At 60.7% G+C, this 114,657-nt stretch carries 97 protein-coding genes, 2 tRNA genes and 1 pseudogene (1 of these 100 only partly in view); 56 read left to right on the plus strand and 44 right to left on the minus strand.

The features are described 5' to 3' along the window. Positions 1 to 45: 45 nt before the first annotated feature. The 3 genes from L8K08_RS16230 to L8K08_RS16240 form a co-directional block, all read right to left on the minus strand. Positions 46 to 303, minus strand: a complete 258-nt coding sequence (locus L8K08_RS16230) for a hypothetical protein (protein ID WP_242198665.1) — start codon at positions 301 to 303, stop codon at positions 46 to 48. 281 nt (positions 304 to 584) lie between these two features. Further along, positions 585 to 1,178, minus strand: coding sequence for a putative adenosine monophosphate-protein transferase Fic (locus tag L8K08_RS16235; protein WP_242198668.1), 594 nt, complete (start codon positions 1,176 to 1,178; stop codon positions 585 to 587). Next, positions 1,178 to 1,348: a YhfG family protein gene (locus tag L8K08_RS16240; protein WP_242198671.1), complete on the minus strand. Its 171-nt coding sequence runs from the start codon at positions 1,346 to 1,348 to the stop codon at positions 1,178 to 1,180. Before L8K08_RS16240 ends, L8K08_RS16235 begins: the two co-directional genes overlap by 1 nt. A 260-nt stretch (positions 1,349 to 1,608) precedes the next feature. On the opposite strand from L8K08_RS16240, the gene L8K08_RS16245 reads away from it, so the two are divergent. Then, positions 1,609 to 3,546, plus strand: coding sequence for a RecQ family ATP-dependent DNA helicase (locus L8K08_RS16245; protein ID WP_242198675.1), 1,938 nt, complete (start codon positions 1,609 to 1,611; stop codon positions 3,544 to 3,546). A gap of 21 nt (positions 3,547 to 3,567) precedes the next feature. After that, on the plus strand, positions 3,568 to 3,999 hold the full coding sequence (locus tag L8K08_RS16250; RefSeq protein ID WP_145159818.1) for a thioesterase family protein: 432 nt from the start codon (positions 3,568 to 3,570) through the stop codon (positions 3,997 to 3,999). A 149-nt stretch (positions 4,000 to 4,148) separates the two neighbouring features. Here L8K08_RS16250 and L8K08_RS16255 read toward each other — a convergent pair whose 3' ends face one another. From L8K08_RS16255 to L8K08_RS16270, 4 genes are all read right to left on the minus strand, one after another. Beyond that, complete coding sequence (locus L8K08_RS16255) at positions 4,149 to 4,628, minus strand: YMGG-like glycine zipper-containing protein (protein WP_145159820.1); 480 nt, start codon at positions 4,626 to 4,628, stop codon at positions 4,149 to 4,151. 245 nt (positions 4,629 to 4,873) lie between these two features. Beyond that, on the minus strand, positions 4,874 to 7,222 hold the full coding sequence (locus tag L8K08_RS16260; protein WP_124416183.1) for an FdhF/YdeP family oxidoreductase: 2,349 nt from the start codon (positions 7,220 to 7,222) through the stop codon (positions 4,874 to 4,876). Beyond that, complete coding sequence (gene fdhD / locus L8K08_RS16265; protein ID WP_242198678.1) at positions 7,219 to 8,058, minus strand: formate dehydrogenase accessory sulfurtransferase FdhD; 840 nt, start codon at positions 8,056 to 8,058, stop codon at positions 7,219 to 7,221. Before fdhD ends, L8K08_RS16260 begins: the two co-directional genes overlap by 4 nt. Positions 8,059 to 8,155: 97 nt before the next feature. Continuing rightward, positions 8,156 to 9,043 carry a LysR family transcriptional regulator gene (locus tag L8K08_RS16270; protein ID WP_242198682.1) on the minus strand — a complete coding sequence of 296 codons (888 nt, stop codon included), beginning with the start codon at positions 9,041 to 9,043 and terminating at the stop codon, positions 8,156 to 8,158. 131 nt (positions 9,044 to 9,174) lie between these two features. On the opposite strand from L8K08_RS16270, the gene lysM reads away from it, so the two are divergent. Beyond that, complete coding sequence (gene lysM / locus L8K08_RS16275; protein WP_242198684.1) at positions 9,175 to 9,615, plus strand: peptidoglycan-binding protein LysM; 441 nt, start codon at positions 9,175 to 9,177, stop codon at positions 9,613 to 9,615. 139 nt (positions 9,616 to 9,754) lie between these two features. Here lysM and yrfG read toward each other — a convergent pair whose 3' ends face one another. Continuing rightward, a complete protein-coding gene (yrfG, locus tag L8K08_RS16280; protein ID WP_242198687.1) occupies positions 9,755 to 10,417 on the minus strand; it encodes a GMP/IMP nucleotidase in 663 nt (220 codons plus the stop codon). Positions 10,418 to 10,504: 87 nt separating this feature from the next. Here yrfG and nudE point away from each other — a divergent pair, with 87 nt between their 5' ends. After that, positions 10,505 to 11,071 (plus strand): ADP compounds hydrolase NudE, encoded by a 567-nt coding sequence (nudE, locus tag L8K08_RS16285; protein WP_242198691.1) that lies wholly within the window; start codon positions 10,505 to 10,507, stop codon positions 11,069 to 11,071. After that, positions 11,068 to 11,904: a 3'(2'),5'-bisphosphate nucleotidase CysQ gene (gene cysQ / locus L8K08_RS16290; RefSeq protein ID WP_145159830.1), complete on the plus strand. Its 837-nt coding sequence runs from the start codon at positions 11,068 to 11,070 to the stop codon at positions 11,902 to 11,904. Before nudE ends, cysQ begins: the two co-directional genes overlap by 4 nt. A gap of 348 nt (positions 11,905 to 12,252) precedes the next feature. Here cysQ and L8K08_RS16295 read toward each other — a convergent pair whose 3' ends face one another. The 4 genes from L8K08_RS16295 to rfbB all read right to left on the minus strand — a co-directional run bounded on the left by L8K08_RS16295 (position 12,253) and on the right by rfbB (position 17,069). Continuing rightward, entirely contained in the window at positions 12,253 to 12,708 is a 456-nt protein-coding gene (locus L8K08_RS16295) for a thioesterase domain-containing protein (protein ID WP_242198694.1), read from the minus strand. 26 nt (positions 12,709 to 12,734) lie between these two features. Further along, on the minus strand, positions 12,735 to 14,120 hold the full coding sequence (locus L8K08_RS16300) for a sigma-54 dependent transcriptional regulator (protein ID WP_242198697.1): 1,386 nt from the start codon (positions 14,118 to 14,120) through the stop codon (positions 12,735 to 12,737). Next, the gene (locus tag L8K08_RS16305; protein ID WP_145159835.1) at positions 14,117 to 15,925 is read right to left on the minus strand and encodes an ATP-binding protein; all 1,809 of its coding nucleotides are present in this window, start codon (positions 15,923 to 15,925) and stop codon (positions 14,117 to 14,119) included. Before L8K08_RS16305 ends, L8K08_RS16300 begins: the two co-directional genes overlap by 4 nt. A 61-nt stretch (positions 15,926 to 15,986) precedes the next feature. Then, positions 15,987 to 17,069, minus strand: a complete 1,083-nt coding sequence (rfbB, locus tag L8K08_RS16310; RefSeq protein ID WP_145159837.1) for a dTDP-glucose 4,6-dehydratase — start codon at positions 17,067 to 17,069, stop codon at positions 15,987 to 15,989. Positions 17,070 to 17,220: 151 nt separating this feature from the next. Between rfbB and L8K08_RS16315 the strand changes: the two genes are divergently transcribed. The 3 genes from L8K08_RS16315 (at position 17,221) to L8K08_RS16325 (ending at position 21,798) form a co-directional block, all read left to right on the plus strand. Next, positions 17,221 to 20,124, plus strand: coding sequence for an aminotransferase (locus L8K08_RS16315; protein ID WP_242198700.1), 2,904 nt, complete (start codon positions 17,221 to 17,223; stop codon positions 20,122 to 20,124). A 120-nt stretch (positions 20,125 to 20,244) separates the two neighbouring features. Then, a complete protein-coding gene (gene aguA, locus L8K08_RS16320; protein WP_145159841.1) occupies positions 20,245 to 21,351 on the plus strand; it encodes an agmatine deiminase in 1,107 nt (368 codons plus the stop codon). Positions 21,352 to 21,585: 234 nt separating this feature from the next. Further along, positions 21,586 to 21,798 carry a hypothetical protein gene (locus L8K08_RS16325; protein WP_145159843.1) on the plus strand — a complete coding sequence of 71 codons (213 nt, stop codon included), beginning with the start codon at positions 21,586 to 21,588 and terminating at the stop codon, positions 21,796 to 21,798. A gap of 83 nt (positions 21,799 to 21,881) precedes the next feature. On the opposite strand, the gene L8K08_RS16330 is transcribed toward L8K08_RS16325, so the two are convergent. Next, the gene (locus tag L8K08_RS16330) at positions 21,882 to 23,969 is read right to left on the minus strand and encodes a TonB-dependent siderophore receptor (protein ID WP_242198703.1); all 2,088 of its coding nucleotides are present in this window, start codon (positions 23,967 to 23,969) and stop codon (positions 21,882 to 21,884) included. Positions 23,970 to 24,379: 410 nt separating this feature from the next. Between L8K08_RS16330 and L8K08_RS16335 the strand changes: the two genes are divergently transcribed. Continuing rightward, positions 24,380 to 25,696, plus strand: coding sequence for an OprD family porin (locus L8K08_RS16335; protein WP_242198706.1), 1,317 nt, complete (start codon positions 24,380 to 24,382; stop codon positions 25,694 to 25,696). 73 nt (positions 25,697 to 25,769) lie between these two features. Here the strand turns inward: L8K08_RS16335 and L8K08_RS16340 are convergent, their stop codons facing one another. Next, the gene (locus tag L8K08_RS16340) at positions 25,770 to 27,899 is read right to left on the minus strand and encodes a M48 family metallopeptidase (protein ID WP_242198709.1); all 2,130 of its coding nucleotides are present in this window, start codon (positions 27,897 to 27,899) and stop codon (positions 25,770 to 25,772) included. Between the two features lie 181 nt (positions 27,900 to 28,080). Here L8K08_RS16340 and L8K08_RS30290 point away from each other — a divergent pair, with 181 nt between their 5' ends. Then, complete coding sequence (locus L8K08_RS30290; protein ID WP_262208080.1) at positions 28,081 to 28,203, plus strand: hypothetical protein; 123 nt, start codon at positions 28,081 to 28,083, stop codon at positions 28,201 to 28,203. 234 nt (positions 28,204 to 28,437) lie between these two features. Here the strand turns inward: L8K08_RS30290 and L8K08_RS16345 are convergent, their stop codons facing one another. The 3 genes from L8K08_RS16345 to L8K08_RS16355 all read right to left on the minus strand — a co-directional run bounded on the left by L8K08_RS16345 (position 28,438) and on the right by L8K08_RS16355 (position 30,187). Then, positions 28,438 to 29,457: an acyltransferase gene (locus L8K08_RS16345; RefSeq protein WP_242198712.1), complete on the minus strand. Its 1,020-nt coding sequence runs from the start codon at positions 29,455 to 29,457 to the stop codon at positions 28,438 to 28,440. A 293-nt stretch (positions 29,458 to 29,750) separates the two neighbouring features. Then, a tRNA-Thr gene (locus L8K08_RS16350) sits at positions 29,751 to 29,826 on the minus strand. A gap of 127 nt (positions 29,827 to 29,953) precedes the next feature. Continuing rightward, positions 29,954 to 30,187 (minus strand): DUF2790 domain-containing protein, encoded by a 234-nt coding sequence (locus tag L8K08_RS16355; protein ID WP_242198714.1) that lies wholly within the window; start codon positions 30,185 to 30,187, stop codon positions 29,954 to 29,956. Positions 30,188 to 30,508: 321 nt separating this feature from the next. Between L8K08_RS16355 and bcsQ (L8K08_RS16360) the strand changes: the two genes are divergently transcribed. Further along, positions 30,509 to 31,489 carry a cellulose biosynthesis protein BcsQ gene (bcsQ, locus tag L8K08_RS16360; RefSeq protein ID WP_242198715.1) on the plus strand — a complete coding sequence of 327 codons (981 nt, stop codon included), beginning with the start codon at positions 30,509 to 30,511 and terminating at the stop codon, positions 31,487 to 31,489. 185 nt (positions 31,490 to 31,674) lie between these two features. Then, a complete protein-coding gene (gene bcsQ / locus L8K08_RS16365) occupies positions 31,675 to 32,580 on the plus strand; it encodes a cellulose biosynthesis protein BcsQ (RefSeq protein WP_242198717.1) in 906 nt (301 codons plus the stop codon). Positions 32,581 to 32,819: 239 nt separating this feature from the next. Here the strand turns inward: bcsQ (L8K08_RS16365) and L8K08_RS16370 are convergent, their stop codons facing one another. From L8K08_RS16370 to L8K08_RS16390, 5 genes are all read right to left on the minus strand, one after another. Next, entirely contained in the window at positions 32,820 to 34,007 is a 1,188-nt protein-coding gene (locus L8K08_RS16370; protein ID WP_242198719.1) for a methyltransferase, read from the minus strand. Next, positions 33,988 to 34,677 carry an ABC transporter permease gene (locus L8K08_RS16375; RefSeq protein WP_106577455.1) on the minus strand — a complete coding sequence of 230 codons (690 nt, stop codon included), beginning with the start codon at positions 34,675 to 34,677 and terminating at the stop codon, positions 33,988 to 33,990. Before L8K08_RS16375 ends, L8K08_RS16370 begins: the two co-directional genes overlap by 20 nt. Continuing rightward, a complete protein-coding gene (locus tag L8K08_RS16380) occupies positions 34,677 to 35,369 on the minus strand; it encodes an ABC transporter permease (protein ID WP_119738133.1) in 693 nt (230 codons plus the stop codon). The genes L8K08_RS16375 and L8K08_RS16380 overlap by 1 nt, the downstream gene beginning before the upstream one ends. Positions 35,370 to 35,442: 73 nt before the next feature. Next, positions 35,443 to 36,195 carry an ABC transporter substrate-binding protein gene (locus L8K08_RS16385; RefSeq protein WP_003187758.1) on the minus strand — a complete coding sequence of 251 codons (753 nt, stop codon included), beginning with the start codon at positions 36,193 to 36,195 and terminating at the stop codon, positions 35,443 to 35,445. 13 nt (positions 36,196 to 36,208) lie between these two features. After that, the gene (locus L8K08_RS16390) at positions 36,209 to 36,982 is read right to left on the minus strand and encodes an ABC transporter ATP-binding protein (protein WP_106577457.1); all 774 of its coding nucleotides are present in this window, start codon (positions 36,980 to 36,982) and stop codon (positions 36,209 to 36,211) included. Positions 36,983 to 37,536: 554 nt separating this feature from the next. Between L8K08_RS16390 and gabP the strand changes: the two genes are divergently transcribed. Beyond that, a complete protein-coding gene (gene gabP, locus L8K08_RS16395) occupies positions 37,537 to 38,928 on the plus strand; it encodes a GABA permease (protein WP_145159859.1) in 1,392 nt (463 codons plus the stop codon). Between the two features lie 140 nt (positions 38,929 to 39,068). On the opposite strand, the gene L8K08_RS16400 is transcribed toward gabP, so the two are convergent. Together L8K08_RS16400 and L8K08_RS16405 are read right to left on the minus strand one after the other, a co-directional pair. Then, positions 39,069 to 39,482, minus strand: coding sequence for a hypothetical protein (locus L8K08_RS16400; RefSeq protein WP_145159861.1), 414 nt, complete (start codon positions 39,480 to 39,482; stop codon positions 39,069 to 39,071). A gap of 72 nt (positions 39,483 to 39,554) precedes the next feature. Continuing rightward, positions 39,555 to 40,463 (minus strand): alpha/beta fold hydrolase, encoded by a 909-nt coding sequence (locus tag L8K08_RS16405; protein ID WP_242198721.1) that lies wholly within the window; start codon positions 40,461 to 40,463, stop codon positions 39,555 to 39,557. Between the two features lie 170 nt (positions 40,464 to 40,633). Here L8K08_RS16405 and L8K08_RS16410 point away from each other — a divergent pair, with 170 nt between their 5' ends. Next, a complete protein-coding gene (locus L8K08_RS16410) occupies positions 40,634 to 41,599 on the plus strand; it encodes an arsenic resistance protein (RefSeq protein WP_242198723.1) in 966 nt (321 codons plus the stop codon). A gap of 88 nt (positions 41,600 to 41,687) precedes the next feature. Further along, positions 41,688 to 43,295, plus strand: a complete 1,608-nt coding sequence (locus L8K08_RS16415; RefSeq protein ID WP_242198725.1) for a hypothetical protein — start codon at positions 41,688 to 41,690, stop codon at positions 43,293 to 43,295. A 146-nt stretch (positions 43,296 to 43,441) separates the two neighbouring features. On the opposite strand, the gene L8K08_RS16420 is transcribed toward L8K08_RS16415, so the two are convergent. From L8K08_RS16420 to L8K08_RS16435, 4 genes are all read right to left on the minus strand, one after another. Further along, positions 43,442 to 43,517, minus strand: a tRNA-Phe gene (locus L8K08_RS16420). Positions 43,518 to 43,620: 103 nt separating this feature from the next. Next, a complete protein-coding gene (locus L8K08_RS16425) occupies positions 43,621 to 43,893 on the minus strand; it encodes an oxidative damage protection protein (RefSeq protein WP_106577463.1) in 273 nt (90 codons plus the stop codon). Then, positions 43,890 to 44,957: an A/G-specific adenine glycosylase gene (gene mutY / locus L8K08_RS16430; protein WP_106577464.1), complete on the minus strand. Its 1,068-nt coding sequence runs from the start codon at positions 44,955 to 44,957 to the stop codon at positions 43,890 to 43,892. Before mutY ends, L8K08_RS16425 begins: the two co-directional genes overlap by 4 nt. Continuing rightward, a complete protein-coding gene (locus L8K08_RS16435) occupies positions 44,954 to 47,170 on the minus strand; it encodes an AsmA family protein (protein WP_242198727.1) in 2,217 nt (738 codons plus the stop codon). Before L8K08_RS16435 ends, mutY begins: the two co-directional genes overlap by 4 nt. A gap of 326 nt (positions 47,171 to 47,496) precedes the next feature. Between L8K08_RS16435 and L8K08_RS16440 the strand changes: the two genes are divergently transcribed. Continuing rightward, a complete protein-coding gene (locus L8K08_RS16440; RefSeq protein WP_145159872.1) occupies positions 47,497 to 49,158 on the plus strand; it encodes an OFA family MFS transporter in 1,662 nt (553 codons plus the stop codon). A 60-nt stretch (positions 49,159 to 49,218) separates the two neighbouring features. Here L8K08_RS16440 and L8K08_RS16445 read toward each other — a convergent pair whose 3' ends face one another. Next, positions 49,219 to 50,556, minus strand: coding sequence for a hypothetical protein (locus tag L8K08_RS16445; RefSeq protein ID WP_242198729.1), 1,338 nt, complete (start codon positions 50,554 to 50,556; stop codon positions 49,219 to 49,221). A gap of 38 nt (positions 50,557 to 50,594) precedes the next feature. Further along, on the minus strand, positions 50,595 to 51,851 hold the full coding sequence (locus L8K08_RS16450) for an MASE1 domain-containing protein (protein WP_145159876.1): 1,257 nt from the start codon (positions 51,849 to 51,851) through the stop codon (positions 50,595 to 50,597). 219 nt (positions 51,852 to 52,070) lie between these two features. Here L8K08_RS16450 and hisB point away from each other — a divergent pair, with 219 nt between their 5' ends. The 6 genes from hisB (at position 52,071) to L8K08_RS16480 (ending at position 55,939) form a co-directional block, all read left to right on the plus strand. Continuing rightward, positions 52,071 to 52,664 (plus strand): imidazoleglycerol-phosphate dehydratase HisB, encoded by a 594-nt coding sequence (gene hisB, locus L8K08_RS16455; RefSeq protein ID WP_003218037.1) that lies wholly within the window; start codon positions 52,071 to 52,073, stop codon positions 52,662 to 52,664. Beyond that, positions 52,664 to 53,302, plus strand: coding sequence for an imidazole glycerol phosphate synthase subunit HisH (gene hisH / locus L8K08_RS16460; RefSeq protein WP_145159878.1), 639 nt, complete (start codon positions 52,664 to 52,666; stop codon positions 53,300 to 53,302). The genes hisB and hisH overlap by 1 nt, the downstream gene beginning before the upstream one ends. After that, positions 53,303 to 53,560 carry a DUF2164 domain-containing protein gene (locus tag L8K08_RS16465; RefSeq protein ID WP_010213888.1) on the plus strand — a complete coding sequence of 86 codons (258 nt, stop codon included), beginning with the start codon at positions 53,303 to 53,305 and terminating at the stop codon, positions 53,558 to 53,560. A gap of 39 nt (positions 53,561 to 53,599) precedes the next feature. Further along, positions 53,600 to 54,337, plus strand: a complete 738-nt coding sequence (gene hisA, locus L8K08_RS16470; protein WP_242198732.1) for a 1-(5-phosphoribosyl)-5-[(5-phosphoribosylamino)methylideneamino]imidazole-4-carboxamide isomerase — start codon at positions 53,600 to 53,602, stop codon at positions 54,335 to 54,337. Positions 54,338 to 54,346: 9 nt separating this feature from the next. Continuing rightward, entirely contained in the window at positions 54,347 to 55,117 is a 771-nt protein-coding gene (gene hisF, locus L8K08_RS16475; protein ID WP_003171107.1) for an imidazole glycerol phosphate synthase subunit HisF, read from the plus strand. 66 nt (positions 55,118 to 55,183) lie between these two features. Further along, positions 55,184 to 55,939 (plus strand): ABC transporter substrate-binding protein, encoded by a 756-nt coding sequence (locus L8K08_RS16480; RefSeq protein ID WP_145159885.1) that lies wholly within the window; start codon positions 55,184 to 55,186, stop codon positions 55,937 to 55,939. A gap of 280 nt (positions 55,940 to 56,219) precedes the next feature. Here the strand turns inward: L8K08_RS16480 and L8K08_RS16485 are convergent, their stop codons facing one another. The 4 genes from L8K08_RS16485 to gpmI form a co-directional block, all read right to left on the minus strand. After that, positions 56,220 to 56,993, minus strand: coding sequence for a divergent polysaccharide deacetylase family protein (locus L8K08_RS16485; RefSeq protein ID WP_106577473.1), 774 nt, complete (start codon positions 56,991 to 56,993; stop codon positions 56,220 to 56,222). Position 56,994: 1 nt separating this feature from the next. After that, complete coding sequence (locus L8K08_RS16490) at positions 56,995 to 58,323, minus strand: S41 family peptidase (RefSeq protein ID WP_145159889.1); 1,329 nt, start codon at positions 58,321 to 58,323, stop codon at positions 56,995 to 56,997. A 30-nt stretch (positions 58,324 to 58,353) separates the two neighbouring features. Beyond that, positions 58,354 to 59,649 (minus strand): murein hydrolase activator EnvC, encoded by a 1,296-nt coding sequence (locus L8K08_RS16495; protein WP_106577475.1) that lies wholly within the window; start codon positions 59,647 to 59,649, stop codon positions 58,354 to 58,356. Between the two features lie 258 nt (positions 59,650 to 59,907). Continuing rightward, positions 59,908 to 61,434 carry a 2,3-bisphosphoglycerate-independent phosphoglycerate mutase gene (gpmI, locus tag L8K08_RS16500; protein WP_242198735.1) on the minus strand — a complete coding sequence of 509 codons (1,527 nt, stop codon included), beginning with the start codon at positions 61,432 to 61,434 and terminating at the stop codon, positions 59,908 to 59,910. 151 nt (positions 61,435 to 61,585) lie between these two features. On the opposite strand from gpmI, the gene L8K08_RS16505 reads away from it, so the two are divergent. From L8K08_RS16505 to secB, 3 genes are read left to right on the plus strand one after another with little or no spacing between them, the layout of a single operon-like run. Then, a complete protein-coding gene (locus tag L8K08_RS16505) occupies positions 61,586 to 61,999 on the plus strand; it encodes a rhodanese-like domain-containing protein (RefSeq protein ID WP_242198737.1) in 414 nt (137 codons plus the stop codon). Between the two features lies 1 nt (position 62,000). Beyond that, complete coding sequence (gene grxC / locus L8K08_RS16510; protein ID WP_106577477.1) at positions 62,001 to 62,255, plus strand: glutaredoxin 3; 255 nt, start codon at positions 62,001 to 62,003, stop codon at positions 62,253 to 62,255. A gap of 43 nt (positions 62,256 to 62,298) precedes the next feature. Continuing rightward, on the plus strand, positions 62,299 to 62,778 hold the full coding sequence (gene secB, locus L8K08_RS16515) for a protein-export chaperone SecB (protein ID WP_106577478.1): 480 nt from the start codon (positions 62,299 to 62,301) through the stop codon (positions 62,776 to 62,778). 154 nt (positions 62,779 to 62,932) lie between these two features. On the opposite strand, the gene L8K08_RS16520 is transcribed toward secB, so the two are convergent. Beyond that, positions 62,933 to 63,388 carry a tRNA (cytidine(34)-2'-O)-methyltransferase gene (locus tag L8K08_RS16520; protein ID WP_003171120.1) on the minus strand — a complete coding sequence of 152 codons (456 nt, stop codon included), beginning with the start codon at positions 63,386 to 63,388 and terminating at the stop codon, positions 62,933 to 62,935. On the opposite strand from L8K08_RS16520, the gene L8K08_RS16525 reads away from it, so the two are divergent. After that, positions 63,387 to 63,827 (plus strand): hypothetical protein, encoded by a 441-nt coding sequence (locus tag L8K08_RS16525; RefSeq protein WP_242198739.1) that lies wholly within the window; start codon positions 63,387 to 63,389, stop codon positions 63,825 to 63,827. The genes L8K08_RS16520 and L8K08_RS16525 overlap by 2 nt on opposite strands. A 640-nt stretch (positions 63,828 to 64,467) precedes the next feature. On the opposite strand, the gene ntrC is transcribed toward L8K08_RS16525, so the two are convergent. The 6 genes from ntrC to glnA form a co-directional block, all read right to left on the minus strand. Further along, on the minus strand, positions 64,468 to 65,904 hold the full coding sequence (gene ntrC, locus L8K08_RS16530; RefSeq protein ID WP_003218003.1) for a nitrogen regulation protein NR(I): 1,437 nt from the start codon (positions 65,902 to 65,904) through the stop codon (positions 64,468 to 64,470). Next, positions 65,901 to 66,986: a nitrogen regulation protein NR(II) gene (gene glnL / locus L8K08_RS16535; RefSeq protein ID WP_016979130.1), complete on the minus strand. Its 1,086-nt coding sequence runs from the start codon at positions 66,984 to 66,986 to the stop codon at positions 65,901 to 65,903. Before glnL ends, ntrC begins: the two co-directional genes overlap by 4 nt. Positions 66,987 to 67,218: 232 nt before the next feature. Then, a complete protein-coding gene (locus tag L8K08_RS16540; RefSeq protein WP_242198741.1) occupies positions 67,219 to 67,845 on the minus strand; it encodes a hypothetical protein in 627 nt (208 codons plus the stop codon). A gap of 129 nt (positions 67,846 to 67,974) precedes the next feature. Continuing rightward, complete coding sequence (locus L8K08_RS16545) at positions 67,975 to 68,517, minus strand: chorismate mutase (RefSeq protein ID WP_242198743.1); 543 nt, start codon at positions 68,515 to 68,517, stop codon at positions 67,975 to 67,977. A 127-nt stretch (positions 68,518 to 68,644) separates the two neighbouring features. Continuing rightward, positions 68,645 to 69,064 carry a cupin domain-containing protein gene (locus L8K08_RS16550; protein ID WP_242198745.1) on the minus strand — a complete coding sequence of 140 codons (420 nt, stop codon included), beginning with the start codon at positions 69,062 to 69,064 and terminating at the stop codon, positions 68,645 to 68,647. Between the two features lie 276 nt (positions 69,065 to 69,340). Next, positions 69,341 to 70,747, minus strand: coding sequence for a glutamate--ammonia ligase (gene glnA, locus L8K08_RS16555; protein ID WP_034117297.1), 1,407 nt, complete (start codon positions 70,745 to 70,747; stop codon positions 69,341 to 69,343). 334 nt (positions 70,748 to 71,081) lie between these two features. Between glnA and thiI the strand changes: the two genes are divergently transcribed. Together thiI and typA are read left to right on the plus strand one after the other, a co-directional pair. After that, positions 71,082 to 72,536: a tRNA uracil 4-sulfurtransferase ThiI gene (gene thiI / locus L8K08_RS16560; protein WP_242198747.1), complete on the plus strand. Its 1,455-nt coding sequence runs from the start codon at positions 71,082 to 71,084 to the stop codon at positions 72,534 to 72,536. Between the two features lie 139 nt (positions 72,537 to 72,675). Next, on the plus strand, positions 72,676 to 74,496 hold the full coding sequence (gene typA / locus L8K08_RS16565; protein ID WP_032890153.1) for a translational GTPase TypA: 1,821 nt from the start codon (positions 72,676 to 72,678) through the stop codon (positions 74,494 to 74,496). Positions 74,497 to 74,682: 186 nt separating this feature from the next. Here the strand turns inward: typA and L8K08_RS16570 are convergent, their stop codons facing one another. Continuing rightward, positions 74,683 to 75,117: a YkgJ family cysteine cluster protein gene (locus L8K08_RS16570; RefSeq protein ID WP_242198749.1), complete on the minus strand. Its 435-nt coding sequence runs from the start codon at positions 75,115 to 75,117 to the stop codon at positions 74,683 to 74,685. A 236-nt stretch (positions 75,118 to 75,353) separates the two neighbouring features. Here L8K08_RS16570 and L8K08_RS16575 point away from each other — a divergent pair, with 236 nt between their 5' ends. The 6 genes from L8K08_RS16575 (at position 75,354) to L8K08_RS16600 (ending at position 84,975) form a co-directional block, all read left to right on the plus strand. Then, positions 75,354 to 77,804 (plus strand): glycogen/starch/alpha-glucan phosphorylase, encoded by a 2,451-nt coding sequence (locus L8K08_RS16575; RefSeq protein ID WP_145159908.1) that lies wholly within the window; start codon positions 75,354 to 75,356, stop codon positions 77,802 to 77,804. Positions 77,805 to 77,975: 171 nt separating this feature from the next. Next, positions 77,976 to 81,494 (plus strand): DUF2339 domain-containing protein, encoded by a 3,519-nt coding sequence (locus tag L8K08_RS16580; protein WP_242198751.1) that lies wholly within the window; start codon positions 77,976 to 77,978, stop codon positions 81,492 to 81,494. Next, on the plus strand, positions 81,494 to 82,837 hold the full coding sequence (locus L8K08_RS16585) for a DUF3999 domain-containing protein (protein WP_242199122.1): 1,344 nt from the start codon (positions 81,494 to 81,496) through the stop codon (positions 82,835 to 82,837). Before L8K08_RS16580 ends, L8K08_RS16585 begins: the two co-directional genes overlap by 1 nt. Positions 82,838 to 82,933: 96 nt before the next feature. Then, entirely contained in the window at positions 82,934 to 83,944 is a 1,011-nt protein-coding gene (locus L8K08_RS16590) for a class 1 fructose-bisphosphatase (RefSeq protein ID WP_053253909.1), read from the plus strand. A 176-nt stretch (positions 83,945 to 84,120) separates the two neighbouring features. Beyond that, entirely contained in the window at positions 84,121 to 84,375 is a 255-nt protein-coding gene (locus L8K08_RS16595) for a hypothetical protein (protein ID WP_017849914.1), read from the plus strand. A 30-nt stretch (positions 84,376 to 84,405) separates the two neighbouring features. After that, positions 84,406 to 84,975, plus strand: coding sequence for a lipocalin family protein (locus L8K08_RS16600; protein WP_145159912.1), 570 nt, complete (start codon positions 84,406 to 84,408; stop codon positions 84,973 to 84,975). Between the two features lie 127 nt (positions 84,976 to 85,102). On the opposite strand, the gene L8K08_RS16605 is transcribed toward L8K08_RS16600, so the two are convergent. After that, on the minus strand, positions 85,103 to 86,467 hold the full coding sequence (locus tag L8K08_RS16605) for a formimidoylglutamate deiminase (RefSeq protein WP_242198752.1): 1,365 nt from the start codon (positions 86,465 to 86,467) through the stop codon (positions 85,103 to 85,105). A gap of 78 nt (positions 86,468 to 86,545) precedes the next feature. Between L8K08_RS16605 and hutC the strand changes: the two genes are divergently transcribed. The 22 genes and pseudogenes from hutC to L8K08_RS16715 all read left to right on the plus strand — a co-directional run bounded on the left by hutC (position 86,546) and on the right by L8K08_RS16715 (position 113,463). After that, positions 86,546 to 87,325, plus strand: coding sequence for a histidine utilization repressor (hutC, locus tag L8K08_RS16610; RefSeq protein ID WP_169875674.1), 780 nt, complete (start codon positions 86,546 to 86,548; stop codon positions 87,323 to 87,325). Beyond that, on the plus strand, positions 87,322 to 87,882 hold the full coding sequence (locus L8K08_RS16615; RefSeq protein WP_145159916.1) for a HutD family protein: 561 nt from the start codon (positions 87,322 to 87,324) through the stop codon (positions 87,880 to 87,882). Before hutC ends, L8K08_RS16615 begins: the two co-directional genes overlap by 4 nt. Positions 87,883 to 88,286: 404 nt before the next feature. Next, entirely contained in the window at positions 88,287 to 89,957 is a 1,671-nt protein-coding gene (hutU, locus tag L8K08_RS16620) for a urocanate hydratase (RefSeq protein ID WP_094949334.1), read from the plus strand. 192 nt (positions 89,958 to 90,149) lie between these two features. Then, complete coding sequence (locus L8K08_RS16625; RefSeq protein ID WP_145159918.1) at positions 90,150 to 91,607, plus strand: cytosine permease; 1,458 nt, start codon at positions 90,150 to 90,152, stop codon at positions 91,605 to 91,607. 69 nt (positions 91,608 to 91,676) lie between these two features. Continuing rightward, the gene (locus L8K08_RS16630; RefSeq protein ID WP_242198755.1) at positions 91,677 to 92,642 is read left to right on the plus strand and encodes an ABC transporter substrate-binding protein; all 966 of its coding nucleotides are present in this window, start codon (positions 91,677 to 91,679) and stop codon (positions 92,640 to 92,642) included. Positions 92,643 to 92,714: 72 nt separating this feature from the next. Next, positions 92,715 to 93,566: a proline/glycine betaine ABC transporter permease gene (locus L8K08_RS16635; protein WP_145159921.1), complete on the plus strand. Its 852-nt coding sequence runs from the start codon at positions 92,715 to 92,717 to the stop codon at positions 93,564 to 93,566. Beyond that, on the plus strand, positions 93,563 to 94,387 hold the full coding sequence (locus L8K08_RS16640; RefSeq protein ID WP_106577492.1) for a glycine betaine/L-proline ABC transporter ATP-binding protein: 825 nt from the start codon (positions 93,563 to 93,565) through the stop codon (positions 94,385 to 94,387). Before L8K08_RS16635 ends, L8K08_RS16640 begins: the two co-directional genes overlap by 4 nt. A gap of 143 nt (positions 94,388 to 94,530) precedes the next feature. Beyond that, positions 94,531 to 96,054: a histidine ammonia-lyase gene (gene hutH, locus L8K08_RS16645; RefSeq protein WP_242199124.1), complete on the plus strand. Its 1,524-nt coding sequence runs from the start codon at positions 94,531 to 94,533 to the stop codon at positions 96,052 to 96,054. A 40-nt stretch (positions 96,055 to 96,094) separates the two neighbouring features. Continuing rightward, on the plus strand, positions 96,095 to 97,633 hold the full coding sequence (gene hutH / locus L8K08_RS16650) for a histidine ammonia-lyase (RefSeq protein WP_242198757.1): 1,539 nt from the start codon (positions 96,095 to 96,097) through the stop codon (positions 97,631 to 97,633). A gap of 162 nt (positions 97,634 to 97,795) precedes the next feature. Continuing rightward, positions 97,796 to 99,205 carry an amino acid permease gene (locus tag L8K08_RS16655; protein ID WP_242198759.1) on the plus strand — a complete coding sequence of 470 codons (1,410 nt, stop codon included), beginning with the start codon at positions 97,796 to 97,798 and terminating at the stop codon, positions 99,203 to 99,205. 15 nt (positions 99,206 to 99,220) lie between these two features. After that, positions 99,221 to 100,426 carry an imidazolonepropionase gene (hutI, locus tag L8K08_RS16660; RefSeq protein ID WP_145159929.1) on the plus strand — a complete coding sequence of 402 codons (1,206 nt, stop codon included), beginning with the start codon at positions 99,221 to 99,223 and terminating at the stop codon, positions 100,424 to 100,426. Positions 100,427 to 100,437: 11 nt separating this feature from the next. Continuing rightward, positions 100,438 to 101,238 (plus strand): N-formylglutamate deformylase, encoded by an 801-nt coding sequence (gene hutG / locus L8K08_RS16665; protein ID WP_242198761.1) that lies wholly within the window; start codon positions 100,438 to 100,440, stop codon positions 101,236 to 101,238. Between the two features lie 242 nt (positions 101,239 to 101,480). After that, positions 101,481 to 102,416, plus strand: a complete 936-nt coding sequence (choX, locus tag L8K08_RS16670; RefSeq protein WP_242198764.1) for a choline ABC transporter substrate-binding protein — start codon at positions 101,481 to 101,483, stop codon at positions 102,414 to 102,416. A gap of 155 nt (positions 102,417 to 102,571) precedes the next feature. Next, positions 102,572 to 103,513, plus strand: coding sequence for an alpha/beta hydrolase (locus L8K08_RS16675; RefSeq protein WP_242198766.1), 942 nt, complete (start codon positions 102,572 to 102,574; stop codon positions 103,511 to 103,513). A 104-nt stretch (positions 103,514 to 103,617) separates the two neighbouring features. Then, positions 103,618 to 104,589: a prolyl aminopeptidase gene (gene pip / locus L8K08_RS16680; protein ID WP_119738084.1), complete on the plus strand. Its 972-nt coding sequence runs from the start codon at positions 103,618 to 103,620 to the stop codon at positions 104,587 to 104,589. Beyond that, complete coding sequence (gene dtd / locus L8K08_RS16685; protein WP_078740275.1) at positions 104,586 to 105,023, plus strand: D-aminoacyl-tRNA deacylase; 438 nt, start codon at positions 104,586 to 104,588, stop codon at positions 105,021 to 105,023. Before pip ends, dtd begins: the two co-directional genes overlap by 4 nt. Positions 105,024 to 105,290: 267 nt before the next feature. Continuing rightward, positions 105,291 to 107,084, plus strand: coding sequence for a glucan biosynthesis protein G (locus L8K08_RS16690; protein WP_347341007.1), 1,794 nt, complete (start codon positions 105,291 to 105,293; stop codon positions 107,082 to 107,084). Then, positions 107,077 to 109,685 (plus strand): annotated as a pseudogene (gene mdoH / locus L8K08_RS16695) (glucans biosynthesis glucosyltransferase MdoH). The gene L8K08_RS16690 and the pseudogene mdoH overlap by 8 nt, the downstream one beginning before the upstream one ends. 149 nt (positions 109,686 to 109,834) lie before the next feature. Continuing rightward, complete coding sequence (locus tag L8K08_RS16700) at positions 109,835 to 110,635, plus strand: transporter substrate-binding domain-containing protein (RefSeq protein ID WP_145159943.1); 801 nt, start codon at positions 109,835 to 109,837, stop codon at positions 110,633 to 110,635. A gap of 220 nt (positions 110,636 to 110,855) precedes the next feature. Next, complete coding sequence (locus tag L8K08_RS16705; RefSeq protein ID WP_145159945.1) at positions 110,856 to 111,653, plus strand: transporter substrate-binding domain-containing protein; 798 nt, start codon at positions 110,856 to 110,858, stop codon at positions 111,651 to 111,653. A 123-nt stretch (positions 111,654 to 111,776) separates the two neighbouring features. Next, complete coding sequence (locus tag L8K08_RS16710) at positions 111,777 to 112,736, plus strand: amino acid ABC transporter permease (RefSeq protein ID WP_145159947.1); 960 nt, start codon at positions 111,777 to 111,779, stop codon at positions 112,734 to 112,736. Then, a complete protein-coding gene (locus L8K08_RS16715; protein WP_145159949.1) occupies positions 112,729 to 113,463 on the plus strand; it encodes an amino acid ABC transporter ATP-binding protein in 735 nt (244 codons plus the stop codon). Before L8K08_RS16710 ends, L8K08_RS16715 begins: the two co-directional genes overlap by 8 nt. A 183-nt stretch (positions 113,464 to 113,646) precedes the next feature. On the opposite strand, the gene L8K08_RS16720 is transcribed toward L8K08_RS16715, so the two are convergent. After that, positions 113,647 to 114,657, minus strand: partial view of a methyl-accepting chemotaxis protein gene (locus L8K08_RS16720; RefSeq protein WP_242198769.1) — the 3' portion only. The gene runs 906 nt beyond the window's last position; the window shows 1,011 of its 1,917 coding nt (coding positions 907–1,917); its start codon lies beyond the right edge, outside the window; the stop codon is at positions 113,647 to 113,649.

Raw genomic sequence — 114,657 nt, forward strand, 5'->3', positions numbered from 1 at the left:
ACCGGTAGAGTTTGAAAAGCGTTACGCAGCGAGCCTTGAGAGTGTCTAGAAAACCCGGGGCGATTCATCCTGCACCAGCAGGTAAAGAGCATTGATGATGTGGGAGATGTCTTTGAGGTCGGCGTGTTCGTAGGTAAGGCAGGTGAAGGTTTCCAGTAAGTCGGTGGCAGCGCGGATGCGCTGGTGTGCGGCGGACTGGATGTCTTCGGCGGTGGCTTCAGTGTCGATGACGAGAGGGTGGGTGTTGGTGAAATTGGTGCGCAGAAGGCGATAGCGATTTTCGGACGGATTTATAGCGTTCATTTATTTGAATCTCTGTGTAGTTAGAGGACCGCCATCATCGTGACCAAGCGATGGGTGGCGGACTGTGTCCAGGTTGGTCAACCGGCAGAGATTCACCCGGCACGCCCGAAGGCGTCCCAAACACAGCCGCCATGAAGCGTGTGGGCACAGGAGTGCCTACGACATCTGAAGGTGCGTATGTGAACTCTGTATCGGGTGACCAAACCCGATCGCTGATTGTGCAGCGAGGGGCGAACTATAGGTGGGTGGGGTGGGATGGTGCAATACAGGCAAGAGGCTGTTTAGCGAGGTACGCTGATACACCGCTCAAAAATCGCCTCAAGCCCCCGATAATCACACGCCACCGCATCAATGTTCGCCGGTATCCACGCCGCTTGTTTCACCAGCCACCAATTCACTGAAAAACCGGCATTCACAATGATCTGTTCGAACAAAATCCGCTGCGCGCGGCCATTGCCTTCACGAAAGGGGTGGATGACGTTGAGGTCGCCATAAGCCTCGGCAATCAGCGGCACCAGTTCAGCCTGGGTCGCGCCTACATACCAATTGCCTTGTTCCATATGCCGAATGATTTTCGCCGCTTCCGGCGGAATGCGTTTCGGCGTGCAGAACAGGGTATCGCCTTTCTGGATGTTGACGCTGCGCAGCTCCCCGGCCCAGTCGTAGATATCGCCGAACAGGGTGCGGTGGATGTGTTGCAGTCGTTCGAGGCCGTAAGGCGGAGGATAGAGTGGGAGGCTGCCTACAGCAATTTCGGATAGTTCGCGCTCGGCTTGATGCAGGAGTATTTCATCGCGCAAATCGAGGCGGTTGCGCAGGACACCGCTATCGGGGTAGCAGTACGGATCCTGGCCCACCCCGTATTTGTCGAGCATCAGTGCGGAATTTTGCGGTACTTGGCGAGGACGGCTTCGCGGGTCGGCAGGGGTTTGTCGACATCGGCCGGTTGGGTGTCGAACCCTTCCAGGCGCAGGCTTGCCAAGTAATTGGAACGACGGATCTTGTGGTAATGATCCTGTTTTTGCTCAAACGTCGGTTCGCTCATTGCAGCGTACTCCTGGGTCGCAAGGGTTGATTGTAGCGCAATGCGTCAAAGGGTAGGCGGGATAAAACCACATCAAACTGGATCGTCCCTACGCGCAGCACGACGAGCGAGCTGTTGGGTAAAACCTCGCACTTCGGCCCAAGGCCATCCTCCAGGCTGTGTATCATCCTGTCTCTTTTTTCCTTGTGACCTTTCTCGATTCGCTGAGCGCGCTGGTCTATGTTTTGGGCTCGTTTCAGCGGTCAATGGAGTGACAGCTTATGCACAACACCCTCCAGCAGGTCTTTGGTTATCCACAGTTTCGTTCGGGCCAGGAAGAGGCGGTCAGCGCCGTACTGGCCGGTCGTTCGGCCGCTGCTATTTTCCCCACCGGTTCGGGCAAGTCGTTGTGTTATCAGCTGTCGGCGGTGCTGTTGCCGCACCTGACGCTCGTGGTGTCGCCGTTGTTGGCGTTGATGCAGGACCAGCTGGGTTTCCTGCAACGCCATGGCATTTGCGCTGGCAGTATTGATTCGGCGCAGAGCCGCGAGGACGCCAATGATGTGATGGCCCGGGCGCGTTCGGGCGAGCTGAAAATTCTGATGATTTCCGTGGAGCGCCTGAAGAACGAGCGCTTCCGTAACTTTCTGCAAAGCGTGCAGATTTCGTTGCTGGTGGTGGACGAGGCGCACTGTATTTCCGAGTGGGGCCACAACTTCCGTCCGGACTATTTGAAGCTGCCGGACTACCAGCGTCAGTTCAATATCCCACAAGCGCTGCTGCTGACGGCTACAGCCACGCCCAAGGTGATTGCCGACATGCAGGCGAAGTTCGCCATTGCGCCGGACGATGTCATCACCACAGGCTTCTACCGGCCCAATCTCAACCTGCTGGTAGAGCCGGTGAGCGGGCATGACAAACGTCGGCGCCTGGTCGAATGGATGAGCGAGCGAGCCAATCAGCCAAGTATCGTCTACGTCACCTTGCAGAAAACTGCTGAGCAGATCGCCGAACATCTGAACCGCAACGGCATTCAGGCCGAGGCTTATCACGCCGGTTTGCCCCACGACAAACGCGAGGGTATCCAGCAGCGTTTCATGGGTGGGCGCTCCAATTGCATCGTCGCCACCATCGCATTCGGCATGGGCATCGATAAAAGTGACATCCGCAATGTGGTGCACTTCGACCTGCCTAAATCCATTGAGAACTACAGCCAGGAAATCGGCCGTGCAGGGCGGGACGGGCAGCCGTCCGATTGCCTGGTGCTGGCCAACCGCGACAGCCTCAATGTGCTGGAAAACTTTGTGTACGGCGACACGCCGGAACAGGCGGGCATTCTCCGTGTGCTGGAGGAGTTGCAGGCGGCGCGCGGCGAGGGGCAGTGGGAGTTCCTGTTGAGGTCGCTGTCGGACCACAGCAACATCCGCGAGCTGCCACTGAAGACGCTGCTGGTGCAGTTGGAGCTCAAGGGCGTGATTGCGCCGCGTTATGCTTTTTACGCCGAGTACCGCTTCAAGTACCTGATCGAACCCGAGGCCTTGCTGGCGCGTTTCTCCGGCGAGCGACAGCAGTTTGTCGCGGCGATCATTGAGGTATGCAGTCGCGCCAGAACCTGGGCGACCGTGGATTTCGACGCGCTGTACCAGCAGCACAATGCCGAGCGCAGCCGGGTGGTGAAAGCGCTGGATTACTTCCAGGAGCAGGGTCTGATCGAGCTGGAAAGCAAGCAGATGACGGAGGTTTACAGCTTGCTGCACACCGAGTTCGATCCACAGGCGTTGAGCGAGGAGTTATACACAGGCTTCAAGCAGCACGAGGTGAAGGAGGTGGCGCGGATCCATGCCATGCTCGATCTGTTTGCCACCGAAGAATGCCTGGGCCAGCGTTTGGCCCACTACTTTGGCGATGAAAATGCGCCGCTGCGCTGCGGGCATTGCTCGGTATGTCATGGCCACGTGGCGCATTTACCGCCGCCGCCGAGTTTGCCAGCGCTCGTGGATAAAAACTTCATGGCGCTGTGCGGTGATTTTATCCACAGGCATCATGAGCACACCGGGCAACTGCCGGGCGCGGAGCGATTGACACGATTCCTCGGTGGTATCAGCGTGCCGCTGTTCACCAAGTTGAAGGCGCGGGGTATTCCGGGATTCGCTGCGCTGGAGGCGTATCCCTACGCCGAGGTGCGTGAATGGGCCCAAGCCCATCTGAATGACCTGTAAATCCACTCATGAGAGCTGCACATGTCTGATTCGATGCCGCAACGCGCTGACTACCGTCACTTCCAACCGATCATCACGCGTTGGCACGATAACGATGTGTATGGTCACGTGAACAATGTCACCTACTACAGCTTCTTCGACACGGCGGTGAATACTTACCTGATTGAAGAGGGGGGGTTGGATATTCACGACGGTGAAGTGGTGGGGTTTGTGGTGAGTTCGGCGTGCGATTACTTTGCGTCGATCGCGTTTCCCGATCGCATAGAGATTGGCCTGCGCGTGGGCAAGTTGGGTAACAGCTCGGTGCAGTATGAGTTGGCGGTGTTCAAGTCAGGCGAGGAGGATGCCTGTGCGGCGGGGCGCTTTGTGCACGTCTTTGTGGACCGGGCGTCGAACCAGCCGGTGACGATTCCGGGGCGATTGCGCGAGGCGTTGCAGCGACTGGTGGTGTGACGCAGCCATTGTGACCAATGAGGCTCAAATGTGGGAGCTGGCTTGCCTGCGATAGCGGTGGTTCAGGTTTAGTTGCGCTTCCTGACCCAACGCTATCGCGGGCAAGCCCGGCTCACACAGGGAGTTTCCGTGTGCCTTGGACCGTTGGCTTAACGGTGACGGTAGTGATGCTTGTTCTTGCGATGCCCGTACGCATGGCCACGGCCACGATGGTCATCACGGTCATAACGACGGTTATCCCGCCCGCGATAGCGACGGTCGTCGTCATCGCTCTTGTTGCCCATGTAGTTGCCCAGCGCGCCACCCGCACCGCCGCCTGCGGCTGCACCGATCAGGCTGCCGGTGTTGCCGCCCATGCTGCGGCCCACCACGTTGCCGCCTGCCGCGCCGAGTGCGCCGCCAATGGCTGCTTCACCACGGCTGCGCTTGTCAGCGCCGACTGCACTGCCGCCCGCGCCGCCCAGCGCCGCGCCGATGGCCGAACCGGTGTTACCGCCGACCTGCTGGCCAACAACCGAACCTAGAACCCCGCCCAATGCGCCGCCCACACCGGCTTCGGTGGTGCCACCGGCCATGGCTGCGCCACTGACCAGGCCAAGGGACAACAAGAGAATCGAGGAAAACTTCATAGAGAGACCTCAAGAGGATGACGGCGCGATCCTGAGGTTGTATCGGGATGCTGACAATCGAAAACCGACCAGTGGTACAGGTTGTATACAATTCTCTAAGTTGCTGTTTTGTATGGGGAACTTAAGTGGTTTTTGCGAGTCTTTAACTACTTCGGAACGGCCGCTTTTATGCAAAAGCGGCCTTTTTTGTGCGTTGGATTTTTCGTAGTCGTGGCGAACGGCTTGTTGTGGCGAGCGGGTTTCGGTCAGGCCGAGCGTGCCATGATCAAGCCGGTCGCACTCGCTGCTTCCAGACGGATCGCCACAAACTTCGATGTCGGCGTATGGCTGCCATCACCGGTGCTCTCCAGCGGCACCAGCGGGTTCACTTCCGGGTAGTAAGCGGCTGCCTGCCCCGCCGGAATATCAAACGCCAGCAACGTAAAGCCCTTCACTCGGCGTTCACGGCCATCTTCCCACAGCGAAACGATGTCGGCTTTCTGCCCGGGCTTGAAGCCCAGGCGGATGATGTCGGCTTCATTCACGAACAACACGTCACGCTGACCTTTCACGCCACGGTAGCGGTCGTCCAAGCCGTAAATGGTGGTGTTGTACTGATCGTGAGAGCGCATCGACTGCATGATCAGGTCCGGCACCCGGCCCGTGGCGTGGGTGCGTTCGTGGATCAGGTCTTTGGGCAGCACGTTCGGGCGGAAATTGGCGCGGCCCGAGGGCGTGTTCCAGCGGCGTGCGCCGGCGGAGTTGCCCAGGTAGAAACCGCCCGGGTGTTTGATGCGCTCGTTGAAGTCCTTGAAGCCTGGGATGGTGTCGGCGATCAGGTCGCGGATGCGCCCGTAGTCGGCGACCAGCCAGTTCCAGTCCACCGGTTTGCTGCCCAGGGTTGCGGCAGCAATGCCGGCAAGAATCGCAGGCTCGGATTTCATCAGCTTCGACAGTGGCTGCAGTTGGCCGTTGGAGCCGTGAACCATACTGAACGAGTCTTCCACCGTGACCGCTTGCGGGCCGTCGGCCTGGATATCGATGTCGGTACGGCCCAGGCACGGCAGGATCAGCGCGTCTTTACCGTGCATCAAATGGCTGCGGTTGAGCTTGGTGCTGATCTGTACGGTCAGGTCGCAGCTGCGCAGCGCTTCAAAGGTGCGCGGGCTGTCGGGCGTGGCTTGGGCGAAGTTACCGCCCAGGCCGATAAACACTTTGGAGCGGCCTTCGAGCATCGCGTGGATGGCTTCCACGACGTTATGCCCATTGTGGCGCGGCACCTGGAACTGGAAGCGCCGTTCCAGGGAATCGAGAAAGGCCACCGGTGGGCGTTCGTTGATGCCCATGGTGCGGTCGCCCTGCACGTTGCTGTGGCCGCGCACCGGGCACAGGCCGGCGCCTGGGCGGCCGATGTTGCCGCGCAGCAGCATCAGGTTGGCGATTTCCTGGATGGTCGGCACTGAGTGGCGATGCTGAGTGATGCCCATCGCCCAGCACATGATCACGTTCTTGCCTTTGGCGTACATGCGCGCCGCTTGCTCGATCTCAACCAGGGTCAGGCCGGACTGCTCGACGATCTCATCCCACGAGGTGTCATCGATCTGGCCCAGGTACTCCAGTACGTTGGTGGTGTGCTCGTTGAGGAAGTCGTGATCGAACACGGCTTCTTTGCCTTCGGCCTGGGCCTGGCGTTCCCACAGCAGCAGGAACTTGGCCATGCCGCGCAGGATGGCCATGTCGCCGCCCAGTGCCGGGCGGAAGTAGGCGGTGTTGGTCGGCTTGTCGCCGTTGGTGAGCATTTCCAGCGGGTGTTGCGGGTGCTGGAAGCGTTCCAGGCCGCGCTCTTTCAGCGGGTTGATGCACACCACCTGAGCGCCGCGTTTAACTGCCTCACGCAACGGTTCGAGCATGCGCGGGTGGTTGGTGCCGGGGTTCTGGCCCCATACGAAAATCGCATCGGCGTGCTCGAAATCGTCAAAGGTCACCGTGCCTTTGCCCACGCCCACGCTTTGCGCCAGGGCTACGCCGCTGGCTTCGTGGCACATGTTCGAGCAGTCCGGGAAGTTGTTGGTGCCATAGGCGCGCACAAACAGCTGATACAGGTACGCCGCTTCGTTGCTGGCGCGGCCCGAGGTGTAGAACTCGGCCATGTCCGGGCTTGGCAGTGCGTTGAGGTGCTTGCCGACCAGGTCGAACGCCGCTTCCCAGCTGATGGGTGTGTAGCGGTCAGTTTCGGCGTCATAGCGCATCGGCTCGGTCAGGCGGCCCTGGTATTCCAGCCAATAGTCGCTTTGCTCCAGCAGTGCGGTGACGCTGTGCTTGGCAAAAAATGCGGCATCCACGCGTCGTTTGGTGGCTTCCCAGTTGACCGCCTTGGCGCCGTTTTCGCAGAACTTGACCATGCCGCTTTCCGGCGAGTCGCCCCAGGCGCAGCCCGGGCAGTCGAAACCGCCGTTCTGGTTGGTCTTGAGCATCATGCGCAGGTTTTTCAGCGCGTTGTCGCTGGTCAACCAGGCCTGCGCCACGCTGATCAGCGCGCCCCAGCCGCCAGCCGGACCTTTGTAGGGCTTGTAGCGCGGAGTCGGGGTTTGGTCGGCTTGGTGGTGCTGGCTCATGACTGGTTCTCCATCGCAGGGCTGTAGACCCGCGGCGCACTTTTCTGCGGCAGGTGGATGAGATTGAGGTTGTGTCGGCGGGCCCATTGCAAGGCGAGGCCGGTGGGCGACGACAGGCTGACCAAGGTCTGGATGCCTGCGCGCAGAACTTTCTGAATTAATTCGAGGCTGCAGCGACTGGTGACAATCGCCAGGCCGCCGTCGGTCGGAATCTTTTGGCGGATCAAGGCGCCGATCAACTTATCCAGGGCGTTATGCCGGCCGATGTCTTCGCGGCCCATCAGCAATTCGCCCTGATTATTCATAAATACCGCCGCATGCACTGCGCCGCTGTACTGGCCCAACGGCTGGAACGCGCTGATGCGCTGGCGCAGGCCGTCGAGCCATTCGGCAGGTGGTAAAGGCGCGCCGGGCAGCACTTGAAGGTCTGGCAGGGCTTGCTCCACCGCCTCGACACCGCACAAACCGCAGCCACTGGTGCCTGCCAATTGGCGGCGCTGCTGCTTGAGGTTCCAGAAGGCACGGCTGGAAATTTGCACCTGAGCGTACTGGGCGGAGCCCGAACCGCTGAGTTTCAAGTCATATATGTCGCTAGCGTCGGCGATAATGCCGCTGCCGATGCTGAAGCCGACGATAAAATCTTCCAGGTCCGTTGGCGTCACCAACATGACCGCCTGGCTGATGTCGTTATAGGCAATCGCCAACGCCACTTCTTCCGCCAACGCTGTGCTGGCGACTTCTGTGTGTTCGAGGTTGCAAAACTGGTAGCTCTGGCTGGAGGCGGGCGCGGGCGTTTCGAGGGCGGGGGCCGCGCAGACTGGGCGCTTGGCGTTCATGTGGCAGTACCACCGGCGGATTGATCAGTGTTTAGACTAGGCGCGACAAAGGGTCGCGTCTAATCGCCAGTACTGATCTATCGATAGATGGCGTCGATCAAGGCTCTTGCTGCGATTTTTGAAACAGCGCGAAACAGGCTTCCGCCAATGCCGAACGCGGTGCGCTGCGACGCATGATCAGCCCCAGGCGAGCCAATGTGTGAGCGTCTTCAATGGGTTGCAGGCGCAGGTGCTCAGTCAGTGCATCCAGGCCGCCGTCCAGTGGCATCACCGCGCAGCACAGGCCGCCGTGCACGGCTTGTAACAATTGATGCACCGCATCGGTTTGCAGCAGCGGTTGCGGGTGGAGCCCGCGACTGTGGAAGTTGTGGTCGATGGACTGACGGAAATGCATGCCGCTGGTGAGCATGCCCAGCGGGAGTTCGATCAGCGCTTCCCAGCTCAACGGCTTGTCGCCGAAGCTGAAAAAACGTTGGTCGTAGAGCAGGCCCATGCGGGTTTCGCCCAAGGCCAGCGAGTCGAAGCGCTCGTTATCCAGGCGCTCCAGGTAGGACACGCCGAGGTCCAGACGGTTGCTCGCCAGCTGTTCGAGGATTTGCTCGGAGCTCAATGCCGACAGTTCAAAGCGCAGGCTCGGATGCTCTTCGTGCAGTTGCTTCATCAAGGCCAAGGGATCGAAGCTCGACAACGGCACCACACCCAGGCGCAAGGTGCCGACCAGATTGCCGCGACAGGCCGCCGCTTCGGCCTGCAAGCCGTCATAGGCCGCCAGCACCGTACGCGCCCACGCCAGCACGCGTTCGCCCGGCGCGGTAAAGCCTTCAAAGCGCTGGCCACGATTGACCAGCGGCAAGTCCAGCTCTTCTTCCAGGTTACGCAAGCGCATCGACAGGGTCGGCTGGGTGATATGGCAGCGCGCGGCCGCCTGGCCGAAGTGGCGCGTCTCGTCGAGGGCGATGAGGAATTTCAGCTGTTTGATGTCCATCTTCGCTCCGGGCTTATTCCAATGGCGGGGGATTCTAGCGCGTTTGGGTCTTTGGTCGGCCTGGAACCCAAGACAGCAGGACTGGTCTAGTCTTGGGCATCTGGAACTTAAAAACCCAAGGAGAGCGCACCATGAGTATTTTTAGCTTTGTTAAGGAAGCAGGCGAGAAGCTTATTGACCTGTTGACGCCGGGTAACGCCAACGCAAGTGATGAGTTGAAGAAGCACATCAGCGATGTCGGGCTCGGAAACCCGAATATCACCGCAACCGTTGATGGCGACAAGGTCACCGTGAAGGGTGAAGTTGCCACTCAGGAAGAGAAAGAAAAAATCATCCTGGCTGCAGGCAACATCGCAGGTGTTGGCAGTGTAGAAGACCAGATCACCGTGACCGGCCCGGCTGTGACAGCTGCCCGTTTCGTCGTCGTGAAAAAGGGCGATACGCTGAGCGCGATTTCCCTGGCGGTGTACGGCAACGCCAACCAGTACAACAAGATCTTTGAGGCCAACAAGCCATTGCTCAAAGATGTGAACAAAATTTACCCAGGGCAGACACTGCGCATTCCTGAGTAATACGCGGGCCCAACGGTGGGAGCGGGTTTGTGTGGGAGCTGGCTTGTCTGCGATAGCATCACCTCGGTGTCATTGATAAACCGAGGTGCCGATATCGCGGGCAAGCCCGGCGCCCACACAAGCCCGCTCCCACTTTTGATTAGAGCCCGGCGATCAGATCCCGGTAATCCCCCACCGCCGCAAACTCTGCCGTGTCCTTTGGCCCCTTCTTGCTGTCCGGTTCTTTCACTGCCAGCAGATGCCCCACGCCAAAATCGCGCGCGCTGCGCAGGATCGGCAAGGTGTCATCGATAAACAGGCTGCGGGCCGGGTCGAAGTGGATGTCGGCGTGCAGGGCTGCCCAGAATTGTGGGTCTTCCTTGGGAAAACCATAGTCATGGGAGCTGATCAACCGCTCGAAATACGGCGCCAGTTCAATGCGTTCCAACTTCAAAGACAGCGAATCACGATGCGCGTTGGTGACCAGAATCACGCGCTTGCCGGCCTGTTTGATCGCCGCCAGAAAGGTATCCGCGTCCGGGCGCAGGGCAATCAGGTGGGCCGTTTCCAGCTTGAGTTCGCGCACCGGAATATTCAGCTCCGTGCTCCAGAAATCCAGGCAATACCATTGCAACTGTCCCGCGTTACGCTCGAACAGTGGCTGCAATTCCATATCGGCCATGGCCCGGCTCACGCCGTGCAGCTCGGCGTAGCGCTGGGGCAGGTGCGCCATCCAGAAATGGTTGTCGAAATGCAGGTCGAGCAAGGTGCCGTCCATGTCCAGCAGGACGGTGTCGATGGCGTGCCAGGGCAAAGAGGGCATGGGGTGTTCTCATGTAAGTAAAGATATCCGACACAGACAATCGGAAAAGCCACGGTATAGTAACCCGATCACGCCAAGGAGCCGCTTATGCGCCAGAAACCCACCGTCCTCGCCCGCGAAATAGTCGCCAGTAGCCGTTTGTTCCGCGTGGAGGAAGTGCAATTGCGCTTTTCCAATGGCGTTGAACGGACCTACGAGCGCCTGGTAGGCCGCGGTGCCGGCTACGGCGCGGTGATGATCGTGGCGATGATTGACGACGATCATGCGTTGCTGGTGGAAGAGTACTGCGGCGGCACCGATGAATATGAGGTGTCGTTGCCCAAGGGGCTGATCGAACCCGGCGAAGACGTACTGGCGGCGGCCAACCGTGAACTCAAGGAAGAGGCCGGTTATGGCGCGCGTCAGTTGGAACACATTACCGAATTGTCGTTGTCGCCCGGCTACATGAGCCAGAAAATCCAGGTGGTGTTGGCCACCGATCTGTACGAAGAGCGCCTGGAAGGCGATGAGCCTGAGCCGATGCGGGTTGATCGGGTTAACCTGCGCGAGCTGTCGCAGCTTGCGCAAAATGAGCAGTTCAGCGAGGGGCGCGCCCTGGCGGCACTGTATCTGGTACGAGACCTGTTGATCCAGCGTGGAGCGTTTATCGCATGAGCGAACTGTTTTTAGGCCACCCGTTTATTGCCCCTGTGATTGAGCTGGCCCGTCAGGCCGGTGAAGTGATCCTGCCGTATTGGCGCGCCGACGTGGCAGTCACCTCCAAGTCGGATGACTCGCCGGTGACGGCAGCGGACCTGGCCGCTCACCATCTGATTCTCGCCGGCCTTACCGCGCTCGACCCGAGCATTCCGGTGCTGTCCGAAGAAGACGCGGATATCGACCAGAGTGTGCGTGCGGGCTGGCAGCGCTGGTGGCTGGTTGATCCGTTGGATGGCACCAAGGAATTTATCTCTGGCAGCGAAGAGTTCACCGTCAATATCGCTTTGATCGAACAAGGCCGCGTGGTGTTTGGCGTGGTATCGATGCCCACCAGTGGCCGTTGCTACTTCGGTGGCGCGGGGCTGGGGGCGTGGCGTTCTGATGTGAACGAAGCACCCAAGCAGATACAGGTACGCCAGACGCCGGCAGCGGGTGAAGCCTTCACCGTGGTTGCCAGCCGTCGCCACAGCAGCCCTGAGCAGGAGCGCCTGCTGCACGGCTTGAGCGAAGGCCTGGGAGCGTTGAAGCTGGCGAATATCGGCAGCTCGCTGAAATTCTGCCTGTTGGCCGAAGGCAGTGCCGATTGCTACCCACGTTTGGCGCCGACGTCGCAGTGGGACACCGCAGCGGCCCAGGGCGTGTTGGAAGGCGCGGGCGGCGAGGTGTTGGAGTTGAGTGGTGAGCCGTTCAGCTATCCGGCGCGTGAATCGTTGTTGAACCCGTTCTTTTTGGCGCTGCCGGCCAAGGCCGCATGGCGCGAGCGCTTGCTGACCCTGGCGAGATCTTGAGCCTGGCGTAGATTCAATGTGGGAATTGGCTTGCCTGCGATTTCAATAGATCAGCCACCAACGCTGTGACTGTCAGACCGCTATCGCAGCGTATCTACGTAAAACTTCCGATAACCGCAAAATAGTTAGCAGGCGAGCTTCCGTGGCGAGCGGGCTTGCCCCGCGTTGGGCTGCGAAGCGGCCCCAATAAGGACACCGCGCTCTGCTGATAGACCGCAGTTTCAGGTTTTAGGGCTGCTTCGCAGCCCAACGCGGGGCAAGCCCGCTCGCCACGGAGGGTGGTGTCGCCATTCGAGATTGTGTAGATACCGTGGTAATCCAGCTCTTATATTTTTTGGGGTGTGGCGGTTAACGGTGCAAGACGTACTGGCCAGTAAACGCCACCGCGCGCTCCTCACTCCCCTCATTCACAATCCACGTCTCCAGCGTCAGCCGCGCGCGACCATAACGGTTATACGTCGCCACAAAACGCTTCCACACCTTCTCCTCCGGCGCCCGGCACACCACCGTCGCATCCCGTGTGACGGGCAGCGGATAGCTGATCTGCCCTTCCTGAATCACGATATGCCCGTCTTCCACGCCTTCTTCGCGCAATTGCAGGTGCAGCCAGCCCCAGCCCGCCAGCACGGCGCCGCAATACAGGCTGCCGCCAAACATGGTGCTCTTGTGGTTGATATTGGCTTGCAAGGGCAGGTGCAGCTGCAATTGGCCGTGTTGCCAGTCGAGCACCTTGAGGCCCATTTCTCGGGTAAGCGGGATGTCGTGGTGCAGGATGGATTCCAGGTAACGGCTGTCGCGGCTCATGGCGGCCTCTTGGTGAGTGGGCGGGGTCATTCGTCGTCGGCGCTGTGGCTGGCGCTGTCGGCGAAGTTAAGGCCGTGCTTGCGCAGTTTGTCGTGCAGGGTTTTGCGCGGTATGCCCAAGGCTTCGGCGAGGCTGCGCACCGAGCTGTGAGGGCGGGTCAGTTCAGCGGCGATCAGGCTTTTTTCGAACTGCTCGACTTGTTCGCTCAGACCGCCCGGCGTAGAGGTCAGGACGCCAGCGGCAGGGTTGTCCGCCGTGGCGTCCAGTGCCAGCTCGAGCCCCAGGGCAAAGCGCTCTGCCGCATTCTGCAGTTCGCGCACATTGCCGGGCCAGCTATGGCGCAGCAGCAGCGCGCGCTGGCCCGGTTGCAGTTCGTTAAGCGGCAGGGCGTGACGGCTGCTGGCCTCGTCGGCAAAGTGTTGAAACAGCATCAAGGCATCCTCGCCGCGCTCGCGCAACGGTGGAATGCGCAGCGGTGCGACATTGAGGCGGTAATACAAATCGGCGCGAAAGCGGCCCTGATCGGCAGCCTTGCGCAGATCTTCCTTGGTGGCAGCGATGATGCGGATATCCAGCGGGATCAGTTGATTGCCCCCCAGGCGTTCCACCACGCGCTCCTGCAGCAGGCGCAACAGCTTGACCTGCACGTCCAGGCTCATGCTTTCGATTTCATCGAGAAACAGCGTGCCGCCGTTGGCGAATTCGAATTTGCCGATACGGCGTTTCTGCGCGCCGGTAAATGCCCCCGGCTCATGGCCGAACAGCTCGCTCTCGACCACCGATTCCGCCAGGGCGCCGGCGTTGATCGCCACAAATGGTCCGCTGCGTCGGCTGGACAGGTCGTGCAGCGCGCGCGCCACCACCTCTTTGCCGGCGCCGGTTTCGCCGAGGATCAGCACGTCGGCACGGGTCGCGGCCAGGGCGCCGATCTGCTCGCGCAGGCGCAGCATTTGCGGCGAATGCCCGACCAGGCGCGTGCTCAATTGCTGACGGTCACTGAGGGCCAGGCGCAGGCTGCGGTTGTCCAGCACCAGGCGGCGCAGGGCCAGGGCGCGGCGCACGCTGTCGAGCAGGGCATCGCTGGCGAAGGGTTTTTCAAGAAAGTCATAGGCGCCGGCCCGCATGGCTTGCACCGCCAGCGGCACGTCGCCGTGGCCGGTGATCAACAGCACTGGCAGTTCCGGGTCCTGGCCGTGCAGTTCGGCGAGCAACTCCAGGCCGTCCATGCCGGGCATGCGGATGTCGCTGACCACCACGCCCGGCCAGTCCCGCGACAGGCGCGCAGTGAGGCCGGTGGCTTCGCCCAGGGTCAGGACGTTCAGCCCGGCCAGGTCCAGGGTCTGGCACAGGGCCTGACGCAGGTGTGGATCGTCGTCGATCAACACCACCTGAATCTGGTTATCGATACTCATACACTGCGGTCCTCGGACGGTTGCAGACTGACGCCCGGCGAGCCGGCACGCAATTTCAAGGTTAACAGCGCGCCGCCTTCCTTGTGGTTGGCAAACAGTAATTCGCCACCAAAGGCACGCATCAACGTGTCACAAATTGCCAGCCCCAGCCCGAGGCCCTGAGTACGCGTCTTGGTGGTATAGAACGGCTCGCTGGCGCGGCCCAGGGCTTCCATGCAAAAACCTGGACCGTTGTCGCGAATGTACAGGTTGACGCCCTGTTCGGTGGTTTGGGCACTCAACCAGAGTTTGCGCGGCGGGCCTTTTTCGGTAAGGGCGTCGAGGGCGTTGGCCAGCAAGTTGCCAAGTACCTGGCGCAGACGGGTTTCGCCGGCTTGTACCCACAGGGTTGCTTCTGGCAAATCACGGATCAGCTCGACTTCCATCGAGCGTCGCCGCTTGGCCAGCAACGCCAGTGCATCGTCCAGCGCCGGTTGCAGGGCCACGCTTTCCGGTGCGTGGCGGTCGCGACGGGCGAACGCGCGCAGATGCGCGATGATCGAGGCCATGCGCCCGGTCAGTTCGCTGATCAGTTTGAGATTGCCGCGAGCGTCATTGGTGCGCTCGTGGTCGAGCAGGATCTCGGCGTTTTCTGCATAGCTGCGAATCGCCGCGAGCGGCTGATTGAGTTCGTGGCTGATGCTCGCCGACATGGTCCCCAACGCTGACAGTTTGCCGGCTTGCACCAGGTCGTCCTGGGCGCGAACCAGCTCCTGCTGGGCGTGTTCGCGCTCAAGCACTTCCTGTTTCAGGCGCCGGTTGAGGCCTTCAAGGTCGCTGGTGCGCTCGATCACGCGGGCTTCCAGTTCGCGGCGCGCCTTGGCTTCAAACGCGATGCGTTCCAGATAATGGCGACGGCGCTGCATCATCAAGCCCAGCAGCAGCATCAGTACCAGCAACGTGGCGCCGCCGACCGCTACCACCGTGCGCACCGGGCGATTGATCAGCGAGCGCGGCGCCAGAATTTCCACTGTCCAGCCGGTTTCGGCAATGGCCGAGGATTGGCGCAGCCACGCCGTCGTACTCAAGGCCAGCGGCTGTGGGTCGCGCGTTGGGTAGGGCTGGATCGCGATGATGGCTTGGCGCTCTTCGGCAGTCAGCGGCCGTGTCGCACGGAATCGCCATTGCGGGCGCGAGGTAAGGATCACCACGCCGTTGTGGTCCGTCACCAGCAGTTGTTCCGGGGTTTTGCCCCACAGGCTTTCGGTATGGTCCAGGTCGACCTTGACCACCAGCACGCCGATGATCTTCTCGCCATCGCGCACGGCGGCAGCGAAGAAGTAGCCACGTTTGGCCGACGTGGTGCCCAGGCCGAAAAACCGGCCCAGGCGCCCGGCCATGGCTTCGCTGAAATAGGGGCGAAACGAGAAATTGCGCCCGACAAAGCTGTCCTGCTTGTCCCAGTTGGAGGCGGCGAGCGTTTTGCCGGTGGTGTCCATCAGGTACATCACTTCCACCCCGGCCTGGGCGGCGACGTTCTTGAGCAACAGGTTGGCGTTGACCAGGTTGGTGCTGACATCGGGCGCATCCAGCGCGGTGCGCAGGGCCGGCAAGTCACCCAGAATCTGGGGCAGTACTTCATAGCGGTGCAGGGTGCCGAGCAGGTTGGCGACGTAGAGGTCGAGGGTCTGGCGGTTTTGACTGGCCAGTTCGCTGCCGTAATAACGCTCGGCCAGGTGTTCCAGCGGCCACAGCAGCGGTGCCAGGCACAACGCCAACAGGGCGAGGCTGCGCCAGCGGGGTCTTCGCGGAAGGGGTGGAGTCATGGGAATCATGCGCCTGTGGGGACAGGCGCATTATGCCTAGCTGTGGTGCGTGATGCTGTTGTTATGCGATCAGGTCTTTTGGCTCGGTGTTACCCAGGCGCTCACCTTGATAGCTGCCGTCCTGGACGCGGCGGCACCAGTCGAGGTTATCGAGGTACCACTGCACCGTTTTGCGCAGGCCGGTTTCGAAGGTTTCTTCGGGCACCCAACCCAGTTCGTGCTCAATCTTGCTGGCATCGATCGCGTAGCGCTGATCGTGGCCCGGGCGATCCTTGACGAAAGTGATCAGGTCGGTGAATTTTTCCACGCCCGCCGGGCGATTGGGTGCCAGTTCTTCGAGCAGGCCACAAATGCCGCGTACCACGTCGATATTCTTCTGCTCGTTGTGGCCGCCGATGTTGTAGGTCTCGCCCACCACACCTTCGGTAACCACTTTGAACAGCGCGCGAGCGTGATCTTCGACGAACAGCCAGTCGCGCACTTGCAAGCCATCACCGTAGACCGGCAGTGGCTTGCCGGCGAGGGCGTTGAGGATGACCAGCGGGATCAGCTTTTCGGGGAAGTGGAACGGCCCGTAGTTGTTCGAGCAGTTGGTCAGCAGCACCGGCAAACCGTAAGTGCGCTGCCACGCGCGGACCAGGTGGTCGGACGCCGCCTTGCTGGCCGAGTACGGCGAGCTGGGCGCGTAAGGTGTGGTTTCAGTGAACAGGTCGTCCACGCCGTGCAGGTCGCCATAAACCTCATCGGTAGAGATGTGGTGAAAGCGAAACGCGCTCTTGGCCGGCTCTTCCAGCGTTTGCCAGTAAGCGCGAGTGGCTTCCAGCAGGCTGTAGGTGCCGACGATGTTGGTCTGGATAAAATCCGACGGGCCATCAATGGAGCGGTCTACGTGCGACTCGGCCGCCAGGTGCATGATTGCCTGAGGCTCAAAGCGCGCAATCACGGCGCTGACCGCGGCCTGGTCGATGATATCGGCCTGCACGAACTCATAGCGGCTATTGGACGCAATGCTGGTCAGCGATTCCAGGTTGCCAGCGTAGGTGAGTTTGTCCAGGTTGAGCACTTCGTGCTCGGTATTTTGAATCAGGTGACGAACCAGGGCGGAACCGATAAAACCGGCACCGCCGGTGATGAGAATACGCATGTCGAGGGCCTTTTCCTTAGACGAAGACTTGGCGAAGTTGGCATAGCTTGAGTTGTGAATCGGGACGGCGCAAGCCCGGTATACGTGAGGGGTTGATTAACGGCCCCGAACAATGGCGATATAGGCGCCTGAAAAAGCAGAGGTCACCACAATGTTGCTCGCCACATTGATCCATCGTGCCAGTTTGCCTTGCCCACAAATAAGCGCCGATCAAGCCGCGCAATTGCTCGAGCAACATTACGGTTTGACGGGCGCGTTGCAGTCGCTGGGCAGCCAACAAGACCTCAATTACCGAGTTGACAGCGAGCGTGGCCGCTTTGTTCTGAAGATCTGCCGGGGCGACTACGCCGCCATTGAACTGCAGGCCCAGCACGCCGCCCTCAATGACCTGCAAGCGCACGTGCGCGTGCCCAAGGTGAACCGCGCACTGACCGGGGAAGACCTGCTGACCGTCACCGTGGGTGGGCAAACCGTGCACCTGCGGTTGTTGGACTATATTGACGGCCAGCCCCTGACGCATCTGCCGCACCTGGGCCGTGACGTGATCGCAGGCTTTGGTGAGTTGTGTGGACAGGTCAGCCGCGCACTGGAGCATTTCGAGCACCCGGGCCTGGACCGCACGTTGCAATGGGACCCGCGCGACGCCCATGCACTGATCACGCACCTGCTGGCCAACCTGGATAACCTGCCGCACCGCGACGCCATCGAGCGCGCGGCCAACCACGTACACACGCGCCTTCAGCCTTTGGCCGATCACCTGCCGTGGCAAGCCGTGCACCTGGACATCACCGATGACAACGTCGTCTGGCAGCGCGACGCCCAGCGGCATTGGCAGGTCCAGGGCGTAATTGATTTCGGCGATTTGGTGCACACCTGGCGCATTGCCGACCTGTCGGTGACCTGCGCGGCGCTGTTGCACCATGCCGATGGAGACCCCTTTGCCATCCTGCCGGCGATCCAGGCCTGCCACGCGGTGACGCCATTGCAGCGCGAGGAATTGCAGGCGTTGTGGCCGCTGATCGTGGCGCGCGCGGCGGTGCTGGTGCTCAGCAGCGAACAGCAGCAACGCCTTGATCCTGACAACACTTACCTGCTGAAAAATGCCGAGCATGAGTGGGAAATTTTTCATGTGGCGACCTCGGTGCCGTTTGCGCTGATGGAGGCGGCGATCCTGAGCTGTGTCGCAGAAGCGTTGCCGCCGATGGCCGACCAAGACTTCGCGCCGTTGCTGCCGGGCCTGGTGGGACGTGAGTTTGCGCTGATCGACCTGGGTGTACTCAGCCCGCATTTTGAGGCCGGCAATTGGGAGTTGCCCGGCATAGACCGCCGGTTGCTGGATGAAGCGGCGACCGTGCATGGGCTGGCGGCCAGCCGGTATGGGCAATACCGGTTGTCGCGAACGCGCGCCGACAGTGCCGTCGAGCCGCAGACTTTCCCGCTTCACGTGGAATTGCATCTGCCTCACGGCACCGTATTGGAAGCGCCCTTTGGCGGTACGTTGCGCCAAGGCGACGACGGTCTGCTGTGCTTGCATGACGCTCAACTGAGCCTGCGTGTCGGCGGCGTGAAAACCTCATTGAAACCGGGCTCGGTGCTGGTGAAGGGGCAACTGCTCGGTGAGGTGCACGCCCCGCTCACCGTACAGTTATGCCGTGCCGAGCTCGAGCCGCCATTGTTCTGCACGCCGTCCAGGGCGCCGGCGTGGCAAGCCCTCTGCCCGTCGCCGGCCACGTTGCTGGGGCTGGCCTGTGATGCCGAGCCGGAACTGGACCCCGAAGCTCTGCTGGCACGTCGGGATGCCAGTTTCGCTCGCTCGCAGAAGCACTATTACGTCGATCCGCCGCGCATCGAGCGCGGCTGGCGCAACCACTTGATCGACATGCAGGGCCGTTCCTACCTGGACATGCTCAACAACGTCGCCGTGCTGGGCCATGGCCACCCGCGCATGGCGGCGGTGGCGGCGCGGCAATGGGCGCTGCTCAACACCAATTCGCGCTTTCACTATGCGGCGATTGCCGAGTTTTCCGAGCGTTTGCTGGCATTGGCGCCAGAGGGCATGGACCGAGTGTTTCTGGTCAACAGCGGCACCGAGGCCAATGACCTGGCGATTCGCCTGGCCTGGGCCTACAGCGGCGGGCGCGACATGCTCAGCGTGCTGGAGGCGTACCACGGCTGGTCGGTGGCGGCGGATGCGGTGTCGACCTCGATTGCCGACAACCCGCAGGCATTGAGCAGCCGCCCGGACTGGGTGCACCCGGTGACCGCGCCGAATACCTATCGCGGCGAGTTCCGTGGGCAGGACAGTACGCCGGATTACGTGCGAAGCGTGGAACACAACCTGGCGAAAATCGCCGCGAGTAAACGCCAGTTGGCAGGGTTCATATGCGAGCCGGTCTACGGCAATGCGGGGGGCATTTCCCTGCCGCCGGGTTATTTGCAGCAGGTGTACGCGCGGGTGCGCGCCCAGGGCGGCGTGTGCATCGCCGATGAGGTGCAGGTGGGTTATGGGCGCATGGGCCACTTTTTCTGGGGCTTTGAAGAGCAGGGCGTGGTGCCGGACATCATCACCATGGCCAAGGGCATGGGGAACGGCCAACCGTTGGGCGCGGTGATCACCCGGCGCGAAATTGCCGAGGCGCTGGAGGCCGAAGGGTATTTCTTCTCGTCGTCGGGGGGCAGCCCAGTCAGCTGTCAGATCGGCATGGCTGTGCTGGACGTGATGCAGGAAGAAAAGCTGTGGGAAAACGCCCAGGTGGTGGGCGGGCATTTCAAGGCGCGCTTGGAGCAGTTGATCGATCGTCACCCGCTGGTCGGCGCTGTTCATGGCTCCGGCTTCTATCTGGGGCTGGAGTTGGTGCGTGACCGCCTTACCCTGGAACCGGCCACCGAAGAAACGGCGTTGCTGTGTGACCGGTTACGGGAGCTGGGGATTTTCATGCAGCCTACGGGTGACTACCTCAATATCCTCAAGATCAAGCCGCCGATGGTCACGTCCAAACGCAGCGTGGACTTCTTCGTCGACATGCTGTCGAAGGTGCTGGATGAGCAATTGTAATAGTCGATTGTTATCGGTTATCTGCCGTAATGCTTTCTGTTTATCGTCTGTTTTTCCTTTTAAAGCCGATTTTTATCCGTTATAAAGTCGGTCTTCACCCCATTCGGAGCCCTGAACGCCATGACCACCCTGCACAGCACACCTCGCGCCGATGGCTTCTACATGCCCGCCGAATGGGCTCCACAGACTCAAACCTGGATGATCTGGCCTGAGCGCCCGGACAACTGGCGCCTGGGTGGTAAGCCCGCGCAGGCCGCGCACGTGGCGGTGGCCAAGGCCATCGCGCGCTTTGAGCCGGTGACGGTGGGTGTGTCGGCCGGGCAATACGAAAACGCGCGCGCACGGTTGGACGTGCCGAATATTCGCGTGGTGGAAATGTCCAGCGATGACGCTTGGGTGCGCGACACCGGCCCGACCTTCGTGATCAACAACAGCGGCGAAGTGCGCGGCGTGAACTGGGATTTCAATGCTTGGGGCGGTTTCGACGGCGGCCTCTATGCGCCGTGGAACCGTGACTCGCAGGTGGGCGGCAAGATTCTCGAGATCGAACGTGCGCCGCGCTACCGCACCGAAGGCTTCGTGCTGGAAGGTGGCTCGATCCATGTGGACGGGGAAGGCACGTTGATCACCACCGAAGAATGCCTGTTGAACCGCAATCGCAACCCGCACCTTGATCGCGCGGCCATCGAAGCGGTGCTCAGCGCCAATCTGGCTGTGGATAAGATCATCTGGTTGCCGGACGGTCTGTTCAATGACGAAACCGATGGCCATGTGGATAACTTCTGCTGCTATGTGCGCCCGGGCGAAGTGCTGCTGGCGTGGACCGACGACCCGCAAGACCCGAACTACGCGCGCTGCCACGCTGCCATGGATGTGCTGCAAAGCAGCACTGACGCCCAGGGGCGCGCATTCATAGTGCATAAAATGCCGATCCCGGGGCCGCTGTATGCCACTGAAGAAGAGTGCGCGGGCGTCGACCCGGTGGACGGTAGCCAGGAACGTAACCCGAGCGTGCGGTTGGCCGGTTCCTACGTGAACTTCCTGATCGTCAACGGCGGCATCATCGCGCCAAGCTTCGACGACCCGCTGGACAGTCAGGCCAAGCAGATTCTGCAGAACCTGTTCCCGCAGCACGAAGTGGTGATGGTGCCGGGGCGCGAACTGTTACTGGGTGGCGGCAATATCCATTGCCTGACCCAACAACAGCCGGCACCGCACAAAAACTGAGTGCAGTTGTAACAGCGTCTTAGCAACAGCGCGGCGCTACCCCTTCATAGCGCTGATAGCAAGCCCGCGGCCCTGCACGGCCGCGGGCTTTTTTGTATCCGAATGCCTATAAATACGGGACATTGGCATAGCTCTTGTATCGGTGTGGTCACAGTGACTCGAGGCGATGACTGCGCAGTTCTGTCACAAACCTTGAGTAAGTTAGCCGCTCACGCAGTAGGAGAGAGCGCTGAAATGAATGCCGATATCAACCTGATCTACACGCGTCCGTTCCACCCCACGCGGGTCAACGGTGATGCGATCCATGCGTTGGCGCTCTGGTTGAAGGCAAACAGCTCGCGGCGGGTCAGGCACGCTGACTTGCGCCGTGTGATGAGTGAACGTTATCCGGCGGGGCTGTTCAGTGAGGATGAAGTGCGCGCGTTGTGTGAATTGTTGAAAAACTGAAGGGCACTGAGATCAGCGATGGCAGCGGGCTTGCCTGCGATGGCATCGCGGCCAAGCCCGCTCGTACATGAGGGTGTCAGGTTTTAGAAACTGTAGGTGCCCGTTACAACCAGGCTACGTGGCTCGCCCGGCTGGATCTGCGCCGCACTGGTGGCCGAAGCGTAATAGTGTTTGTCGGCAATATTGTTCAGCGCCGCGCGTAGGTCCCATTGCTTCTGGCGGAACCCGGCCAATGCGTCCCACCGCCCATAACCTGGCAGCGCCACGGAGTTGAGGTTGTCGGCGTAACGGTCACCCACCAGGGTCAGACCGGTTTCGGCATACCAGCCCATCTCGGGTTTCCAGGTGATAAACAGGCTGACATTGCGCTTGGCCACATCGCTGATGCGCTTGCCTTCAAAGCCATTGTTATCCTTCTCGACTTTGGCATCCTGCAGGCCGATGCCACCACGCACATACCAATTGCCGACGAGCTTGCCGGTGGCCGTCAGTTCCAAACCGCGCGAGCGTTGCATGCCTGTGAGCAGGGTGATGGTGCGGTCGAGCGGGTCGCTGGTGCGGCGGTTATAAAGCTCAAGCTCGTATACGGCGAGGGTGGTGCTCAGGCGGTCATCGAGCCAATCACTCTTCACGCCGATTTCCTTCTGTTTGGTCAGTTCGGGGCTCAGGTCGTTGACGCTGCCAGCGGCGTTGGGCGTGATACCGATCAGGCCACCGCCCGCGGGGGAGAAGGTTTTGCTCCACGAGGCATAAAACGAGTGATGTTCCAGCGGCGTCCATACCAGGCCGACGCGCGGGCTGGTGCTGCGGCTATCGACAGCTTGGCGGGTGTTGAGCACCTTGCTGGTGGTGTCCACTTCGAAATGGTCATACCGCAGGCCTGCCAGCAGTTGCCATTGATCGTTGAGGCGCAGTTGGTCTTGGACGTACACGGCGCGACTTTCGACTTCCGTGTGGTTGTAACTTGAAAGACTCATCGGCCCGTTGTGGCTCAGGTGGCGGTTGGGCTGGTTGAGATCCAGGCTCGGCACGGCTTGGCCGCCACGGTTGACGGCGGTGGCGGTATACAGCTTCGGGTCGCGGCGCTGGCTGCCCAGCTCCAGGCCGGTGAGCAGGCGGTGCTCCAGGCCGAAGGTATCGAAAGCGCCTTCCAGCTCGAGGTTGTTGAAAACGTTGCGGGTGGTCAAATCCTGCTGCCAGCGCTGGCGCGTGACCCTGTTGGTTTTCGGGTCGTAGCCGGTCTGGTAGGTGTTGTCGAAATCGCTGTCGAGCTTGAACACGCCCAAGGTGTGGCGCAGTTGCCAGTTGGCGTTGAGTTCATAAGCGAGCCTGGAGCGCAGGGACTGAGACTTGTCGTCGATGTAATCGCGGCTATCAAAATAGGTGGCGCTACGGCTCACGTCTGCCGGGCGCCCGTTGACCCCAGGAATACCGCGGTCCGGCGTGCGGTTGTAGCGGCTGTATTCGTATTGCACCAACCAATTGAGGTCGGGCGTCAGTTGCCAGCTCATCGACGGCGCAAACAGCTGGCGATTGCCACTGACGCCGTCGCGGAAACTGTTGTTGTCCTGGTTGCCCATGTTCAGGCGCAGGCTGATGTCGTCGGTGGGGTCGGTGCTGAGGTCGGCATACAGGCTGCGCAAATCATCGCTGCCGCCCTGGGCTTCGATGCTGGAGGTGTGACCCGTGGTGGGCAATTTGCTCACGCGGTTGACGATCCCGCCCTGACCGCCGCGCCCGTACAGCACGGCTGCCGGGCCTTTGAGCACCTCAATGCGTTCGATGTTATGCAGGTCGCGCACGTACTGGCTGTCGTCGCGAATGCCGTCCAGGTAGAAGTCGTTGCTTGCGTCGAAACCACGAATGCGCAGGCTGTCAAAGCGCGTGTCGGCGCCGCTGCTCACGTTGGGAATGCCGCTTAACGCCTGGCCCAGATCGTTGATGCCGTAGGCGCGCAGGGTTTCGGTTTTTACCGAATCGATGGCCTGCGGCACATAACGCACAGACGTGGCAGTGCGGGTGGCGGTGTGGGTCTCTTTGAGGCGTGGGTCGTCTTCGTCAACTTCGGTGCTGATCGAGGTTTCCGGCAAAATCGTTGCGGCGCACGCAAAACCAGCAGACAGCAGAGCAGAAAGCCCAAGGGTGATGGGCGTCAGGCGAGAGACAGGCATGAAGGAATCTATCCAAAAAGTTCGGGAAGGAATGTGCGCGTTAATGGTAATGCTTTGCATTTGCGCGCGTTATGCATTCCCAAAGATGTAGGCTCTGGAAAGTGTTACTCGATGTGTTTTTTTTGCGGTTTTGAGTGATTTTCTGTCTTTCATGCAGGCGCTGTAGGCCGTTGCTTAGAATTATTTCGCCTAAATACAGACGATTCACGAAATTGACACATAGTTCAACGCGCGCATAGGATTGCGCCCAACGCCTGTGGCTAACCGCCATGACTTATCCAATAAAAAAAGGCCCGCGGCAGTTCAGTCGTCCGCGGGCTTTGTTTTTTCCGGAAAAATTCGACACCAGAAAAGCGACACGGAGCCTGGTGTCACAGCGCGTACTCAACCAGTAATAAGGAATATAAGAAATGTTGAAGCAACGGATGGGCCTGATCGCTCTGGGGATTTTGAGCGCTACTCAGGCAATGGCAAACGACCAGGAGCAATCCAAGGGTTTTGTTGACGACAGCCACCTGAACATCGCAGCCCGTAATGCCTACATCAGCCGTGACTACAAAAACGGCAAGCAAGACAAAGCCGAGTGGGGCCAGGGCTTCATCGGTAAGTTCGAATCCGGCTTCACCCAAGGCACCGTCGGTGTGGGTGTGGACGTGATCGGCCAATACGCCATTCGCCTGGATGGTGGCCGAGGCCGCGCTGGCGCGGGCGGTATCGACTTCTTTAAAGAAGGCGCAGCCACCACGCGCGCGGATGGCACCGCTCGCAACGGCGCACCGGCCGACGATTTGGCCAAGGGCGGCGCAGCCGTCAAATTCCGGGTTTCCAACACTGTGCTGAAGTACGGTGATCAGTTCCCGGCAGTCCCTGTTCTGCAGTACGACAACTCCCGCCTGTTGTCGGAAACCTACACGGGTACCTCGATCGTTTCCAAAGAGATCGCCGGCCTGCAACTGGACGCTGGTCACTTCACCAAGGAAGCGCGCAAGAGCGCCGAAGGCACCGACAGCGGTCGCCTGAAAAGCATTGATTACATCGGTGGTAGCTACAAATTCACCGAAAGCCTGTCGGCCGCGCTGTACGCCTCCGACATGCAAGACGTGCTGAAGAAGCAATACGTCAACGTCAACTACGTACTGGCCCTGCCAGAGAAGCAATCGTTGACCTTTGACTTCAACGGCTACAAAACCAAGCTGGACAAGAGCTTCGCCCTGGAAAACCAAGGTGACGCCGACGCTCGCGACAACAAAATCTGGAGCCTGGGCGCGACCTGGGCGGTTGGCCCGCACAGCTTCACCGTTGCTCACCAGCGCAGCACCGGCGACACCGGTTATCTGTACGGCGGCTACCGCAACGCTGGCGGCATCGGCGATGGCGGTAACACCATCTTGCTGGCCAACTCCTACTGGTCCGACTTCAACGGTAAGGACGAGCGCTCCTGGCAAGCAGGCTACGGCCTGGACTTCAGCGCCTTCGGCGTGCCTGGCTTGACCTACAATATTGCTTACGTGCGCGGCACCAACATTGACGACGGTTCCAACCGCGGCAGTGGCACCGAGCGTGAAATCTTCAACCAGTTCAAATACGTCGTTCAAAGCGGCCCAGCCAAAGACCTGAGCCTGCGCGCTCGTGCGTCCTGGTTGCGCGTCTCCAGCAACGCCAGCAACTACAACGTAGGCGGTAACGAAATCCGTCTGTTCGCCGACTACCCGATCAACGTTTTCTAATTGATTTGGCGTCGCGTCTGATTTCAGGCGATAAAAAACCCCGACTGGTTCGGGGTTTTTTTATGCCTGTACTTCAGTCTGGGCGGCTGTGCAAAATTTTGCGGGCGAGGGAGGCATTCAGGTAGTTGAGCATCATCGCCAACCCTTCGTAGGGCTCGATTTTCTGGTTATCGATGCACAGTTGCGCCATCTGCAGCAGCACTTGGCGTTTCTTCTTGTTAACCCTTGCTCCGGGTACGCCGAACGCGGTTTTACGTCGCTCGGGTAATGGCGCTTCGGGCGTCAGTTCTACCGTGACCCACACGCCTTGGGAAAATTGCAGGCTGACATCGGCGATGTGTTCGATGGGCAAGGGGTGCGTCAGGTTGGCGAACACAAAATGCTCCGGCGTCAGACGCAGCGCGGTTTGCGGTGCGCGCTTGAAGCGGCGGATGCCCATCCATAAAAAGATCAGCGCGATGCTGCCGATCGCCGCGCCCGCACCCACGGCCGATAGCGGGGTGCCTTTAAATTTTTCCGGGGAAAGCCAGGGCCGACTCATGATGGCCAACCCCAGCAACACAAACGGCACTGCCAACACCGCCATCAGCGTGCCGCGCCACCGGCCGCCTTCATGCAGCGAGCATTCGCCTGTGGTGGACGTGACCATGCTTTCCAACAGCTCGGTTTGCTCAGTGTTTTCGGCCTCTGCCAGCGCATTCAGATCGCGGGAAAGTTGTACTCGCACGCTAAGCGGCGCGCTGAAACACGCATCGATCTGCGCATTCGCAGCGTCTACATCCACCGCACGCGTGGCGCGGTGCACGGCGTCTTCCACCTGCACTTGTAAGGCTTGCAAGCGTTCGCCATTTGAGGGATGAGAGTCGGTCGGGTGGGGTTGGTGAATGTCCAGCGCTTCGGGCGGCAGCTGCAAGGGTGTGTCGCGCAATGCGGTCAGCACCGCGCCGGGCAAGTCATCCTCTGTGGCCGTGTCACAGAGCGTCAGCAAAGCCTGCTCGATGTGGGCATGCAGTACCGAGATTCGCAACAACGCCGAGGCCGCCGCCGCATTGCCCACCAATCGCGCGCCGGCAGCGTCCGCCAGTAACTCGCGTTCTCGGCTCCAGTGATTCACTGCGTGATCGAACCGCTGCATGAAAAACAGGCCGAACATGAACGAAGGGCGCATGAGCCAACCCTGGATCAGGTCGCTGGCCTGCATGGTTTCCAGCAGTGCCCGCAGGCTGCGGTCGACGCCGTCGTAGATCGGCAGAAAATGCAGGCTGTACTCGGTGTCCTCACCCACAAAGTGCGCCAGCTCGTGGCCGATCACCGCGCCGATTTCTTCGCGGTTCAGCAGGCCCAGGTGCAGCAACGGCACATGCAGGGTGCGCCCGCTCAATCGCGTTTCGGCGGGCATTACATTGGCTTCGCTGGAGGTCACGTAAAAGCCCTGGGCCAGGCTCACCACAATATGGTCCGGCGCCAATGCACCCAGTTGGCCGGCCAGTTCGCGTACGTGGCGCCATAACTCGGGTGCCTGCTGCGGTGTAACGACCTGCCCGAACATCTGCAACGGTTCGGGCTGGAACATCCCCAACATGTTGCGCAGTTGTTTAAGCAGCGACCAGATTGAATACACACTGAAGGCGGCCAACACACCCAGTGTTGCCATCAACTTGACTTCGCCGCTGCCCAGGCGCCCCACATGCCACATCGCCAGGCCTTCATAAATCAGCACCAACGCCAACGTCGCGGCCATTGCCACCACATGGCTCACCAGCCCGTAGGGCAACAGCCGGCTGCCCAGGGAGAACACCTGCAGCAATTTCTCCCGCGACTGCTGCGCGCGTTGCCCTGCCCACTGGGTGCCGGCCAGCGCGGCCAGGCCGATGCACGCCGCGAGCAACCCCAGGCCGATCACCCACGGTGCCAGTTCGCGCAGGGCGCGGTTTACGCGATGAGCAGTCGGCAGCTCGGCTTCAACGTTATCCAGGCGTGAGAGCGCCAGTTGCACGCTGATTTTCTCTTTGCCCAGGTCGACCAGCGCCGCTGGATTTCGCGCCGCCAGCGCCTGCAACTGCTGTTTGGCAGCGTTCACCTTGGCGCTGTAAACGATGATGTCCGTGGTCGCCTCGGCGGCACGCTGGCGCTCCCAGCCACCGAGGGCGGCGAGCAATAGCGGGAAAATGACGAGCAGGCAGATCAGTTTCAGGGCGTTCATGGGAGTCCGTTCACGACGCAGAGGTGTCGGTTATACCGAAAAAAGCGTCAGGCGAGTTACATGAAGGTATTACCTCATGCATCTGTTACACCGCATCCCTAATGAAGTGCTCCAGCCCACCTTTATCCCTATCAGGCGTGCCCGCCCATCACCTCGACGGCCGGCTACTGGAGCCACTGCCATGCCCTTTGTCAGCCTGCGCATCACCCGCGATAGCGCCCCGGCCACCACATTCACACCCTATTGCCCAGCATGGCAGGGCGACTCCAACACCTTCACCGCCTTTACCATCACCAAGGGGTGACGCCTGGGGAGGTTAATACGGGCGGATTTGTTGCAGTTATTGGTGAGACTCCCCTATCGAGTGAGAGCTACCACGTTCGTTGGTTCAACGACTGCCTGGCGCTTTTGGCGCCTGCCTCAAAATCGGGTTCTCAGGCTCGGTTGCTGAGTTCGAAGCCGAGCGTCAGTCGTGTCGAAAGCCAGAGATTCCCAGGCAACAGGCCGCGAGGTCCAAACCATCACGGCATGAACTGCTCTACGCCATTGTTGCAGCGCTTTCCTGGTATCGGGACTTTCGATGCACATAGTTCAGTGCAGGTTTCTCGATAAACAGCCACGACAAGGTGGCCAGCACGATCACAACTGCCGCAGTTGCCAGCATTGAAGCGTAGAAGCTCAGTGCCGTCGTATTGATCATGAGTTGCTGCACGGGGAAGGCGTAGAGATACATCCCATACGAAATATCGAATCGAGATTTAATGATTCGGTCTTTGCACAACGTCCCAAGTGACAGCACCAGAAGACTTACCCCGATACTTGCAAACACCATAACCAACGGTGTGTTCAGGGAGACCAGAATAAGTGCTGCCGACAGAATGCCGATCAATAGTTTCGCTTTCGCGCTGCTGAATGCAGCTCGATAGAAATACAGCGAAGACCCTACGAAGAATGCAATCCCAACGGTTGAGTACACCAGTAGCTTCGGCGCCATCGGGTGTGCTGACGTGCTGCATAGGTAGGTGGTTATGCAAAAGGCAAGTGCGATGATCAGCGGCACGGCTGCCCTGCGCAATACCAGTAGCGCCAACGCGAGCAGCACGTAGCAGCCAAACTCAATTTTCAGCGACCACAAGCTTCCGTTGAACGAATCTTTAAATATGAAGGTGCTGGTAATGTCGCCTATGTCCGCGCGGCCAAACGCCGACACTTTCAAAAAGTCTGTCAAAGACTCCAGGCTGAATGCATAGCCCCAACCGTTTTTGCTGAATGCAGGCCCGCAGAGGTACACCATCACAAATGCACAGGCGATCAAGGCAGGAAAAATTCGCGCGATTCGCTTCTCCATGTAGTGGTAGAAGCTGCGAGTATTTAGAAAGCTTTGAGTGATGAGGAAGCCGGATATGGCGAAGAATGCCAATACGGCAATCGCCCCTAACGAGTTGTAGCCCTGCAACATGGGTTCTTGCTGGCCGGAAAGTACGTAGTGGTGGCTTACAAGAACTGCCAGCGCCGCTAGGTGCCTGATCAGGTCGAATGAATTGTCGCGATTAATCACGCACCGCTCCGTTGGTAATTGAATGATGAAATGTGTGCATGACGGGCCGCTCAAGTGCAGCGTTCCTTGCCGTGGCGCATTCTCCATCAATCATTCGGTAGGGCAAAGTCGTTTTTCAGCCGGACCAAAAGCTATTGATAGGGGTGAGGCCTCAGCCAAGGGCGAGGGCACGAATGAGCGCAGAGACGAACGACATCACAGTCGATGTGGCCAGCTGTGTGTGTAGCGAGGGCGCTGATGCTTACGCCAGAAACAACAAAGCCCTCACATTGCTGTGAGGGCTTCGTCTTATATGGTGCCGGCACCAGGAGTCGAACCCGGGACCTACTGATTACAAGTCAGTTGCTCTACCAACTGAGCTATACCGGCGTGTTAGGGCGACGATTATAGCGATTGGCAAGCATCTGTAAACCCCTGAATTCTGACTATTTTTGCAGAGGCGAAGGTTTTTTTGCGATCACTGCTTTTTCGTCGTCTGCGGGGCCTCAAATCAGCCTCAATTTCCGTCCCCGCAAGTGTCGGTAAATTTCATGTACTCCAACACCTGTGTCCGGCCTTTCGAATCCAGGTAGGTCATTCGTGCATTCACTACGCCGCAGCCTGAGCGGGCGTCTTCGGTGGTTGACAATGCGCGCTGAATGTCCGGCTTTTGGCTTGCGTCGATATGAGCGCCGAAGGTCAAGGCAAGCAGGCCTAAGGCGACGCAGTGTTTCCAGTTGTGCGGGGTCATGGTGCTGTCCTCTGGGGCGTCAATGGTGGGCTGAGGTCATTGAATGCCTTGCAGGTATCTGGGCTGTGTCTCGCAGCTTTGGTTTTGTCTCGTTATGTGTTGGCCTGACGTTTATGTGCTCGCTGATACGAAAGAGGTTTGAGAGCGTTTGACATGAAATAAAAAATGATCAAAAAACACACAAATAATTTTTAGTTAGTTGATTTAAAAAGAAATATGTAGATATTGGCTTAAAGCCATAAAAATGGCGCCATGCCGCTCATCTGAAAAAAAATTGTTACAAACACCAAAATACTGACACCATCAGTGTGATATCACACAATGCGCGCCTTAATTGATCGGCGATTAGAACGGGAGGAGCAGTCAGTGGGGCGTGCAGATCACATTTCAAAACTTTACACCGCGCTGGCTGAACCCTCTTTGCGCGAGCCCTCGGTGGCCGAGCCTTTACAGCGTTTGCTGGATCAATTGAACCAAGGGACGGCCGCCTCTGTTCCCCCACCCCAAGTAGTAGAAAGCCCGGGCGGCGAGGTGTATTCGCACGCCTCGGTGCCCAAGGTGGTGGTTGTGGTTTCTGCTACCGGCGGCGTGGGGCGCAGCACGTTGGCCGCCGCGCTTGCCAGCGGTTTGCAGCGTCAGGGGCATCCAGCGCTGGCGCTGGACCTGGACCCGCAAGACGCGCTGCGTCATCACTTGTGCCCGGGGTTTGATCTGCCAGGCCTTGGGGCGACCAGCTTGCTCAATCAAACCTGGCAAGCCTTGCCCAAAAGAGGGTTTGCCGGGTGCCGGCTGGTCAGCTTTGGTGAAACCGACGCCGTGCAGCAACAAAGCCTGAATCGTTGGCTGGGGCAGGATCTCGAATTTCTCGGCAAGCGTTTGGCCGGCCTCGGGCTCAATTGCCAGGACACGGTGGTCATCGACGTCCCTGCGGGCAACACGGTGTATCTCGGCCAGGCAATGTCGGTGGCGGATGCGGTGCTGGTGGTGGTTCAGCCGGACGCGGCTTCGTTTCGCCGATTGGCCAAGATGGACGAAGTACTCGCGCCCTACCTTGCAAGTGAATCGCCGCCTCAACGGTTTTACGTGATCAATCAGGTGGACGGCGGTCACGCGTTCAGCCAGGACATGGCGGGCGTTTTCAAATTGCGCCTGGGTGATGCCGTGTTGGGCACGGTTCAACGCGATCCCTCGTTCAGCGAGGCGCAGGCTTACGGGCGAGACCCGCTCGACCCCGTGCTTGATAGCGCCGGATGCCAAGACGTGAATGCGCTGTGTCGGGCGTTGAGCGCGAGAATGCGCTAAAGGCGAACGGCCATTTATTTGACTATTTACCGTTTGTCTAAAAAACACCCAGTCAAAACATCAAAATAATGACACTTCGCCACACCTGTCACAGAATGCGTCACTAAGACGCCAATAATAAGACCTGCGGTAAGTGCCTGCTTGCCGAACTTCACGTCTTTACGATGCGTCGTGAGGAGTAGGCCATGAGCCTGAGTGAAGAGCTTTTGACGTTGTTCGGCAAAAACGTCACCCACGATGCCCAAGGCATCAATGCGCGCATGCACTTTTTCGGCAGCGTGCCTGCTGACCCATCCCCCCACGCACACGCTCACGCCGTTGATCTGGCAGCACTGCGCCCGAAAATCGTCGCGCTGGTGTCGATGAATGGGGGTGTCGGCCGAAGCACCTTGGCCACAGCCCTGAGCAGCGGCCTGCAGCGTCATGGCGAATCAGTAGTGGCGCTGGACCTGGACCCGCAGAACGCCTTGCACCATCACTTTGGCGTCAGTGCGGCGCTTCCCGGTATCGGCCGCACCAGCCTGGAGCATGGGCAGTGGAGCCCGTTGCAACAGCTCGGTTTCGCCGGTTGCCAAGTGCTTACCTTTGGCGATATCGATGTTCAGCAGCAGGAAAATCTCGAGCGCTGGCTCAAACACGAGCCGACCTGGCTGGCTCAACGTCTCCTATCGCTGGGCCTGAGCGAGCGGCAAACGGTGATCATCGATACGCCAGCTGGCAACAACGTCTACTTTCATCAAGCGCTGAACGTTGCCGACGTGGTGTTGGTGATTGTGCAGGCGGATGCCGCGTGCCTTGGCACGCTCGATCACTTGGATGTATTGCTTGCGCCGCACCTTGCCGGTGAACGCCCGCCTGCCGTGCATGTGGTGGTCAATCAGGTGGATGAGAGCAATGCTTTCAGCCTGGACATGGTTGAGGCCTTCAAACAGCACCTCGGCAAGGCTCCGCTGGAGGTTCACCGTGACATGGCGATCAACGAGGCGCTGGCGTTTGCTGCCGACCCGTTGGATAACGTTGCGAAACACCTGGCCAGCGACGATATCAACGAAATTTGCCAGCTGTTGAAGGCGCCCAAAAGAACGGCTTAAGCGTGGTTTATACGCGTTACGCCAGATGCTTATGCACAATCGGTTGGTCGTGCGTGTCACGAAACAGCCATTTTGCGGAGCCGTTCTCAACACGCTGCAACTGCCTGTTTTGCGTGCACTTTATAATGTGAACAAAAAATGACCAGCTTGGCTTTTGGCCTGTAGCGCTGATAGTTACAGCGCTCGTAAAGAATTCATCAACAGACTTATCCACAGGGCGCGTGTAGGAAATTTGCCCCTTAATCGCGCTCAGCCACCACCATCAAATTGCGCGGGGTCAGCGTGGCGTCGCAGAAGCTGCCTATCTCAACGTTATAGCCCTGTTCGAGCAGAAAAAGTGCCCGGTCCAGCACCAGCCACATTTCCAATGGGCGCCGAAACAACCCACGGACCAACTCCAGGTTTCTGACCTCGGCCAGCCGGCGCCAGCCCTGCGCTTCCAGCGCCTGCCAATCCTGTTCACCTGTGGATAAGCCCTTTAGGCTCGCCAGCGCTTGGCAATAGTCTGCGAAAGGTTGATCCAGCCAGCGGGCGGGCAAGGAAGGCGTGGGCAAATAGTCGTCGCAGCCACGCAATTGCCGCTGTAACTGATCGAAGCCCAGGCGTCGGGCCATGGAGATATCCCGTTGCTGGCGTACGCGGTTGCCGGCAGTCACGGTTTCGCTCAACGGCAGGCCCAGGTCATCAATCGACAGCCGCAATTGCGACGCGCGTGCGGTGCCGGATACGGCTTGATAGCTGTCAGCGTTGATGCGGTTGTAACAGCAGGGCGCCAGTGCCAGCTGCTTGCAACCGGCCGCGCTGGCCAGTTGCAGCAGGCGCACGTGCAGGTCGCCGCAGGCATGCAGGGCGACGGGTGTGTGTTCGGGGCTGAGTGCCACCTGGGCCATCACGTCTTGCAGGCGATGAGTGACGGGCAAGCGGTGGTGATCGCTTAATGCCTGGCCGGAGGCAATCAGCGCCGGGTCGTATTCCAGGCATGTCAACTGCTGGCCGGGTTGCAGCAGGCGGCGGCCAAGATGGCCTTTGCCGGCGCACCAGTCCAGCCAATGGCCGGGCGTGTGAGTGAAATTGAGTGCGGCACCGAAGGCTTCGATCTGTTGCCACTTGCGACCCGGTACGTCGACATTCAGTCGATGACGCGCCGGCTCCAGCGCCTGTGTCGGTAACCTGTCCACAGCACTGAGCTGCAGCGCCTGTTCGGCCAGCTGTGGAAAAGGCGCGGGCGCCGGCAGCGCGTGAGGCCAGTTGTGACAGCTTTCGGCATCGGCCAAAGTGCGCTGGCGTAACCACTGGCCAAGCTCGGGATACTCGCATTCCCAGGGTAATTGCAGATGCGTGAAAGGCCGTGGTCGCCACAGCCCTTGGTGCTCGATCAGGAACGCATCCAGCGCCGCGAAGCGCGCCTCAACGTCCCTGGCAAGCATCGACGCGCAACCAGCGTTCGAGCAGTTTGAAGCCGCGTACCAGGATGTAGGAAATCAGCAGGTAGAACACGCCGGCGGTGAAGAACATCTCAACCGTCAGGTAGTTGCGCGCAATGATGGTCCTGGCCATGCCGGTCAGTTCCAGCAAGGTCACTGTGCTCGCGAGGGAGCTTGCCTTGAGCATCAAAATGACTTCGTTGCTGTAGGCCGGCAGGCCGATGCGGGCCGCACGCGGCAGGATGATATAGAACAGCGTTTTCGGCTTGGACATGCCCAGCGCGCGAGCTGCTTCGATTTCGCCCGGCGGGATAGCCTGGATGGCGCCGCGCAGGATTTCGGCGATATAAGCCGCCGTGTGCAGGGTCATGGTGGCCGTGGCACACCAGAAAGGGTCGCGCAGATACGTCCACATGAAGCTTGCGCGCACGGCATCGAATTGGGCCAGGCCGTAATAGACCAGGAACAACTGCACCAGCAACGGGGTGCCGCGAAAAAAGAAGATATACGCGTAGGGCAGCGAGCGCACATACCAGCGCTTGGATGAGCGAGCGATGCCCAGCGGGATCGCCAGGATCAGCCCGAGAATCACGGCAATGCCAACCAGTTCCAGGGTCAGAATGGCGCCCTGGATAAACTTCGGCAGCCACTTATAGATGACTTCCCATTCCATTACGTCGTCCTCACGAAGCCGCGGGCGGCGCGTTTTTCCAGCACGTGCATAGCGACCATCGACAGCGACGTCAGGCCCAGGTAAATGAACGCGGCGACCAGATAGAAGGTGAACGGCTGTTTGGTGACGGTGACCGCGATCTGGGCGTGGCGCATGATTTCTTCCAGGCCGATAACCGTGACCAGCGCGGTGTCTTTCATCAGGATCAGGAACAGATTGCCCAGGCCCGGCAGGGCGATGCGCCACATCTGCGGCATGATCAGGCGCGTGAAGATGCGAAACTTCGACAGGCCCAATGCGACGCCGGCTTCGCGATGGCCCTTGGGAATAGCGATGATCGCGCCACGTAACACCTCGGTGGCGTAGGCCCCGAAACACAGGCCCAAGGCGATCACGCCGGCCGCGAACGCGCTGAGCGACAGGTCGGGAATGTCGAGCATTTCACCCAGGCTGCGCATCGCGTTGATCGTGCCGAAATAAATCAGCAACACCCACAACAGTTCCGGCACGCCGCGAACGATGGTCGAGTAAACGCCGCCAAGCCATTGCAACGGCTTGTAGGGCGATGTCTTGGCCAAGGCGCCGGCAAGGCCCAGCACCAGCCCCAGGCATAAAGCCGTGAGCGCCAGTTTGACGGTCATCAGCGCGCCGGCGGCGAGCGCCGGGCCGAATCCGTAGAGATCGAAATTCATGGTGTTTTCATATCGCGGCAGGCATTGCTAAAAGCCGACGCGCTCAAGCAGCGCGTCGGGCAGGCCGTTCAGATCATTCGATGCTGAACGGGAAGTACTTGTCGTTGATCTTTTTGTAGGTGCCGTCTGCCTTGATCTCTGCCAAAGCTTTGTTCAGGCGCTCGCGCAGCGGGTCGCCCTTGCGTACGGCGATACCGATCTTGTCGCTTTCTACAACGGGGTCGCCCTTGAATTCATAGGCCGAACCGTCTTTGCTCTTGAGCCATTCGTACTGCACGTATTTGTCGGCGAGGATGCCGTCCAGGCGGCCGGACGTCAGGTCGAGGTAGGCGTTTTCCTGGGTGTCATAAAGCTTGGCCTCGGTGTCCGGCAGCTTGTCTTCCAGGTAAGTACCGGCCAGCGTCGCGCGCTGTGCACCGATGACCTTGCCCTTCAGGTAGGCCGCGTCGGTCTTGAAGTCCGCAGTCGCTTTAGGCGCGATGAATTGCAGCTTGTTGGAGTAGTACGGGTCGGTGAAGTCGACGGCCTGCTTGCGCTCATCGGTGATCGACAGCGAGGACACCAGGAAGTCGAACTTCTTGGCGTTCAGGGCCGGGATGATGCCGTCCCAGTCGGACACATACACTTCGCACTTCTCGACTTTCATCTTCGCGCACAGGGCGTCGCCGATGTCTTTGTCGAAGCCGACGACGTTGCCGCTGGCGTCTTTATTGTTGAAGGGCGGGTAGGCCGCTTCGATCCCCATCTTCAAGGTTTCTGCCATGGCCGTGGCGCTGAACGCCATCGAAACGGCCGCGGCCAGAAGGAATTTTTTATAGTTCTGCATGCATGTTGCTCCGTTAGCGGTTGCTGGACATGAATTGTTTGCAGCGCGCCGAAAGCGGGTTTTCAAACACCTGCTGTGGCGATCCTTGCTCTTCGACCAGGCCCTGGTGCAGGAACACCACTTCACTGGACACCTGACGGGCAAAGCCCATTTCATGGGTGACCAACAGCATGGTGCGGCCTTCTTCGGCCAGCGCGCGGATCACATTAAGTACTTCCTGGACCATTTCCGGGTCAAGCGCCGATGTCGGCTCGTCGAACAGGATGACCTTGGGCTGCATGGCCAGGGTGCGCGCAATGGCCGCCCGTTGCTGCTGACCACCGGACAGTTGCGCAGGGTAGGCGTGGCGCTTGTCGGCGATGCCGACCTTGGCCAGCAAGGCTTCGGCCACTTCCGTGGCTTCGGCTTTGCTTTGGCCGAGCACACGGCGGGGCGCCTCGATGATGTTGTCGAGGATGCTCATGTGCGGCCACAGATTAAAGTTTTGAAACACAAAACCGATTTCGCTGCGCAGGCGGTTGATCTGTTTGCCGTCGGCGGCCATCAGCTCGCCGTTTTTCGCGGCCTTGAGCTTGAGTTCTTCGCCGGCGACCAGGATCTGTCCCTGGTGCGGGTTTTCCAGCAGGTTGATGCAGCGCAGGAAGGTGGACTTGCCGGAACCGGAGGAACCCAGGATCGAGATCACGTCGCCGTCGCGGGCGGTCAGCGAGATACCTTTAAGTACCTCAAGCTCACCATAGCGTTTATGCAAGTTGCGGATTTCAAGCGCGGGCGCGGCCTCGGCCATGTGCGGTCCTCATTGTGTTCATTGCATTCCTGCTGTTGGGCCGCCTTCCTGGCGAGGCGCCAAGCTAGCATAGCGTTCGGATGGCAGCCAACAGCGCTGCGGACGGTTAGCGGGTGGCCTGCGGCAGGGTGTCGCATCGGCGCAGCAGCGTGTCGCGCCATCAACAACCTACAGACGTTTGAACCCGAGAAATCCACAGGCTTTGCGTAAAAAAGGGCGCGATGGTGCCAGCTTTGGGCGGGTGTTGGAAGGGTTAACCGGGCAAACGGTCCATATCAGCCCTTTTGTGGGGCGTCACGCACTTTTTGTGTGTGTTTTTGGTGCGCATGACCGTCTGGATTGTGGGTCGCACGGTAACGCTATAGCGGAATGCCATTGTTCTCAATGACTTGCAGCGCACGTTGAATTGTCCTACAGCCCGCGTCAATCGCGGCTCTGTAATATTTTGGCGCAAATCTTGCGTAAAAAATAAAGAACGCCCCGTTGGTTTCTTTTCACGAGAAAGATCGCAGGCCGGGCGGACCGTTTTCGCAATTCCTCGTAAAGGTGTGTCAATGAGTAGTACGCAAAGCTCCAATGACCTCGAACAGGGGCTCAAACCGCGTCACGTCACCATGCTGTCGATTGCCGGCGTCATTGGTGCCGGTTTGTTTGTTGGCTCCGGCCACGCGATTGCTGCCGCCGGCCCGGCCGTACTGCTGGCTTACGCCGCTGCGGGTACGTTGGTGGTATTGGTGATGCGCATGCTCGCCGAGATGGCGGTAGCCTCACCGGATACCGGTTCGTTCTCCACCTACGCCGACCGCGCGATTGGCCATTGGGCCGGTTTCACCATTGGCTGGTTGTACTGGTGGTTCTGGGTGCTGGTGATTCCGTTGGAAGCCAACGCTGCTGCGACCATCCTTAATGCATGGTTCCCCGATGTGGCGATCTGGGCCTTTACCCTGATCATCACGTTGCTGCTCACGGCAACCAACCTGTTCAGCGTGAAAAACTACGGTGAATTCGAGTTCTGGTTTGCGCTGATCAAAGTCGTGGCGATTGTGGGCTTTGTGATCCTCGGCCTGGCGGCGATTTTCGGCTTCCTGCCGACCAGTCAGGTCAGCGGCGTGTCACACCTGTTCGACACCCAGGGCTTTATGCCTAATGGCATGGGCGCGGTATTGGCGGCCATCCTGACCACCATGTTCTCGTTCATGGGCACCGAGATTGTTACCATCGCTGCGGCCGAATCGAAGAACCCTGGCCAGCAAATCACCAAGGCCACCAACTCGGTGATCTGGCGGATTGGTTTGTTCTACCTGCTGTCGATCTTCATTGTTGTGTCGCTGGTGCCATGGAACGATCCGACCCTGGCGGCCGTAGGTTCCTACCAGACTGTGCTGGAACGCATGGGCATTCCGAACGCCAAGCTGATCGTCGACCTGGTGGTATTGGTTGCCGTGACCAGCTGCCTGAATTCGGCGTTGTACACCGCCTCGCGCATGCTGTTCTCCCTGGGTCGTCGCGGTGATGCACCGGCGATGTCCAAGCGCACCAACAAAAGCGGCACGCCTTACTGCGCGGTGCTGTTGTCCACTGGCGCGGCATTCCTGGCAGTGTTCGCCAACTACGTCGCCCCGGCGGCGGTGTTCGAGTTCCTGTTGGCAAGCTCCGGCGCCATCGCCTTGCTGGTGTACCTGGTGATCGCGGTGTCGCAACTGCGCATGCGCCAGAAGCGCACGGCTGCGGGCGAGAAGATTGTGTTCAAGATGTGGCTGTTCCCTGGCCTGACCTATGCGGTGATGGTGTTCATCGTCGGCACGCTGACCATCATGCTGTTCCAGGAAGCGCACCGGGTCGAGATTATTGCGACCGGGATTTTGAGCTTGCTGGTGGTGCTGGCGGGGTTGTTTGTGGCGAGCCGTCGCAAGGCGCAGAAGGTAGGCGCTGCCGTACTCAATTGATGTAATGAAATGCGGTGCGCAATGCACCGCAATTCAAATGTGGGAGCGGGCTTGCCCGCGATTACGGTAGATCGGCCAGCACATCTGGCGACGGATCCACCGCTTTCGCGGGCAAGCCCGCTCCCACATTTGGTTTTGCGTCAGTCTGCTGAGTTGGCGAGCGCTTGGGAGGCCGCCACGTAATCGGCCTGAAACTGCGGCGACTCGATCCACGCCAGCGCTGCCGCTTCATCATCACTGTCCGTCGCCCACTGCCGGTACTCGATCAGTGCCGCGAGAATGAAGTCAGTGGCCTCTTCTTCGCCTTCCTGCTCCAGCACCAGCGCCAGCAACGGGTGCGCCAGGAATACTGCACACAGTGCCTGCTGGCTGGTTTCGCCCGCGGAGCGCATCTCCATAAACAACTCGGTCAAATCTACCGACTCAAGGTCAATGCGGCTGTCATCGCCGGCGAACGCATCCGGCTTGGTCGCAACGCTGCGTTGGGTACGGTTTTGCTTGGCCTTGGCCTTTGCCCGGTGGGCACGTTTTTGCTGCTTGTTCGGCGAGGCCATGGGCTCAACGTCCTTGGGTACTGGGTCTGGGTGGGTATTGAAGCGCAGGTTGGGGGTAAATCCCAAGGGATTCTAAACGCGCTGACCGGGAGCGCCTTGCATCAACTCACCGTGTTGCAGCCACGCCAGTGCAATCGGCCACAGCCGGTCCTGATATTCACTGCGGAAAAAGGCGAAATGCCCGACGGCTTTTTCGGCAATATCTTCAGGAGCTATGCGCAGATGCGTGCGCTCGCTGTGTTCGAAATAGCCCAGTAGCCGCTCAATTGCCGCCACCGTGCCAAACGGGTCGTCGGTGATGCTGATCGCCAGCAATTGCGCCTTCACGCGGGCAAACGGCAGCTCATTTAGCGCCCGCCCGCTGGGGCGCGTCTCGTACCGGGGGGTTGGCGTGCCCCAGTCGTGCACCACGCCGGCCGGTGTGTCTTCCAGCCAGCCCAGGCGTTTGCCGGGGAAGTAGCCATACAGCGCGGTCACCAGCGGCATCACCACATGCCACTTGGCAAACATGCGCCAGCGCCCGCTGGCCTCATAGTCGCGCCAGTACGCAAACTGCGCGCCGACTGTGACGATACGTCGAATCACCGCGCCGGAGGCGCCAAGCCCCGCCGCACAGCCTCCAAAGCTGTGACCGACCACATCAATCGGCTGCCCTGGAAACTCCCGTTGCGCGCGCTGCAGCATCGCCTCGAAATCCAGCACGCCCCAATCCGACCACGACGCCTTGAAGCCGCGCAGCGAGCCACTGCGGGACTCGCCTATGCCTCGGTAGTCGTACGTGATGACGTCCAAGCCATTGGCAAACAGGTAGTCGGCGAAGCGAGAGTAGTGGCGGCAGCGTACGGAGGTGGCGGCGTTGATGATGACAACCGGGCGTATCGGGTCGGTTCTGATATGACGCCAGGTGAAGCCGCCGATGGGATAGCCGTCGTTGGCGGGCTCACGGAATGCTTCCGGGGCTGGTCGAGTGGGCAGGTTCATAGGTCGGCTTGATCCTTGCGCTTTTGGTGTGGGCTGTAGGGCCACGCGCTTTTATAAGAAACCGAAATTAACAAATTTAGCGCGGCAGGGGCGTAACAAATATCGCGATGCTCGACCTCGCCCCCCTGAGTGCTTAGGCTTGCGATCTGTTCATCAGCCAAAGTCAGTCCATGACCCGCGACACCCTCGAACACAGTCAGATCCCCATCTACTTCGTTGCCGTCCTGCTGGCGGCGGCATTCGGCGTGCTTGCGCCGCTGTCAGCCCACGGTCTTGGCGTGCTGGTGACGCCCGCCATCGCGGTGCTGATGTATGCGATGTTCCTGCAAATCCCGTTTCTGGAGCTGCGCCAGGGTTTGGGCAACAAGCGCTTTATCTCGGCGCTGTTATTGGCCAATTTCATCCTGGTGCCCCTGCTGGTGTGGGCGTTGACCCGTGGCCTGGTGGAGCGCCCGGCGCTGTTGGTGGGTGCATTGCTGGTGTTGCTGACGCCGTGCATCGACTACGTGGTGGTGTTTACCCACATCGGTAAAGGCGATTCGCGGCTGATGCTGGCGGCAACGCCGGTGCTGTTGCTGCTGCAACTGGTGCTGTTGCCGGTGTACCTGGGTTTCATGCTGGGCGCGCAATCCGCTGTCGTGGTGGCGGTAGAGCCGTTCGTGGAGGCGTTTGTGCTGTTGATTGTGCTGCCGATGATGCTGGCGGTGCTGACGACATTCCTGGCGCGGCGCTCCAGCGTGATCAATGTGTGGAACGACGCCTGGGCCTGGCTGCCGGTGCCCGCGATGGCGCTGGTGCTGTTTGTGGTCATCAGCTCGCAGATCACCTCGGTGGTGCGCGATATCGGTTTGCTGTTGCCGCTGATGCCGGTGTACGTGGGCTTCTTGTTGCTGGCGCCGTTGATGGGTGCGTTGGCTGCTCGGTTGTTGGCGTTGCCTGCTGTGACCGCGCGGGCGGTCACGTTCAGTGCCTCGACCCGCAATTCTCTGGTGGTCTTGCCCCTTGCGCTGGCTTTGCCGGAAGACGTGCGCGGGCTGGCTGCAACGGCGGTGATTCTGCAAACCCTCGTTGAGCTGATGGGCGAGCTAGTCTACATCCGGCTGATTCCGGCACTGGTGTGGCGCGCTGGTCGATAAATCCATAAATGTTTGGGTTTGTTCAGGCGCTATTCAGGAGCTGAGTCGGCACCATGGAGTCGGCGCAGCCTACCTGAAAGGACATTCGATGGATCACCGCAGCCGTTTTCGCCTGGAGTCCCTGGGCCTGTTTCTGATCGCTTTACTGCTGTTCACCTTGGGCATCTGGGATGAGCAACCCCAAGGGTTTGACGGGCGTTGGGCACTGTTTCTGCAAGAAATGTTTCGCCATGGCGCGAGTCTTTTTCCGACTACCTACGGTCAGCCTTACCCGGACTACCCGGGGACCGCGACCTTTTTCAGCTTCGTGTTTGCACGCTTGTTCGGGGCGCCCAACCACCTGGCGAATGTCCTGCCGACGGCGCTTGCCTCGGCGGGCATGATCGCGCTGATCTATCGCTTGCTGGTGCCATTGAGCCGACCTTGGGCGTGGCTGACGGTATTGCTGACGCTGCTCACCACCCAATTGCTCGATAAGTCGCGCTCGGTGTGCCTGGACCTGATGATCGCGTTGCTGTGTGTGGGCAGTTTCTACCTGCTGCACAGCGGCGAGCGCATGGGGTCGCGGGTGCGGCAGCTTGCCGTGTTCCCGTTATTTATTCTGGCGTTCGCGATTCGTGGGCCGCTTGGGTTGATCGAGGTGTGTGGCGTGGTGTGCGTGTACTGGGCGCTCGGCCGGCCGGGGCAGCGCGTCAAGCAGGTGCTGATTCACGGTTTTGTGGCGCTGGCGCTATTGGTTGCCTGCTGGTGGGTGTTGATGAAGCTGGCGCGGTTCAGCGGCGGCGACGCCTTTGCCGATGAGGTGTTCAGGATGCAGGTCAGCGGCCGCCTCGATGAGAGTGGCGAGCCGTTTTACTTCTACTTCAAGCTCAGTTTGTACCGCTACTTCCCGGTGGTTCCGCTCGCGCTGGCCACGATGATTGCGCTGCGTCATCGCTGGTCTGAGCGCTGGGTCAATGACGATATCCAGCTGGTGGTACGGCTTGGCGCCTGTGGCTTGATGATTTTGCTTGGGCTTTCGGTACCGCACTTCAAGCGCGCTTATTACATTCTGCCGATGGTGCCGATGTTTGCCGCTGTCGCCGCCTATGGGCTGCTTCAGGCGCAACATTGGCTGATCGGCGTGCGCCGCTGCTATGAAGGGCTTGTCGCGGCGCTGCCGGCGTTGTGCGTGGTCGTGCTGTTTGTGTGTCGGCATGCCTGGCAGAAGCACGGGTATTGGCCTGAGGTTTCGTTACCGCTGATGATTGGCGCGCTGCTGGTGTTGCAAGTGGCGGCGCTGATGGCCTGGCGTCGTCCATTGCGGTTGGTGTGGCTTAGCGTGGTCGCACTGGCGGCGCAGTGGCTGCTGTTGGTGGTGGTGATAGACCCCGCCAAGGATCTGCAATTTGATACGCGCAAGTTTGTCAGCCAGGTTGAAGCGCTGCGTGAGTCCGAGCCAGGCCCCTTGGTGTTCGTCAATCTGGGGCGCGATACCTGGGCGGTGCGCTACATGATGAACCTGGATCACGATGAGCAGCCGCTGTTCGTCGCTGATAATCAGCTTGAACAATTAACCACGTTGCCACGGCCATCCTGGGTGATTGTGCCGCGCAAGGAGGCAGCGCTGTTGAAAGGGACGTCGATGGAGCAGCAAGCGCCAAGCTTTGAAGGGCGGCTGAACGATAATCCGCTGATGGTGTTTTTGCTGAAGTAGGCGGGCGGCTTACTGCCGTTGCATGGGCTCGGGGCGATAGTGGATCGCCCTGGGTGGGACGCATAAATTCCAGACAACAAAAAACCCGCACTTGGCGGGTTTTTTGTGTGTTTCAGATGACGTTTGCACCACCTGAAACTAATTAGTGGTGCCCAGAGACGGAATCGAACCGCCGACACGGGGATTTTCAATCCCCTGCTCTACCGACTGAGCTATCTGGGCAACGGGGCGCATTAAACGGGTTTTTCAGGGGGTCGTCAAGCAAGTTTTCAAAAAATATTTAATTATTACCGTCGCTTACGTGCCGACCCCGGTTTTTGATCAATTATTGAGCAGGCGGCACGTAGCCGTCGGCCTTGGCGTAATCCTCGCCAGAAAAGAACTTGTCCATCTCGCCCTGCAGGTATTTGCGGTCTTCGGCGTTCATCATGTTCAGGCGTTTTTCGTTGATCAGCAGGGTCTGGTGTTTTTGCCAGTCAGCCCAGGCTTTGGCGGAGACGTTGTCGAAGATGTCCTGGCCTTTGGCGCCGGGGAACGGTGCGCGCTCCAGGGCAGGCAATTCTTCGTGGTACTTGCGGCACATGATGGTGCGGGTCATGACGGAACTCCTGCGTTCAATACGTCGGCCGCGCGCTTCAGCAGTTTTTTCACCGGGGCGGCAAGGCCCAGGCGCGGCGGGGTGGCGAGGTTATACCAGAGCCAGTCGGCCTCGGCCACGTGATGGGCGGATTCCTCGACCTGGACCAGCCAGGGTTCGATGGCCAGCTGGAAGTGGCTGAAGGTGTGGATCAGCCCCGGCAGTTCATGCGGCGTGCCCAGCGCGAGCGCGTGCTGGTTGGCCAAGTGTTCCAGGTCCTGGAGGTCGTCGAGCTCCGGCAAGCTCCACAAACCGCCCCACAGGCCCGTGGAAGGGCGGCGGTAAAGCAGAATTGCGCCCTCGGCGTTGGCCAACATCGGCATCAGCGTGCGCTTTTGCGGGATGGTTTTGCGCGGCTTGGGGATTGGGTAGCGCGTCTCCAGGCCGAGCATGTGCGCCTCGCAGCCCTTTTCCAGCGGGCACAGCAGGCAACTGGGTTTGCTGCGGGTGCAGAGCGTGGCGCCCATGTCCATCATCGCCTGGGTGTAGGCGTTGACGCGATCGTGCGGCGTAAAGCGCTCTGCGGTAGCCCAGAGCTGCTTGGCGACCTTGGGCTCGCCGGGGTAGCCCTCTTGCGCGGTAAAGCGCGCCAATACGCGCTTGACGTTGCCGTCGAGGATGGGCGCCCGCAGGCCCATGCTCAGGCTGGCGATCGCACCCGCAGTGGATAAGCCGATGCCGGGCAGTTCAGTGAGCTTTTCGACGTCCTTGGGAAACTCGCCACCGTATTGGGCGACGACGATCTTGGCGGTCTTCTGCAGGTTGCGTGCGCGGGTGTAGTAACCCAGGCCGGTCCACAGGTGCAGCACTTCGTCTTCCGGCGCGGCGGCCAGGGCTTCGACCGTCGGCAGGGAAGCCATGAACCGGTCGAAGTAATTGAGCACGGTGCTGACCTGGGTCTGTTGCAGCATGATCTCCGAGACCCACACCCGGTAAGGCGTAATGCCCTGTTGCCAGGGCAGGTCATGGCGACCGTGGCGGTCGTACCAGTCCAGCACTGCCTGTGAAAACTGCTCGTTTCTCATCGTTTGAACAGGCCTTTAAGGGCGTCTTTCAACTGCGGGTTGACCTTGTCGAGTTTCTCTTCGAGCTTCTCGCTGAGTTTGTTGCCGGCGGCTTTGACCGCAACCTGAGTCAAGCCGTCCTTGTCCAGGCGGCAGGCTTTGGCGCCCAGCTCCAGCGGGCCGCGGCAGCGCAGCGGCACTTCGATGCCCCGGAAGTTGGAGCCGACCTGGCAGGCCGGGTCCGGCACGTCGCGTGTATCGCCTTCAACGATGATGCCGACGCGATAATCCATGCCCAGCACGCGCAGGTCGATGTCACCGTTGCCGTTGACTGTCAGGCCCGGGATACGCACTTTCAGGTCCGGGTTGCTGGCCACGCCGTTGCGCAAGGTCAGGTTGCCGCGCAGTTCCTGGAACGGCGTGTCCTTGCCTTGTGGCGTGGTGGTCAAGGTCTTGCGGTTGAGCAGTGCGATGCCGGTGCACAGTTGCTGTTCAATGTTGGCGTTGAGCAGCGCGCCGTTATTGATCACAAAGCTGGCAGTGCCGTTAAGGCTGTCGATCAGCGCCTTCTGGCTGTTGCCACGGCCGTTGAGGTTGCTGTCGAGGGTGATCTGGCCTTTTACCGGCGGGGTTTGCCCCTGAGCTTGCAGGATGCGCTCAACCGGCACTTGCTTGATGTGGGTTTGCAGCGCCAGCACCGGGATGTCCTGGCGCACATCGAGTGTGCCGTTGGCCTGGAAGGTGCCGTTGTAGAGGCCGCCGCTGAGGGTATCAAGCTTGAGCTGGCCATCGACGCCGGAGGCTTTGAGTGCAGCGTTCTGGATCGGCAGCTTGCTCAGGGTCAGTTGGCCGAAGGCCAGGTCGGCGTCCACGTCCAGCGTGCGCAGACGCGTGAGTGGCAACAGCTTGTCGGTGCTCCACGCGCCTTTGGTTGGTGCGTCCGGCAGCGGTGTGGTGCCACCGGCGGCCATGGCGCCGGCCTCGCTGTTCTGCACTTCGGCCTGGCGTGCGGCCGCTGCACCTTTGGCGGTTTCGGACTTGGCCGGCAGGTAGTTGTCGGCGTTAAAAGTATCGCCTTTGAGTTGCAGGCGCAGGGATTGCTTGGCGAAATCCTCTACAGCGATGCGGCCGGTGAAGGTGCTGCTGTCGAGTTTCAGGTTCAAGTCTTCCAGTGCCACGCTGGTAGGCGTGCCTTTGAGGCGGCTGACCAGTTCAACTTTGCTCAGGCTGCCCGCCGCCATCGGTGGCAACGGGTGGCCGACGCTGTCGAGGAACTTGGCCAGGTCAAACTGGGCAATGGACAGGGCGCCGCTGAGCTGTGGGGTTTTGTTCAGGTCATTGACCTTCAGTTCGCCCAAGGCGCGCAGCTGGTTGGCGGAGAGTTTAAGGTTGGTCCATTCGGCAATGTTGGCCGCCAAGTCCACCAGCAGTTGGCCTTGGGTGGAGAACGTTACGGTCTTGCCCTGCAGCGGCTCGCCGGTGGCTTCGCCGCTCAGCTTCATGTCTTCGAACTGGTAGCGCTGGAGCGCACGCTGGATGCGCAGGTTGCCGTTCAACTCGGTCTTGACGCGCATCAGCGGCTGGTTGCTGCCCAGGAATGCCGTGAGTTTGAGCGGAATGCTTGCGCCTTCGTGCACGGCACCGGCGCTCAACTGGATGCTTTCGGCGCTGTACTGTTTGCCGGTCTGCTCATCGTTGTATTCAACGCGGGCGTTGTTGATGGTCAGGCTGTCGATGTCCAGGCGGATCGGTTTTGGCGGTTTTTCCGGTTCAGGTTCGGCCGGCGTTTCCGCGGGGGCAGGCACCGGCGCATTGGCCGGTTTCTCGGTCACGTTCTTGCCGATGTCCTCCCAGTTGCCGTGGCCTTGCTTGTCGCGGTTGAGGCGCAGGTTCAGGCCTTCGACACGCACATCGCTCATCTGCACTTCACGGCGCAGCAGCGGCAGCACGCGCACCGACAGGCCGAGCATCTGCAGGTCGGCAAACGGCTGAGTCGGGTTGGTCATGGTCGCGACGCTGGCTTCGTGCAATTCCAGGCCCAGCCAGGGGAACAGGCTCCAACCGATATCGCCATTGAGCGTCAGCTCGATGTGGGCCTTGTCGCGGGCAATCTGGCGGATCTCGTCTTTGTAATCGTTGGGATCGAAGAGGTGGGTCAGGGCAAAGCCCAGGGCCACAATGATCAGCAACAGCCCGAGAAGTACCAGACCCAGGATTTTGCCGAACGCTTTCATGGGCGAGTCCTTGTATGTCGATTTCAAAATTTAGCCGCAGAGTATAACGCCCGACGGCCTGCGTCAGTTCATGCATCGTTACATTGTATCTAGACGCAGCAAAATCGGATTTTGTCGCCCAACAGAGCAGGTTGCGTGAAAAAGGTGATATCAGTTTGGTTTTTCTGTCATCCACTGGTGCTAATCTGCGCGGGTTCGTCTGTCGTCTGCGACACAGCGTCGCGCTTAAAAGGAGCTTTACTCAACAACAACGGCTAACGCTCTGCGTGCAAGGCCGAGGGAGAGAGCGCCTGACGGACACATACTAATAACTGGGGGAAACACCAATGAGCACAAGCACTGCGGCTGGTAGTACCGCCGCACAGCCTGCGTTCCTGTCCAAGGAGCGCATTATCGCCAAGCCAGGGTTCAACCGCTGGCTGGTTCCACCGGCCGCCCTGGCCATCCACCTCTGCATCGGCATGGCCTACGGGTTCTCGGTGTTTTGGCTGCCGCTGTCCAAAGCGCTGGGTATCACGGCACCGGTCGCCTGCGCGCCGGACATGAGCTTCATCACGCAAGTCTTCTCGTCCCAGTGCGACTGGCCCATCTCCATGCTGGGCTGGATCTACACGCTGTTCTTCATCTTCCTGGGTTGCTCCGCAGCGATCTGGGGCGGCTGGCTGGAACATGCCGGGCCACGTAAGGCCGGCGTTGTATCGGCCTTGTGCTGGTGTGGCGGTCTGTTGATCTCGGCGTTGGGCATCTATACCCACCAGATCTGGCTGATGTGGATCGGCTCCGGCGTGATCGGCGGTATCGGCCTGGGCCTGGGCTATATCTCGCCCGTGTCGACCCTGATCAAGTGGTTCCCGGACAAACGCGGCATGGCCACCGGCATGGCGATCATGGGCTTTGGCGGCGGCGCAATGGTCGGTGCACCCTTGGCCGCAGCGCTGATGGGCCACTTCGCTTCGCCAACAAGCGTGGGCGTGTGGCAGAGCTTCGTGGTCATGGCCGTGATCTACTTCGTGTTCATGATTGGCGGCGCGCTGTCGTACCGCGTTCCGCCAACCGGCTGGAAGCCTGAGGGCTGGACCGCGCCGGCGAAAAAAGCCAGCAATGCGATGATCACCCACCGTCACGTTCACGTGAACGTGGCGTGGAAAACCCCGCAATTCCGCCTGGTGTGGCTGGTGCTGTGCCTGAACGTGTCTGCCGGTATCGGCATTCTCGGCATGGCGTCGCCGCTGCTGCAGGAAGTGTTCGGTGGCAAGTTGCTGGGTGTTGATGTGCCGTTCGGCCAGCTGGATGCCGGGCAATTGGCGTCCATCGCGGCCATCGCCGCAGGCTTCACCGGCTTGTTGAGCCTGTTCAACATCGGTGGGCGGTTCTTCTGGGCGTCGTTCTCCGACTACCTGGGCCGTAAAAATACCTACTTCGTGTTCTTCGCCCTGGGCTTTGCCCTCTACGCGCTGATCCCGAACCTGGGGCACCTGGGCAACGTGGCGCTGTTCGTGGCGGCGTTCTGCATCATCCTGTCGATGTACGGCGGCGGTTTTGCCACCGTTCCGGCGTACCTGGCCGACCTGTTCGGCACCCAGATGGTCGGCGCGATCCACGGTCGCCTGTTGACCGCTTGGGCGGCGGCGGGCGTGTTGGGCCCGGTGTTGGTCAACTACCTGCGTGAGTATCAGCTGAGCATCGGCGTTGAACGTGCCGCGGCGTATGACATCACCTTGTACATCCTCGCCGGCCTGCTGGTGCTGGGCTTCATCTGCAACCTGCTGGTGCGCCCGGTGGCCGACAAGTACTTCATGACCGACGCGGAACTGGCTGCCGAACAGGCGCTGGGCCATGACAAAGGCGCCACTGCCTCTACGTCGCTGGAGTGGAAGGCTTCTTCCGCCAGCGTGCCATTGGCTATCGTGGCGTGGCTGGTGGTGGGCATTCCGTTGGCGTGGGGTGTGTGGGTGACCCTGCAGAAGACGGCGGTATTGTTCCACTGATAAACCGTTGCGCAGTGCCCGCTCATGCAAGATGAGCGGGCCTCGGGCAGTCAGAGCGGGCTACTCCTGCTTCTTGTCAGGCAAGGCTTTGGTTGATTGACCGCGCCATGGGATGCGTTGAAACCATGGCCGCGGCACCGGATGCACGATTACCCGCAAGGCTCGGGCGTAATCCATGACCAGGCCGGGTGTCCAGGCCATGGTCATGGCGCGCTTGCGTACTTGCGCGGCAATCCACAGTTCCGGCATGAGCAGGGTCTGCAACACCGAGCGCCAGCGCCGCGACCGTTCCGCCAATACCCCATCCATCGAGGCTTCCAAGGCAAATGCCACGCTGCTCGAGCAGTTGCGGTAGGTCAGGTTGTAAGTGGCCTGTTGGCGATAGTTATTGGAAAACTCAATCAACGCCTTGCGGCTGTACCGGTGAAAAATGATCTTGCGGTCCGAATCGCACCAGTTGGCCACTTCGGTGGCGTAGTCCGGCTGGAAGGTGCCCGGCACGTCATTGTTGCGAGTGGCCTTGAGAATGCGGAAAAACTCTGACGGTGAGCGATCGATGTCTGCAACCGGATACAGGCTCAGGTACACCGACGGCGACAGTTCAAGGGCAGCGTGCCCGGTTGAAATCACGCCTTGTGCGTCCACGGCCGCGATGTAGCGATTGATGATCGGGCGGGGAATGGTGGTTGCGCTGGCGGTGCCTTCCGGCGTCCAGATATGCACCACCAGTGGATCGGTGCAGGCAGGCTCCGGCTCAGGCTGCGGCGGCGGTTCCTGCGGCGGCAGCTTCTTGAAATCCGATAGCAGATCCCTGGGCGCAAGCAGCTCGAACGTCGAGGTGCCATGGCGCAATCGCCTGACGCGACGCGCAATGCGTACCGTGTTCAGGCCGCTGACGATCATCAGTGCGCCCAGAAAAAAAGACACGGTGGCACTGTTGGCGATGGGGTACGGGCTGACCAGCAACCCGGCGAACACCACTTGGGCGCCGCCGCTGATCAACGATGATCGCCAGCGCGGGAACCTGACGACCCAGGCCGAGGTGATGGTCAGCAGGCCGATCACAAAGTAGGTAAAGCCAAAGATGATCGCCAGCAGCAGGTTGCTGTAGACCTTGTCGGCAAGAATCAATACCGCGACAAAAAAGCAGATCCCGCCCTTGAAATACAGCACGGCGCGCTGAGTACCCACGCCGCTGGCGGCCACGCTCAGGGTGACAATGCTTTCCAGCAACAGCAGCAAGCCGAACGCGCGCAGCGGAAAGTACAACTCGCCATCCAGGCCGTCGATCATCACGCCAACGCCCATCACGCCCCATACGATACCGATCAGGCCGAGAAACCAGAATTTGGATCGGACGAATTCAACGCCGAACAGCAGTAAAGCAATCTGAATCATGAAGGTACTCGTACAGGTAGACGCTGATCGGCAAACGTTCAGGAATAGCGACTGCTTTGCCAGTTGCCGACAAATACTTGGCCCCTGGCATCGCGCATGGCGCCGGGGCTTTGGTCGTAAAGGGTCAGCCAGTCACCGTTGCCTTTGTCGATGCGAAAGGCCAGCGATGAGGCGTGGGTACGGGTGTCCGGCGACCAGTGCTGTTTGAGTTTTTCGCGGTCATCGGGGTGCACGCGCGCCAGCACCTGCTCAATGGTGCCCAGGGGGCGGGTGCCGATATCCAGCAGCGAATCGAGGTTGTCGTCCCAGAGGATATCGCCTGTTTCGGGATGCAACTGGTACATCACGCCGTCGCCCCCCAGCCGTCCGGTTTGCGGGTCGTAGGGCCTGGCCGATTGCGTCATCAGGCGTATCACCACCACCAGCAGGGCGGTAATGGACAGGTAGCTTTGCGCAAGCAGCAAAGGCTCGCCTTCGAGCAGGCCCGGCACATAAAACGGCCCGGTCTTCTGATCGGTGTAATTGACCACGATGCTGCCCAGCACCAGCAGCGCGATCGAGCCTCCAGGGCTGCGCCAGGTCACGCAAACGGCAAGGGCGAGGGCGATCGGCAGGCAGGCCAGGATGAAATACACCGCAGCGCCGGCATCGGTGTCCAGCATGCTGGTGAGCCAGTGCGGCGCGGCCCCGAAGACGTACCAGGTATTCAATGCGAGCAGCAACAGCCACCCTGCGCCGGCGAGTTTCTCCCGTGCGCTGACGGGAAATTCGCGCAAGTTGCTGTTCAGCACGTTCATGACCACGACGGTCGCAAAGAATACGCCGTTAACGCCAGACATCCAGTTGGTCATCAGCGTATGGGGTGATGTTTCCCCGGCCAGCATCAACCAGCCCTTCCTGATCAGCGCCTGCACGCCACAAATGGCCACGGTCGCCAGCAACCACAGCACGATGGCGTGCAGGTCGTCGCCACGGCGCGCGAAACGCCGTACCAGCCAGGCAATGGCAATCGAACCTGCCAGCGCCTCAGCCGAAAGCGCGATGGCGGCCGGTGACTCCTCCCAGCCGTGCGCACCGAGCAGCACCCGCGCGATCAACAACACAAGAAACAGCATCGGCCAGTGCGCACGGCGCGAGCTCAGGAAGGCCGACACCGAGACGCCCGCCGGAAACCAGATAATCGCCATCTTCGAGACGGGGTCATCAAAGGCCAGCGAGGCCATGCCGGTCACGTAATAGGTCAACGCCCACAGGAGGAGAATGCCGCTGCGCCGTAAGACTCTGGGTATCGTCACTGTTCAGTATTCATCAGGTTTAAACGTAGCGCTCATGTTACAGCGAAGCCGGCGCTGGCATTTGGCTAATATGCCGGGCGCACCATCCTGGAGCATGCACTTGTACGCACATGTCTAGCGCCGACACTCCATCAGTCTTATCTCCTCCGATGTTTCTGTTTAGCGCCCGCGCCCCTATAATGGCTGCCTTTTTCGCCCAATGATTTTGCGGAGCTGGTGATGGCCGAACGTAAGGCGTCCGTCGAGCGCGACACTCTGGAAACCCAGATCAAAGCCTCGATCAACCTGGATGGCACCGGAAAGGCCCGATTTGATATCGGTGTACCTTTTCTTGAGCACATGCTGGACCAGATCGCCCGTCACGGGCTGATCGACCTGGATATCGTCAGCAAGGGCGACCTGCATATCGACGACCACCACACGGTGGAAGACGTCGGTATCACGTTGGGCCAGGCGTTTGCCAAAGCCATCGGCGACAAAAAAGGCATCCGTCGCTACGGGCACGCCTATGTCCCGCTGGATGAAGCGCTGTCGCGTGTGGTCATCGACTTCTCCGGCCGCCCAGGCCTGCAGATGCACGTGCCCTACACCCGCGCCACCGTGGGCGGCTTTGACGTTGACCTGTTCCAGGAATTCTTCCAGGGCTTCGTCAACCACGCACTCGTCAGCCTGCACATCGACAACCTGCGCGGCACCAACACCCACCACCAGATCGAAACCGTGTTCAAGGCTTTCGGCCGCGCGCTGCGCATGGCCGTGGAGCTGGATGACCGCATGGCCGGGCAAATGCCCTCGACCAAGGGCGTTCTGTAATGCAGACGGTCGCGGTTATCGATTACGGCATGGGTAACCTGCACTCGGTGGCCAAGGCCCTCGAGCACGTAGGCGCCGGCAAGGTGCTGATCACCAGTGATGCCAACGTGATTCGCGAAGCCGACCGGGTGGTGTTCCCGGGCGTTGGCGCGATTCGCGACTGCATGGCCGAGATACGTCGCCTGGGCTTTGACAGCCTGGTGCGCGAAGTCAGCCAGGACCGCCCGTTCCTCGGCATCTGCGTGGGCATGCAAGCCTTGCTCGACAGCAGTGAGGAAAACGACGGCGTCGACTGCATCGGCCTGTTCCCAGGCCAGGTGAAGTTCTTTGGCAAGGACCTGCACGAAGACGGTGAACACCTGAAAGTCCCGCACATGGGCTGGAACGAGGTGCGCCGCACCGTCGACCACCCGCTGTGGCACGAAATCCCGGACATGGCGCGCTTCTACTTTGTGCACAGCTACTACATCGCCGCCGGTAACCCGCGTCAGGTGGTCGGTGGCGGGCACTACGGCGTCGACTTCGCCGCAGCGCTGGCCGAAGGTTCGCGTTTTGCGGTGCAATTCCACCCGGAGAAGAGCCATACCCATGGCCTGCAGTTGCTGCAGAACTTCGCCGCCTGGGATGGTCGCTGGTAAATGGCCAGGAAGCCGAAGCAGCCGATCTTGAACCTCACCCCCGAGCAGGAGAGTGAGGCTACCCTCAAGATCAAGCGCTTCATGGAGGACCGCTTCGAGCTCAAGTTGGGCTCGTTCGAGGTTGCCGAGATTCTTGAGTTGTTCACCACCGAAGTGGCGCCGCACTATTACAACAGGGCGATTTTCGACACGCAGACGCTCCTTAAAGAAAGGTTCGAAAGCATCGAAAGCGACTTGTGGTCGCTTGAGAAACCCTGATTTCCCAAGCATTGCTGAATATCGAATAAGGTTTGCCAGATGCTGATTATCCCCGCTATCGATCTCAAGGACGGCGCTTGTGTACGCCTGCGCCAAGGCCGCATGGAAGACTCCACCGTGTTCTCCGATGACCCGGTGAGCATGGCTGCCAAATGGGTAGAAGGTGGCTGCCGTCGTCTGCATCTGGTGGACTTGAACGGCGCCTTCGAAGGCCAGCCGGTCAACGGCGAGGTGGTGACCGCCATCGCCAAGCGCTACCCGAACCTGCCGATCCAGATCGGCGGCGGCATTCGCTCCCTGGAAACCATCGAGCACTACGTCAAGGCCGGCGTGAGCTACGTGATCATTGGCACCAAGGCCGTGAAAGACCCGGCGTTCGTTGCCGAGGCCTGCCGCGCATTCCCGGGCAAGGTGATTGTCGGCCTGGACGCCAAGGACGGTTTTGTCGCCACTGACGGCTGGGCTGAAATCAGCACCGTGCAAGTGATCGACCTGGCCAAGCAGTTCGAAGCCGACGGCGTGTCCGCCATCGTTTATACCGACATCGCCAAAGACGGCATGATGCAGGGCTGCAACGTGCCGTTCACCGCCGCGTTGGCTGCCGCCACCAGCATTCCAGTGATCGCTTCCGGTGGTATTCACAACCTGGGCGACATCAAGTCGCTGCTGGACGCCAAGGCGCCTGGCATCATCGGCGCCATCACCGGCCGCGCGATCTATGAAGGTACCCTGGCCGTCGCCGAAGCCCAGGCTTACTGCGATGCCTACAACGGCTGAGGACTGACCATGGCGCTGGCCAAACGCATCATCCCTTGCCTGGACGTCGACAACGGTCGCGTGGTCAAGGGCGTCAAGTTCGAGAACATCCGTGACGCCGGCGACCCGGTGGAAATCGCCCGTCGCTACGATGAGCAAGGTGCCGACGAGATTACCTTTCTCGACATCACCGCCAGCGTCGACGGCCGTGACACCACGCTGCATACCGTGGAGCGCATGGCCAGCCAGGTGTTTATCCCGCTGACCGTCGGCGGTGGCGTGCGCACCGTGCAAGACATCCGCAACCTGCTCAATGCCGGCGCGGACAAGGTCTCGATCAACACCGCCGCCGTGTTCAACCCGGAGTTTGTCGGCGAAGCCGCGCAGCACTTCGGTTCGCAGTGCATCGTGGTCGCCATCGACGCCAAGAAAGTCTCAGGGCCTGGCGAAACCCCGCGTTGGGAGATCTTCACCCACGGCGGTCGCAAACCCACCGGGCTGGACGCGGTGGAGTGGGCGATGAAGATGGAAGGTCTGGGCGCCGGTGAAATCCTGCTGACCAGCATGGACCAGGACGGCATGAAAAACGGCTTCGACCTCGGCGTGACCCGCGCCATCAGCGATGCGCTGGGCATTCCAGTGATCGCGTCCGGCGGTGTCGGCAACCTGCAACACCTGGCCGACGGCGTGATCGAAGGCCACGCCAGCGCGGTGCTGGCGGCGAGTATTTTCCACTTTGGCGAATACACCGTTCCCGAGGCCAAGGCCTACATGGCGGCGCGCGGTATCGTCGTTCGCTAAACGCTGCTGGACACCATGGCGGGCGCGCGGCACTCTCTGCGCTTGCCATGGATTCCGGTAACTTTCATGTTCAAACACCTGCTGCTCGCCCTCGCCAGTTCTTCCATGCTTTTGGCAGGCTCGGCCCGTGCCGAAGAACCGTCTGACGCCTCTTTGGTGTTGCTGACGGAAAACTTCCCGCCGTACAACATGGCAAAAAACGGCAAGAACTTCGCCAAAGACGAGAACATCGAAGGCATCGCCGTGGACATCGTGCGCGAGACCTTCAAGCGTGCCGGCATTTCCTACAACCTGACCCTGCGTTTTCCTTGGGAGCGAATCTACAAACTCGCCCTGGAAAAACCTGGTTATGGCGTATTCGTGATGGCGCGCCTGCCGGACCGTGAAGCCCTGTTCAAATGGGTAGGCCCCATCGGCCCGGACGATTGGGTGTTGCTGGCCAAGGCCGACAGCAAGATCCAGCTGGATGACCTGGAGCATGCGCGCCGCTACAAGATCGGCGCCTACAAAGGCGACGCCATTGCCGATACGCTGGAAAAGCAGGGCCTCAACCCACTGGTGGTATTACGCGACCAGGACAACGCGCAAAAGCTCCTGGATGGCCAGATCGACCTGTGGGCCACCGGTGATCCCGCCGGGCGTTACCTGGCGCGTCAGGTGGGCGTGACGGGGCTCAAGACCGTGTTGCGCTTCAATAGCGCGCAACTCTACCTCGCGCTGAACAAGGACGTGCCGGACGAACTGGTCGCCAAGCTTCAGGCCGCGCTGGATCAGCTGCGCAAAGACGGCGTGGTCGACGAGATCATGGCGCGCTACCTCTAACGGGCAAGAACTACTGTGGGAGCTGGCTTGCCTGCGATAGCGGTGGTTCAGCTGAAATAGTTGTCACTGAAAGACTGCTATCGCAGGCAAGCCAGCTCCCACAGGTAATACTGCATTTCAAATGCACCCATGCGGCGCACTGCAATCAGCGGGAAAACCGCGGTCAAAAATGTGGGAGCGGGCTTGCTCGCGAAAGCGGTGTGTCAGCCACTCAATCGGCTGACTGACCCACCGCCTTCGCGAGCAAGCCCGCTCCCACACTGGAATGTCGCCATCTGATCTAACGGTACTGACCGTTCTTGCCATGCCCGGCCATGGCCTGATTGCCGCGCACGCTGATCATCAGCTTGATATCAATCCAGTCGATGCCCTGAGCCTTGAGCTTGGGCAACTCGCGCTCCAGCACCGCCAGCGTCTGCGGATAAGGGTGGCCGATCATCACCACCGAGCCCTGCTTGTGCGCCAGCTTGATCGCGGTTTGCAGTTGCGTGGTAATGGCCGCCTCGGTGCGCTCGTCATCGAGGAATACATCCCGCGAGACATGCGCCAACCCAATCTTTTGCGCTTCGGCGGCGGCGACGGTCTGCGCGCTGGTGCGGCTGTCGACAAAGAATTTGTTACGCCGCTGCAGCTCGCCCATCAACCAGGCCATGGCGTCCCGTTGGGCTGTCATGCGGCTGCCCATATGGTTGTTGATGCCAGCGGTGTAGGGCACGGCCTTGAACGCGGCGTCCAGGCGTTTGCCGAGTTCTTCGATCGGCAGCTCGGGGTGCCAGGCGAACGGGCCGGTGGCCGGGTCCATGGGCATGTGCAGGATCACAATCTTGCCGGCCTTGTGCGCTTCGCGGGCGAATTCGGCGGCGTGGGGCGTGTCCGGCATCACCGCCGTGGTCACCGGCCCGGGCAGGGCCAGCACGCGACGATCCCGAGGCAGGTTTTGCCCCAGGTCGTCGATGATGAGGGTCAGGTAGGCTTTGTGTGGCTCGCCGTCAGGCGTCGCGTGGGCGACGCCTGCCAGGCTGCACAGCAGGGCGATGATCAGGGCAAAACGCATATCAACGGCTGCGCGTGATGCTCAGGCCTTTCAGCAGGCTCAGCGCCTGGGCCAGTTGGTAATCGTCGTCCTGCGGCATCGGCTTGGCTTTGGCGCCGCTGCCGGTTGGCTGGTCGGCACCGCCGTTGCCATTGCCCAGGTGACCTTGCAGGTCGGCCTCTTTGTAGTACTCGCTGTCGATCTCGTTGGTGATCTTGGCTTTACGCACTTCGATGTCCGGGACGATGCCCTGCGCCTGAATCGAACGGCCGTTCGGCGTGTAGTACAGCGCCGTGGTGATCTTCAATGCGCGGTCATTGTTCAGCGGCAACACGGTTTGTACCGAGCCTTTGCCGAAGCTGGTGGTGCCCATCAGCACGCCGCGCTTCTGGTCTTGCAGGGCACCGGCGACGATTTCCGACGCCGAGGCGCTGCCGCCGTTGATCAGCACTGCCAGTGGCACGCCTTCGCTCAAGTCATTGCCGGTGGCCGAGAAGCGCAACTCGGAGTTGGCGATGCGGCCTTTGGTGTAAACGATCAGGCCCTTGGTGATGAAGTGGTCGACCACTTCCACCGCCGACTGCAGCACGCCGCCCGGGTTGTTACGCAGGTCGAGCACGATGCCGTTGAGTTTCTTGCCGTTGTCTTTGCGCAGCTTGGCCAGGGCCTTGGCCACTTCGTCGCCGGTCTTGACCTGGAACTGGGTAATGCGGATGTAGCCGTAGCCGGACTCCAGCAGTTGGCTCTTCACGCTCTTGACCGTGATGGTCGCGCGGGCCAGGGTCACGTCAAACGGGTTGCCGCCGTCGCGCACCAGGGTCAGGGTGATTTTCTGGCCGAGCTTGCCACGCATCTTGTCGACAGCTTCGGTCATGGTCTGGCCGCGAGTCGGTTGACCGTTGATCTTCACGATCAGGTCGCCAGCCTGGATGCCAGCTTTGGACGCCGGCGTGTCGTCGATCGGCGAGACCACTTTGATCTGGCCGTCTTCGGAGCCGACTTCGATGCCCAAGCCGCCGAACTCGCCGCTGGTGCTTTCCTGCAACTCGGCAAAATCTTCCGGGCCCAGGTAAGCGGAGTGCGGGTCGAGGTTGCTGAGCATGCCTTTAATGGCATTTTCCAGCAGGGTTTTATCGTCTACGGGTTCGACATAGGCTGCCTTGATCCGGTCCATGACCTCGGCAAAGGTGCGCAACTCGTCCAGCGGCAGCGGGGCCTTGGTGGTCGCAGCCGTGGTCGCGGTCGTGGCGGCGGGTGCAGCCCCAGCGGCCTGGTCGGCAAAAGCCAGAGGCGCGCCGATCACCAGGGCGATCGTCAGGGCCAGCGAAGTGAGGCGGGACAAATGCAGCATGTCGAACGAACTCCTAATGTAGATGCGGCCCTATCCTTGGGAACGGCACCATTGTGCAGGGTCGCTCGGGCGGCCCTGCTGACGAATAGCGAAGTACAGCGCCGGAGTGTCCTGGCCACCACTGTTACCGACAGTGGAGATGGATTCACCGGCTTTTACAACATCACCTGCCGACTTGAGTAAAGTCTGATTGTGGCCGTAAAGGCTCAAATAGCCATTACCGTGGTCAAGAATCACCAACAAACCGGCGCCGCGCAGCCAATCGGCAAACACCACGCGCCCACCGTGAACGGCATGAACCTGGCTGCCGGCGGCGGCGCTGATCATGACCCCGTCCCATTTGGCGCGGGTGTCGTCACCTCGGGTTTCACCGAAGCGGGCCAGTAGTCGACCATCAACAGGCCATGGAAGTTTTCCACGCGCTGAAGCAAAAGGTCCGCCGAACGACTCGCCGGCGCTGGAAACCAGCGGGCCAGGCGCTGCGTGCGCCGGTTTGCGTGGGGCCGGAGCGTCGGTGGTGGCGGCCAGTTCGGCTTCACGCTGACGCTTTTTTTCCGCCTCCTGCTGGGCGATCAGCGCTTTCTGCCGCGCTTCTTCGGCCTCACGTGCCTGGCGAGCCAGGGTTTCCTCGATGGTTTTGAGCACTTTGCCCAGGTCAGCCTGGTCTTGCTCGCGGGCCTGCAGTTTGGCGTCGCGGGCCTTCACATCGTCGTTGAGCTTGGCCAGGGCTAGCTGGCGCTCTTTGCGGACCTTGTCCAGCTGGTCGCGCTGGGTGTCGAGGGCGGTTTTCTGGTCGAGCAGTTGCGATTGCTGGTCGGCAATTTCCTGCTCGACGTTGGCCAGCTGGCGCAGGGTTTCGTTAAAACCCTTCAATTGCGCCAGGCGTGCCTTGCTCAGGTAGTCGTAATAGGTGAGGGTGCGCGCGAATTTTTCCGGGTTCTGCTGGTTGAGCAGCAGTTTGAGGTATTCCTGGCGGCCGCTCTGGTACGCGGCGCGGGCCTGGATCGCAATCAGGCGTTGCTGCTCAACGCGTGCGCTCTGGAGTTTTTTTTTCTCAGCGTCGAGTCGCTCCAGTTCCGACTCGCTCTTCTTTAATTCTTTTTGTAGCTCCTGGACCTGCTTCTCAAGCTTGCCCATTTCGGTTTCGGTACCGCGCAGGTCTTTCTGCACCCCGGATTTCTCTTCCTGGAGCTTGCCGAGCAGTTTCTTCAACTCGGTAATGTCCTGACGCGTAGCGTCCAACTGTTGTTGGGTTTGTGCGCGCTCATCGGCAAATGCCGGTTGGAGCAGGCAGACTAGAGCGAGGGTAATCAAGGCGCGAAGCATAGAGGCGGGCGACACCAGGGAAAGGGACGGCCTAGTATGCCCGCCAAGCGCCGCAAAAAAAACGCCCAATTCGGGCTGGAAGGCAAGATAGGTGCCGAGTGGCGCTGGTATGGCGAAAAGATATCTACCAAACACAGGAGATCCAATGTGGGAGGGGGCTTGCCCCCGATAGCGGTGTATCAGCCACCTCTGTGTCAGCTGACCCACCGTAATCGGGGGCAAGCCCCCTCCCACACTGTTTTGCGGTGATGCTGGGGATCAAACCAGAATCGACGTGCCGGTCATCTCTTTCGGCTTCTCCAGCCCCATCAGCATCAACATGGTCGGCGCCACGTCCGCCAGCACGCCGCCGTGCCGCACTTTGAAGTCGCGCTTGCCAACATAGATGAACGGCACTGGCTCGGTGGTGTGCGCGGTATGGGCCTGGCCGGTGGATTCATCCGACATCTGCTCGCAGTTGCCGTGGTCAGCGGTGATCAGCGCTTCGCCGCCGACTTTGTCCAGGGCGTCGACGATGCGGCCGACACACAGGTCCAGGCATTCCACGGCTTTTACGGCCGCTTCCAGGTTGCCGCTGTGGCCAACCATGTCGCCGTTGGCGTAGTTGACCACGATCACGTCGTAACGCTGGTGCTCGATGGCATCGACGATCTTGTCGGTCACTTCCGGCGCGCTCATTTCCGGCTGCAGGTCATAAGTGGCGACTTTTGGCGACGGAATGAGGATGCGTTCTTCGCCCGGGAACGGTTCTTCACGCCCGCCGGAGAAGAAGAAGGTGACGTGAGCGTATTTTTCGGTTTCGGCGATGCGCAGTTGGGTCTTGCCGTTCTTGGCCAGGTAATCGCCCAGCACGTTTTCCAGGCTGCCTGGCGCGAAGGCCGACGGGGCCGGGATGTTGGCGGCGTATTGGGTGAGCATCACGAACTCGACCTTTGGCTGGCGTGCGCGCTCGAAGTCTTTGAAGCCGGCATCGACGAATACATGGCTCAGCTCACGGGCACGGTCGGCGCGGAAGTTCATGAATACCACGGCGTCGCCGTCTTCAACTTTCACTGGCTCGCCGATGGTGGTGGCTTTGACGAATTCGTCGCTCTCGCCACGTGCGTAGGCAGCTTGCAAGCCTTCCTGGGCGGTGGCCGCGTTGAATTCGGCCTGGCCGTCGACGATCAGGTTGTAGGCCTGGGCCACGCGGTCCCAGCGGTTATCGCGGTCCATGGCAAAGTAACGGCCGACCAGGCTGGCGATGCGGCCTTTGCCGAGGGCGGCGAAGGTGGCGTCGAGCAGTTCAATGGACGACTGGGCGCTTTTTGGCGGGGTGTCGCGGCCATCGAGGAAAGCGTGCAGGTAAATTTTGTCGGCGCCGCGCTTGAAGGCCAGCTCGGCCATGGCGACCAAGTGGTCCTGGTGGCTGTGTACACCTCCGTCGGACAGCAGGCCCATGAAGTGCACGGCCTTGCCGGCCGCAACTGCTTTATCCACCGCCGCGCAAATGGCCGGGTTCTCGAAGAACTCGCCGTCACGGATCGATTTGGTCACGCGTGTGAAGTCTTGGTATACCACTCGTCCGGCGCCGAGGTTCATGTGGCCGACTTCCGAGTTGCCCATCTGGCCGTCCGGCAGGCCTACGTCCATACCGGAACCGGAGATCAATCCGTTGGGTACTGTGGCGCTCAGGCGGTCGAGTACCGGCTTCCTGGCCGAGTACACGGCGTTGTCGTGGTGGCTTTCACTGTGTCCGAAGCCATCGAGAATTATCAGGACCAAAGGTTTAGGCGTGGTAGTCATAGATCCTCTCGCGGCGGTAATAAAGGAAGGCAATCTAAAAGGGAGTAGCAGTTTAAAGCGAAGTTCCGACCACGTCACCGCTTTACGGGGGTTGGCCCCCCCTGACGGCTGTGTATACTTACCGCCATTTTAACGCCCTGGAACCTCCTTGATGGTTGATCACCTGATTGCATTTGCCACTGCCCACTACCTGCTCGCGGGTGCCTTTGTCATCCTGCTGGCGCTGCTGATCGCTCATGAAATGAGCCGCGGTGGCCGCAGCCTGAGCACGTCGGAGCTGACCGCGCTGGTCAACAAGGATGAGGCCGTTGTCGTGGATATTCGCCCGGCCAAGGATTTTGCCGCCGGCCATATCGTCGGCGCCCTGAACATTCCGCAGGACAAGCTGATCGCACGCTTGCCCGAGCTGGAAAAATACAAAGGCAAGACCATCATTCTGGTCGACGCCCAAGGCCAGCACGCCGGCACCCACGCCCGCGAGATGCTCAAGACCGGTTTCACCGCCGCCAAGCTGTCCGGCGGTATCGGCAGCTGGAAGGCCGATACCCTGCCGCTGGTGAAGTGATATGAGCCAGGTTGTCGTTTATTCCAGCGATTATTGCCCTTACTGCATGCGAGCCAAGGCTTTGCTGGAGAAAAAGGGCGTTGCCTTCGAAGAGATCAAGGTCGATGGCAAGCCCCAGGTGCGCGCCGAGATGACCAAGAAAGCGGGACGCACGTCCGTGCCGCAGATCTGGATCGGCGACAAGCATATCGGTGGTTGCGATGACCTGTTCGCCCTGGAGCGCGCCGGTAAGCTTGATGCGCTGCTGCTCGTCTGACTCCTAACCCCTAAAAGACCCCCAAGATCAAGAAGGATCTGCGATGACTGACCAACAGAACACCGAAGCAGCGCAAGACCAAGGCCCACAATTCTCGCTGCAGCGGATCTACGTGCGTGACCTGTCGTTCGAAGCGCCGAAAAGCCCGGCCATCTTCCGTCAGGAATGGACCCCAAGCGTTGCGCTGGACCTGAACACCCGTCAAAAGGCACTCGAAGGCGACTTCCATGAAGTCGTGTTGACCCTGTCGGTCACCGTCAAGAACGGCGAAGAAGTGGCCTTCATCGCTGAAGTGCAACAGGCCGGTATCTTCCTGATCCAGGGCCTGGACGAGGCTTCGATGAGCCACACCCTGGGCGCGTTCTGCCCGAACATCCTGTTCCCGTATGCCCGTGAGACCCTGGACAGCCTGGTCACCCGTGGCTCGTTCCCGGCGCTGATGCTGGCTCCGGTGAACTTCGATGCCCTGTACGCGCAAGAGCTGCAGCGCATGCAAACAGAAGGTTCGTCGACCGTTCAGTAATGGGCCCGACGCGGTAACCAATGTGGGAGGGGGCTTGTGTGGGAGCTGGCTTGCCTGCGATAGCGTCACCTGGGTATCACTGATACACCGAGGTGCCTGCATCGCGGGCAAGCCCAGCTCCCACACAAGCTCCCTCCCACATTTGCTATGTGTATTACTTGAAACCGAGCTGGCGCCAGCCTTCGTAGACGGCGACGGCCACGGTGTTGGACAGGTTCAAGCTGCGGCAGCCCTCACGCATCGGCAAGCGCAGGCGATGACCGTCGGGCAGGGCGTCGAGCACCTCGGCCGGCAGGCCACGGCTTTCCGGGCCGAACAGGAAGGCGTCGCCTTCGGCAAAGCTAGCGTCATGAAATGGCCGCGAACCCTTGGTGGTGAACGCGAACAGCCGCGGGTGGCCCAGGCTTTCCAGGCAGCTGGCCAGGTCCGCATGGCGCTTGAGCGTGGCGTACTCGTGGTAGTCCAGCCCTGCGCGGCGCAGGCGCTTGTCGTCCATGTCGAAGCCCAGAGGCTCGATCAAATGCAGGTGGCAGCCACTGTTGGCGCACAGCCTGATAACGTTGCCGGTATTCGGCGGAATTTCTGGTTGAAAAAGGATGACGTGAAACATGCACGGCTCCGAAGGCAAAGATGCGCTGCATTCTACCCCCGAAGACGACCCAAGACCGAAGCTATTGCCCAGGGTTTTGGGCTCATTGGCGATTGTCGGTTTGATGATCGGCCTGATGATCGGCCGCCTCACAACGCCGGACCCGGTCGAACTGCAACAGGTCGAGACCGCGGCGGACGGCCTGGTGGTGTGGTTCAACGGCGAACCCAAGCTGCATGGCGAGCATATCGACGGCACCGTGGCGCTGTTATTCGACGCACAGGGCATGGCCGCCAGTGGGCAACTCAAGGTCAACGACAAGGATGTAAACTGGCGCATCCGCAAGACCGATGGCGGCTTGCTGCTGAACCTGGTGGCGGCTCGGCCGTTGCGCGGGGAGTGGAAAGGGGAGAAGGCCGATGGCCGTTGGCGGTTGCAGATCCATCTGCGCGAGGAATAAAAGAGGGAATCCCCGGCCTGCCTGTACCAAGGTTCCCAAAACGGGCTGGGGCTACGGGCGCTGTGCCACATAAGCCCCGGGTGTAAAGAAGGGAGTTCCCGGCCTGCCTGTACCAGGGCTCCCAAAACGGGGTGAAGCCAAAGGCTTCGGTGTTAAAGAGGGAATCCCCGGCCTGCCTGTACCGAGGTTCCCGAAACGGGTGTGGGGCGCGACGCGATCCGCATCAAGCACCCCGGGTGTAAAGAGGGGATTCTCGGCCTGCCTGTACCAAGGTCCCCGAAACTGGGTAGTACAAGGGTTATTGCAGGGCGCGTGCCAGAACTTGCAATGTGTGCCAAAAAAAATTGCCAGAAAGCGCAAAGCCCCGAAATACGGGGCTTTGGCGTTTTCGATGTTCAAGATTTTTTCAGCGACGCTGAGGTTTCAGGCGTTGAATCCGTGCCCGATGCCGGTTCATGGTGCATTGAAGCGGTGCACGGTCACGCAACCTTGTGGCGATCCAAACCAGCAGGCGATCAAAATGTAGGAGGGGGCTTGCCCCCGATAGCAGTGTGTCAGCCAGCGAGTATGTGGCTGATACACCGCAATCGGGGGCAAGCCCCCTCCCACATTTGATATTCAGTGGATGAGAAGGCTGTGATCAGCCTTCATCACCCTCATCATCATCGCCGCCATCGACCTTCATCCCCAGCTCCTTGATCTTGCGCGTCAAGGTATTGCGGCCCCAGCCCAGCAGCACGGCGGCGTCGCGGCGGCGGCCGGCGGTGTGCTTCAAGGCGGTTTCGATCATGATCCGTTCGAACGCCGGTACGGCGCTGTCGAGCAGGTTCGACTGGCCGCGTGCCAAGGCCTGATCGGCCCACTGGCGCAGCGCCTGTTCCCAGTTGGTCACCGGTGCCGAGTCCTGCGGCAGGCTGAGCAGCTCCGGCGGCAGGTCGCTGATATGCACTTCACGGCCGGAGGCCATGACGGTGATCCAGCGGCAGGTGTTCTCCAACTGCCGCACGTTGCCCGGCCACGGCAGATTCTTGAGGTACTCCTCGGTCTCGCTTTTGAGCAACTTCGGCTCGACGGCCAGCTCTTGAGCGGCGCGGCTGAGGAAGTGACGAGCCAGGGTCGGAATGTCTTCGCGGCGATCCGACATGCGTGGGATGTGGATACGGATCACGTTCAGACGGTGGAACAAGTCCTCACGGAATTTGCCCGCGTGCACCAGGGTTTCGAGGTTCTGGTGGGTCGCTGCAATGATGCGCACATCGACCTTGACCGGCGTGTGCCCGCCCACGCGATAGAACTCACCGTCAGCCAATACGCGCAGCAAGCGGGTTTGGGTGTCGGCCGGCATGTCGCCGATTTCATCCAGAAACAACGTGCCGCCGTCCGCCTGTTCAAAGCGCCCGCGACGCAGGTTGGCCGCGCCGGTAAACGCGCCTTTTTCATGGCCGAACAGCTCGGATTCCATCAAGTCCTTGGGAATCGCCGCCATGTTCAGCGCGATGAACGGCGAAGCCGCCCGCGGGCTGTGGCGGTGCAAGGCATGAGCCACAAGCTCTTTGCCGGTGCCCGATTCGCCGTTGATCAGCACGGTGATGTTGGAGTGGCTCAAGCGCCCGATGGCGCGAAACACTTCCTGCATCGCCGGCGCTTCGCCGATGATCTCCGGGGTACGGGTCAGGGCCGGTGGGGCTTCCTGGTTCTGTTGTTCCTGGGCGTGTTGGTTGGCGCGCTTGACCAGCGCCACGGCCTCGTCCACGTCGAACGGCTTGGGCAGGTATTCAAAGGCACCGCCCTGATAGGACGCGACAGCGCTGTCCAGGTCCGAGTGCGCGGTCATGATGATCACCGGCAGGCGCGGGTGCTGCTCGCGAATGCGCGCGAGCAAATCCAGGCCACTGGCACCGGGCATGCGGATGTCGGAGATGATCACGTCCGGCTGCTGGCGCGCCAGGCGGCTCATCACCCCGTCGGCGCTGTCGAAGCTCTGGGTGGTCATGCCTTCCTGTTGCAAGGCTTTCTCGAGGACCCAGCGGATAGAACGGTCGTCATCGACGATCCAGACAGTTTCACTACGGCTCATGTCGATGGGGCTCCTTGTTCCAGAGGCAGAAAGATCGAGAAGGTGGTGTGACCGGGATGGCTCTCACACTCGATCAAACCCTGGTGCTGGCTGATGATGTTCTGGGTAATGGCCAGGCCCAGCCCGGTACCGTCCGGGCGGCCGCTGACCATGGGAAAGAAGATGGTTTCCTGCAGTTCTGCAGGAATGCCCGGGCCGTTGTCGATGATCTCGACCTTGGTTACCAGGCGGTGGCGCACATGGCCGATGGTGAATTGGCGCAGGGCACGGGTGCGCAGGCTGATGCGGCCCAGGCGCAGCTCGTTCTGGCTGCTGATGGCCTGCATGGCGTTGCGCACGATATTGAGCACCGCCTGGATCATCTGTTCGCGATCGATCAACACGTCCGGAATGCTTGGGTCGTAGTCGCGTACCAGGGTGATGCAGCCTTGGCTTTCGGCCTCGACCAACTGGCAAACGCGTTCCAGCACTTCGTGCACGTTGGTCATCGCCAGCGACGGCAATTTGTTGGAGCCGAGCATGCGGTCCACCAGGTTACGAAGGCGGTCGGCTTCTTCGATGATGACGTTGGTGTAGTCCTTGAGGTTCTCGTCCGGCAGCTCGCGGGCGAGCAATTGCGCGGCGCCGCGAATGCCGCCCAGCGGGTTCTTGATCTCATGGGCCAGGCCGCGCACCAGCATCTTGCTGGTTTCCTGCTTGGACAGCTGCGCTTCTTCTTTAGTAATACGCAGCAAGCGGTCGCGCGGGTGCACTTCGAGCAGCAGCAAGGTGGCGCCGTTGCTCAGGATCGGGGTTACTGCGTAGTCGACGGTCAGGGTCTGGCCGGTGAGGGCGGTGAGCATCGCTTCGCGCTTGGTGAACGGGTGTGCCTGCTCCACCGCCTGGCGCAACGAGCTCAAGGCTTCGGCCGACTCGGTGAACAATTCGCTGATGAACTGCCCATGGCTGCGCTGGCCGCTGATGGCCAGGAGCATCTCCGCCGCCGGGTTCATGTACTCAAGACGCAAGTCGTCATTGAGCAGAATGGTCGCGGTGGTCAGGTTGTCGAGTAATAAACGGTGCAGTGCATCGCTGATGGTCATCAGGACCTCTTTTGGAGCAAGGCGCGGGCTTGAGGCACACGCTGATACAAGGAAAATGCAAAAACCAAACCAAGGCTCCGAAAAGAAGCGTTAAAGCCCTGAAATAGGGGTTTAAGGCGCGAAACTGTGGCGTTCTGCCAGCTCACTCGGGAAGATTCGAACCAAAATGGGCTGCCGGGGTGGGAAGGGTGCGGCGCTACGCACCAATATAGTGCAGTTTTGCGGGGTTTGTTCAGGAAGGTTTTTTAGGCGTGCTTTTTCGATTGTTCAGGCAAGGCTTGATGACCTCGCGCAAGCCTGTGCTGTCTTTGGGCAGGATGAACTCGGCGCTCAGTGGCGAATCACCGGGAATGGCGGAGGGAATGGTCATCCTGATGCGCTGGCCACCCATGTCGTCGGTGATCCACTCGCGCAGCTCTTGGCGGTTGGCGGGCATGGTGAGTTTGAACAGCACGCCGTGCTGCTGCGTGGGCTCGGCGCTGTAATAGCCGTTTACGCGGTAAGTGCGGGCTGGAAGCACGCCGGTGGTGAGGCTGAGCGGACCGGTGGAGCGAGCATCCGGGCCTTCATAAATACCGGGTTTGAAATGCAACTGGTCGGTGTGGGTGAGCAGCGAGATCATTGGGCGCAAGGGCGCGCTGTAGCACGCCACATGCAGGATCGCCATGCTGGAATTGCCGTCGTGGGCAGCGGTGCCATTGATGCGGGCATTGATAATCGTGCTTTGCGGGTAAGGCGCTTCTACCGTCCAGGCCGTGGGCTCAAGGTCGAGGGGCGTTGACGGTGTGGGTTTTTGCGCTGCGGCGATCGGGCTGAGCACGAGCGTCAGTGAACACAGGGTCTTACAGATAAGGTTCATCGCAAAGACATCGGCGAGTGGCGGCAGGACGCTGCATCGTAGAGGCGCGATGGCCTGGGATGTATCAGATATTTCCGCGATTTAACCAAGGTGCGGGAAAGGGCCTTCAATGAAGCAGGCCCTTATCCTTCAAGGCGTGTAGACGCACAACTCGGCCGTGGCGCGGGTCATTGCGATCTGCACCAAGGGATCGTTAAGCGGTTCGTGCACGGCCAGGGCTACCCAGTGCGGGCACTGCGGGTTGCTGCGCTCGGGGCCGAAGTCGGCTAATTGTTGCAGCATGCGCTTTTGCAGTTGGTCCAGTTGAGGGCGAATCTTGCCGGTCAGGTCCGGGCGCGGCGTATCGGGCGCCTTGCCTTTAAACTGCCAGTCGGACAGTCGGGTGTATTGCACCAGTTTATTCGCCTCTATCTGCGCGGAGAAAAACTGCTCCGCCGCCTCGGGCGAGACTTTGTAGTCGGGGGCCTGGGCTCTCGCGCTGGCGATCACAGCCTGTTCGCGAGGGCGATCTTCCACGGCTTTGTGGCTGTCCCATTTGCTCAGTGCGACCTGGTCGGCGATGGTCAGGCGCTCGGCGATGCTGTTGAGCAGCGGTTCGAGTGTCGGCGGCGCGGCAGTGGCGGTGGCGGTGGCGCTGGCGAACAGCAAGGCAAGTACGAGTCGATGTTTCAAAGGCGGTCCCCTGTAGGCACGAGCGTGTTCGAAGGTCGCCAACGATAACGCGTAATTATTGAAGGCGCGCGGCACGCATGAGATTTTTTGCGCGCCGTTGCTTTGCAGTTATTGGCGCCGGGCAGCATCAATCGGTGTGGGAGAGCGGCATGCCGAGGCTGCCGGCATAAAACACCAGTAACTCCACCGGTGTATCCCCTGTGACGCCTCGATGGACGATGTTGACCATCTCGGCGAGTGTTTGCCCTTGTCTGAAAACCCGGGCGTGCCCGCTGTCGCGGCTTTGCACCGTGAGTTCGCCGCTGAGTATGTAAGCCGCATTGGGCATCGGGTGTGTGTGCCAGGCGAGGGTGGTGTGTGGCGCAATCTTGAGCTTCAACAGCGTCAGCTCCGGGGCGCTTTGGGGGTAGCCGGTATAAGGCGTACCGTCCCAGGATGCGCTGCTTTGCAGCAGGATTTGCCTTTCGATCGGCGCAGGGGCTTTGGGTGGGGTGCCACAGCCGTGCAGGAACAGGCAGGCGATGAGCGCGAGCGAGCGGTTGTACATGATTTGATCCATTGAGCAGAGTAGTGCCTCAGGCTACGGGCGTTAGATCGGGATGGATGTCGGGCGAGGCGGTGAGTCTGCGCAGTTATCTGCCGGTGTGGTGTAAGAGGTGGGCGTGGCAGGTGTCGCAACGCCGCCAGAAACACGATGGCTTTGACGGGTACCCACGGCGGCCGTCTTCCACGCCGCGCGGGTAGCTTCGATATTTTCAGGCATAAAAAAAGGCCTCCCGAAGGAGGCCTTTTTTGTCACGCCGCTTTAAGCGGCGCTACCGGATCAGCAGCTGTAGTACAGCTCGTATTCCAGTGGGTGTACGAAGGTGCGTACTTTGATTTCTTCTTCGCTTTTCAGCTCGATGTAGGCATCGATGAAGTCGTCGCTGAATACGCCGCCTTTGGTCAGGAACGCACGGCCCTTGTCCAGCTCTTCCAGGGCTTCTTTCAGGCTGCCGCACACTTGTGGGATCTCTTTGGCCTCTTCAGGCGGCAGGTCGTACAAGTTTTTGTCGGCGGCGTCGCCTGGGTGGATCTTGTTCTGGATACCGTCCAGGCCGGCCATGACCAGGGCAGCGAAGGCCAGGTACGGGTTGGCTGCTGGGTCCGGGAAGCGTGCTTCGATACGGCGAGCGCGAGGGCTGGACACGTAAGGAATACGGATCGAGGCGGAACGGTTACGCGCCGAGTAAGCCAGCATTACAGGTGCTTCGAAACCTGGGACCAGACGCTTGTAGGAGTTGGTCGACGGGTTGGTGAAGCCGTTCAGGGCCTTACCGTGCTTGATGATACCGCCGATGAAGTACAGGGCAGTGTCGGACAGGCCGGCATAACCTTCGCCAGCGAAGGTGTTTTTGCCTTCTTTAGCGATGGACAGGTGAACGTGCATACCCGAGCCGTTATCGCCGTACAGCGGCTTAGGCATGAAAGTAGCGGTACGGCCGTAGGCATCAGCCACGTTGTGTACGCAGTACTTGAGGGTCTGAACTTCGTCAGCCTTGGCAACCAGGGTGTTGAACTTCACGCCGATTTCGTTCTGGCCGGCAGTCGCCACTTCGTGGTGGTGAACTTCGATGACCAGGCCCATTTCTTCCATGGCGTTGCACATGGAGGTACGGATTTCGTGGTCGTGGTCGAATGGCGGAACCGGGAAGTAGCCACCTTTGATGCCTGGACGGTGGCCTTTGTTGCCGCCTTCGATGTCCTGGTCGGACATCCACGAACCTTGTTCAGAGAAGATTTTGAACATGGAGCCGGAGATGTCGGACTTGAACTTGACCGAATCAAAGATGAAGAATTCTGGCTCTGGGCCTACGAATACGGTGTCGCCGATACCGGTCGACTTCAGGTATTCCTCGGCACGCTTGGCGATCGCACGTGGGTCGCGGTCGTAGCCTTGCATGGTCGAAGGCTCGATCACGTCGCAGACGATGATCAGGGTTGGGTCTTCGGTGAACGGGTCGAGAACGGCAGTGCTGTCGTCCGGCATCAGGATCATGTCGGAGGCTTCGATGCCTTTCCAGCCAGCAATGGAGGAACCGTCGAACATTTTGCCTTCTTCGAAGAAAGCATCATCCAGCGCGTCGCGAGCCGGCATGGTCACGTGGTGCTGAGTACCTTTAGTGTCCGTGAAGCGCAGATCAATCCATTTAACGTCATGATCTTTGATGAGTTGAACCGACTTCGACATGGTGTCCTCCGGGTGGCTTCGGGCTGGGGTAGTGGAGTTAGCCCTTAGAATGTGGGTGATGCCGGCGCGAATACTCGACCAAGGCAACCTGCCTCACAAGAGAGCAAATTGCATGCCAGTGCGCCAACATGGCCTTTTTGCCTCAAAATGGCCCCTATAAAGGTGCAATCCGCTGAAGCGCAATAAATAACGCACTGCAATGTAGCGCTAATTTGCGCAAATGACCCGTTTTGGTGCGCGTTGTGTCTGATGCATATTAACTGGTTAAACCTTGAGCGATTTCCGCTATAATCCGCGCCCCCCTTTTTCAGCAGGCCCGGCGCGCGCTGTTTCCATGAAATTAATCGTTAAAGTGTTCCCCGAGATCACCATCAAAAGCCGACCGGTACGGACGCGTTTCATCCGTCAGTTGGCCAAGAACATCCGTGCCGTGCTCCGTGACCTGGACCCGGCTGTGGTGGTGAACGGCGTGTGGGACAACCTCGAGCTGGAAACCCGTGTCACCGACGCCAAAGCCTTGAAGGACATGACTGAGCGCCTGAGCTGCATGCCGGGCATCGCGCATTTCCTGCAGGTGGATGAGTACCCGCTGGGCGACTTCGACGACATCACCGAAAAGTGCAAGCAGCACTACGGTAGCGAGCTTGAAGGCAAGATTTTTTCGGTGCGCTGCAAGCGCGCCGGCAAGCACACCTTCAGCTCCATGGACGTCGAGAAATTCGTCGGCAGCAAGCTGCGTCGCGAGTGCGGCGCTGCCGGAATTTCCCTGAAAGCGCCGCAAATTGAAGTGCGCATGGAAATTCGCGACCAACGGTTGTTTGTGATCCACAGCCAGCACAACAGCATCGGCGGCTACCCGCTGGGTGCCCTGGAACAGACCCTGGTACTGATGTCCGGCGGTTTCGATTCCACGGTGGCGGCCTACCAGATCATGCGCCGCGGCCTGATGAGCCACTTCTGCTTCTTTAACCTGGGCGGGCGTGCACACGAATTGGGCGTGATGGAAGTCGCGCACTTTATCTGGAAGAAGTACGGCAGCTCCCAGCGCGTGCTATTCGTAAGCGTGCCGTTTGAGGAAGTGCTGGGCGAAATTCTCGGCAAAGTCGATAACAGTCATATGGGCGTAGTATTGAAGCGTATGATGTTGCGCGCTGCGTCGCGGATTGCCGATCAGCTGCAGATCGACGCGCTGGTGACCGGTGAAGCGATTTCCCAGGTCTCCAGCCAGACGCTGCCGAACCTGTCGCTGATCGACTGCGTGACCGAGAAGCTGGTGCTGCGCCCGCTCATCGCCAGTCACAAGCAGGACATCATCGACCAGGCCGAAGAAATCGGCACGGCGGCGTTTGCCAAACACATGCCTGAATATTGCGGGGTCATCTCGGTGAACCCCAAGACCCACGCCAAGCGCAACCGCGTGGAGTACGAAGAACAACAGTTCGACATGGCGATTCTGGAGCGTGCGCTCGAGAACGCTAAAATGGTCCCGATCGATCGCGTCATCGACGAACTGGGCCAGGATGTGCAAATCGAAGAAGTCAGCGAAGTCCTGGCCGGCCAGATTGTCGTCGACATCCGTCATCCGGATGCCGCCGAAGATGAGCCGCTGGAAATCGCTGGCATCGACGTGCAAACGCTGCCGTTCTACGCATTGAACGCGCGTTTCAAGGAACTGGATAACAGCCGTCAGTACCTGCTGTATTGCGACAAAGGCGTGATGAGTCGCCTGCATGCCCACCATTTGCTCAGTGAGGGGCATGCCAATGTGCGCGTTTATCGACCGAGCTAAGAGCCCGGGGCTGTTTGCCTGTGGCCTGCGTCACCGGCCCCCCGACTCTGCCGTCAAGCTGTAACGGCAAGGCCTGACTCTACTGTTAATCGCTGCCACGACCTGTCAGCACACCGAATCCTCTGATCGAGATACACAAGTGATCGAAAATCTACGTAACATCGCCATCATTGCTCACGTTGACCATGGTAAAACCACCCTGGTAGACAAACTCCTGCGTCAATCCGGCACCCTGGAGCGCAACGAGCTCAACGACGAGCGCGTGATGGACTCCAACGACCAGGAAAAAGAGCGCGGTATTACCATCCTGGCTAAAAACACCGCTATCAACTGGAACGGCTACCACATCAACATCGTGGACACCCCGGGCCACGCCGACTTCGGCGGCGAAGTTGAACGTGTAATGTCGATGGTTGACTCCGTTCTGCTGCTGGTTGACGCTCAAGACGGCCCTATGCCGCAAACCCGTTTCGTGACCAAGAAGGCGTTTGAAGCCGGCCTGCGTCCGATCGTGTGCATCAACAAGGTTGACCGTCCAGGCGCGCGTCCGGACTGGGTTCTGGACCAGATCTTCGACCTGTTCGACAACCTGGGTGCTACCGAAGAACAGCTGGACTTCAAAGTCGTCTACGCCTCGGCCCTGAACGGCATTGCCGGTCTGGAACACACCGACATGGCTGAAGACATGACCCCGCTGTACCAGTCGATCGTCGACAACGTACCGGCGCCAAAAGTTGACCGTGACGGTCCGTTCCAGATGCAAATCTCGGCACTGGACTACAACAGCTTCCTGGGTGTTATCGGTGTTGGCCGTATCGCTCGTGGCAGCGTCAAGCCGAACACCCCGGTTGTCGCCATCGGCGCCGACGGCAAGAAACGCAACGGCCGTATCCTGAAGCTGATGGGTCACCACGGTCTGCACCGTATCGACGTTGAAGAAGCGTTTGCCGGTGACATCGTGTGCGTGAGCGGTATGGACTCTCTGTTCATCTCCGACACCCTGTGCCAGCCGGACAACGTCGAGGCGATGAAGCCTCTGACCGTTGACGAGCCAACCGTTTCCATGACCTTCCAGGTAAACGACTCGCCTTTCTGCGGTAAAGAAGGCAAGTTCGTGACGTCCCGTAACATCAAGGAACGTCTGGACAAAGAGCTGCTGTACAACGTTGCACTGCGCGTTGAAGAAGGCGACTCGGCTGACAAGTTCAAGGTTTCCGGCCGTGGTGAGCTGCACCTCTCGGTACTGATCGAAACCATGCGTCGCGAAGGCTTCGAAATGGGCGTTGGTCGTCCAGAAGTGATCATCCGTCAAGTTGACGGCGTGAAGCAGGAACCGTTCGAAAACGTCACCATCGACACCCCTGAAGAATCCCAGGGCAAGGTCATGGAAGAGATGGGCCTGCGTAAGGGCGACCTGACCAACATGGTGCCGGATGGCAAAGGCCGTGTACGTCTGGAATACAACATCCCTGCTCGTGGTCTGATCGGTTTCCGTAACCAGTTCCTGACCCTGACCAACGGTGCTGGCATCCTGACCTCGATCTTCGATCGCTACGACACCATGAAGTCCGGCGACATGTCCGGCCGTCAGAACGGTGTTCTGGTATCGGTAGAAACCGGCAAGGCACTGACCTACTCCCTGGAAACTCTGCAGGCGCGTGGCAAGCTGTTCGTTGAACACGGTCAAGAGATCTACAACGGTCAGATCGTTGGTCTGAACAGCCGTGACAACGACATGGGCGTCAACCCAACCAAAGGCAAGAAGCTCGACAACATGCGTGCTTCGGGTAAAGACGAAACCATCGCTCTGGTTCCACCTGTTCGCTTCACCCTGGAACAGGCCCTGGAATTCATCCAGGACGACGAGCTGTGCGAAGTCACGCCTAAGTCGATCCGCCTGCGTAAGAAGATCCTGGACGAAGGCGAGCGTACCCGCGCTGCCAAGAAAGCCAAGAACTGAGTTAACTCAGGCTGAATGAAAAACGCCCCCGGTCGAAAGGCCGGGGGCGTTTTTTTGTGCCTGCAATTTTTGTGGTGGCTGTACCGGCCCTATCGGGGGCAAGCCCCCTCCCACCTTTGAAATGCGTTCCAATGTGGGAGGGGGCTGGCCCCCGATGGGGCCTTAGAAACCCCACAAAAACCCGGATCAGAACTTATCGAGCGTCTTGAACTTGGTCTCGCGCACCACTTCCTTGGGCTTATACGCGCAGTACCCCGGCCGCGCCCCGATTTTGGGGTGGTTGCGGCACGTATCCGGACGCTTGTCATAAATAGTGCAGAAGCGCGTTTTACGATCCAGGTACAGGCAATCGTTGTTGCTCATGCGCTGCAAGGTAAAAATCTCGGATTTGGAATTGAAACGCTCGACGATGCCTTCTTTCTGCAAGCGCTTGGCGATGTTCTTGGGCGGGTCGCCGCGCTCGAATTCATCGACGATGCCAATGCGGATCAGGTCCTTGATCTTCACCTCAACCGGCAGCGTGCAGCAGCTGGACACGCAGCCACCGCACATGTGGGCGGAATATTTCTGCCAGGTCTCGAGACGGTCGAGTTCCGCGGCGGCGATCAGTTGAGGCTTCATCAGGGTTCCAAGGTGGGGCTGTATCCGGGCGCGCGATCATACCGGGATTGATGGTTTTTTGAACAATATTTTGTGGTTTTCAGCCCGAAGGCTGCTCAAGCACCGATTGGGCACGACCCCTGCATCAATTTCCCGCAAAGGTGAATGAGTAAAAATACTGCCGAACCAGAGCGTCTACCGTCTGTCAGACCGACTAGGCTCTAGCAACTCCTTCAATCTCGCCCGAGGTCGCACCGATGTCTCAGGAACCGCTTGCACGAGAAGCAGAGGTAGCCGCATTCCGCGATGCTGTCTTGACCAAACTCACCTACGCGGTGGGCAAGGACCCCGACCACGCCTTCGACCACGACTGGTTCGAAGCCATTGCCCTGGCCGCCCGCGACCAGATGGTCGATCACTGGATGGACCACACGCGGCGCATTTACCGCAAAGGCCAGAAGCGGGTTTATTACCTTTCCCTGGAATTTCTTATTGGCCGTTTGCTCTACGACAGCCTGAGCAACCTCGGCGTGCTGGAGATCGCGCGCGAAGCGCTGTCCGAACTCGGTGTGGACCTGGAGCGCATCCGCCTGCTGGAGCCCGACGCGGCGCTTGGCAACGGTGGCCTGGGCCGCCTGGCCGCCTGCTTTATGGAAAGCATGTCGACCCTGGGCATTGCCGGCCACGGTTATGGCATTCGTTACGAGCACGGTTTGTTTCGCCAGGCGATCGTCGATGGCTGGCAACAGGAGCAGACCGAGCGCTGGCTGGACTTTGGCAACCCGTGGGAATTCGAACGGGCCGAGGTGATTTACCCCATCGGTTTTGGCGGCAGCGTCGAAACCCTGGCGGACGCTTCCGGCAAGATGATCCAAGTGTGGTCGCCGAATGAAACCGTGCGCGCGGTGGCTTATGACACCCCCGTCGTCGGCTGGCGCGGCGCCAGCGTCAACACCCTGCGCCTGTGGCGTGCACGCGCCGTGGAAGACTTGCACCTGGAGCGTTTCAACGCGGGTGACCACTTGGGCGCCGTCGCCGAAGTCGCCCGCGCCGAAAGCATCTCCCGTGTGCTTTACCCGGCCGACAGCACCGAAGCAGGGCAGGAACTGCGTCTGCGCCAGGAATACTTCTTCGTCTCTGCCTCGCTGCAGGATCTGCTGCGCCGCCACAAAAATATGCACGGCTCGGTATTGAGCCTGGGCGAACACGCCGCCATCCAGCTCAACGACACGCACCCCTCGATTGCCGTCGCCGAGCTGATGCGCCAACTGGTCGACCTGCATGACATTCCGTGGGAAGCGGCGTGGGACGTGACGGTTGAAACCCTTTCCTACACCAACCACACCTTGCTGCCCGAAGCGCTGGAAACCTGGCCTGTAGGTTTGATGGAACGCATGCTGCCGCGGCACATGCAGATCATCTACCTGATCAACGCCCAGCACATCGACTCGCTACGGGCCAAAGGCATTCACGACTTCGACGTGCTGCGCGCCGTGTCGCTGATCGAAGAAGACAACGGCCGCCGCGTGCGCATGGGTAACCTGGCGTTCCTCGGCTCCCACAGCGTCAACGGCGTGTCGGGCCTGCACACCCAGCTGATGCGCAGCACGGTGTTCTCCGAGCTGCACAAGCTGTACCCGGAGCGCATCAACAATAAAACCAACGGCATTACCTTCCGCCGCTGGCTGTACCAGGCCAACCCCAAGCTCACCGATATGCTGGTGGACGCGCTGGGCCCGGACATTCTCGACACCATGGAAACGCGCCTGACGGAGCTGGAAACCTTCGCCGAGAAGCAATCCTTCCGCAAAGCCTTTGCCGATCAGCGCCTGCACAGCAAGCGTGCACTGGCCGAGATCATCCATGAGCGCCTGGGTATTTCAGTGAACCCGGCGGCGATGTTCGACGTGCAGGTCAAACGCATCCACGAGTACAAACGCCAGCTGCTCAACCTGCTGCACACCGTGGCGTTGTACCAGGCGATCCGCGCCGAGCCGGGCACCGACTGGGTGCCACGGGTGAAGATCTTCGCCGGCAAGGCAGCGGCGAGTTACCACCAGGCCAAGTTGATCATCAAGTTGACCAACGACATCGCCCGTACCGTGAACAACGACCCGACCGTGCGCGGTTTGCTCAAGGTGGTGTTCCTGCCCAACTACAACGTCAGCCTGGCGGAAAGCATCATTCCGGCGGCGGATTTGTCGGAGCAGATCTCCACGGCCGGCTTTGAAGCCTCGGGCACCAGCAACATGAAGTTCGGCCTCAACGGCGCGCTGACCATCGGCACCATGGACGGCGCCAACGTGGAGATGCACGAGCGCGTAGGCGCCGATCACATGTTCATTTTCGGCCTCAGTGCTCAGCAGGTCGAAGCCCGCAAGCACGCTGGCGAATTCAACGCGGGGCCGGAAATTGCTGTTTCCCATCGTCTCAACGACGTGTTGCAAGCGATTCGGGGCGGGGTGTTCTCGCCGGATGATCCCGGCCGCTATGTGGGCTTGATCGACGGGCTGATCGATTACGACCGCTTCCTGGTATGTGCCGACTTCGATTCCTACTGGGACGCCCAGGCGCGGGTCGAAGCGCATTGGCATGACTCCAAAGCGTGGTGGCGCTCGGCGGTGCTGAATACGGCGCGGATGGGCTGGTTCTCGTCCGACCGCACCATCAGGGAGTACGCGACCGAAATCTGGAAAGCGCTCGACTAATCACCGCAATACAAAAATGTGGGAGGGGGCTTGCCCCCGATAGCGAATTGCCGGTTTGCAGATATGTCGACTGGCACACCGCTATCGGGGGCAAGCCCCCTCCCACATTGGCCCTGCGTCGATATACTAGGCCCCGGTTTGCCCGCCTCGGGCTGCTTAGGGATATCAACCATGCAATGGATTTTCATGCTGATTGGCCTGGTGCTCGGCTGGACACTCGATGAGTCGTTCAGTGATGCGGGTATCGGTGCGCTGCTGGGCTTGGGCATTGGCCAGGCCATCCGCCTGGCGAAGCTGTCGGCGCAAGCGGACCAGCAGGCGCGTCAGTTGGAAACCACGCAAAAGGCGCTGATTGCGCTGGGTGAGCGCCTGCGGCAACTGGAGGTGCCCGCGCCGACGAACAGCGTGATTGTCGAACCCTCCGTGCCTGAACCTCCTCCTGTCGTTGCAAAGCCCGAACTTGTCTGGGAGCTGCCCGCCGAACTGGCGCCTGTCGCCGTGGTTGCCGAGGCGAGCCAGCCGCTGCCGGATGACGTCTGGGCCCCAGCGCCGACGCCAGAACCTAAAGAGCCTGCTATTGCCCGCGGCCCCAACCTGATCGAGCGCGCCATCAGTGGCGCACGCAATTGGCTGTTTGGCGGTAACACCGTGCTGCGCGTTGGCGTGGTGTTGTTGTTCCTGGGCCTGGCCTTTTTGCTGCGCTATGCCACCGAAGGCGTGGTGGTGCCGATCGAGTTGCGTTACGCCGGGGTTGCCGCTGCCGCCATCGGCCTGTTGGGCCTGGGGTGGTGGTTGCGGCTGCGTAACAGCAATTACGGCCTGATGCTGCAAGGCACCGGCATCGCCGTGTTGTACCTGACGGTGTTCGCCGCGATGCGTTTGCACCCGTTGATCGACCCGGGCGCCGCGCTGGGCCTGCTGGTGGCGGTCACGGTGTTCTCGGCGATCCTGGCGATCACCCAGGATGCCCTCGGCCTCGCGTGCGCAGCGGCGTTGGGTGGCTTTGCCGCGCCGATTCTCACGTCAACCGGCGCCGGCAATCACGTGGCGTTGTTCAGCTATTTCGCATTGCTCAACGCCGGCATCCTCGCCATCGCCTGGTTCAAGGCCTGGCGCTTGCTCAACCTGATCGGTTTTGTCGGCACCTTCGGTATTGGTTTCGCTTGGGGCATGCGTTCCTACACACCGGAACTGCTGTGGAGCACCGAGCCGTTCCTGATCGTGTTTTTCCTGATGTACCTGGCCATCGGCCTGTTGTTCGCCCGGCGTAAACTGCTTGAGATGAGCGACGCACCCGAAGACGACAGCCGGGGTGCGCTGCTGCGCTGGTCGGCGGCCAAGGGTGATTACGTCGATGGCAGCATGCTGTTCGGCCCCCCGTTGGTGGGCTTTGGTTTGCAGTTCGCGCTGGTGCAGCACCTGGAATTTGCCGCCGCATTCAGTGCGCTGGGCCTTGGCATCCTCTACATGGGGCTGGCGCAATGGCTGCGTGGCGGGCGGGCGTTGTTGCTGGCGGAAACCTGCCTGGCGTTGGGCGTGATCTTTGCCAGTTTGGCGATTCCACTGGGCCTCGACGCACGCTGGACGGCTGCGGCGTGGGCGGTGGAGGGCGCGGGGATTTTCTGGCTTGGCTTGCGTCAGCAGCGGCCATTGGCGCGCGCGTTCGGCCTGTTGCTGCAATTGGGCTCGGCGCTGGCGTTCCTCAGCGAACTGCGCGTAGGCGAACTGACCTTGCTCGACGGTGCGCCATTGGGCGCGCTGTTGCTGGGTGCGGCGCTGTTGTTCAGCTTTAATCAGTTGCGCAAGGCGTCGACCGAGCAGGCGGCGGATTGGGAGCGCAAAGGCCTGCCCGTGCTGGCGAGCCTGGGCCTGAGCTTTTTGTACCTGCTTGCACCGTTGCTGCTGCTGACCCAAGGCACCGCCATCAGTTGGGCAATCGCGGGTCTTGTGACGTTGTTTGTCGGCCTGCGCATCGGCTCGCGCACCTTCCTGTTCACCGCGTTTGGCGTGCAATTGCTCGGTGGCGCGTTGTTCCTGTTGCGCTTGCAGGGCGGTAACGGGGCGGCGGTATTCAGTGCGGGCTGGAGCGGTTTGTTGACCGCCTCGCTGATCGGCCTGGCGTTGGTCGGCGGCATGCTGATGGCCGTGCGCGACGACAAGGTGCGCAGCGACGTAGGCCTGTTGCGCGGTCTGTCGGTGGTGCTGCTAGCCGGTCTGGTCCTGATCAACCTCGCGGTGCTGTTCGTGCTGCCGTGGGAAAGCGCCAGCGGCGTCTGGGCAGCCAGCGGTTTGCTGATTATCTGGCTGAGCCTTTACCTGCAACAGCGTGTTAGCTTCGTGTTCGGGTTGCTGCTGCAACTGATCGGCGGCGCTTCGTTCCTGTTGGCGGTGCCACAGCTGCTTGGGCCGTTGAGCAGCGAAGGCTTGCACCCCTTGGCGCACAGCGGTTTCTGGACGCCAATGGTGTTGGGCCTGGCTGCCTTGGTCGGCGCCTGGCGCTTGCAGCGTGAGCCGCATGCGCCGGTGTTTGCCGTGTTGAAACTGCAACGCCTGTCTGACCTGCTGCTGGTGTGGGGCGCGGCCTGGTGGACGCTGGCGCTGATCGGTGAAGTGTTGCGATTTATCCTGCAGGCGTTGCAAGGGCCATTTTTGCTCGGCATCGCGGCGGTGAGCGTGGCGATCTGGGCGCTGCTGGCCGAACGTTTGCGCTGGGCGTCGCTGGGCATGTTATGCGCCTTGCTGATGCCGGCGGCGGGCGTGGTGTTGCTGGCCTCAGCCGATGACTACTACCACCCGGCAGCGCAGTACGGCTGGCTGGCCTGGTTGGCAGTGTTTGTGGTGCATTTCATTTCGCTACGGCGTTTGGCGGCGGTGGTGCCGAGCAACGTGCTGAGCATCGCTCACGTACTCGGCTGCTGGATGCTGATCGGCGTGCTGGCGCTGGAGCTGCGTTACGGCCTGTTGCTGCTGTCGAGCGAATACAACGCCTGGCGCTGGCTGGGTTGGGCGATCCTGCCAAGTCTGTACCTCGTGTTGGCGGCTGCGCCGCGCCGCTGGCCATGGCCGGTGTCGGCGTATCCGAGTGAATACCGTGTGCTCGCCGCGTTGCCGCTGGCGGTGTTGATGCTCGGCTGGTTCTGGTTGGCCAATATCTTCAGCGACGGTACGGCCAAACCGCTGCCGTATGTGCCGCTGCTCAGCCCCCTGGACCTGGGCCTGCTGTTCGCGTTGCTGGGTATTTACCTGTGGTCGCGCAGCGTAGCGCCGCAGCGCGGTCCACGTGCCGAGCTGATCGCCCAAGGTGTCGCGGGGGTTTCGCTGTTTGCCTTTTTCACGGCCCTGGTGATGCGCGCTGCCCACCATTGGGCGGGCGTGCCGTTCCATCCGGAGGCGTTGCTGGAGTCGATGCTGGTTCAGGCCGGCCTGTCGATTGTCTGGACCCTGATCGCCCTCGGGCTGATGATCGGCGGCCATCTGCGCCATCGCCGCGAAGTGTGGTTGATCGGTGCGGCGCTGATCGCGGTGGTGGTCGCCAAGCTGTTCTTCGTCGAGCTGAGCAACCGTGGCGGGCTGGCGCGGATCGTGTCGTTTATCGGCGTGGGTGGGTTGCTGCTGGTGGTGGGTTACTTCGCGCCGCTGCCGCCCAAGCGTGCCGAACCTGTGTTGGAAACTGAAGGAGCATCCTCTTGATCGGTAAGTTGAGCGTGATCGCGGTGGGCGTGTGTATGACGTCGTCGGTGTGGGCGCTGGAAACGCCTGCCGACTTCACCACGCAAGTGCCGCTGGCGGTGAGTGGCAGCGGCCCTTGGTATCGCCTGGAGTTGCCGCTGTCTGTGCAACTGAGCGCGCGTCAGGCGGATCTCGGCGATGTGCGCGTGTTCAATGCCGCCGGTGAGCCGCAGGCCTACGCGCTGTCACGCCAATCTGCGCAACGCACTGAAAGCCGCACTGTGACCGACGTGAAGTGGTTTCCGCTGTACGCCGCCGACACGCGCGAAAGCGTGCCGGATGTGGTGATGAAATCCACGGCCGAAGGCACGCTGCTCGAAGTGCGCCCGTCCAAGTCGGGCAAGCAAGTGCTGCGCGGCTGGGTGCTGGACGCCAGTGCGATCAAGGCGCCGTTGCAGCAACTGAGCCTGGACTGGAGCCGCGAACAGGACGGCTTCCAGCGTTTCAGCATTGAGGTCAGCGACGACTTGCAGCACTGGGAGTCGTGGGGCGATGGCCAGGTGGCACGTCTGTCGTTTGCCGACGAGCGTGTCGAGCAACACGAGGTAAGTTTGCCGGGGCAACCGGCGCGTTACCTGCGCCTGGTGTGGCAGGGCCAGGTCGCGCCGACGCTGACCTCGGCCAAGCTGGTGAGCGCCACCAGCAGCAGCCTGCCGATGCCATTGGTGTGGTCGCAGCCATTGTCGGGCGCGCGGCTCAAGGCGGGGGAGTACAGCTGGCAGTTGCCGACGGGGCTGCATGTCGAGCGTCTGCGCATCGAGCTCAAGCAGCCGAACACGCTGGCGCCCGTCACCTTGGCGGGGCGCCGTGACGCCAATCAAGCTTGGCAGCCGCTGAGCAATGGCGTGTTGTACCGCCTGACTCAGAATGGCCAGGACGTGGTGCAGGATGAGTTGCAACTGCCGGGAGTGGCCGTCGGCGAGCTTAAATTGCAGGTGGATGAGCGCGGCGGCGGCCTGGGCGTTGAGGCGCCAGCCCTGCGTTTTGCCGTGCGCGCCACGCAGTTGGTATTTCTGGCGCGGGGTGAGCCGCCATTTACCTTGGCGTTGGGCAATGGCGCGGTCAAGGCGGCAAACCTGCCCTTGTCGACCTTGATTCCCGACTACAGCGCCGAGCGCCTCAAGACGCTGGGCCAGGCCAGGGTCAGCGGTGACGCAGTGGTTAAAAGCGCCAGCGTTGCCGCATCGCCCGAAGTGGGCACCGACTGGAAGAAACTCGGCCTGTGGGCCGTGCTCCTGTTGGGTGTGGCGGCGCTGGGGGCGATGGCCTACAGTTTGTTGCGTGCGCCTGCGGCCAAACCGTGAACTCTATTGGCGTTAAATCCTCTGATTAGAGGAAATAACCCTCGACTCGCGTTAAACTGCGCGGGTTTTTAAGCCCCCCATTCTCCGGAGCCTTACATGTCCCGCGTTACCCTGAGTCGCTATTTGATCGAGCAGACCCGCAGCAACAACACGCCTGCCGATCTGCGCTTCCTTATCGAAGTGGTGGCGCGTGCTTGCAAGGAAATCAGCCACGCCGTGTCCAAAGGCGCACTGGGTGGTGTTCTGGGCAGCATGGGCACTGAAAACGTCCAAGGCGAAGTGCAGAAGAAGCTCGACGTGATCTCCAACGAGATCCTGCTCGAAGCCAACGAATGGGGTGGTCACCTGGCCGGCATGGCGTCCGAAGAAATGGACAATGCCTACCAGATCCCGGGCAAATACCCGAAAGGCGCCTACCTGCTGGTGTTCGATCCACTGGACGGTTCGTCCAACATCGACATCAACGCGCCGGTCGGCACCATCTTCTCGGTACTGCGTTGCCCGAACGAATACCTGAGCCAGAACGAAGCCCTGAACGAAAAGGCCTTCCTGCAGCCAGGCACTGAGCAAGTGGCTGCCGGCTACGCGATCTACGGCCCACAGACCATGCTGGTGCTGACCCTGGGCGACGGCGTCAAAGGCTTCACCCTGGACCGTGAAATGGGCAGCTTCGTGCTGACTCACGAAGACATCACTATTCCTGCCTCTACCCAGGAATTTGCGATCAACATGTCCAACCAGCGCCACTGGGAAGAGCCGGTGACTCGCTACGTCGGCGAGTTGATGGCAGGTGAGGAAGGCCCGTTGAAGAAGAACTTCAACATGCGCTGGGTCGCCGCGATGGTGGCTGACGTGCACCGTATCCTGACCCGTGGTGGCTTGTTCATGTACCCGCGTGACAGCCGCGAGCCGTCCAAGCCTGGCAAGCTGCGTTTGATGTACGAAGCCAACCCGATGTCCTTCCTGGTTGAGCAAGCGGGCGGCGCGTCCACCGACGGCCACCAGCGCATCCTCGACATCCAGCCCGAAGGCCTGCACCAGCGCGTGGCGGTGTTCCTGGGCTCCAAAGAAGAAGTTGAGCGCGTGACCGGTTACCACAAGAAGTAAGACGCGGCGATAACTTATCCGCGATGTTGTGAGGCTGTTCACTGTTGAAAAAGCCCCGAAACGTTTCAGCGTTTTCGGGGCTTTTTTGTTTTTGCTCATCGGGAACCAGACACCTCTTTTCCCTTCTAAGCTTCTGGCAGATACCCAAGCTGCTTCGTCCCTCCAGGAGTTTTTCCATGTCGTTACGCCGTCTCGCCCTGCTGGCTTTTTGCGTGCTATTGGCCGCTTGCAGCAAGGTCAACCAAGAAAATTACGCGAAGTTGTCGGCTGGCATGGCCAAGGCTGAGGTGGAGTCGCTGCTGGGCAAACCGACCGATTGTTCTGGCGCACTGGGCATGTCCAGTTGCACCTGGGGCGATAAAAACAGCTTTATCAGCGTTCAATATGCCGGTGACAAAGTTTTGATGTTTTCCGGGCAAGGCCTGAAGTAAACCGGGGCGCGAGCCTGCGGGAGAAGAAGAATGATGCGTTTTGTTTTTTGCCTTTGTGCCAGCCTGTTTTTGGCAGGCTGCGCCAGCCATTCTGGCGATGATCTGCAACCCAAGACAGCAAGCAACGTCAACCTCAAGCGTTACCAGGGCACCTGGTATGAGTTGGCCCGATTGCCCATGTACTTCCAGCGCAACTGCGCGCAGTCCGAAGCCCGCTACACGCTGCTGCCCGATGGCGACATGTCGGTGTTCAACCGCTGCCTGACGCCTGAATGGAAGTGGGAAGAAGCCAAGGGCACGGCCACGCCGCAAGTGCCGGGCAAGACCGACAAGCTTTGGGTGGAATTCAATAACTGGTTCACGGCGCTGCTGCCGGGCGTCGCCAAGGGCGATTACTGGGTGCTGTATGTCAGCGATGACTACAAGACCGCCATCGTCGGCAGCCCAAGCCGGCGTTACATGTGGATATTGTCACGTACGCCGACGGTGAACGCCGACACCCGCGAAGACCTGCTGAGCAGGGCGCGCCAGCAAGGGTATGACACCACGCGATTGATCTGGCGTACGTCGGACAAGCAGATGGCCAAAACCTCGCAGTAATCTGAGGTCACCCTCAATCTAATGTGGGAGCTGGTTTGCCTGCGATAGCATCACCCCGGTGTAACTGATACACCGAGGTGTCTGCATCGCAGGCAAGCCAGCTCCCACATTTGTTATGGGTCGTTGGTTAGCCGAGCAAGTCCCTCAATACCTGCGTGAATGCCCGGCTGCTTTCTTCTTCACCGGCATGGCGGCCATCGCGCACCACCCACTTGCCGTTGACCAGCACATCGCGCACTTGCCGATCACCGCCGGCGAACAGCCAGCGATTGAGAATCCCGTCCTCGGATGCCGTTGCCAGGTACGGATCGCTGCCGTCCAGCACTATCCAATCCGCGCGTTTACCCACGTCAAACCGACCAATCGGCAGGCCCAGCGCCTGGGCGCCGCCGTCCAGCGCGGCATCAAACAGCGTGCGGCCGACCATCGGTTGATCACTGCGGTACAAGCGGTTGCGCCGTTGATCGCGCAGGCGCTGGCCGTATTCCAGCCAACGTAATTCTTCCACCACACTCAACGACACATGGCTGTCGGAACCGATGCCCATGCGCCCGCCTTGAGCGAGGAAATCGACTGCGGGGAAAATCCCGTCGCCCAGGTTGGCTTCGGTGGTCAGGCACAGACCGGCAATCGCGCGGCTCTTGGCCATGCGCGCCACTTCGTCGGCATCAGCATGCGTGGCGTGCACCAGGCACCAGCGTTCATCCACCTCGACATTGTCATACAGCCATTGCAACGGGCGCTTGCCGCTCCAGGCCAGGCAGTCGTCGACCTCTTTTTGCTGCTCGGCGATGTGGATATGCACCGGGCACGTCTTGTCGCTGGCAGCCAGGACGTCATTGATTTGGTGCGGCGTGACGGCGCGCAAGGAGTGGAAGCACAGGCCCAACTGCTGCGCCGGTTGCGCGGCAAGGATTGGCTTCAAGCGCGCTTGCAGGTCCAGGTAGTTCTCGGTGCTGTTGATAAACCGCCGCTGGCCCTCATTCGGCGCCTGGCCGCCAAACCCGGAATGGCTGTAGAGCACCGGCACCAGCGTCAGGCCAATCCCGCTGCTGGCGGCCGCCTGGCTGATCTGCCGCGACAGCTCCGTGCGGTCGGCATACGGCTGGCCGCTGACGTCGTGATGCACGTAGTGAAATTCGGCCACCGAGGTGTAACCAGCCTTGAGCATCTCGATATACAGCTGGCGCGCGATGATCTGGAGTTGGTCCGGGTTGATCTTGCCGACCATGCGGTACATCAGATCGCGCCAGGTCCAGAAGCTATCATTCGGGTTGCCGGCCACTTCCGCCAGGCCCGCCATGGCGCGCTGGAATGCATGCGAATGCAGGTTCGGCATGCCCGCCAACACCGGGCCTCTGAGCCGTTCGGCGCCGTCTGCACTGGCGTTGGGCTCAACGTGGGTCAGCACGCCATCGGCGCTGACTTCAAAGCGTACATCGTTGGCCCATCCATTAGGCAGCAGCGCGCGTTCGGCAAAGAAAGCGGACATGATCAAGGCACCCCGGTCGTGTGTTTATTTGTATATACATATACAGACGTTTGCCTGCTCGGTAAACTCCGGCAATCTATGCATCTTTTCCCCCTGCAAGGATTCCCTGTGCCGACTCCGCCTGCCAAGTCTTCGCTGGCTGCCCACATGGACGAAAGTCCGGCGCCCTTGTATGCCCGCGTCAAACAGATGATCAGCCAGCAGATCCTCAACGGCAACTGGCCGCCGCATTACCGCGTGCCGTCCGAGAGCGAGCTGGTCAGCCAGCTGGGCTTCAGCCGCATGACCATCAACCGCGCCCTGCGCGAACTCACCGCCGAAGGGTTGCTGGTGCGCATGCAAGGCGTCGGCACGTTTGTCGCCGAACCCAAGAGCCAGTCGGCGCTGTTTGAAGTGCACAACATTGCCGATGAGATCGCCTCACGCGGTCATCGACATACCTGCCAGGTCATCCACTTGTGCGAAGAGGCCGCAGGCTCCGAGCGCGCCGTCGCCCTGGAAATGCGCGAAGGCGGGCGGGTGTTCCACTCGCTGATCGTGCACTTTGAAAACGACATTCCGGTGCAAATCGAAGACCGTTTCGTCAATGCCCTGGTCGCGCCGGATTACTTGCAGCAGGATTTCACCCAGCAAACGCCATATGCCTACCTCAACCAGGTTGCACCGCTGACCGAAGGCGAACACGTGGTTGAAGCGATCCTCGCCGATGCCGAGGAGTGCAAGCTGCTGCAGATCGAGCCGAGCGAGCCGTGCCTGTTGATTCGTCGGCGTACCTGGTCCGGTCGCCAGCCGGTGACCGCCGCGCGTTTGATCCACCCCGGTTCCCGCCATAGCCTGGAAGGACGTTTCAGTAAATGAGTGCAGTGAAAGTCTGGCGCGCCACCGATTACATCCGCATGCCGTGGAAGAACGGCGGCGGCAGCACCGAAGAAATTACCCGTGACGCTGGCACCGGCCTGGATGGCTTCGGCTGGCGCCTGTCGATTGCCGATATCGCCGAGTCGGGTGGGTTTTCCACCTTCGCCGGCTACCAGCGTGTGATCACCGTGATCAAGGGTGCAGGCATGGTCCTGACCGTGGATGGCGAAGAGCAGCGTGGTTTGTTGCCGCTGCAGCCCTTTGCGTTCAGCGGTGAAAGCGAGGTTTCGTGCCGCTTGATCACCGGGCCGATCCGCGATTTCAACCTGATTTATTCGCCGCAGCGTTATCAGGCGCGCTTTCAGTGGATTGATGGCGTGCAGCGGTTTTTCACGACGGCGCAGACGGTACTGGTGTTCAGCGTGGCGGATGAAGTGAAGGTGCTGGACCAGAAGCTGGGGCATCACGATTGTCTGCAGGTGGACGGTAACACTGGCCTGTTGGACCTCTCGGTCAGTGGCCGCTGCTGCATTATCGAACTGACCGCACGCGGTTAAAAAAATGTGGGAGGGGGCTTGCCCCCGATTAAGGTGTATCAGTACCCGATGGGCTGGCTGATACACCGCAATCGGGGGCAAGCCCCCTCCCACATTTGCTTCTGTGGCGCTCACAGAATCTGTTTCCAGTCCCGCACCAATTTGTTACCGAACGCCCCAACGTGGCGCAATGCCGCGTTGCTGTGAACAATCTCCCTCGCAAAAAACCGCCTCTGTAAGAAATTTCACCAAACCTCCAAGCCTTAATTTTCAAGGCTTACACACGCCTTCCAAAAAAATCCCAACAACTCACCCGCAAAGTTGGCCGCTTGATTGCATATGCTTGTATGTACAAGTAAAGATGTGTGCGTAAGACTCTCCTTCGCACCATCAATGTTCGCGCATCGATCGCCGAGGAGTCTGTTGTGACCAAGCCTACAAAGTACCGTGACGTCGAAATCCGTGCCGCTCGCGGTAACAAGCTCACCGCCAAAAGCTGGCTGACTGAAGCGCCGCTGCGCATGCTGATGAACAACCTCGACCCGCAAGTGGCCGAGAACCCGAAAGAATTGGTGGTGTACGGCGGTATCGGCCGTGCAGCGCGCAACTGGGAGTGCTACGACCAGATCGTCGAAAGCCTCACCAACCTGAATGACGACGAGACCCTGCTGGTGCAATCCGGCAAGCCGGTCGGCGTGTTCAAGACCCACAGCAACGCGCCGCGCGTGCTGATCGCCAACTCCAACCTGGTGCCGCACTGGGCCAGCTGGGAGCACTTTAACGAGCTGGATGCCAAGGGCCTGGCCATGTACGGCCAGATGACCGCCGGCAGCTGGATCTACATCGGCAGCCAGGGCATCGTCCAAGGCACTTACGAAACCTTCGTCGAAGCCGGTCGCCAGCATTACAACAGCGACCTGACCGGCCGCTGGGTCCTCACCGCCGGCCTCGGCGGCATGGGCGGCGCGCAGCCGTTGGCGGCAACCCTGGCCGGCGCCTGCTCGCTGAACATCGAGTGCCAGCAGGTCAGCATCGACTTCCGCCTGAGCAGCCGCTATGTCGACGAGCAAGCCACCGACCTCGACGACGCCCTGGCCCGCATCGCCAAATACACCAAGGAAGGCAAGGCCATCTCCATCGCCTTGCTGGGTAACGCGGCGGAAATCCTGCCGGAACTGGTCAAGCGCGGCGTGCGCCCGGACATGGTCACCGACCAGACCAGCGCCCACGACCCGCTCAACGGCTACCTGCCGGCCGGCTGGACCTGGGACGAATACCGCGCTCGCGCCAAGACTGAACCGGCTGCTGTAATCAAGGCCGCCAAGCAGTCGATGGCCGTGCACGTCAAAGCCATGCTCGAGTTCCAGAAGCAAGGCATCCCGACCTTCGACTACGGCAACAACATCCGCCAGATGGCCCAGGAAGAAGGCGTGGAAGATGCCTTCGCCTTCCCAGGTTTCGTGCCGGCCTACATCCGCCCACTGTTCTGCCGTGGCATCGGCCCGTTCCGTTGGGCTGCACTGTCCGGCGACCCGCAGGACATCTACAAGACCGACGCCAAAGTCAAAGAGCTGATCCCCGACGACGCCCACCTGCACAACTGGCTGGACATGGCCCGCGAGCGCATCAGCTTCCAGGGCCTGCCAGCACGGATCTGCTGGGTTGGCCTGGGCCAGCGCGCCAAGCTCGGCCTGGCGTTCAACGAAATGGTGCGCAGCGGCGAGCTGTCCGCGCCGGTAGTAATCGGCCGTGACCACCTCGACTCCGGCTCGGTTGCCAGCCCGAACCGCGAAACCGAAGCCATGCAGGACGGTTCCGACGCCGTGTCCGACTGGCCATTGCTCAACGCCTTGCTCAACACCGCCAGCGGCGCAACCTGGGTGTCGCTGCACCACGGCGGCGGCGTGGGCATGGGCTTCTCGCAGCATTCGGGCATGGTGATCGTCTGCGACGGCACCGACGAAGCGGCTGAGCGCATTGCCCGCGTGCTGCACAACGACCCGGCCACCGGGGTGATGCGTCACGCCGATGCCGGTTACCAGATCGCCATCGACTGCGCCAAGGAACAGGGCCTCAATCTGCCGATGATCAAGTAACGAACGGCCAGGTTCCGGTGGGAGTGGGTTTGTGTGGGAGCTGGCTTGCCTGCGATGCGGGCGACTCGGTCTCTCAGCAGAACCGAGGGGATGCCATCGCAGGCAAGCCAGCTCCCACATTTGCCCTGCTGTTTACACAAAACCTGTTTCACCCGCACCACCGAAAAACAATCCATCAGAGGTTGAACACACATGGCTGCAAATGACGCACGTGCAAGCACCACCCCGTTGATCGAAAGGCGTTCGATCGACTACATCCCGGAAGCGGAAAGACACGGTCGTCTATTGAGTCAGTTCACCCTGTGGCTGGGTGCCAACCTGCAAATCACTGCGATTGTCACCGGGGCCTTAGCCGTGGTGCTGGGCGGTGATGTGTTCTGGTCGTTGATCGGTCTGTTGATCGGTCAACTGCTGGGCGGCGGTGTGATGGCGCTGCATGCGGCACAAGGCCCGCAACTGGGCTTGCCGCAGATGATTTCCAGCCGCGTGCAGTTTGGCGTGTATGGCGCGGTGATCCCGCTGGTGCTGGTGTGCCTGATGTACATCGGTTTTTCGGCCAGCGGTTCGCTGCTGGCGGGGCAGGCGGTGGCGCAGCTGCTGCACGTCGAAGACTGGGTCGGCATCGTGTTGTTCGCCGGGCTGATCATGGTGTTCACCGTCTTCGGGTACCGCGTGATCCATGGTATTGGTCGCGTCGCCAGCGTGCTTGGCGTGGTTGCCTTCATCTACCTGTTCTACAAATTGCTCGCCGGTAACGATGTCGGTGCGCTGCTGGGCAACAAGCATTTTTCGCTGAGCAGTTTTCTGTTGGCGATTTCGTTGTCGGCTTCCTGGCAGATCGCGTTCGGCCCGTATGTGGCGGACTACTCCCGCTACTTGCCGCGCAGCACGCAGGCATCGAAAACCTTCTGGGCGGTTGGCCTGGGTTCGGTGATCGGGGCGCAGGCGTCGATGGTGTTCGGTGTGTTCGCGGCGGCCCTGGCCGGTGCGCAATTCGCCCACCACGAAGTGTCGTTTATCGTCGGCTTGGGCGGCACCGGCATTGTCGCGGCGCTGCTGTATTTCAGCATCGCCTTCGGCAAGGTCACGGTGACCACGCTCAATGCCTACGGCAGCTTCATGTCGATTGCGACCATCATCAGCGGCTTTCGTGGCAGCCGGCACATTTCGAGTGCGGTACGCCTGCTGTACATCTTCCTGATGGTGTCGATTGCCGCCGCGCTGGCGTTGCTGGGCAAGGACTCGTTCCTCAAGGATTTCTCCGCGTTCATCCTGTTTCTGCTGGCGTTTTTCACGCCGTGGAGCGCGATCAACCTGGTGGACTTCTACTGCATCACCAAAGAGCGCTACGACATTCCGGCGCTGTCCAACCCCAATGGTCGCTACGGCCGCTGGAACTGGATGGGCATCAGCATCTACGTGCTGGGCGTGCTGATCCAGATGCCGTTCATCTCCACGCATTTTTACACCGGCCCACTGGTCGCCAGCCTTGGCGACACCGATATCTCCTGGATCATCGGCCTGGTGGTGCCCGCCGCGCTGTATTACTGGGCCGCGAAAAAGTGGCACAGCGCAATTCCTGAACACCTGATCCTGCCGGTAGAGCAGGGCGCTATACCAACGACAAACGGGCTGGCCGCACAAGCCTGATGGGACGTGGACAGGGCAGGATGCCTACTGACTGCCGTAATCCATTTCAAGATTGGGAGCGTCACAACAATGAAAATGAATAAGACCCTGCTGGCCACGCTGCTCTCTGCAGGCTTGCTCGCCTCGGCTGGCGCACAGGCGGCCGGTTGGTGCGAATCCGGCAAGCCTGTGAAGTTCGCAGGCCTGAACTGGGAAAGCGGCATGTTGCTCACCGACATCCTGCAAACCGTGCTGGAAAAAGGCTACGACTGCAAAACCGACAGCCTGCCGGGTAACTCCATCACCATGGAAAACGCCCTGAGCAGCAACGACATCCAAGTGTTTGCCGAAGAGTGGGTCGGCCGCAGCGAAGTCTGGAACAAGGCCGAGAAGGCCGGCAAAGTCGTCGGCGTCGGCGCGCCCGTTGTCGGTGCCGTCGAAGGTTGGTACGTGCCGCGTTACGTGATTGAAGGCGACGCCAAGCGCAAGTTGGAACCCAAGGCGCCGGGCCTGAAAAACATCGCTGACCTGGCCAAATACGCCTCGGTGTTCAAGGACCCGGAAGAACCTTCCAAAGGCCGTTTCTACAACTGCCCGGCCGGCTGGACCTGTGAGCTGGACAACAGCGAAATGCTCAAAAGCTACGGCCTGGAAAGCACCTACACCAACTTCCGCCCAGGCACCGGCCCGGCGCTGGATGCGGCGGTGCTGTCGAGCTACAAGCGTGGCGAGCCGATCCTGTTCTACTACTGGTCGCCGACGCCGCTGATGGGCCAGGTCGACCTGGTCAAGCTGGAAGAAAAGCCCGGTGTGGATAAAAGCGTGAGCATCAAGGTCGGCTTGTCCAAGACCTTCCACGAGCAAGCGCCAGAGCTGGTGGCTGTGCTGGAGAAGGTCAACCTGCCTATCGATTTGCTCAACCAGAACCTGGGCCGCATGGCCAAAGAGCGAATTGAGTCGCCAAAACTGGCGAAAATTTTCCTCAAGGAACATCCTGAAGTCTGGCACGCATGGGTGAGCGACGACGCAGCCAAGAAAATCGACGCGGCCTTGTAGGTCAAGCGTGTCCGACTACCCTGAGGGGCTCGTCGGACACCCGGCCACAACCCACTGGATCGAGAGCACGCTATGTTTCCTGAGAGTTTTACGTTTTCCATCGCCGACTGGGTCAACGGTTGGGTGGACTCACTGGTCACCAACTATGGCGATGTGTTCCGGCACATCTCTGACACCCTGCTGTGGGCCATCGTCAACCTGGAAGGGTTGCTGCGCGCGGCGCCCTGGTGGCTGATGCTGGTCATCGTTGGCGGCATCGCCTGGCATGCCACCCGCAAGGTGGTGACCACGGCGGTGATCGTCGGCCTGCTGTTCCTGGTGGGCGCGGTTGGCCTGTGGGACAAGCTGATGCAGACGCTGGCGCTGATGATGGTCGCCACGGTGATCTCGGTGCTGATCGGCATTCCGCTGGGCATCTTGTCGGCGCGCAGTAATCGCCTGCGCTCGGTGCTGATGCCGCTGCTGGACATCATGCAAACCATGCCGAGCTTCGTGTACCTGATTCCGGTGCTGATGCTGTTCGGCCTGGGCAAGGTGCCGGCGATTTTCGCCACGGTGATCTACGCCGCGCCGCCGCTGATTCGCCTGACCGACCTGGGCATTCGCCAAGTCGACGGCGAAGTCATGGAAGCCATCAACGCCTTCGGTGCCAACCGCTGGCAGCAACTGTTCGGCGTGCAACTGCCGCTGGCGCTGCCAAGCATCATGGCCGGTATCAACCAGACCACCATGATGGCGTTATCGATGGTGGTTATCGCCTCGATGATCGGCGCGCGTGGCTTGGGTGAAGACGTGCTCGTCGGCATCCAGACCCTCAACGTCGGCCGTGGCCTCGAAGCCGGGCTGGCGATTGTGATTCTCGCAGTGGTCATCGACCGCATTACCCAGGCCTATGGTCGTCCACGGCATGAGGCGAGCAAATGACTACTGTCAGCAAAATTGAAGTTAAAAACGTCTTCAAGATTTTCGGCAACCGTTCCAAGGACGCCCTGGCCATGGTTGGCCAAGGCAAGACCAAGGATCAGGTGCTGGCCGAGACCGGTTGCGTGGTCGGCGTCAACGACTTGTCCCTGAGCATCGGCACCGGCGAGATCTTCGTGATCATGGGCCTGTCGGGCTCGGGCAAGTCCACGCTGGTGCGCCACTTCAACCGCCTGATCGACCCTACCAGCGGCGCGATCTTGGTGGACGGCGAAGACATCCTGCAACTGGACATGGAAGCCCTGCGCCAATTCCGTCGGCACAAGATCAGCATGGTGTTCCAGAGCTTCGGCCTGCTGCCCCACAAGAGCGTGCTCGACAACGTCGCCTACGGCCTGAAAGTGCGTGGCGAAACCAAGCAGGTGTGCGCCGAACGCGCGCTGCACTGGATCGAAACCGTGGGCCTCAAAGGCTACGAAAACAAATACCCGCACCAGCTGTCCGGCGGCATGCGCCAGCGTGTGGGCCTGGCCCGCGCCTTGGCAGCCGACACCGACATCATCCTGATGGACGAAGCCTTCAGCGCCCTCGACCCGCTGATCCGCGCCGAGATGCAGGACCAGTTGCTGGAGCTGCAAAAGACCCTACACAAAACCATCGTGTTCATCACCCACGACCTCGACGAAGCCGTGCGCATCGGCAACCGCATCGCGATCCTCAAGGACGGCAAGCTGATCCAGGTTGGCACGCCGCGCGAGATTCTGCATTCGCCGGCGGATGAGTATGTGGACCGGTTTGTTCAGCGGCGGGCGGCGGTGGTCTGAGCCCGATTGTGTGGTGAGGCTGCGGGCCCTATCGGGGGCAAGCCGCCTCCCACAGGTTGAACTGTGAACACCTTCAAAGGTGGAAGGGGGCTTGCCCCCGAAGAGGCCGGTAAGGCTGCACAAGAATTGAAGAAGGTATGAAGATGTCCCAGGCAGCAAAAATCATCATCGCCGACGCCCCCCTGCGTTGGCAGGACGTGGTCGCCGTCGCCCGCTTTGGTGCGCAGCTCGAACTCTCGGGCCACGCCTGGGCGCGCATCGACAATGCCCAGGCCATCGTGCAGCGCATCGTCACCAGCGGCGAGCGCGCCTATGGCGTGAACACCGGCCTGGGCGCGCTGTGCAATGTGTCGCTCAAGGGCGAGCAACTCAGCCAGCTGTCGCGCAATACCTTGCTGAGCCACGCCTGCGGCGTCGGCCCGGTGCTGAGTGACGAGCAAACCCGCGCGATTATTTGCGCGGCAATTATCAACTACAGCCACGGCAAATCCGGCCTGCACCCACAGGTGGTGCATTCGCTGCTGGCGCTGCTCAACCACGGCATCACGCCGCAAGTGCCGTCCCAGGGTTCGGTGGGTTACTTGACTCACATGGCCCACGTCGGCGTGGCGTTGCTCGGTGTCGGCACGGTGAGCTATCGCGGTCAGATCGTGACAGCGCAAGAAGCATTACACGCAGAAGGTTTGCAGCCGGTGGTACTCGGCGCCAAAGACGGCCTGTGCCTGGTCAACGGCACGCCGTGCATGACCGGCCTGAGCTGCCTGGCCCTGGCCGACGCACATCATTTGCTGCAATGGGCCGACGTGATCGGCGCCATGAGTTTCGAGGCCCAGCGCGGCCAGATCGACGCTTTTGATGAAGCCATCATCGCCCTCAAGCCGCACCCGGGCATGCAGCAAGTCGGCATCAACCTGCGCGCCTTGCTCGATGGCAGTGAAGTGATCGCCAGCAGCCAGGGCATTCGTACCCAGGACGCCTTGAGCATCCGCTCGATCCCGCAAATCCACGGCGCCGCGCGCGACCAGGTTGAACACGCCACGCGCCAGATCGAGACCGAACTCAACAGCGCCACCGACAACCCGCTGGTGCTCGGCACGCCAGACGCCTACCGCGTAGTGTCCCAGGCCAACCCGCACGGGCAGTCCGTGGCCTTGGCGGCCGACATGCTCGCCATCGCCATGGCCGAAATCGGCTCGGTGGCCGAGCGCCGCCTGGACCGCCTGATCAACCCGCACGTCAGCGGCTTGCCGGCGTTCCTGGTCAGCAACCCAGGCGTCAACTCCGGGATGATGATCGTGCAATACGTCGCCGCCTCGCTGTGCGGGCAAAACCGCCAGCTGGCGCAACCGGCGGTGCTCGACAACTTCGTCACCTCCGGCCTGCAGGAAGACCACCTGAGCATGGGCACCAACGCCGCGCTCAAGCTGCACCAGTTGCTGGCCAACGTCACCCAGATTCTCGCCATCGAGTACCTGCTGGCGGCCCAGGCTTTCGAGTTTCTCAAGGACCAGCGTTTCGGCGCGGGCACCGACAGCGCCTGGCGTCTGCTACGTGAAAAAGTCCCACCTTACGAGCAAGACCGCTGGCTGGCGCCGGACATCGCCAGCGCCGCCGCGTTGCTCAAGGACACCGCTTTGCTGCACCACGTATTACCCCATTTGCACTGATTACTTATTCAAAAATTTCAGAAGAACAATTCAAAGGAGCATGAATGTGACTGCGCTAAATCTGATTCCAGGCCAACTGAGTCTTGCCCAACTGCGGGCCATCTACCAGCAGCCGGTAACCCTCAGTCTGGATGACAGCGCCACGGCGCAGATCGAAGCCAGTGTTGCCTGCGTGGAGCAGATTCTCACCGAGAATCGCACCGCCTATGGCATCAACACCGGTTTCGGCCTGCTGGCCTCGACCCGCATCGCCAGCGAAGACCTGGAAAACCTCCAGCGTTCGCTGGTGCTGTCCCACGCCGCCGGCGTTGGTGAGCCGATCAGCGACGCGCTGGTGCGGCTGGTCATGGTGCTCAAGGTCAACAGCCTGAGCCGTGGTTTCTCCGGGATTCGCCGCCAGGTGATCGACGCGCTGATCGCACTGATCAACGCCGAGGTGTACCCGCACATCCCACTCAAAGGTTCGGTTGGCGCTTCGGGCGACCTGGCGCCGTTGGCGCACATGTCGCTGGTGCTGCTGGGCGAAGGCAAGGCGCGCTACAAAGGCGAATGGCTGGAAGCCACCGAGGCACTGAAAGTCGTAGGCTTAACGCCGCTGACCCTTGCCGCGAAAGAAGGCTTGGCCCTGCTCAACGGCACCCAGGTGTCCACCGCCTATGCGCTGCGCGGCCTGTTCGAGGGCGAAGACTTGTTCGCCGCTGCACTGGCGTGCGGCGGGCTGACCGTGGAAGCCGTGCTCGGCTCGCGCTCGCCGTTCGACGCGCGTATTCACGCCGCACGTGGCCAGCGTGGGCAGATCGATTCGGCTGCGGCCTATCGCGACCTGCTCGGCAAAAGCAGCCAGGTCTCCCAGTCGCACCAGAACTGCGACAAGGTGCAAGACCCGTACTCCCTGCGCTGCCAGCCACAAGTCATGGGCGCCTGCCTGACCCAGTTCCGCCAGGCCGCCGACGTGCTGGTGGTAGAAGCTAACGCCGTGTCGGATAACCCGCTGGTGTTTGCTGCCGAAGGTGACGTGATTTCCGGCGGCAACTTCCACGCCGAACCGGTGGCCATGGCGGCTGACAACATGGCGTTGGCCATCGCCGAAATCGGCTCCCTGAGCGAGCGCCGTATCTCGTTGATGATGGACAAACACATGTCGCAATTGCCGCCGTTCCTGGTGGGCAATGGCGGGGTCAACTCCGGCTTCATGATCGCCCAGGTGACTGCTGCTGCACTCGCCAGCGAGAACAAGGCGCTGTCCCATCCGCACAGCGTGGATAGCCTGCCGACTTCGGCGAACCAGGAAGACCACGTGTCCATGGCCCCGGCTGCGGGCAAACGCCTGTGGGAAATGGCCGAGAACACCCGTGGCATCCTGGCGGTGGAATGGCTGGCCGCGTGCCAGGGCCTGGACCTGCGCGACGGTTTGAAAACCTCGCCGAAGCTGGAAAAAGCCCGTGGCATCCTGCGCGCCAAGGTCGGCTTCTACGACAAGGACCGCTTCTTCGCCCCGGACATCAATGCCGCCAGCGAACTGCTCGCCAGCCGCTGCCTGAATGAGCTGGTGCCGGCCAAGTTGCTGCCGAGCCTCTAAGCTCGCCGCTGTCCAACTGTGGGAGCTGGCTTGCCTGCGATAGCTATCTGTCAGTTGAAACATGTGTGACTGACATACCGCCATCGCAGGCAAGCCAGCGCCCACAGGTTGAGCATTCGCCGATTTGAATTTTCTCGGGATAACAATAACTAGGGAAGAGAAATGCACCAGCAAGAAAAGGGTTTGAAACGCGGGCTGAACGCCCGACATATTCGCTTCATGGCACTCGGTTCCGCGATCGGCACCGGGCTGTTCTATGGCTCTGCCTCCGCCATTCAGATGGCCGGCCCCGCCGTGCTGCTCGCCTACCTGATCGGCGGCGCCGCCGTATTCATGGTGATGCGCGCCCTCGGCGAGATGGCTGTGCACAATCCGGTTTCCGGCTCCTTCGGCCAGTACGCCAGCACCTACCTGGGCCCAATGGCCGGGTTTATCCTCGGCTGGACCTATGCGTTTGAAATGATCATCGTCTGCCTCGCCGACGTCACCGCGTTCGGCATCTACATGGGCTTCTGGTTTCCCGAGGTCGCGCGCTGGGTGTGGGTGCTCGGCATTGTGTTTTTGATCGGCGGCCTGAACCTGTGCAACGTCAAAGTGTTTGGCGAGATGGAGTTCTGGCTGTCGCTGCTCAAGGTCGGCGCCATTGTGGCGATGATCCTCGGCGGTTTCGGCATCATGCTGTTCGGCATTCATTCGGCCGGCGACACCCAGGCCAGCGGCATCAGCAACCTGTGGGCCCATGGCGGCTTAATGCCCAACGGCGTTGGCGGCCTGATTGCTTCGTTCGCGGTGGTGATGTTTGCGTTCGGCGGCATCGAAATCATCGGCATCACCGCCGGTGAAGCCAAGGACCCGCAACGTGTGATCCCCAAGGCGATCAACGCAGTGCCACTGCGCATCCTGCTGTTCTACGTGCTGACGCTGTTCGTGTTGATGGCGATCTACCCGTGGCCGCAGATCGGCAGCCAGGGCAGCCCGTTCGTGCAGATCTTCAGCAACCTGGGCATCGGCTCGGCGGCGACCATCCTTAACATCGTGGTGATCTCGGCGGCCGTCTCGGCCATCAACAGCGACATCTTTGGCGCCGGCCGCATGATGTACGGCCTGGCCCAGCAAGGGCAGGCGCCCAAGGGCTTTGCGCAGCTGTCCAAACAGGGCGTGCCATGGATGACCGTGGTGGTGATGGGCGCGGCGTTGCTCGGCGGCGTGGTGCTCAATTACCTGATCCCGGAGAACGTGTTCCTGGTGATCGCCTCGATTGCCACCTTCGCCACTGTGTGGGTGTGGCTGATGATTCTGTTCACTCAGGTCGCAATGCGCCGCTCGATGACCAGGGAGCAGGTCGCCGCGCTGAAATTCCCGGTGCCGTTCTGGCCCTATGCGCCCGCAGCGGCCATCGTGTTCATGCTGTTCGTGTTTGGCGTGCTGGGTTACTTCCCGGACACCCAGGCCGCTTTGCTGGTCGGCGCCGTGTGGATTGTGCTGCTCGTCGTCGCTTACCTGCTGTGGGTCAAACCCGCTGCCGGGCAAGCGGCCAAGGTTCATTACGACCCGGCTTTGTCTCATCGTTAACTTAGGGAGGCGTTGATGAAAACGCTTTGGCAACACTGCCACGTCGCAACCATGGCAGACGGCAAATACTCGATCATCGAGGATGCCGCCATGGTCACTGCCAATTCGCTCATCGAGTGGATTGGCCCCCGCAGCCAGGCGCCGACGGCGGATTACGCCCAGGTGCATGACCTGCAAGGCGCGTGGGTCACCCCCGGGCTGATCGACTGCCACACCCACACGGTGTTCGGCGGCAATCGCAGCGGCGAATTCGAGCAGCGCCTTGAAGGCGTGAGCTACGCCGACATCGCGGCCAAGGGTGGCGGTATTGCCAGCACCGTGCGCGCCACCCGCGCGGCCACTGAAGATGAGCTGTTTGCCAGCGCGCACAAGCGCCTGCGCAGTTTGCTGCGTGACGGCGTGACCACGGTGGAGATCAAGTCCGGCTACGGCCTGGACCTGGCCAGCGAGCGCAAACTGCTGCGGGTCATCCGTCGCCTCGGCGAAGCGCTGCCGGTCAGCGTGCGCGCCACGTGCCTGGCAGCGCACGCATTGCCGCCGGAGTACAAGGACCGCGCCGACGATTACATCGACCACATCTGCCACGAGATGCTGCCGGCCCTGGCAGCCGAAGGGCTGGTGGACGCGGTGGACGCCTTCTGCGAATACCTGGCGTTTTCTCCTGAACAGGTTGAGCGCGTGTTCAAGGTCGCCCAGCAACTTGGCCTGCCGGTGAAGCTGCACGCCGAGCAACTCTCTTCGTTGCATGGCTCAAGCCTGGCCGCGCGTTACCACGCGCTGTCGGCGGACCATCTGGAATTCATGACCGAAGACGACGCCATCGCCATGGCCGCGTCGGGCACCGTCGCCGTGTTGCTGCCGGGCGCGTTCTACTTCCTGCGTGAAACCCAGCTGCCGCCGATGGATGCGCTGCGCAAGCACGGCGTGAAGATTGCCATCGCCAGCGACCTCAACCCCGGCACCTCGCCGGCGCTGTCGGTGCGCCTGATGCTGAACATGGCCTGCACGCTGTTCCGCATGACCCCGGAAGAAGCCCTGGCCGGCGCCACGCAACACGCGGCTACCGCGCTGGGCATGGGCGACACCCACGGCTCGCTGGAAGTGGGCAAGGTCGCCGACTTTGTCGCCTGGCAGATTGATCGCCCCGCCGACCTGGCCTACTGGCTGGGCGGCGAGCTGGATAAACGCGTCGTGCGCCACGGCGTCGATGTCACTGTTTAAGGAGCACTGCTGTGGATAAGGTTCTGAACTTCAAACAAGGCCGAGTGCCGCTGCTGATCAGCATGCCCCACGCGGGCCTGCGCCTGACGCCTGCGGTGCAAGCCGGGCTGATCCCCGAGGCACACAGCCTGCCGGACACCGACTGGCACATTCCCACGCTGTATGACTTTGCCGAAGATCTGGGCGCCAGCACCTTGTCGGCAGAGTACTCGCGGTTTGTGATCGACCTGAACCGGCCATCGGACGACAAGCCGCTGTATGTCGGTGCCACTACGGGGCTGTACCCGGCGACATTGTTCGACGGCGTGCCGTTATTTCGCGAAGGCCTGGAGCCTTCCGCCGAGGAGCGCGCCACTTACCTGCAGAAGATTTGGGGGCCGTACCACCGCGCCCTGCAAGAGGAACTGGCGCGGCTCAAGGCCGAGTTCGGCTACGCGCTGCTGTTTGATGCGCACTCGATCCGTTCGGTGATCCCGCACCTGTTTGAAGGTAAGCTGCCGGACTTCAACCTCGGCACCTTCAACGGCGCGGCGTGTGACCCGGAACTGGCCAGCCAGTTGGAAAGCATCTGCGCTCAGCATTCGCGTTACACCCACGTGCTTAACGGGCGCTTCAAGGGCGGGCATATCACTCGCCATTACGGCGACCCGGCGCAGGACATTCATGCGGTGCAGTTGGAGTTGTGCCAGAGCGCTTATATGGAGGAGTTTGAGCCGTTTCGTTATCGGCCGGATTTGGCCGAGCCGACACGGGTGGTGTTGAGGCAGTTGCTGGAAGGGGTGTTGGCCTGGGGGCAGAAGCACTACCGGTAATTTTTGGTACTGCTGAAATAGCTTTCGCGAGCAAGCCCGCTCCCACATTTGACCGAGCTCCAGCAGGAGAACGCGGTCCCAATGTGGGAGCGGGCTTGCTCGCGAAGAGGCCCTCACAGTCGCCCCAGTGCAACTGCCGGTCGCTACAGTTCGTGTTAGCAGAGGTCCCGCTGGGTAAGGTTGTGGGTAGGGCGCGCCAGACGCCACTCCCCACAATAAAGCTGCCGAGTGAGACCTCATCCATGAAAAGACTGTTGTTGATCCTCACCGGCGCCGCTTGGATCAGCGCCAACGCCATGGCTGCAGAACCTGCATCCTGCAAAGCCATACGCATGGGCGTGGTCAGTTGGACCGACGTGGTCGCCACCTCCGGCATGGCTGACGTGCTGCTCAATGGCCTGGGCTACGACAGCAAACAGACCAGCGCCGTGCAACAGATCATCTTTGCCGGCATCCGCGACAAGCGCCTGGATATCTTCCTCGGCTACTGGAAACCGGCGATGGACAACAACATCGCGCCATTCCTGGCCGCCAAGCAGGTCAAGGTCTTCGACACGCCCAGCCTGTCGGACGCCCAGGCCACTCTGGCGGTGCCGCAATACGTGGCCGACGCCGGGCTGAAAACCTTTGCCGACATTGCGCGTTTCAAGGACAAGCTGGGCGCCAAGATCTACGGCATCGAGCCTGGCAGTGGCGCGAATACCGATATCCAGAAAATGATCGACACCAACCACTTTGGCCTGGGCGGCTTCAAGCTGGTTGCCTCCGGTGAAGCGGGCATGCTCGCGGCCGTACAGCGTGCGGTGAACCGCAAGGAGTTTGTCGTGTTTGTCGGTTGGACCCCGCACCCGATGAACATCAACATGAAAATGGCTTACCTCACCGGCAGCGAAGATGTGTTTGGCGCTGACGAAGGCCGGGCCACGGTGTCCACCGTGACCGCGCCGGATTTCGCCGAGCGTTGCCCCAACGCCAACCGGCTGCTGACAAACCTGACCTTCACCGCCGCGCAGGAAAGCCAGTTGATGGTGCCGATCATGGAGCGCCAATCGCCGCAGGACGTGGCCAAGCAATGGTTGCGCGACCACCCGGAGGATTTGCAGCGCTGGCTGGCTGGGGTGACAGCGTTTGATGGCGGCGATGGCGTCGCGGCCGTCCAGTCCAGCCTCAAACCCTAAGCCAACGCACGGTAGCTCAAACAACACAGGGCAAATGTGGGAGCGGGCTTGCCCGCGATAGCGATGTATCAGCTAACTCATAAGTGGCTGACACACCGCTATCGCAGGCAAGCCAGCTCCCACACTTGATCTACAGCGATTAGGGATATTTGCGCATGTATCCGATTTCTCCGCAGCTTGCGGCCTTCGTCACTAAAACCGAATCCTTCAGCAGCGACGACTCGTCGCTCGCAGGTTTACGCCGTAACTACGACCGCATGTGCCAGGCATTCACCCCGCCGAAGCCAGCAGGGCTGCAAGTCGCTGACTTTGCCCTCGGTGCAGTCGGCGTGCGCAGCTATCTCCCTTCGGTGCCCACGCCAACCGAAGGCTGGCCATGCCTGCTTTATATGCACGGCGGCGGCTGGGTGGTCGGCGGGCTGGACTCCCATGACTTCATCTGCTTCGAACTGGCCAGCACGCTTGAAGTACTGGTGATCGCCATCGACTACCGCCTGGCGCCGGAACACCCGTTCCCGGCGGCATACCAGGATTGCCGCGCAGTGTGGCAGGCCATCCAGGCCGGGCAGGGGCCGCACGCCATCAACCTGCAGCGCCTGGTGGTGATGGGCGACAGCGCGGGCGGCAATCTGGCTGCGGCGTTGTGCCTGGGTTTGCGCGATGACGGCCAGCCGCTGCCCCGCGCCCAGGTGCTGATTTACCCAGGCTTGGGCGGCGCGGCGGACCTGCCGTCGCGCCGTGATTGCATGGATGCGCCCTTGCTCAGTACCGCCGACACCGACTGCTACCTGGCGCTCTACCTGCCGGGCGCGGACACGCCATCGGCCTATGCCATGCCACTGCTGGCCAAGGACTTCAGCGGTTTACCCAAGGCGTTGATCGCCGTGGCCCAGTTCGACCCGCTGCGCGATGACGGCATGCTGTATGCCGAACGCCTGCGGGCGGCAACTGTGGAGGCGGTGTTGTATCCCGGCAAAGGCCTGGTCCACGGCTGTTTGCGCGCGCGCGGCCAAGTGGCGCAGGTGGATCAGCTCTACGACTATCTATTGGGCTACGTGCGGCGCTGCCTGGGGAGCGAAGGGCTGACACAGGTCTAAGTGCTCAAGGACATGCTCATTGCACAATTCGGGTTTATGATGCCAGACGGCAAAAATAATAGACGTCCCCTCAGGGATGAACCCGACACCCTACGGAGCGCGCAATGCAGACTTGGTACCCGCAGATCAAACCCTACGCCCGGCACGATCTGGCCGTCGATGACACCCACACCCTGTACGTCGATGAAAGCGGCTCCCCCGAAGGCTTGCCCGTCGTCTTTATCCACGGTGGCCCGGGCTCCGGCTGTGACGCCCAGAGCCGCTGCTACTTTGATCCGAACCTGTACCGCATTGTCACCTTCGACCAGCGCGGCTGCGGACGCTCCACGCCTCGCGCCAGCCTGGAAAACAACACCACCTGGGACCTGGTCGCCGACCTTGAGCGCATTCGCGAACACCTGGGCATCGAAAAGTGGGTGCTGTTTGGCGGCTCCTGGGGCTCGACCCTGTCGCTGGCTTACGCGCAAACCCATCCCGAGCGCGTGCATGGCCTGATCCTGCGCGGGATCTTCCTGGCGCGCGACCAGGACATTCACTGGTTTTACCAGGAAGGCGCGAGCCGCATGTTCCCGGATTACTGGCAGGACTATCTGGCACCGATCCCAGCGGATGAGCGTCACGACCTGGTCGCCGCCTACCACAAGCGCCTGACCGGCAACGACCAGATCGCCCAGATGCACGCCGCCAAGGCGTGGTCCGGCTGGGAAGGCCGCATGCTGGGCCTGTGCCCGAGCCCGCAGCATGTCGAGCGGTTTTCCGAGCCGCAGCGCGCGCTGTCGATCGCACGTATCGAATGCCACTACTTCACCAACAACTCCTTCCTTGAGCCCAACCAGCTGATTCGCGACATGCACAAGATCGCCCACTTGCCTGGCGTAATCATTCATGGGCGCTACGATATGATCTGCCCGCTGGACAATGCCTGGGAGCTGCATCAGGCGTGGCCCAACAGTGAGCTGCAGGTGATTCGCGAGGCCGGCCATGCCGCGTCCGAGCCCGGCATTACCGATGCCTTGGTGCGTGCGACCGGCGAAATGGCACGGCGCCTGCTTGATCTGCCGCCAGAAGAAGCATGAAGGGCCTGTTGCAACGGGTGCGTGGCGCCCGCGTCGAAGTGGCGGGCGAGGTCGTAGGCGCAATTGACCAGGGTTTGCTGGTGCTGGTCGCCGTTGAGCCTTCAGATACCCCAGAGAGCGCCGACAAACTGTTACACAAGCTGCTTAACTACCGGGTATTCAGTGATGACGAGGGCAAGATGAACCTGTCCTTGAAAGACATTGGCGGCGGTTTGCTGCTGGTGTCGCAGTTCACCCTGGCGGCCGATACCAAAAGTGGCCTGCGGCCAAGCTTCTCCACGGCGGCCCCTCCGGCGCTGGGAGCAGCGCTTTTTGATCACTTGCTGTTACAAGCGCAACAATTGCATGGCAAGGTGGCGTCAGGGCGTTTTGGGGCGGATATGCAGGTGCATTTGGTCAATGATGGCCCTGTGACCTTCCTCTTACAGACATGAATGTATTAAAAACGACGTTAATGCCTAAAAACGCAGGGTTTCGCTACAAATACTTCGTTGTCCCTGATGCGTTGTTTCGCGGGCTACTAGATAATCGCGCGCTACGGGGATCAGCGTTGTTTGGTCCATTTTTGACTTAGGTAGAGACTTGTCCGACAAACCAATGGGGAATCATTTTGACCCAAGGGAGTCGGAACAATGCTCGCCAACCTGGCATATAGATAGCTGGCCGTTGGTTTTTTGATCTGTTTTCGGCGAGGGTTGCTCGTGATTGTTAGTCCCTGTAATGCACCAAAATTGTCTGCCAAACGGTTACGAAACGCACTGGTAACGGGCTCCGCCCTGTTTTGCCTGTTCGGCGCGGGTCAACTGTGGGCATTCAGTCTGGATGATGTGTCGGCCAAGGCTAAAGAGCTGGCCGGGCAGAAATACGAAGCTCCGCGCAGCAATCTGCCGAACGAATTTCGCGAAATGAAATTCGCCGACTATCAGAAGATTCGTTTCCGTAACGAAAAAGCCGAGTGGGCCGATCAGAACACGCCGTTCAAGCTGTCCTTCTATCACCAGGGCATGCACTTCGACACGCCGGTGAAAATCAACGAAGTCACCGCCGACACCGTCCAGGAAATCAAATACGACCCGACGCGTTTCGATTTCGGCGACGTGAAATACGATCCCAAGTCCACTGAACAGCTGGGTTATGCCGGTTTCCGTGTGCTGTACCCGATCAACACGCCCGACAAGCAAGACGAAATCATGACCATGCTTGGCGCCAGCTACTTCCGCGTCGTCGGCAAAGGCCAGTCGTATGGCCTGTCTGCCCGTGGCATGGCGATCGACACTGCATTGCCGTCCGGTGAAGAGTTCCCGCGTTTCACCGAATTCTGGATCGAGCGCCCAAAACCGGGTGAAAAGCAGTTGGTGATCTTCGCCTTGCTGGACTCCCCACGCGCCACCGGCGCCTATCGCCTGACCCTGCGCCCTGGCACCGACACCGTTGTCGACGTCAAGTCGCAGATGTTCCTGCGCGACAAGGTCAGCAAACTGGGCGTTGCCCCGTTGACCAGCATGTTCCTGTTCGGTGCGAACCAGCCGTCCAAGGTGCTCAACTACCGTCGTGAACTGCACGATTCCAGCGGTCTGTCGATCCATGCCGGCAATGGCGAGTGGATCTGGCGCCCTCTGAACAACCCTAAACACCTGTCGGTCAGCAACTTTGCCATCGAAAATCCGCGTGGTTTCGGCCTGCTGCAACGTGGCCGCGACTTCAGCCACTACGAAGACCTGGACGACAACTACGACAAGCGCCCAAGCGCCTGGATCGAGCCTGAAGGCGACTGGGGCAAGGGTTCGGTCGATTTGGTAGAGATTCCGACCGCCGATGAAACCAACGACAACATCGTTGCGTTCTGGAGCCCGGCCGAGCTGCCAAAAGTCGGCGAGCCGCTGGACATCAGCTACCGCCTGCACTGGACTATGGACGAGAAAGCCCTGCACCCGGCCGACAGCGCCTGGGTCAAGCAGACCCTGCGTTCGACCGGTGACGTGAAGCAATCCAACCTGATCCGTCAGCCGGACGGCAGCGTGGCCTACCTGGTTGACTTCGAGGGCCCGTCCCTCAAAGCCCTGCCGGCAGACGCCGCGGTGCGCAGCCAAGTGAGTGTCGGCGACAACGCCGAAATCGTTGAAAACAGCGTGCGTTACAACGAACACACCAAAGGCTGGCGCCTGACCCTGCGGATGAAGATCAAGGACGCAGGCAAACCGACTGAAATGCGTGCGGCCCTGGTCCAGGACATCCCGCAGCCGGAGCCTGAAAAAGCGTCGACCCAAGTGATCAAGGCCGACAAGCTCTTGGCCAAGCAACACGAGAAACAGGCCAAGAAAGAAGCTAAAGAAGCTAAAGAAGCTAAAGAAGCTAAAGACGCGAAAGAAGCCAAAGACAAGGAAGCCAAGCAGCCAGAAGCTGCCCCGGCCACGCCACTCTCTAATCCGGAGCCGGCCAAGACAGAACACGTCCTGACCGAAACCTGGAGCTATCAGTTGCCTGCCGATGAGTAATTCTCAAGCCACGCCCGAGACTCTGTCCGAGTACCTGGCGCACCTCCCGATGACCGCCGAGCAGCGCGCCGAGCTGGCGGGCTGCACGTCCTTCAGCGAGCTGCATGAGCGGCTTTCGTCCGCGACCTTCGACGCACCAACCGACGCTGCCCAAGCGTCGGTCGGCCGTCGGCTGACCCTCAACACCGCCGAAGAGCTGCAAGACGCGGAAATGCTTGCGCTCGACGCCAGTGGCCGGGTTTGCCTGAAGGCCACGCCGCCGATCCGTCGGACCAAAGTGGTGCCTGAGCCTTGGCGCACCAACATTCTGGTGCGCGGTTGGCGCCGGATGACCGGTCGCACCAACCCGCCGAAGCCGCCCAAGGACGATCGTGTACTGCCGGCCGCGCGCTGGCGTACCGTCGGTTCGATCCGCCGCTACATCCTGCTGATTTTGATGCTCGGTCAGACCATCGTTGCCGGCTGGTACATGAAAGGCATCATGCCGTACCAGGGCTGGTCACTGGTCGACTTCGACGAAGTGCGCAACCAGACCTTGCTGCAAACCGCGACCCAAGTGCTGCCTTACGCCCTGCAAACCAGCATCCTGATCATGTTCGGGATCTTGTTCTGCTGGGTCTCGGCCGGTTTCTGGACCGCGCTGATGGGCTTTCTGGAACTGCTGACCGGTCACGATAAATACCGGATTTCCGGTAAAAGTGCCGGCGACGAGCCGATTCCGAAAGACGCCCGCACCGCTTTGGTAATGCCGATTTGCAACGAAGACGTGCCCCGGGTGTTTGCCGGTCTGCGCGCCACCTTCGAATCGGTGGCCGCCACGGGCGATCTGGACCGTTTCGATTTCTTCGTCCTCAGTGACAGTAACGAAGCCGATATCTGCATCGCCGAACAGCAAGCCTGGCTTGACGTGTGCCGCGAAGCCGGGGGGTTCGGCAAGATCTTCTATCGCCGCCGTCGCCGTCGCGTCAAACGCAAAAGCGGCAACCTCGACGACTTCTGCCGTCGCTGGGGCGGTGACTACAAGTACATGGTGGTCCTCGACGCCGACAGCGTGATGAGCGGCGAATGCCTGACCAGCCTGGTGCGCCTGATGGAAGCCACGCCGGATGCCGGGATTATCCAGACCGCGCCGCGTGCGTCGGGCATGGACACCCTGTATGCGCGCATGCAGCAGTTCGCCACCCGTGTGTACGGCCCGCTGTTTACCGCTGGCCTGCACTTCTGGCAGTTGGGTGAATCCCACTACTGGGGCCACAACGCGATCATCCGCATGAAGCCGTTTATCGAGCACTGCGCCCTGGCGCCGTTGCCGGGTAAAGGGGCGTTTGCCGGTGCGATCCTCTCCCACGACTTCGTTGAAGCAGCGCTGATGCGCCGTGCCGGCTGGGGCGTGTGGATTGCCTACGACTTGCCGGGCAGCTACGAAGAACTGCCGCCGAACCTGCTGGACGAACTCAAGCGTGACCGTCGCTGGTGCCACGGTAACCTGATGAACTTCCGCCTGTTCCTGGTAAAAGGCATGCACCCGGTGCACCGCGCGGTGTTCCTGACCGGTGTGATGTCGTACCTGTCGGCGCCGTTGTGGTTCTTCTTCCTGGTGCTGTCGACGGCGTTGCTGGCGGTGAACACCCTGATGGAGCCGCAGTACTTCATGGCGCCACGCCAGTTGTACCCGCTGTGGCCGCAATGGCATCCGGACAAGGCGGTGGCGCTGTTCTCCACTACCATCGTGCTGTTGTTCCTGCCTAAGTTGCTGAGCATCATCCTGATCTGGGCCAAGGGCGCGAAAGAGTTCGGCGGCAAGTTCAAGGTGACCTTGTCGATGCTGCTGGAGATGCTGTTCTCCATGTTGCTGGCGCCGGTGCGGATGATCTTCCACACCCGTTTCGTGCTGGCCGCGTTCCTCGGCTGGGCTGCGACTTGGAACTCGCCGCAGCGTGACGACGACTCCACGCCGTGGAGCGAGGCGGTCAAACGTCACGGTCCGCAAACATTGCTCGGCTTCCTCTGGGCGTTGTTGGTGGTGTGGCTGAACCCAAGCTTCCTGTGGTGGCTGATTCCGATTGTCGGTTCGCTGATGCTGTCGATTCCGGTGTCGGTGATTTCCAGCCGCGTGAAGCTGGGCCTCAAGTCCCGCGACGAGAGCCTGTTCCTGATCCCTGAGGAATACAATCCGCCGCAGGCCTTGCTATCGACCGAGAAGTACACCCACGAAAACCGCTGGCACGCGCTGAACGACGGGTTTGTGCGTTCGGTCGTCGACCCGCAGCAGAATGCGCTGGCCTGCGCCCTGGCGACCTCGCGTCACCGTGAAGCGGAGCCGATCGAGCATCTGCGTCAGGAGCGTGTCCGCCACGCATTGAAAGTCGGCCCTGCCGGCCTCAACAACGGCGAGCGCGTGGCGCTGCTCAGCGATCCGGTCGCCCTGGCTCGCCTGCACCAGCAAGTCTGGAGCGAAGGTCACGCCGAGTGGCTCGGCGCCTGGCGTGCTTCGATCAAGGCGGACCCGCACGCGCCTTTGCTGCCGCTGCAACCGCTGTCGTCCCAGGCTCAACCGGCCTGATTCATACGCCCCCGAGGGCCCACCTCGGGGGCGTTTGAAGCGCTGGTCCTACAGCGTTTCGCGCTTCTTCCTCTACGCACTAACGCCTTGTTATTTCGAAACAAAAGTCCTTTGTTCGCGACGTATTGCCGTGCCTTTGGCTGGGTTAGCATCGCCCCCTCGAATTGACGAGGTCACAGGGGGAATCATGAGCAAAAGCTATTGTTGGGCGTGGCTGACAGGCGCTGTCGCATGGGTGTACGCGGGCCTGCTGAGTGCCGGCGCCCTGGATGACGCCGTGCGCCGTGGCGTGCTTAAGGTCGGCACCACGCCCGCCTATGTGCCCTTCGAGATGACGGACAAGCAGGGACGCATCGTCGGCTTCGAGATCGATTTGCTCAAGGCCATGAGCCACGCCCTGGGCGTCCAACTCGAATTGGTCACCATGCCCTATACCGACCTGGTACCGGGGCTGATGGCGAACAAGTTCGATCTGATCGGCAGCGGCATGACGGTCACTCAAGAGCGCAATCTGAAGCTCAATTTCAGCGACTCCTTCATCGTGGTTGGCCAAACCGCGCTGCTGCATCCGAGCCTGGCCGGCAAAATTTCCAGTATCGAAGACCTCGACGAAGCGGGTTATCGGATCGCCGCCACGGCAGGTACCACCGCAGAGACAGCGGCGCGACGCTTTCTCGGGGCGGCCCGGCTAAGCAGTTTCGCCACCGCGGAAGAGGGCGTGCGGCAGGTGGTGGAGGGTAATGCCGATGCCTTCATTCATGACGCGCCCTACAACCTGATCGCAATGGCCCGGCCGGAAAACCGCACACTGTTGGCGCTTGAGCAGCCATTCACCTTTGAGCCTCTGGCGTTCGGGTTGAAAAAAGGTGATTACGACAGCCTCAACTGGATTAACCACTTTCTTAGCCAGGTGGCCCAGGACGGGACCTACGATCGCCTGCACGACAAGTGGTTCAAGGACACCGCCTGGATGGCCGAGATTGATTGATCGTCATAACCACTTATCTATCAAGATGTTGCCGCGCACTTCCGCTGAACCTGTCTGACCCTGCGCGTTGCTGCACCGTTGTGGGGCTTTTCCGACATACGCAGGGAACATTTACCCGTGAAACCTTTGTGACGGGCAGCGAGTGGGGTAGGATCGCACCCCGAATTGGTGCAGCCCTTTTGCGCGCCGACTTTATAAGAACCGTTCAGGGGACTTGATGATGAAAAAGTATCTTTCGATGCTGATGCTCGGCGTCACCGCGCTGGTCGCGGCCACTGCGGCCCACGCTGGCGCCATCGATGATGCGGTCAAGCGCGGCACGCTGAAAGTCGGCATGGACCCGACTTACATGCCGTTCGAAATGACAGACAAGCGCGGTGACATCATCGGCTTTGAAGTCGACATCCTCAAGGCCATGGCCAAATCGATGGGCGTCAAACTGGAGCTGGTGTCCACCGGTTACGACGGCATCATCCCGGCCTTCCTGACCGGCAAGTTCGACATGATCGGCAGCGGTATGACCCTGACTCAGGAACGCAACCTGCGACTCAATTTCAGCGAACCCTTCATCGTGGTCGGCCAGACGTTGCTGATTCGCAAGGACCTGGAAGGCACCATCAAGTCCTACAAAGACCTCAACGATGAGAAATACCGCCTGACCTCCAAGCTGGGCACCACCGGTGAGATGGTCGCCAAAAAGCTGATCTCCAAAGCCAAGTACCACGGCTATGACAACGAGCAGGAAGGCGTGCTCGACGTGGTCAATGGCAAGGCTGATGCCTTTGTGTATGACGCGCCGTACAACGTGGTTGCCGAGAAAAAGGTCGGCAACGGCAAACTGGTGTTCCTGGAAGAACCCTTCACCTTCGAGCCGTTGGCGTTTGGCCTGAAAAAAGGCGATTACGACAGCCTCAACTACATCAATAACTTCCTGCACCAGATCCGCAACGACGGCACCTACGATCGCATCCATGATAAGTGGTTCAAGAGCGCCGAGTGGCTCAAGGACATGGAATAAAGGCTGACACCCAGTCGACTTCATCGCAGGCAAGCCAGCCCCCACAGTTGAAATGCGTTCCCTTGTGGGAGCGGGCCTGCCCGCGATGACGGCATGCCAGGCGATACATCTTCGGAAAGTGAAATGAAACAGAAAAAAGCCCAATGGCCCTGGCACCTGCTGACCGTGGTCGTGCTGGTTGGCCTGGCTGGCGCGTTGTACTACGCCACCTCGCTGATGTCTTACGAGTGGCGCTGGAACCGCGTGCCGCAGTACTTCGCCTATCAGGCCGAAACGTCCCAGCGCGCCGCCGACATCTCCACCGTGGTGGAACTGGTGCACAAAGGCGACGTCGCTGAAGTGACCCTGCGCAACGACGCCGGCACCGAGCAAAAGCTCACCGTGGCCGACAACAGCCTGCAAGTGTCGCGTGGCGACGATGTTGCCGAGGGCGACGTGGTGGGCGTGACCCGGCATTGGGCGCTGGGGCCGTTGATGTGGGGCTTGTGGACCACATTGTGGCTCTCGGTGGTGTCCGGCATTCTCGGCCTGGCGATCGGTTTGGCAACCGGCCTGTGCCGTCTGTCCAGTAACCCGACCCTGCGCGACCTGTCGACGATCTACGTCGAGCTGGTACGCGGTACGCCGCTGTTGGTGCAGATCTTCATTTTCTATTTCTTCATCGGCACGGTGCTCAATCTGTCGCGGGAGTTTGCCGGGATCGCGGCGCTGTCGCTGTTCACTGGCGCTTATGTGGCGGAAATCGTGCGCGCCGGTGTGCAGTCGATCACCCGCGGCCAGAATGAAGCCGCGCGTTCCCTGGGCCTGAGTGCCAGCCAGTCGATGCGCCATGTGGTATTGCCGCAAGCGTTCAAGCGCGTGCTGCCGCCTTTGGCCGGGCAATTTATCAGCCTGGTCAAGGACACGTCGCTGGTGTCGGTAATCGCGATTACCGAGCTGCTCAAAAGTGGCCGCGAGGTGATCACCACCTCGTTCTCGCCGTTTGAAATCCTGTTCTGTGTGGCAGGCCTGTACCTGCTGATCAACCTGCCGCTGTCGAAAATGGCCAGCCGGCTTGAGCGGAGGCTCGCGCAAAGTGATTGAAGTCCGCGATCTGGTAAAAGTCTTCGACACCCGTGGTCACGTGGTGCGCGCGGTGGACCACGTCACCACGCAAGTCGCCAAGGGCGAAGTGCTGGTGGTGATCGGCCCGTCGGGTTCCGGCAAATCCACCTTCCTGCGTTGCCTGAATGGTTTGGAAGTATTCGACTCGGGCTCCGTCAGCATCGACGGCCTGCAACTGGCTGACCCGAAAACCGACGTGAACGCCTACCGTCGCGAAGTCGGCATGGTGTTCCAGCATTTCAACCTGTTCCCGCACATGACGGTGCTGGAAAACCTGTGCCTGGCGCAAAAAGTCGTGCGCAAGCGCGGCAAACAAGAGCGCGAGGCCAAGGCCCTGGCGCTGCTCGAAAAGGTCGGTATTGCGCAAAAGGCCAACGAGTTTCCGTCACGTTTGTCCGGTGGACAGCAACAGCGCGTGGCCATCGCCCGCGCGTTGGCGATGGAACCCAAGGTCATGCTGTTTGACGAGCCCACTTCGGCGCTGGACCCGGAAATGGTCGGTGAAGTGCTGGACGTGATGAAGACCCTCGCCCTGGAAGGCATGACCATGGTCTGCGTCACCCACGAGATGGGTTTTGCCCGCGAAGTGGCCGACCGGGTGCTGTTTTTCGACCATGGCAAATTGCTGGAAGACGCGTCCCCTGCCGCGTTCTTTGACGCGCCGAAAGACCCGCGGGCCCAGGCCTTCCTGCGCCAGGTCCTGTAAACCTCAAGGCCGGGCTCGACTGGGTCAACTGAGCACCGGCGGCCGCGGTGTGTAGCGACACACCGCCCCATCATCTCACCGCGAATAATCTCCTCCGGCACTGTGCCTGCAAGCGGGTGAGCCGAAACAGGCTCAAACGCTCAATGGGTTCGGCGGCTCGGGTCGGCCGCCGTGCAAGGCGGCTCAGATGCGAAAGCGGCCTACCAGGGTTTGCAAGTAAATCCCCAGGCGCGCCAGTTCGGCACTGGAGGCGGCGGTTTCCTCACTGGCCGAAGAGGTCTGTTCAGACACATCGCGCACATTCAGCACACTGCGGTTGATCTCTTCGGCCACGGCACTCTGCTGCTCGGCGGCGGTGGCGATCTGCGAGTTCATCGCCTGAATGGTCGAGACCGTGCGGGTAATATTGCCCAGCGCGTTGCCGGCCCGACGGGTCAGCTCGACGCTGCTGTCGGTGAGGCCACGGCTGTTGTCCAGGATGGTGGCCACCTGCTGGGTGCCGCTTTGCAGGCCGACGATCAGCTCTTCGATCTCTTCAGTGGACTTCTGCGTACGCTGGGCCAGGCTGCGCACCTCATCGGCGACCACGGCAAAGCCACGTCCGGCTTCACCGGCACGCGCGGCCTCGATCGCGGCGTTAAGCGCCAGCAGGTTGGTTTGCTGGGCGACCGACTTGATCACGTCGAGCACGCTGCCGATCTTGTCGCTTTCGCGCTTCAGATGGCCCATGGCTTCGGTGGAATTGCCCACCTCAGTGGCCAGGCGCTCGATCTGGGCGATGGCCTCACCCACGACTTTGTCGCCTTCGCGGGCCTGCTGGTCAGCGGCCACGGCGGCTTCAGAGGCTTCCTCGGCGTTACGCGCCACTTCCTGCACGGTGGCCGCCATTTCATTCATGGCAGTGGCCACTTGGTCGGTCTCGACCTTTTGGCTATTGACCCCCGCGCTGGTCTGCTCGGTGACGGCCGACAGTTGCTCGGCGGCGCTGGCGATCTGAGTGACGCCATCGCTGATCCCGCCGATCAGCTCGCGCAGGCCGACGGTCATGCTTTGCGTGGCGCGTTGCAGCTGCCCCAACTCATCCTGGCGCGCAGAGTTGAGGTTGTGGCTCAGGTCGCCGGAGGCGACGTGCTCAGCGACTTTGAGCGTCTGGTTCAGCGGAATGACGATTTGACGCGTGATGGCCCAGGCGGC

Origin of the sequence: Pseudomonas sp. TREG-RG-20F-10-E-6-01 (assembly GCF_022662455.1) — a bacterium.
GTDB lineage: Bacteria > Pseudomonadota > Gammaproteobacteria > Pseudomonadales > Pseudomonadaceae > Aquipseudomonas.

Excerpts from the sequence above, each read along its gene's own strand:
- L8K08_RS16230 (WP_242198665.1), bottom strand. The coding sequence starts at position 303 with ATGAACGCTATAAATCCGTCCGAAAATCGCTATCGCCTTCTGCGCACC.
- L8K08_RS16235 (WP_242198668.1), bottom strand. The coding sequence starts at position 1,178 with ATGCTCGACAAATACGGGGTGGGCCAGGATCCGTACTGCTACCCCGAT.
- L8K08_RS16240 (WP_242198671.1), bottom strand. The coding sequence starts at position 1,348 with ATGAGCGAACCGACGTTTGAGCAAAAACAGGATCATTACCACAAGATC.
- L8K08_RS16245 (WP_242198675.1), top strand. The coding sequence starts at position 1,609 with ATGCACAACACCCTCCAGCAGGTCTTTGGTTATCCACAGTTTCGTTCG.
- L8K08_RS16250 (WP_145159818.1), top strand. The coding sequence starts at position 3,568 with ATGTCTGATTCGATGCCGCAACGCGCTGACTACCGTCACTTCCAACCG.
- L8K08_RS16255 (WP_145159820.1), bottom strand. The coding sequence starts at position 4,628 with ATGAAGTTTTCCTCGATTCTCTTGTTGTCCCTTGGCCTGGTCAGTGGC.
- L8K08_RS16260 (WP_124416183.1), bottom strand. The coding sequence starts at position 7,222 with ATGAGCCAGCACCACCAAGCCGACCAAACCCCGACTCCGCGCTACAAG.
- fdhD (WP_242198678.1), bottom strand. The coding sequence starts at position 8,058 with ATGAACGCCAAGCGCCCAGTCTGCGCGGCCCCCGCCCTCGAAACGCCC.
- L8K08_RS16270 (WP_242198682.1), bottom strand. The coding sequence starts at position 9,043 with ATGGACATCAAACAGCTGAAATTCCTCATCGCCCTCGACGAGACGCGC.
- lysM (WP_242198684.1), top strand. The coding sequence starts at position 9,175 with ATGAGTATTTTTAGCTTTGTTAAGGAAGCAGGCGAGAAGCTTATTGAC.
- yrfG (WP_242198687.1), bottom strand. The coding sequence starts at position 10,417 with ATGCCCTCTTTGCCCTGGCACGCCATCGACACCGTCCTGCTGGACATG.
- nudE (WP_242198691.1), top strand. The coding sequence starts at position 10,505 with ATGCGCCAGAAACCCACCGTCCTCGCCCGCGAAATAGTCGCCAGTAGC.
- cysQ (WP_145159830.1), top strand. The coding sequence starts at position 11,068 with ATGAGCGAACTGTTTTTAGGCCACCCGTTTATTGCCCCTGTGATTGAG.
- L8K08_RS16295 (WP_242198694.1), bottom strand. The coding sequence starts at position 12,708 with ATGAGCCGCGACAGCCGTTACCTGGAATCCATCCTGCACCACGACATC.
- L8K08_RS16300 (WP_242198697.1), bottom strand. The coding sequence starts at position 14,120 with ATGAGTATCGATAACCAGATTCAGGTGGTGTTGATCGACGACGATCCA.
- L8K08_RS16305 (WP_145159835.1), bottom strand. The coding sequence starts at position 15,925 with ATGACTCCACCCCTTCCGCGAAGACCCCGCTGGCGCAGCCTCGCCCTG.
- rfbB (WP_145159837.1), bottom strand. The coding sequence starts at position 17,069 with ATGCGTATTCTCATCACCGGCGGTGCCGGTTTTATCGGTTCCGCCCTG.
- L8K08_RS16315 (WP_242198700.1), top strand. The coding sequence starts at position 17,221 with ATGTTGCTCGCCACATTGATCCATCGTGCCAGTTTGCCTTGCCCACAA.
- aguA (WP_145159841.1), top strand. The coding sequence starts at position 20,245 with ATGACCACCCTGCACAGCACACCTCGCGCCGATGGCTTCTACATGCCC.
- L8K08_RS16325 (WP_145159843.1), top strand. The coding sequence starts at position 21,586 with ATGAATGCCGATATCAACCTGATCTACACGCGTCCGTTCCACCCCACG.
- L8K08_RS16330 (WP_242198703.1), bottom strand. The coding sequence starts at position 23,969 with ATGCCTGTCTCTCGCCTGACGCCCATCACCCTTGGGCTTTCTGCTCTG.
- L8K08_RS16335 (WP_242198706.1), top strand. The coding sequence starts at position 24,380 with ATGTTGAAGCAACGGATGGGCCTGATCGCTCTGGGGATTTTGAGCGCT.
- L8K08_RS16340 (WP_242198709.1), bottom strand. The coding sequence starts at position 27,899 with ATGAACGCCCTGAAACTGATCTGCCTGCTCGTCATTTTCCCGCTATTG.
- L8K08_RS30290 (WP_262208080.1), top strand. The coding sequence starts at position 28,081 with ATGCCCTTTGTCAGCCTGCGCATCACCCGCGATAGCGCCCCGGCCACC.
- L8K08_RS16355 (WP_242198714.1), bottom strand. The coding sequence starts at position 30,187 with ATGACCCCGCACAACTGGAAACACTGCGTCGCCTTAGGCCTGCTTGCC.
- bcsQ (WP_242198715.1), top strand. The coding sequence starts at position 30,509 with ATGCGCGCCTTAATTGATCGGCGATTAGAACGGGAGGAGCAGTCAGTG.
- bcsQ (WP_242198717.1), top strand. The coding sequence starts at position 31,675 with ATGAGCCTGAGTGAAGAGCTTTTGACGTTGTTCGGCAAAAACGTCACC.
- L8K08_RS16370 (WP_242198719.1), bottom strand. The coding sequence starts at position 34,007 with ATGCTTGCCAGGGACGTTGAGGCGCGCTTCGCGGCGCTGGATGCGTTC.
- L8K08_RS16375 (WP_106577455.1), bottom strand. The coding sequence starts at position 34,677 with ATGGAATGGGAAGTCATCTATAAGTGGCTGCCGAAGTTTATCCAGGGC.
- L8K08_RS16380 (WP_119738133.1), bottom strand. The coding sequence starts at position 35,369 with ATGAATTTCGATCTCTACGGATTCGGCCCGGCGCTCGCCGCCGGCGCG.
- L8K08_RS16385 (WP_003187758.1), bottom strand. The coding sequence starts at position 36,195 with ATGCAGAACTATAAAAAATTCCTTCTGGCCGCGGCCGTTTCGATGGCG.
- L8K08_RS16390 (WP_106577457.1), bottom strand. The coding sequence starts at position 36,982 with ATGGCCGAGGCCGCGCCCGCGCTTGAAATCCGCAACTTGCATAAACGC.
- gabP (WP_145159859.1), top strand. The coding sequence starts at position 37,537 with ATGAGTAGTACGCAAAGCTCCAATGACCTCGAACAGGGGCTCAAACCG.
- L8K08_RS16400 (WP_145159861.1), bottom strand. The coding sequence starts at position 39,482 with ATGGCCTCGCCGAACAAGCAGCAAAAACGTGCCCACCGGGCAAAGGCC.
- L8K08_RS16405 (WP_242198721.1), bottom strand. The coding sequence starts at position 40,463 with ATGAACCTGCCCACTCGACCAGCCCCGGAAGCATTCCGTGAGCCCGCC.
- L8K08_RS16410 (WP_242198723.1), top strand. The coding sequence starts at position 40,634 with ATGACCCGCGACACCCTCGAACACAGTCAGATCCCCATCTACTTCGTT.
- L8K08_RS16415 (WP_242198725.1), top strand. The coding sequence starts at position 41,688 with ATGGATCACCGCAGCCGTTTTCGCCTGGAGTCCCTGGGCCTGTTTCTG.
- L8K08_RS16425 (WP_106577463.1), bottom strand. The coding sequence starts at position 43,893 with ATGACCCGCACCATCATGTGCCGCAAGTACCACGAAGAATTGCCTGCC.
- mutY (WP_106577464.1), bottom strand. The coding sequence starts at position 44,957 with ATGAGAAACGAGCAGTTTTCACAGGCAGTGCTGGACTGGTACGACCGC.
- L8K08_RS16435 (WP_242198727.1), bottom strand. The coding sequence starts at position 47,170 with ATGAAAGCGTTCGGCAAAATCCTGGGTCTGGTACTTCTCGGGCTGTTG.
- L8K08_RS16440 (WP_145159872.1), top strand. The coding sequence starts at position 47,497 with ATGAGCACAAGCACTGCGGCTGGTAGTACCGCCGCACAGCCTGCGTTC.
- L8K08_RS16445 (WP_242198729.1), bottom strand. The coding sequence starts at position 50,556 with ATGATTCAGATTGCTTTACTGCTGTTCGGCGTTGAATTCGTCCGATCC.
- hisB (WP_003218037.1), top strand. The coding sequence starts at position 52,071 with ATGGCCGAACGTAAGGCGTCCGTCGAGCGCGACACTCTGGAAACCCAG.
- hisH (WP_145159878.1), top strand. The coding sequence starts at position 52,664 with ATGCAGACGGTCGCGGTTATCGATTACGGCATGGGTAACCTGCACTCG.
- L8K08_RS16465 (WP_010213888.1), top strand. The coding sequence starts at position 53,303 with ATGGCCAGGAAGCCGAAGCAGCCGATCTTGAACCTCACCCCCGAGCAG.
- hisA (WP_242198732.1), top strand. The coding sequence starts at position 53,600 with ATGCTGATTATCCCCGCTATCGATCTCAAGGACGGCGCTTGTGTACGC.
- hisF (WP_003171107.1), top strand. The coding sequence starts at position 54,347 with ATGGCGCTGGCCAAACGCATCATCCCTTGCCTGGACGTCGACAACGGT.
- L8K08_RS16480 (WP_145159885.1), top strand. The coding sequence starts at position 55,184 with ATGTTCAAACACCTGCTGCTCGCCCTCGCCAGTTCTTCCATGCTTTTG.
- L8K08_RS16485 (WP_106577473.1), bottom strand. The coding sequence starts at position 56,993 with ATGCGTTTTGCCCTGATCATCGCCCTGCTGTGCAGCCTGGCAGGCGTC.
- L8K08_RS16490 (WP_145159889.1), bottom strand. The coding sequence starts at position 58,323 with ATGCTGCATTTGTCCCGCCTCACTTCGCTGGCCCTGACGATCGCCCTG.
- L8K08_RS16495 (WP_106577475.1), bottom strand. The coding sequence starts at position 59,649 with ATGCTTCGCGCCTTGATTACCCTCGCTCTAGTCTGCCTGCTCCAACCG.
- gpmI (WP_242198735.1), bottom strand. The coding sequence starts at position 61,434 with ATGACTACCACGCCTAAACCTTTGGTCCTGATAATTCTCGATGGCTTC.
- L8K08_RS16505 (WP_242198737.1), top strand. The coding sequence starts at position 61,586 with ATGGTTGATCACCTGATTGCATTTGCCACTGCCCACTACCTGCTCGCG.
- grxC (WP_106577477.1), top strand. The coding sequence starts at position 62,001 with ATGAGCCAGGTTGTCGTTTATTCCAGCGATTATTGCCCTTACTGCATG.
- secB (WP_106577478.1), top strand. The coding sequence starts at position 62,299 with ATGACTGACCAACAGAACACCGAAGCAGCGCAAGACCAAGGCCCACAA.
- L8K08_RS16525 (WP_242198739.1), top strand. The coding sequence starts at position 63,387 with ATGCACGGCTCCGAAGGCAAAGATGCGCTGCATTCTACCCCCGAAGAC.
- L8K08_RS16520 (WP_003171120.1), bottom strand. The coding sequence starts at position 63,388 with ATGTTTCACGTCATCCTTTTTCAACCAGAAATTCCGCCGAATACCGGC.
- ntrC (WP_003218003.1), bottom strand. The coding sequence starts at position 65,904 with ATGAGCCGTAGTGAAACTGTCTGGATCGTCGATGACGACCGTTCTATC.
- glnL (WP_016979130.1), bottom strand. The coding sequence starts at position 66,986 with ATGACCATCAGCGATGCACTGCACCGTTTATTACTCGACAACCTGACC.
- L8K08_RS16540 (WP_242198741.1), bottom strand. The coding sequence starts at position 67,845 with ATGAACCTTATCTGTAAGACCCTGTGTTCACTGACGCTCGTGCTCAGC.
- L8K08_RS16550 (WP_242198745.1), bottom strand. The coding sequence starts at position 69,064 with ATGTACAACCGCTCGCTCGCGCTCATCGCCTGCCTGTTCCTGCACGGC.
- glnA (WP_034117297.1), bottom strand. The coding sequence starts at position 70,747 with ATGTCGAAGTCGGTTCAACTCATCAAAGATCATGACGTTAAATGGATT.
- thiI (WP_242198747.1), top strand. The coding sequence starts at position 71,082 with ATGAAATTAATCGTTAAAGTGTTCCCCGAGATCACCATCAAAAGCCGA.
- L8K08_RS16570 (WP_242198749.1), bottom strand. The coding sequence starts at position 75,117 with ATGAAGCCTCAACTGATCGCCGCCGCGGAACTCGACCGTCTCGAGACC.
- L8K08_RS16575 (WP_145159908.1), top strand. The coding sequence starts at position 75,354 with ATGTCTCAGGAACCGCTTGCACGAGAAGCAGAGGTAGCCGCATTCCGC.
- L8K08_RS16580 (WP_242198751.1), top strand. The coding sequence starts at position 77,976 with ATGCAATGGATTTTCATGCTGATTGGCCTGGTGCTCGGCTGGACACTC.
- L8K08_RS16590 (WP_053253909.1), top strand. The coding sequence starts at position 82,934 with ATGTCCCGCGTTACCCTGAGTCGCTATTTGATCGAGCAGACCCGCAGC.
- L8K08_RS16595 (WP_017849914.1), top strand. The coding sequence starts at position 84,121 with ATGTCGTTACGCCGTCTCGCCCTGCTGGCTTTTTGCGTGCTATTGGCC.
- L8K08_RS16600 (WP_145159912.1), top strand. The coding sequence starts at position 84,406 with ATGATGCGTTTTGTTTTTTGCCTTTGTGCCAGCCTGTTTTTGGCAGGC.
- L8K08_RS16605 (WP_242198752.1), bottom strand. The coding sequence starts at position 86,467 with ATGTCCGCTTTCTTTGCCGAACGCGCGCTGCTGCCTAATGGATGGGCC.
- hutC (WP_169875674.1), top strand. The coding sequence starts at position 86,546 with ATGCATCTTTTCCCCCTGCAAGGATTCCCTGTGCCGACTCCGCCTGCC.
- L8K08_RS16615 (WP_145159916.1), top strand. The coding sequence starts at position 87,322 with ATGAGTGCAGTGAAAGTCTGGCGCGCCACCGATTACATCCGCATGCCG.
- L8K08_RS16625 (WP_145159918.1), top strand. The coding sequence starts at position 90,150 with ATGGCTGCAAATGACGCACGTGCAAGCACCACCCCGTTGATCGAAAGG.
- L8K08_RS16630 (WP_242198755.1), top strand. The coding sequence starts at position 91,677 with ATGAAAATGAATAAGACCCTGCTGGCCACGCTGCTCTCTGCAGGCTTG.
- L8K08_RS16635 (WP_145159921.1), top strand. The coding sequence starts at position 92,715 with ATGTTTCCTGAGAGTTTTACGTTTTCCATCGCCGACTGGGTCAACGGT.
- L8K08_RS16640 (WP_106577492.1), top strand. The coding sequence starts at position 93,563 with ATGACTACTGTCAGCAAAATTGAAGTTAAAAACGTCTTCAAGATTTTC.
- hutH (WP_242199124.1), top strand. The coding sequence starts at position 94,531 with ATGTCCCAGGCAGCAAAAATCATCATCGCCGACGCCCCCCTGCGTTGG.
- hutH (WP_242198757.1), top strand. The coding sequence starts at position 96,095 with ATGAATGTGACTGCGCTAAATCTGATTCCAGGCCAACTGAGTCTTGCC.
- L8K08_RS16655 (WP_242198759.1), top strand. The coding sequence starts at position 97,796 with ATGCACCAGCAAGAAAAGGGTTTGAAACGCGGGCTGAACGCCCGACAT.
- hutI (WP_145159929.1), top strand. The coding sequence starts at position 99,221 with ATGAAAACGCTTTGGCAACACTGCCACGTCGCAACCATGGCAGACGGC.
- choX (WP_242198764.1), top strand. The coding sequence starts at position 101,481 with ATGAAAAGACTGTTGTTGATCCTCACCGGCGCCGCTTGGATCAGCGCC.
- L8K08_RS16675 (WP_242198766.1), top strand. The coding sequence starts at position 102,572 with ATGTATCCGATTTCTCCGCAGCTTGCGGCCTTCGTCACTAAAACCGAA.
- pip (WP_119738084.1), top strand. The coding sequence starts at position 103,618 with ATGCAGACTTGGTACCCGCAGATCAAACCCTACGCCCGGCACGATCTG.
- dtd (WP_078740275.1), top strand. The coding sequence starts at position 104,586 with ATGAAGGGCCTGTTGCAACGGGTGCGTGGCGCCCGCGTCGAAGTGGCG.
- L8K08_RS16700 (WP_145159943.1), top strand. The coding sequence starts at position 109,835 with ATGAGCAAAAGCTATTGTTGGGCGTGGCTGACAGGCGCTGTCGCATGG.
- L8K08_RS16705 (WP_145159945.1), top strand. The coding sequence starts at position 110,856 with ATGAAAAAGTATCTTTCGATGCTGATGCTCGGCGTCACCGCGCTGGTC.
- L8K08_RS16710 (WP_145159947.1), top strand. The coding sequence starts at position 111,777 with ATGAAACAGAAAAAAGCCCAATGGCCCTGGCACCTGCTGACCGTGGTC.